Annotated in this window: 112 protein-coding genes, 4 tRNA genes and 2 pseudogenes (1 of these 118 only partly in view); 72 read left to right on the top strand and 46 right to left on the bottom strand. The window is 63.9% G+C overall.

Annotation, left to right across the window (positions count from 1 at the left end):
• A protein-coding gene (gene fliN, locus B0T39_RS08900) for a flagellar motor switch protein FliN (RefSeq protein WP_081545807.1) crosses the window boundary here: on the bottom strand, positions 1-204 show its 5' portion. Its footprint begins 159 nt before the window's first position; only the first 204 of its 363 coding nucleotides appear in the window; its start codon is at positions 202-204; its stop codon lies beyond the left edge, outside the window.
• Positions 205-235: 31 nt separating this feature from the next.
• A complete protein-coding gene (locus B0T39_RS08895; RefSeq protein WP_141111143.1) occupies positions 236-1,102 on the bottom strand; it encodes a FliM/FliN family flagellar motor switch protein in 867 nt (288 codons plus the stop codon).
• 472 nt (positions 1,103-1,574) lie between these two features.
• On the opposite strand from B0T39_RS08895, the gene B0T39_RS08890 reads away from it, so the two are divergent.
• The 18 genes from B0T39_RS08890 (at position 1,575) to B0T39_RS08805 (ending at position 15,806) form a co-directional block, all read left to right on the top strand.
• Positions 1,575-1,916, top strand: coding sequence for a flagellar hook-basal body complex protein FliE (locus B0T39_RS08890; RefSeq protein ID WP_081545803.1), 342 nt, complete (start codon positions 1,575-1,577; stop codon positions 1,914-1,916).
• Between the two features lie 18 nt (positions 1,917-1,934).
• A complete protein-coding gene (gene fliF / locus B0T39_RS08885) occupies positions 1,935-3,635 on the top strand; it encodes a flagellar basal-body MS-ring/collar protein FliF (RefSeq protein ID WP_254894521.1) in 1,701 nt (566 codons plus the stop codon).
• Positions 3,619-4,671 (top strand): flagellar motor switch protein FliG, encoded by a 1,053-nt coding sequence (locus tag B0T39_RS08880; protein ID WP_081545799.1) that lies wholly within the window; start codon positions 3,619-3,621, stop codon positions 4,669-4,671. Before fliF ends, B0T39_RS08880 begins: the two co-directional genes overlap by 17 nt.
• Positions 4,668-5,375 carry a flagellar assembly protein FliH gene (fliH, locus tag B0T39_RS08875; RefSeq protein WP_081545797.1) on the top strand — a complete coding sequence of 236 codons (708 nt, stop codon included), beginning with the start codon at positions 4,668-4,670 and terminating at the stop codon, positions 5,373-5,375. Before B0T39_RS08880 ends, fliH begins: the two co-directional genes overlap by 4 nt.
• Before the next feature lie 3 nt (positions 5,376-5,378).
• On the top strand, positions 5,379-6,692 hold the full coding sequence (gene fliI, locus B0T39_RS08870; protein WP_081545794.1) for a flagellar protein export ATPase FliI: 1,314 nt from the start codon (positions 5,379-5,381) through the stop codon (positions 6,690-6,692).
• Positions 6,689-7,123 carry a flagellar export protein FliJ gene (gene fliJ, locus B0T39_RS08865; RefSeq protein WP_043590291.1) on the top strand — a complete coding sequence of 145 codons (435 nt, stop codon included), beginning with the start codon at positions 6,689-6,691 and terminating at the stop codon, positions 7,121-7,123. The genes fliI and fliJ overlap by 4 nt, the downstream gene beginning before the upstream one ends.
• A 110-nt stretch (positions 7,124-7,233) precedes the next feature.
• Positions 7,234-8,577, top strand: coding sequence for a flagellar filament capping protein FliD (fliD, locus tag B0T39_RS08860; protein WP_081545792.1), 1,344 nt, complete (start codon positions 7,234-7,236; stop codon positions 8,575-8,577).
• Between the two features lie 84 nt (positions 8,578-8,661).
• The gene (fliS, locus tag B0T39_RS08855; protein WP_081545790.1) at positions 8,662-9,054 is read left to right on the top strand and encodes a flagellar export chaperone FliS; all 393 of its coding nucleotides are present in this window, start codon (positions 8,662-8,664) and stop codon (positions 9,052-9,054) included.
• Positions 9,041-9,328 (top strand): hypothetical protein, encoded by a 288-nt coding sequence (locus B0T39_RS08850; RefSeq protein ID WP_081545788.1) that lies wholly within the window; start codon positions 9,041-9,043, stop codon positions 9,326-9,328. The genes fliS and B0T39_RS08850 overlap by 14 nt, the downstream gene beginning before the upstream one ends.
• Complete coding sequence (locus tag B0T39_RS26380) at positions 9,325-10,332, top strand: flagellar hook-length control protein FliK (RefSeq protein WP_081545786.1); 1,008 nt, start codon at positions 9,325-9,327, stop codon at positions 10,330-10,332. Before B0T39_RS08850 ends, B0T39_RS26380 begins: the two co-directional genes overlap by 4 nt.
• A gap of 17 nt (positions 10,333-10,349) precedes the next feature.
• The gene (locus B0T39_RS08840) at positions 10,350-10,793 is read left to right on the top strand and encodes a hypothetical protein (RefSeq protein ID WP_081545784.1); all 444 of its coding nucleotides are present in this window, start codon (positions 10,350-10,352) and stop codon (positions 10,791-10,793) included.
• Positions 10,794-10,798: 5 nt separating this feature from the next.
• Positions 10,799-11,491 carry an RNA polymerase sigma factor FliA gene (locus B0T39_RS08835; RefSeq protein WP_081545781.1) on the top strand — a complete coding sequence of 231 codons (693 nt, stop codon included), beginning with the start codon at positions 10,799-10,801 and terminating at the stop codon, positions 11,489-11,491.
• Positions 11,492-11,508: 17 nt separating this feature from the next.
• Positions 11,509-12,375, top strand: coding sequence for a flagellar motor stator protein MotA (motA, locus tag B0T39_RS08830; RefSeq protein ID WP_019102267.1), 867 nt, complete (start codon positions 11,509-11,511; stop codon positions 12,373-12,375).
• Between the two features lie 13 nt (positions 12,376-12,388).
• Positions 12,389-13,372: a flagellar motor protein MotB gene (locus B0T39_RS08825; RefSeq protein WP_081545921.1), complete on the top strand. Its 984-nt coding sequence runs from the start codon at positions 12,389-12,391 to the stop codon at positions 13,370-13,372.
• A 268-nt stretch (positions 13,373-13,640) separates the two neighbouring features.
• On the top strand, positions 13,641-14,288 hold the full coding sequence (locus B0T39_RS08820) for a Crp/Fnr family transcriptional regulator (protein WP_254894520.1): 648 nt from the start codon (positions 13,641-13,643) through the stop codon (positions 14,286-14,288).
• 125 nt (positions 14,289-14,413) lie between these two features.
• The gene (gene flgM, locus B0T39_RS08815) at positions 14,414-14,683 is read left to right on the top strand and encodes a flagellar biosynthesis anti-sigma factor FlgM (RefSeq protein ID WP_019102270.1); all 270 of its coding nucleotides are present in this window, start codon (positions 14,414-14,416) and stop codon (positions 14,681-14,683) included.
• The gene (gene flgN, locus B0T39_RS08810) at positions 14,684-15,109 is read left to right on the top strand and encodes a flagellar export chaperone FlgN (RefSeq protein ID WP_019102271.1); all 426 of its coding nucleotides are present in this window, start codon (positions 14,684-14,686) and stop codon (positions 15,107-15,109) included. It abuts the gene before it with no gap.
• Positions 15,090-15,806, top strand: coding sequence for a glucosaminidase domain-containing protein (locus B0T39_RS08805; protein ID WP_081545779.1), 717 nt, complete (start codon positions 15,090-15,092; stop codon positions 15,804-15,806). The genes flgN and B0T39_RS08805 overlap by 20 nt, the downstream gene beginning before the upstream one ends.
• A gap of 493 nt (positions 15,807-16,299) precedes the next feature.
• On the opposite strand, the gene B0T39_RS08800 is transcribed toward B0T39_RS08805, so the two are convergent.
• From B0T39_RS08800 to B0T39_RS08790, 3 genes are all read right to left on the bottom strand, one after another.
• The gene (locus B0T39_RS08800; RefSeq protein ID WP_081545777.1) at positions 16,300-16,707 is read right to left on the bottom strand and encodes a VOC family protein; all 408 of its coding nucleotides are present in this window, start codon (positions 16,705-16,707) and stop codon (positions 16,300-16,302) included.
• A gap of 119 nt (positions 16,708-16,826) precedes the next feature.
• A complete protein-coding gene (locus B0T39_RS08795) occupies positions 16,827-18,005 on the bottom strand; it encodes an MFS transporter (RefSeq protein ID WP_081545919.1) in 1,179 nt (392 codons plus the stop codon).
• Positions 18,006-18,020: 15 nt separating this feature from the next.
• Positions 18,021-18,755: a hypothetical protein gene (locus B0T39_RS08790; RefSeq protein ID WP_081545775.1), complete on the bottom strand. Its 735-nt coding sequence runs from the start codon at positions 18,753-18,755 to the stop codon at positions 18,021-18,023.
• A 452-nt stretch (positions 18,756-19,207) separates the two neighbouring features.
• On the opposite strand from B0T39_RS08790, the gene B0T39_RS08785 reads away from it, so the two are divergent.
• The 7 genes from B0T39_RS08785 (at position 19,208) to frdD (ending at position 25,271) form a co-directional block, all read left to right on the top strand.
• Positions 19,208-19,507: a hypothetical protein gene (locus B0T39_RS08785; protein ID WP_107799880.1), complete on the top strand. Its 300-nt coding sequence runs from the start codon at positions 19,208-19,210 to the stop codon at positions 19,505-19,507.
• Positions 19,508-19,696: 189 nt separating this feature from the next.
• Positions 19,697-20,248 carry a GNAT family N-acetyltransferase gene (locus tag B0T39_RS08780; protein WP_081545771.1) on the top strand — a complete coding sequence of 184 codons (552 nt, stop codon included), beginning with the start codon at positions 19,697-19,699 and terminating at the stop codon, positions 20,246-20,248.
• 384 nt (positions 20,249-20,632) lie between these two features.
• A complete protein-coding gene (locus tag B0T39_RS08775) occupies positions 20,633-21,958 on the top strand; it encodes an anaerobic C4-dicarboxylate transporter (protein WP_081545769.1) in 1,326 nt (441 codons plus the stop codon).
• A 13-nt stretch (positions 21,959-21,971) separates the two neighbouring features.
• Positions 21,972-23,756, top strand: a complete 1,785-nt coding sequence (gene frdA, locus B0T39_RS08770; protein WP_081545767.1) for a fumarate reductase (quinol) flavoprotein subunit — start codon at positions 21,972-21,974, stop codon at positions 23,754-23,756.
• Positions 23,753-24,514, top strand: a complete 762-nt coding sequence (locus B0T39_RS08765) for a succinate dehydrogenase/fumarate reductase iron-sulfur subunit (protein ID WP_368651274.1) — start codon at positions 23,753-23,755, stop codon at positions 24,512-24,514. The genes frdA and B0T39_RS08765 overlap by 4 nt, the downstream gene beginning before the upstream one ends.
• Positions 24,511-24,909: a fumarate reductase subunit C gene (locus tag B0T39_RS08760; protein ID WP_081545765.1), complete on the top strand. Its 399-nt coding sequence runs from the start codon at positions 24,511-24,513 to the stop codon at positions 24,907-24,909. The genes B0T39_RS08765 and B0T39_RS08760 overlap by 4 nt, the downstream gene beginning before the upstream one ends.
• Before the next feature lie 8 nt (positions 24,910-24,917).
• Positions 24,918-25,271, top strand: coding sequence for a fumarate reductase subunit FrdD (frdD, locus tag B0T39_RS08755; protein ID WP_254894519.1), 354 nt, complete (start codon positions 24,918-24,920; stop codon positions 25,269-25,271).
• A 385-nt stretch (positions 25,272-25,656) separates the two neighbouring features.
• Here frdD and B0T39_RS08750 read toward each other — a convergent pair whose 3' ends face one another.
• Positions 25,657-25,902 (bottom strand): hypothetical protein, encoded by a 246-nt coding sequence (locus B0T39_RS08750; RefSeq protein WP_081545763.1) that lies wholly within the window; start codon positions 25,900-25,902, stop codon positions 25,657-25,659.
• Between the two features lie 129 nt (positions 25,903-26,031).
• Entirely contained in the window at positions 26,032-26,934 is a 903-nt protein-coding gene (locus tag B0T39_RS08745) for a LysR family transcriptional regulator (protein ID WP_081545761.1), read from the bottom strand.
• A gap of 109 nt (positions 26,935-27,043) precedes the next feature.
• Here B0T39_RS08745 and B0T39_RS08740 point away from each other — a divergent pair, with 109 nt between their 5' ends.
• On the top strand, positions 27,044-28,438 hold the full coding sequence (locus tag B0T39_RS08740) for an MFS transporter (protein ID WP_081545759.1): 1,395 nt from the start codon (positions 27,044-27,046) through the stop codon (positions 28,436-28,438).
• Entirely contained in the window at positions 28,435-28,833 is a 399-nt protein-coding gene (locus tag B0T39_RS08735; protein ID WP_081545757.1) for a hypothetical protein, read from the top strand. The genes B0T39_RS08740 and B0T39_RS08735 overlap by 4 nt, the downstream gene beginning before the upstream one ends.
• A 6-nt stretch (positions 28,834-28,839) precedes the next feature.
• Here B0T39_RS08735 and B0T39_RS08730 read toward each other — a convergent pair whose 3' ends face one another.
• From B0T39_RS08730 to B0T39_RS08715, 4 genes are all read right to left on the bottom strand, one after another.
• Positions 28,840-30,036 (bottom strand): phosphatidylinositol-specific phospholipase C, encoded by a 1,197-nt coding sequence (locus tag B0T39_RS08730; protein WP_081545755.1) that lies wholly within the window; start codon positions 30,034-30,036, stop codon positions 28,840-28,842.
• A 237-nt stretch (positions 30,037-30,273) separates the two neighbouring features.
• Positions 30,274-30,435 carry a hypothetical protein gene (locus tag B0T39_RS25605; RefSeq protein WP_176219522.1) on the bottom strand — a complete coding sequence of 54 codons (162 nt, stop codon included), beginning with the start codon at positions 30,433-30,435 and terminating at the stop codon, positions 30,274-30,276.
• A gap of 120 nt (positions 30,436-30,555) precedes the next feature.
• A complete protein-coding gene (locus B0T39_RS08720) occupies positions 30,556-30,894 on the bottom strand; it encodes a methyl-accepting chemotaxis protein (RefSeq protein ID WP_081545753.1) in 339 nt (112 codons plus the stop codon).
• A gap of 101 nt (positions 30,895-30,995) precedes the next feature.
• The gene (locus B0T39_RS08715) at positions 30,996-32,120 is read right to left on the bottom strand and encodes a methyl-accepting chemotaxis protein (protein WP_254894518.1); all 1,125 of its coding nucleotides are present in this window, start codon (positions 32,118-32,120) and stop codon (positions 30,996-30,998) included.
• Between B0T39_RS08715 and B0T39_RS26155 the strand changes: the two genes are divergently transcribed.
• Complete coding sequence (locus B0T39_RS26155) at positions 32,107-32,382, top strand: hypothetical protein (protein WP_254894517.1); 276 nt, start codon at positions 32,107-32,109, stop codon at positions 32,380-32,382. The genes B0T39_RS08715 and B0T39_RS26155 overlap by 14 nt on opposite strands.
• A gap of 66 nt (positions 32,383-32,448) precedes the next feature.
• On the opposite strand, the gene B0T39_RS08710 is transcribed toward B0T39_RS26155, so the two are convergent.
• Both B0T39_RS08710 and B0T39_RS08705 read right to left on the bottom strand, forming a co-directional pair.
• Positions 32,449-33,411 (bottom strand): sugar-binding transcriptional regulator, encoded by a 963-nt coding sequence (locus B0T39_RS08710; RefSeq protein WP_081545751.1) that lies wholly within the window; start codon positions 33,409-33,411, stop codon positions 32,449-32,451.
• 84 nt (positions 33,412-33,495) lie between these two features.
• The gene (locus B0T39_RS08705) at positions 33,496-33,969 is read right to left on the bottom strand and encodes an RpiB/LacA/LacB family sugar-phosphate isomerase (protein WP_081545914.1); all 474 of its coding nucleotides are present in this window, start codon (positions 33,967-33,969) and stop codon (positions 33,496-33,498) included.
• Between the two features lie 303 nt (positions 33,970-34,272).
• Between B0T39_RS08705 and B0T39_RS08700 the strand changes: the two genes are divergently transcribed.
• Genes B0T39_RS08700 through dhaL form a run of 7 tightly spaced genes read left to right on the top strand, consistent with a single transcriptional unit; the run spans position 34,273 to position 41,415 of the window.
• The gene (locus B0T39_RS08700; RefSeq protein ID WP_081545912.1) at positions 34,273-35,757 is read left to right on the top strand and encodes a sugar ABC transporter ATP-binding protein; all 1,485 of its coding nucleotides are present in this window, start codon (positions 34,273-34,275) and stop codon (positions 35,755-35,757) included.
• A 39-nt stretch (positions 35,758-35,796) separates the two neighbouring features.
• A complete protein-coding gene (locus B0T39_RS08695) occupies positions 35,797-36,777 on the top strand; it encodes an ABC transporter permease (RefSeq protein WP_081545749.1) in 981 nt (326 codons plus the stop codon).
• Positions 36,778-36,830: 53 nt separating this feature from the next.
• A complete protein-coding gene (locus tag B0T39_RS08690; RefSeq protein WP_081545747.1) occupies positions 36,831-37,832 on the top strand; it encodes a substrate-binding domain-containing protein in 1,002 nt (333 codons plus the stop codon).
• Positions 37,833-37,843: 11 nt separating this feature from the next.
• Complete coding sequence (locus B0T39_RS08685; protein ID WP_141111142.1) at positions 37,844-38,938, top strand: MDR/zinc-dependent alcohol dehydrogenase-like family protein; 1,095 nt, start codon at positions 37,844-37,846, stop codon at positions 38,936-38,938.
• Between the two features lie 11 nt (positions 38,939-38,949).
• A complete protein-coding gene (locus tag B0T39_RS08680) occupies positions 38,950-39,729 on the top strand; it encodes a GolD/DthD family dehydrogenase (protein ID WP_081545743.1) in 780 nt (259 codons plus the stop codon).
• 10 nt (positions 39,730-39,739) lie between these two features.
• Positions 39,740-40,750 carry a dihydroxyacetone kinase subunit DhaK gene (locus B0T39_RS08675; protein WP_081545741.1) on the top strand — a complete coding sequence of 337 codons (1,011 nt, stop codon included), beginning with the start codon at positions 39,740-39,742 and terminating at the stop codon, positions 40,748-40,750.
• Positions 40,744-41,415 carry a dihydroxyacetone kinase subunit DhaL gene (gene dhaL, locus B0T39_RS08670; protein WP_081545738.1) on the top strand — a complete coding sequence of 224 codons (672 nt, stop codon included), beginning with the start codon at positions 40,744-40,746 and terminating at the stop codon, positions 41,413-41,415. Before B0T39_RS08675 ends, dhaL begins: the two co-directional genes overlap by 7 nt.
• Positions 41,416-41,435: 20 nt before the next feature.
• Here dhaL and B0T39_RS08665 read toward each other — a convergent pair whose 3' ends face one another.
• A complete protein-coding gene (locus B0T39_RS08665) occupies positions 41,436-43,121 on the bottom strand; it encodes a S8 family peptidase (protein ID WP_081545736.1) in 1,686 nt (561 codons plus the stop codon).
• A 667-nt stretch (positions 43,122-43,788) separates the two neighbouring features.
• Here B0T39_RS08665 and B0T39_RS08660 point away from each other — a divergent pair.
• Entirely contained in the window at positions 43,789-44,298 is a 510-nt protein-coding gene (locus tag B0T39_RS08660; RefSeq protein WP_081545734.1) for a hypothetical protein, read from the top strand.
• Between the two features lie 124 nt (positions 44,299-44,422).
• Here B0T39_RS08660 and B0T39_RS08655 read toward each other — a convergent pair whose 3' ends face one another.
• Positions 44,423-45,607, bottom strand: a complete 1,185-nt coding sequence (locus B0T39_RS08655; RefSeq protein WP_081545732.1) for an MFS transporter — start codon at positions 45,605-45,607, stop codon at positions 44,423-44,425.
• Between the two features lie 130 nt (positions 45,608-45,737).
• Here B0T39_RS08655 and B0T39_RS26460 point away from each other — a divergent pair.
• Positions 45,738-45,980, top strand: a pseudogene (locus B0T39_RS26460) (GntR family transcriptional regulator); the annotation flags it as partial.
• A 319-nt stretch (positions 45,981-46,299) separates the two neighbouring features.
• Complete coding sequence (locus tag B0T39_RS25805; RefSeq protein ID WP_217806212.1) at positions 46,300-47,181, top strand: PLP-dependent aminotransferase family protein; 882 nt, start codon at positions 46,300-46,302, stop codon at positions 47,179-47,181.
• A gap of 264 nt (positions 47,182-47,445) precedes the next feature.
• On the opposite strand, the gene B0T39_RS24940 is transcribed toward B0T39_RS25805, so the two are convergent.
• Entirely contained in the window at positions 47,446-48,561 is a 1,116-nt protein-coding gene (locus tag B0T39_RS24940) for a hypothetical protein (RefSeq protein WP_141111141.1), read from the bottom strand.
• Positions 48,562-49,839 carry a hypothetical protein gene (locus B0T39_RS08640; protein ID WP_141111140.1) on the bottom strand — a complete coding sequence of 426 codons (1,278 nt, stop codon included), beginning with the start codon at positions 49,837-49,839 and terminating at the stop codon, positions 48,562-48,564.
• A gap of 513 nt (positions 49,840-50,352) precedes the next feature.
• Between B0T39_RS08640 and B0T39_RS25600 the strand changes: the two genes are divergently transcribed.
• Positions 50,353-50,802, top strand: a complete 450-nt coding sequence (locus B0T39_RS25600; RefSeq protein ID WP_081545726.1) for a hypothetical protein — start codon at positions 50,353-50,355, stop codon at positions 50,800-50,802.
• A gap of 65 nt (positions 50,803-50,867) precedes the next feature.
• Here the strand turns inward: B0T39_RS25600 and B0T39_RS08630 are convergent, their stop codons facing one another.
• Positions 50,868-52,652 (bottom strand): acyl-CoA dehydrogenase C-terminal domain-containing protein, encoded by a 1,785-nt coding sequence (locus tag B0T39_RS08630; protein ID WP_081545724.1) that lies wholly within the window; start codon positions 52,650-52,652, stop codon positions 50,868-50,870.
• A gap of 199 nt (positions 52,653-52,851) precedes the next feature.
• Here B0T39_RS08630 and B0T39_RS08625 point away from each other — a divergent pair, with 199 nt between their 5' ends.
• The 7 genes from B0T39_RS08625 (at position 52,852) to folE (ending at position 60,573) form a co-directional block, all read left to right on the top strand.
• Positions 52,852-53,403 carry a DUF2062 domain-containing protein gene (locus B0T39_RS08625; RefSeq protein ID WP_081545722.1) on the top strand — a complete coding sequence of 184 codons (552 nt, stop codon included), beginning with the start codon at positions 52,852-52,854 and terminating at the stop codon, positions 53,401-53,403.
• 9 nt (positions 53,404-53,412) lie between these two features.
• The gene (locus B0T39_RS08620; protein ID WP_081545910.1) at positions 53,413-53,970 is read left to right on the top strand and encodes an NUDIX domain-containing protein; all 558 of its coding nucleotides are present in this window, start codon (positions 53,413-53,415) and stop codon (positions 53,968-53,970) included.
• The gene (locus B0T39_RS08615) at positions 53,957-54,274 is read left to right on the top strand and encodes a PilZ domain-containing protein (protein WP_081545720.1); all 318 of its coding nucleotides are present in this window, start codon (positions 53,957-53,959) and stop codon (positions 54,272-54,274) included. The genes B0T39_RS08620 and B0T39_RS08615 overlap by 14 nt, the downstream gene beginning before the upstream one ends.
• 398 nt (positions 54,275-54,672) lie before the next feature.
• Positions 54,673-56,601: a PrkA family serine protein kinase gene (locus B0T39_RS08610; RefSeq protein ID WP_081545718.1), complete on the top strand. Its 1,929-nt coding sequence runs from the start codon at positions 54,673-54,675 to the stop codon at positions 56,599-56,601.
• Between the two features lie 150 nt (positions 56,602-56,751).
• A complete protein-coding gene (locus B0T39_RS08605; RefSeq protein ID WP_019100827.1) occupies positions 56,752-58,035 on the top strand; it encodes a YeaH/YhbH family protein in 1,284 nt (427 codons plus the stop codon).
• 161 nt (positions 58,036-58,196) lie between these two features.
• The gene (locus B0T39_RS08600; protein WP_081545716.1) at positions 58,197-59,711 is read left to right on the top strand and encodes a SpoVR family protein; all 1,515 of its coding nucleotides are present in this window, start codon (positions 58,197-58,199) and stop codon (positions 59,709-59,711) included.
• A 223-nt stretch (positions 59,712-59,934) separates the two neighbouring features.
• Entirely contained in the window at positions 59,935-60,573 is a 639-nt protein-coding gene (gene folE / locus B0T39_RS08595; protein ID WP_081545714.1) for a GTP cyclohydrolase I FolE, read from the top strand.
• A gap of 4 nt (positions 60,574-60,577) precedes the next feature.
• Here the strand turns inward: folE and B0T39_RS08590 are convergent, their stop codons facing one another.
• From B0T39_RS08590 to B0T39_RS08575, 4 genes are read right to left on the bottom strand one after another with little or no spacing between them, the layout of a single operon-like run.
• Positions 60,578-61,357 (bottom strand): ABC transporter ATP-binding protein, encoded by a 780-nt coding sequence (locus B0T39_RS08590; RefSeq protein ID WP_081545713.1) that lies wholly within the window; start codon positions 61,355-61,357, stop codon positions 60,578-60,580.
• Positions 61,350-62,324 (bottom strand): FecCD family ABC transporter permease, encoded by a 975-nt coding sequence (locus B0T39_RS08585; RefSeq protein ID WP_081545712.1) that lies wholly within the window; start codon positions 62,322-62,324, stop codon positions 61,350-61,352. Before B0T39_RS08585 ends, B0T39_RS08590 begins: the two co-directional genes overlap by 8 nt.
• A gap of 35 nt (positions 62,325-62,359) precedes the next feature.
• The gene (gene dapB / locus B0T39_RS08580) at positions 62,360-63,172 is read right to left on the bottom strand and encodes a 4-hydroxy-tetrahydrodipicolinate reductase (RefSeq protein ID WP_081545711.1); all 813 of its coding nucleotides are present in this window, start codon (positions 63,170-63,172) and stop codon (positions 62,360-62,362) included.
• Entirely contained in the window at positions 63,169-63,552 is a 384-nt protein-coding gene (locus B0T39_RS08575; protein ID WP_081545710.1) for an outer membrane protein assembly factor BamE, read from the bottom strand. The genes dapB and B0T39_RS08575 overlap by 4 nt, the downstream gene beginning before the upstream one ends.
• Positions 63,553-63,645: 93 nt before the next feature.
• Here B0T39_RS08575 and fur point away from each other — a divergent pair, with 93 nt between their 5' ends.
• Genes fur through B0T39_RS08560 form a run of 3 tightly spaced genes read left to right on the top strand, consistent with a single transcriptional unit; the run spans position 63,646 to position 65,493 of the window.
• On the top strand, positions 63,646-64,071 hold the full coding sequence (gene fur, locus B0T39_RS08570) for a ferric iron uptake transcriptional regulator (RefSeq protein ID WP_048409204.1): 426 nt from the start codon (positions 63,646-63,648) through the stop codon (positions 64,069-64,071).
• A complete protein-coding gene (aat, locus tag B0T39_RS08565) occupies positions 64,068-64,769 on the top strand; it encodes a leucyl/phenylalanyl-tRNA--protein transferase (RefSeq protein WP_081545709.1) in 702 nt (233 codons plus the stop codon). Before fur ends, aat begins: the two co-directional genes overlap by 4 nt.
• Positions 64,756-65,493, top strand: coding sequence for an arginyltransferase (locus tag B0T39_RS08560; RefSeq protein WP_081545708.1), 738 nt, complete (start codon positions 64,756-64,758; stop codon positions 65,491-65,493). Before aat ends, B0T39_RS08560 begins: the two co-directional genes overlap by 14 nt.
• Before the next feature lie 121 nt (positions 65,494-65,614).
• Here B0T39_RS08560 and B0T39_RS08555 read toward each other — a convergent pair whose 3' ends face one another.
• The 8 genes from B0T39_RS08555 to B0T39_RS08520 form a co-directional block, all read right to left on the bottom strand.
• On the bottom strand, positions 65,615-66,082 hold the full coding sequence (locus tag B0T39_RS08555; protein WP_176219525.1) for a glycine zipper 2TM domain-containing protein: 468 nt from the start codon (positions 66,080-66,082) through the stop codon (positions 65,615-65,617).
• Positions 66,083-66,194: 112 nt separating this feature from the next.
• A complete protein-coding gene (locus B0T39_RS08550) occupies positions 66,195-67,223 on the bottom strand; it encodes a quinone-dependent dihydroorotate dehydrogenase (protein WP_081545706.1) in 1,029 nt (342 codons plus the stop codon).
• Positions 67,224-67,281: 58 nt separating this feature from the next.
• Complete coding sequence (locus B0T39_RS08545) at positions 67,282-67,872, bottom strand: malonic semialdehyde reductase (RefSeq protein ID WP_081545705.1); 591 nt, start codon at positions 67,870-67,872, stop codon at positions 67,282-67,284.
• 28 nt (positions 67,873-67,900) lie between these two features.
• Complete coding sequence (gene motD, locus B0T39_RS08540) at positions 67,901-68,737, bottom strand: flagellar motor protein MotD (protein ID WP_081545704.1); 837 nt, start codon at positions 68,735-68,737, stop codon at positions 67,901-67,903.
• 19 nt (positions 68,738-68,756) lie between these two features.
• Positions 68,757-69,698 (bottom strand): S49 family peptidase, encoded by a 942-nt coding sequence (locus B0T39_RS08535; RefSeq protein WP_081545703.1) that lies wholly within the window; start codon positions 69,696-69,698, stop codon positions 68,757-68,759.
• 40 nt (positions 69,699-69,738) lie between these two features.
• Positions 69,739-70,101, bottom strand: coding sequence for a Rieske (2Fe-2S) protein (locus B0T39_RS08530; RefSeq protein WP_081545702.1), 363 nt, complete (start codon positions 70,099-70,101; stop codon positions 69,739-69,741).
• On the bottom strand, positions 70,077-70,736 hold the full coding sequence (locus B0T39_RS08525) for an HAD-IA family hydrolase (protein ID WP_081545701.1): 660 nt from the start codon (positions 70,734-70,736) through the stop codon (positions 70,077-70,079). Before B0T39_RS08525 ends, B0T39_RS08530 begins: the two co-directional genes overlap by 25 nt.
• A 1-nt stretch (position 70,737) precedes the next feature.
• Positions 70,738-71,673 carry an RluA family pseudouridine synthase gene (locus B0T39_RS08520; RefSeq protein WP_081545700.1) on the bottom strand — a complete coding sequence of 312 codons (936 nt, stop codon included), beginning with the start codon at positions 71,671-71,673 and terminating at the stop codon, positions 70,738-70,740.
• A gap of 522 nt (positions 71,674-72,195) precedes the next feature.
• Between B0T39_RS08520 and B0T39_RS08515 the strand changes: the two genes are divergently transcribed.
• From B0T39_RS08515 to B0T39_RS08500, 4 genes are all read left to right on the top strand, one after another.
• The gene (locus B0T39_RS08515; protein ID WP_081545699.1) at positions 72,196-75,147 is read left to right on the top strand and encodes an Rne/Rng family ribonuclease; all 2,952 of its coding nucleotides are present in this window, start codon (positions 72,196-72,198) and stop codon (positions 75,145-75,147) included.
• Positions 75,148-75,242: 95 nt separating this feature from the next.
• Positions 75,243-75,318 (top strand) — tRNA-Asn (locus B0T39_RS08510).
• A gap of 380 nt (positions 75,319-75,698) precedes the next feature.
• Positions 75,699-77,141 (top strand): sensor histidine kinase, encoded by a 1,443-nt coding sequence (locus B0T39_RS08505; RefSeq protein WP_141111138.1) that lies wholly within the window; start codon positions 75,699-75,701, stop codon positions 77,139-77,141.
• Positions 77,138-78,745: a diguanylate cyclase domain-containing protein gene (locus tag B0T39_RS08500; RefSeq protein WP_081545697.1), complete on the top strand. Its 1,608-nt coding sequence runs from the start codon at positions 77,138-77,140 to the stop codon at positions 78,743-78,745. Before B0T39_RS08505 ends, B0T39_RS08500 begins: the two co-directional genes overlap by 4 nt.
• A gap of 54 nt (positions 78,746-78,799) precedes the next feature.
• Here B0T39_RS08500 and B0T39_RS08495 read toward each other — a convergent pair.
• From B0T39_RS08495 to B0T39_RS08485, 3 genes are all read right to left on the bottom strand, one after another.
• A tRNA-Ala gene (locus tag B0T39_RS08495) sits at positions 78,800-78,875 on the bottom strand.
• 8 nt (positions 78,876-78,883) lie between these two features.
• Positions 78,884-78,959, bottom strand: a tRNA-Glu gene (locus B0T39_RS08490).
• Positions 78,960-78,966: 7 nt separating this feature from the next.
• Positions 78,967-79,042: transfer RNA gene (locus B0T39_RS08485), tRNA-Ala, on the bottom strand.
• A gap of 464 nt (positions 79,043-79,506) precedes the next feature.
• Here B0T39_RS08485 and B0T39_RS08480 point away from each other — a divergent pair.
• Positions 79,507-79,848, top strand: coding sequence for an H-NS histone family protein (locus tag B0T39_RS08480; protein ID WP_019101516.1), 342 nt, complete (start codon positions 79,507-79,509; stop codon positions 79,846-79,848).
• 328 nt (positions 79,849-80,176) lie between these two features.
• On the opposite strand, the gene B0T39_RS08475 is transcribed toward B0T39_RS08480, so the two are convergent.
• Positions 80,177-80,941, bottom strand: a complete 765-nt coding sequence (locus tag B0T39_RS08475; protein ID WP_081545696.1) for an FCD domain-containing protein — start codon at positions 80,939-80,941, stop codon at positions 80,177-80,179.
• A gap of 163 nt (positions 80,942-81,104) precedes the next feature.
• Here B0T39_RS08475 and B0T39_RS08470 point away from each other — a divergent pair, with 163 nt between their 5' ends.
• The 5 genes from B0T39_RS08470 (at position 81,105) to B0T39_RS08450 (ending at position 88,618) form a co-directional block, all read left to right on the top strand.
• Positions 81,105-81,845, top strand: a complete 741-nt coding sequence (locus B0T39_RS08470; RefSeq protein WP_081545695.1) for a (Fe-S)-binding protein — start codon at positions 81,105-81,107, stop codon at positions 81,843-81,845.
• Positions 81,842-82,546 (top strand): LutC/YkgG family protein, encoded by a 705-nt coding sequence (locus B0T39_RS08465; RefSeq protein ID WP_081545694.1) that lies wholly within the window; start codon positions 81,842-81,844, stop codon positions 82,544-82,546. The genes B0T39_RS08470 and B0T39_RS08465 overlap by 4 nt, the downstream gene beginning before the upstream one ends.
• Complete coding sequence (locus tag B0T39_RS08460; RefSeq protein ID WP_081545693.1) at positions 82,543-84,006, top strand: LutB/LldF family L-lactate oxidation iron-sulfur protein; 1,464 nt, start codon at positions 82,543-82,545, stop codon at positions 84,004-84,006. Before B0T39_RS08465 ends, B0T39_RS08460 begins: the two co-directional genes overlap by 4 nt.
• On the top strand, positions 84,003-86,831 hold the full coding sequence (locus tag B0T39_RS08455; RefSeq protein ID WP_176219524.1) for an FAD-binding and (Fe-S)-binding domain-containing protein: 2,829 nt from the start codon (positions 84,003-84,005) through the stop codon (positions 86,829-86,831). Before B0T39_RS08460 ends, B0T39_RS08455 begins: the two co-directional genes overlap by 4 nt.
• 158 nt (positions 86,832-86,989) lie before the next feature.
• Complete coding sequence (locus tag B0T39_RS08450; RefSeq protein ID WP_141111149.1) at positions 86,990-88,618, top strand: lactate permease LctP family transporter; 1,629 nt, start codon at positions 86,990-86,992, stop codon at positions 88,616-88,618.
• 173 nt (positions 88,619-88,791) lie between these two features.
• Here B0T39_RS08450 and B0T39_RS08445 read toward each other — a convergent pair whose 3' ends face one another.
• The 3 genes from B0T39_RS08445 to B0T39_RS08435 form a co-directional block, all read right to left on the bottom strand.
• On the bottom strand, positions 88,792-89,259 hold the full coding sequence (locus B0T39_RS08445) for a hypothetical protein (RefSeq protein ID WP_141111137.1): 468 nt from the start codon (positions 89,257-89,259) through the stop codon (positions 88,792-88,794).
• Complete coding sequence (locus B0T39_RS08440; protein ID WP_141111136.1) at positions 89,235-90,326, bottom strand: transcriptional regulator; 1,092 nt, start codon at positions 90,324-90,326, stop codon at positions 89,235-89,237. The genes B0T39_RS08445 and B0T39_RS08440 overlap by 25 nt, the downstream gene beginning before the upstream one ends.
• Before the next feature lie 257 nt (positions 90,327-90,583).
• Entirely contained in the window at positions 90,584-90,871 is a 288-nt protein-coding gene (locus B0T39_RS08435; RefSeq protein ID WP_141111135.1) for a hypothetical protein, read from the bottom strand.
• A 281-nt stretch (positions 90,872-91,152) separates the two neighbouring features.
• Here B0T39_RS08435 and B0T39_RS08430 point away from each other — a divergent pair, with 281 nt between their 5' ends.
• Together B0T39_RS08430 and B0T39_RS25595 are read left to right on the top strand one after the other, a co-directional pair.
• Positions 91,153-91,419 carry a hypothetical protein gene (locus B0T39_RS08430; protein ID WP_141111134.1) on the top strand — a complete coding sequence of 89 codons (267 nt, stop codon included), beginning with the start codon at positions 91,153-91,155 and terminating at the stop codon, positions 91,417-91,419.
• Between the two features lie 45 nt (positions 91,420-91,464).
• Positions 91,465-91,611, top strand: coding sequence for a hypothetical protein (locus tag B0T39_RS25595; protein ID WP_176219523.1), 147 nt, complete (start codon positions 91,465-91,467; stop codon positions 91,609-91,611).
• Positions 91,612-91,946: 335 nt separating this feature from the next.
• On the opposite strand, the gene B0T39_RS08425 is transcribed toward B0T39_RS25595, so the two are convergent.
• Genes B0T39_RS08425 through phnG form a run of 7 tightly spaced genes read right to left on the bottom strand, consistent with a single transcriptional unit; the run spans position 91,947 to position 97,529 of the window.
• A complete protein-coding gene (locus B0T39_RS08425; protein ID WP_081545686.1) occupies positions 91,947-93,095 on the bottom strand; it encodes an alpha-D-ribose 1-methylphosphonate 5-triphosphate diphosphatase in 1,149 nt (382 codons plus the stop codon).
• Positions 93,092-93,799: a phosphonate C-P lyase system protein PhnL gene (gene phnL, locus B0T39_RS08420; RefSeq protein ID WP_081545685.1), complete on the bottom strand. Its 708-nt coding sequence runs from the start codon at positions 93,797-93,799 to the stop codon at positions 93,092-93,094. The genes B0T39_RS08425 and phnL overlap by 4 nt, the downstream gene beginning before the upstream one ends.
• Positions 93,800-93,803: 4 nt before the next feature.
• A complete protein-coding gene (gene phnK, locus B0T39_RS08415) occupies positions 93,804-94,577 on the bottom strand; it encodes a phosphonate C-P lyase system protein PhnK (protein ID WP_081545684.1) in 774 nt (257 codons plus the stop codon).
• Positions 94,574-95,431 carry an alpha-D-ribose 1-methylphosphonate 5-phosphate C-P-lyase PhnJ gene (locus tag B0T39_RS08410; protein ID WP_081545683.1) on the bottom strand — a complete coding sequence of 286 codons (858 nt, stop codon included), beginning with the start codon at positions 95,429-95,431 and terminating at the stop codon, positions 94,574-94,576. Before B0T39_RS08410 ends, phnK begins: the two co-directional genes overlap by 4 nt.
• Entirely contained in the window at positions 95,428-96,513 is a 1,086-nt protein-coding gene (locus B0T39_RS08405) for a carbon-phosphorus lyase complex subunit PhnI (protein ID WP_081545682.1), read from the bottom strand. The genes B0T39_RS08410 and B0T39_RS08405 overlap by 4 nt, the downstream gene beginning before the upstream one ends.
• Position 96,514: 1 nt before the next feature.
• Positions 96,515-97,087, bottom strand: a complete 573-nt coding sequence (gene phnH / locus B0T39_RS08400; RefSeq protein WP_081545681.1) for a phosphonate C-P lyase system protein PhnH — start codon at positions 97,085-97,087, stop codon at positions 96,515-96,517.
• Between the two features lies 1 nt (position 97,088).
• Positions 97,089-97,529 (bottom strand): phosphonate C-P lyase system protein PhnG, encoded by a 441-nt coding sequence (gene phnG / locus B0T39_RS08395; protein ID WP_081545680.1) that lies wholly within the window; start codon positions 97,527-97,529, stop codon positions 97,089-97,091.
• 168 nt (positions 97,530-97,697) lie between these two features.
• Between phnG and phnF the strand changes: the two genes are divergently transcribed.
• From phnF to B0T39_RS08375, 4 genes are all read left to right on the top strand, one after another.
• Positions 97,698-98,420, top strand: coding sequence for a phosphonate metabolism transcriptional regulator PhnF (gene phnF, locus B0T39_RS08390; protein ID WP_081545679.1), 723 nt, complete (start codon positions 97,698-97,700; stop codon positions 98,418-98,420).
• Positions 98,420-99,112 carry a DUF1045 domain-containing protein gene (locus B0T39_RS08385; RefSeq protein ID WP_081545678.1) on the top strand — a complete coding sequence of 231 codons (693 nt, stop codon included), beginning with the start codon at positions 98,420-98,422 and terminating at the stop codon, positions 99,110-99,112. Before phnF ends, B0T39_RS08385 begins: the two co-directional genes overlap by 1 nt.
• Positions 99,102-99,671 (top strand): phosphonate metabolism protein/1,5-bisphosphokinase (PRPP-forming) PhnN, encoded by a 570-nt coding sequence (gene phnN / locus B0T39_RS08380; protein WP_081545677.1) that lies wholly within the window; start codon positions 99,102-99,104, stop codon positions 99,669-99,671. The genes B0T39_RS08385 and phnN overlap by 11 nt, the downstream gene beginning before the upstream one ends.
• Before the next feature lie 157 nt (positions 99,672-99,828).
• The gene (locus B0T39_RS08375) at positions 99,829-100,158 is read left to right on the top strand and encodes a hypothetical protein (RefSeq protein ID WP_081545676.1); all 330 of its coding nucleotides are present in this window, start codon (positions 99,829-99,831) and stop codon (positions 100,156-100,158) included.
• Between the two features lie 183 nt (positions 100,159-100,341).
• On the opposite strand, the gene B0T39_RS08370 is transcribed toward B0T39_RS08375, so the two are convergent.
• Both B0T39_RS08370 and B0T39_RS08365 read right to left on the bottom strand, forming a co-directional pair.
• Positions 100,342-101,964, bottom strand: a complete 1,623-nt coding sequence (locus B0T39_RS08370; protein WP_081545675.1) for a diguanylate cyclase domain-containing protein — start codon at positions 101,962-101,964, stop codon at positions 100,342-100,344.
• Between the two features lie 76 nt (positions 101,965-102,040).
• Positions 102,041-102,688: a TetR/AcrR family transcriptional regulator gene (locus B0T39_RS08365; RefSeq protein ID WP_141111133.1), complete on the bottom strand. Its 648-nt coding sequence runs from the start codon at positions 102,686-102,688 to the stop codon at positions 102,041-102,043.
• 94 nt (positions 102,689-102,782) lie between these two features.
• Between B0T39_RS08365 and B0T39_RS08360 the strand changes: the two genes are divergently transcribed.
• The 7 genes and pseudogenes from B0T39_RS08360 to B0T39_RS24925 form a co-directional block, all read left to right on the top strand.
• On the top strand, positions 102,783-103,463 hold the full coding sequence (locus B0T39_RS08360; RefSeq protein ID WP_081545674.1) for a DAPG hydrolase family protein: 681 nt from the start codon (positions 102,783-102,785) through the stop codon (positions 103,461-103,463).
• Positions 103,464-103,617: 154 nt separating this feature from the next.
• Entirely contained in the window at positions 103,618-104,640 is a 1,023-nt protein-coding gene (locus B0T39_RS08355) for a putative 2-aminoethylphosphonate ABC transporter substrate-binding protein (RefSeq protein WP_206118972.1), read from the top strand.
• A 68-nt stretch (positions 104,641-104,708) separates the two neighbouring features.
• Positions 104,709-105,809 (top strand): putative 2-aminoethylphosphonate ABC transporter ATP-binding protein, encoded by a 1,101-nt coding sequence (locus B0T39_RS08350; RefSeq protein WP_081545672.1) that lies wholly within the window; start codon positions 104,709-104,711, stop codon positions 105,807-105,809.
• On the top strand, positions 105,803-107,500 hold the full coding sequence (locus B0T39_RS08345; protein WP_081545671.1) for a putative 2-aminoethylphosphonate ABC transporter permease subunit: 1,698 nt from the start codon (positions 105,803-105,805) through the stop codon (positions 107,498-107,500). The genes B0T39_RS08350 and B0T39_RS08345 overlap by 7 nt, the downstream gene beginning before the upstream one ends.
• Before the next feature lie 60 nt (positions 107,501-107,560).
• Positions 107,561-107,953: a DUF4280 domain-containing protein gene (locus B0T39_RS08340; RefSeq protein ID WP_081545670.1), complete on the top strand. Its 393-nt coding sequence runs from the start codon at positions 107,561-107,563 to the stop codon at positions 107,951-107,953.
• Between the two features lie 285 nt (positions 107,954-108,238).
• Entirely contained in the window at positions 108,239-108,736 is a 498-nt protein-coding gene (locus tag B0T39_RS08335; protein WP_081545669.1) for a hypothetical protein, read from the top strand.
• A gap of 39 nt (positions 108,737-108,775) precedes the next feature.
• Positions 108,776-108,861: pseudogene (locus B0T39_RS24925) on the top strand (IS5/IS1182 family transposase); the annotation flags it as partial.

Genomic DNA, 108,861 nt, shown 5'->3' with positions numbered 1-108,861 from the left:
CTCGATATTGACCAGATCGGCCAGCGAGATGTCGGCGCCGCCCACTTCCAGCGTCAGCCGGACCGGGATCTTGCGCAGGAACTGGGTCATGTCGCGTTGCGGCCGCCGCGCCGCGGCGTCGTCAGCCGGCTTGGCGTCCGCGTCGTTTTGCCCGTCCAGGCCGTCCAGCACGCCGCCCAGATCGAAATCGTCGTTCAAGTCCATGCTCATCCTTGCTTGTTCTGTGTGTGTAGAGTTATTCGCTGACGACAAAAGCGGTCAGGCACAGCTTGCCGTGCTGTTCGGCCACTTCGGCGTCGAACAGCCGCGAAGCGCCGACCATCACTTCGCTCCTGGCGTGCAGCTTCACCGGCAGCACGCTGCCGGGGCGCAGGTCCATGATGTCGCCCAGCGCCATTTCGCGGTCCAGCAAGCGCGCCTGCAACCGCACCCGCAGCCGGTCGCGGAAGGTCTCTGCCGGCGCGGCCTGGGCGTCGGCGCTGTCGCGGCGGCCGGACAGGTTTTTCAGCAGGCGTTCGAAGCAGGCGGCGTCCAATTGCAGGCGCAGCGCGCCGACCGCGTGATCGCCGTCGCCGATGTCCAGGCGGATCTCCCAGACGCCGGTGCCGGGCGGCACGAAGGGCAGCAGCGCGCAGTCGGCCGGGCCGGGCGGCAGGCCGCCGGCCTGGCGGTCCAAGCGCAACACGCATTGCAATAGCCGGGGCAGCAAGCGCTCCGCCAGGCTGCGCGCCAAGCGGCGCTCGGTCTCGGTTTCCGCCGGTGCGCCGGCGCCGGCGTCCGGCTGCGTCGCCGGCGCGCCGAAGCGGTAATCCAGCAAGCGCAGCAACAGCGGCCGTTCGATATGACTGCCCAGCTGGCAGCCGTCCAGCGCGTGCCACAGCCAGCGGCGCTCGTCGGCGGCCGGCTGCGTCTGTTCCAAGGCCCGGATGTGGAAACGCGCGTGGTAGCGGCGGTTCAGTTCTTGCTGCAGGAAATCCGCCAGCTCTTCTTGCAGGGCTTTGCCGAAGACAGGCAGCAGATGGAACGGTCGTCCCAGCGTGCGCAGGTCGAGAGCCGGCAATTGGGCGCCGTCATGCTGCGAAATGATTCTGGCTCTTGGCATCTCGATTCTCGGTGAAGGCGTGGACTTGGCGCCGCCGGCGCGCCCGGCCGGCGCGCGCGGGCGACGGAAGGGGCGCGGCGCTTAAACCGCGGCGGCCTGGTGTTCATCAAGGCCGGCCCGCCCTCTGCGGCGCTGGATGCGAACTGTACTAGAAGGTACTAAATTCGCGGCTCGCGGGCGGAGGCAAACGGCAGGCTAAACCTTATGGAGTGTGCATCTTACTGGCTGCCGCCGCTGGGTAAAGGGGGAAAATTCACGTCACACTTTGTGAAAATTCACGGCTGTTGGTTTAAGCATAAAGTTTAAAATCGCCGCTCGTATCCTGGCGTCAGGATGATGGCATGGTTACAAGTCCTCATCTCGGGGCTGCCGCTTCGATACGCTCGCCGCCGCAGGGTGGCGGGCCGCAGACGTGAAACCGGCCTTGATTGGCCACTCAATAATAACGGGCTCCGCCCGACAAGGATTTCCGATGGCGACCAACCTGGGTTTGATGATTCATGCCGACCGCAAGCAGATGCTCGGCGAAATGGCCGGGATGGCGCGCAGCGCGCCGATTGCGCCGCCGCAGCACAGCGAAGAGCCGGCCACCACAGCCAGCTTCACCGACGCCATGGGCGCGGCCATCCGCGATGTGGACGCGCAGAACCGCGCGGCTTCCGAAAAAATGGTCGACGTGGACAGCGGCAAAAGCGACGACCTGGTCGGCGCCATGCTGATGAGCCAGGAAGCCAGCCTGTCGTTCTCCATGCTGATGCAAGTGCGCAATAAGGTGGTGGGCGCCGTGGACGACTTGATCAAGATGCAGCTGTAAGCCGCGAGGACCATGCCCGTGTTGAATCGTTTTCGCAGCGGCGTCGCGGCCGTGCAAACCCGTCTGGGCGGCCCTTGGCCCGTTTCCGGACATTCCCTGCGCCTGGCGCTTCCCATCGTCGCGCTGGCCATAGGTGTCACCGTGATGATCAGCCTGTGGCTGTGGCGCGACGACGCCAGCTACAAGCCGGTGTTCGGCGCCCAGGAAAAAGTGGTGGCCGCCGACATGATGGCGGTGCTGGACGCCGAAAAAATCCCCTATCGCCTCCATCCGCAAACCGGCCAGGTGCTGGTGCCGGACAGCCAGCTGGGCCGCGTGCGCATGCAGCTGGCGGCCAAGGGCGTGGTGGCGCAGCTGCCGTCCGGCCTGGAGCTGTTGGACAAGAACGACCCGCTGGGCGTTAGCCAGTTCGTGCAGGACGTGCGTTTCCGCCGCGGCCTGGAAGGCGAGCTGGTGCAAAGCATTCTGGCGCTGGAGCCGGTGTCCGCCGCGCGCGTGCATCTGTCGCTGCCGCGCGCCACGTCCTTCGTCGGCGCGGCCAACGACAAGGGCTCCGCCTCGGTGGTGGTGACCCTTAAGCCCGGTCAGCAACTGAACAACGAACAAGTGGCCGCGGTGATCAAGCTGGTGGCCGGCAGCGTGTCCACGCTGTCGCCGTCCCAGGTCACCCTGGTGGACCAGGCCGGCAATCTGCTGTCCTCCCGCGTGGACTTGAGCGACGACGGTATGCTGGGCGGCAATGAGAGCGACGCCGCGCGCCGCTTCCGCGAGGAAGCGCTGCAAAACGTCCGCGACCTGCTGACCCCGGTGCTGGGCAAGGACAATTTCAAGGTGAGCGTCACCGCCGACGTGGACAACGACCGCGTGGAGGAAACCCGCGAGAAATACGGCGAAGCGCCCAAAGTCACCAACGAGGCCTCCCGCGAGGAAACCTCCACCGAGAAAATGGCTTTGGGCGTGCCCGGTTCGCTGAGCAACCGCCCGGTCAACACCGACGCCTCCGGTTCCGCCTCGGAAAAAGCCGGCAACAGCAAGAACGCCGTCACCCGCCAATACGCTTACGACCGCAGCGTCACCCAGATCAAGAAGGCGCGCGGCACGCTGCGCCGCCTGAGCGTGGCCGTGGTGCTGAACCAGGCCGCCGCGCCGGCCAAGGGCGGCTGGAAGCCGGCTGAACTGGCCAATGTGGACAAGGTGCTGCGCAACGGCCTGGGCATCCACGCCGAGCGCGGCGACACCCTGGCGGTGTCCACGCTCAACTTCTCCGCGCTGTCCGAGCCGGAGCCGATCTGGATGCAGCAAGACACCTGGTTCGAAGCCGCGCGCTGGGCCGTCTACGCCTTCGGCCTGCTGCTGGCCTACCTGTTGCTGGCGCGTCCGCTGCTGAAGATGCTGCGCCAGCTGACCGACCGCCAACTGCGCGAATATCAGCAGCCGGAAGCGCTGGAACTGAAACCCGATCCGCTGATGGACGGCGCCGACCTGCGCGCCGCGCGCCAGGCTCAGCTGTCCTCCGCGCCGCAACCGGCGGCCTTGGCCGCCGCGGCCGGCGCCGGCGCCAGCCCGGTGGTGCCGCTGCTGGAAAACTACGATCTGCCGCCGGCTGGCTCCAGCGTCGATGTGCTGGTAGACCACCTGAAGGGCCTGGCCGCCAAAGAACCGGAACGCGTCGCCGAAGTCGTCAAACAATGGGTGCAGAAAAATGGACGAAACCAATAACGCCGTAGCGCCGGCCTTGCCGCCGGCCGCCGCCGCGCCCGCCGCAGAAGCGATGAACACCATCGAGCAGGCCGCCGTGCTGCTGTTGTGCATGGGCGAAGAGCCCGCCGCCGCCGTGCTGCGCTGTCTGAGCCGCGAAGAACTGTTGCAAGTGACCCAGGCGATGTCCGGCATGAGCGGCATCAAGGTGGACGCGGTCAAGACCACGATTCAGAAATTCTTCGACGAATACCGCGAGCAGAGCGGGGTGCATGGCGCCAGCCGCGCCTTCCTCAAGCGCTCGCTGGACCTGGCGCTGGGCAGCGACATCGCCAACAGCGTGCTGGACACCATCTACGGCGACGCCATCCGTCCCAAGATGGCGCGGCTGCAATGGGTGTCGCCGCAATGGCTGGCGGACCGCATCGCCGGCGAGCACGTGCGCATGCAGGCGGTCTTCCTCGCCTTCCTGCCGCCGGCCTTGGCCGGCCTGGTGGTGGACGCGTTGCCGGCGGACAGCCGCGACAGCGTGCTGGTCAACGTGGCCCGGCTCAAGGACGTGGACCGCGAACTCTTGGAAGAACTGGAAGAACTGGTCAATCGCTGTCTGGAAAGCCTGCACACCCAGAGCACCGCGGTGGAAGGCATGCAGCAGACCGCCGACATCCTCAACCGCCTGCCGGGCGACCGCCAGCGCATGATGGAACTGCTGCGCGCCCACGATCCGGACATCGTCGAGGAAATCGAAACCCGCATGTACGACTTCTTCATCCTGTCGCGCCAGACCGAAGCCGTGCTGATGCGCATCAGCGAAGACATTCCGCTGGAGCAATGGGCCATCGCGCTCAAGGGCGCGGAGCCGGCGGTGCGCGAAGCCATCGTCCAGACCATGCCGCGCCGTCAGGCGCAGAACTTCGACGGCATGATGCGCCGCTCCGGCCCGGTGCCGCTGAGCCGCGTGGAAGAAGTGCGCGCCGACATCATGGCCCAGGTCAAACAGTTGGCTCAGGCCGGTGAAATCGACCTGCAGCTATTCCCCGAGGAAGTGGTCGAGTGAAGGCCTGGCGCCCCTTCCGTTTCCCGCCGCTGATCCACAGCGCGCTGGACCTGCCGCTGGACGCGCAGGACTCCGCCCAGATCCAGGCCTCCGCCGCCGACGGCTTCCGCCAGGGCATGGACGCCGGTTACAACGAAGGCCTGGCCAGCGGGGAAGCCGCCGGCCGCGAAGCCGGCTACGCGGCGGGCTTGGAACAGGGCCGCCAGGAAGGGCAGGCGGCGGCGCGCCGCGAAGCCCTGGCCGAGCTGGCCGACCTGGGCCGGCCGCTGGAGGCCGCGCTGACCGAGCTGCGCCGCGTCAGCGAGGAATACCAGGCGGCGATGCGCGACGAGGTGGTGGAACTGGTGGCCAAAGTGGCGCGCCAGGTCATCCGTTGCGAGCTGGCGCTCAAGCCGGTGCAGATCCTGGACCTGGTGGACGAAACCCTGGCCGCGCTGCCGCCGGGCCAATATCAGCAGGACGAGGTGGAAGTCCTGCTCAACGCCGAGGAATGCCAGCGCATCCGCGAACTGGCGCCGGAGCGCGCCGCGCGCTGGCGCTTGGTGGCCGACGCGCAGCTGCCGCACGGCGAATGCCGGATCCGCACGCCGGAGTCCGAGGCCGACGCCGGTTGTCAGCAGCGGCTGGAAGCTTGCATCGCCACGGTGCGCGAACAACTGCAACACGACGCCGACGAGCCGGCGGCGGCCGAGGCGGAGGCTTAAGCCATGCTGCGCCAGGCGTTGGGACGGCTGGAACTGCCCGAGGTGCCGGTGGCTACCGTCAGCGGCCGCCTGGTGGGCGCGTCCGGTCTGCTGCTGGAAAGCGTGGGCTGTCCGCTGGAAACCGGCCAGCGCTGCGTGATCGAAACCACCGGCGGCGGCTGGCTGCAAGCCCAGGTGGTGGGCTTCAAGCGCGAAGTCTCCTATCTGATGCCGTTCAAGAAGCCGGTGGGTCTGAGCACCGGCGCGCGGGTGCTGCCGGCCGCCGACAGCGGCGGCCTGATGATAGGACCGTCCTGGCTGGGCCGCATCGTCAACGGTCTGGGCGAGCCGCTGGACGGCCTGGGCCGCCTTGGCGGCGAACAGCCGCTGGCCGCCCACCCGCCGCAAATCAATCCTTTGAAAAAACAGCCGGTGTCCGCGCCGCTGGACGTGGGCGTGCGCGCGATCAACAGCCTGCTCACCATAGGCCGCGGCCAGCGCGTCGGCCTGTTCGCCGGCTCCGGCGTCGGCAAGAGCGTGTTGCTGGGCATGATCACCCGCCATACCGAAGCCGACGTGGTGGTGGTGGGCCTGATCGGCGAGCGGGGCCGCGAAGTGCGGGAGTTCGTCGAGCACTCGCTGGGCGAAGCCGGCCTGGCCAAGGCGGTGCTGGTGGTGGCGCCGGCCGACGAGTCGCCGCTGATGAGGCTGAAGGCCACCGAATTGACCCACACCATCGCCGCCCACTTCCGCGACCAGGGGCGCAATGTGCTGCTGCTGGTGGATTCGCTGACCCGCTATGCGATGGCGCAGCGCGAAGTGGCGCTGGCGCTGGGCGAGCCGCCGGCCACCCGCGGTTATCCGCCGTCGGTGTTCGGTCTCTTGCCCTCGCTGGCGGAGAGCGCCGGCAACGGCGAGGGCGGGGTCGGCAGCATGAGCGCCATCTACACCGTGCTGGCCGAGGGCGACGACCAGCAAGACCCGGTGGTGGACACCGCGCGCGCCATTCTGGACGGCCACATCGTGCTGTCGCGCGAACTGGCCGAGCGCGGTCACTATCCGGCCATCGACATCGGCCGTTCGGTCAGCCGCTGCATGAGCCAGCTGACCGAGGCGGAACACGCGGAGGCGGCGCGCGGCGCGCGCGGCGCCTGGTCCCGTTATCAGGAAGTGCGCAGCCTGATCCCCTTGGGCGGCTATGTCGCCGGCGCCGACGCCGACACCGACCGCGCGGTGCGGCTGATGCCCCGGCTGGAGGCTTTCCTGCGCCAGGGCGCGACCGAGGCCGCGAGTTATGAAGACAGCCGGAACGGTTTGATGGAGATGATAGCGACATGAACCAGCCCGAAGACGTGCGCCGCCTGGGCCTGATGGTCCAATTGCGGCAGCAGGACGTGGACCGCCTGCAAAGCGAGGTGGAAGGCAAGCGTCAGTTGCAGGAGCGCTACCGCCGCAACATCCTGCGCATGGGCGAGCTGTGTGGCCAGAGCGGCGCCAGCGCCGATGCCGGCCACCCGGCTTTGGCGCGCAACTGCGCCGACTACAAGGGCGCGCTGCTGGGCCTGATGGCCTCGCAGCAGCAGGATCTGCAACTGGCCGAGGCGGACGCCGCGGTCAGCCAGCGCGCGCTGCTGCAAGCCAGTCTGCGCCGCGAGGTGATGGTCCAGGTGCGCGATCAGGCGGCGGAAAGCCTGCTGCGTCTGCGGCTGAAGAAAGAACAGAAACAAACTGATGAACTGGCCGGGCAAGCCTGGCTGCGCGGAGCGTGATTATTCACGGCGGCTCAAGAAAAGCCGGACGGCGGTCGCACTGAACAGTCACTACCATCCATCTTCCGCCCGGACGCCGATCCGGTCCGCGCACAGCGAAAGGATTCCAAATGGCTATCGATTTCAGCAAGACCCCGCCCTCGGCGCTGGCCCAAAACGCCGCCAGCCTGTACCTGCAAGACGCCCAGAACCAACTGGACAACCAGAGTAAGGCGGCGCAGGCGCGCGGCGACGCGCTGAACAAGCTGCAAAAAACCTTGCAAGACTATCGCAGCGCGCTGTCCGGCATCACCACCAAGAAAAGCCTGGTGGCGATGAGCGCCAGCATCAGCCAGGAAGGCTTCGGCAGCGTCAGCGCCAAGGGCAACGCCCAGCCGGGCAACTACTCGCTGTTCATCGAACAAGTGGCCACCGCCCACCAGCTGTCCTTTGGCAGCCTGTCCGGCGCCAAGGCCCAGGCCGGCGATAAGATCACCATCCGCCAGGGCAGCGACAGCTTTGAAGTGGACCTGAGCAGCGCGGACCGCGACGGCGACGGCAATCTGTCTCCGTCGGAGCTGGCTTTGGCCATCAACCGCGCCAGCGGCAACAGCGGCAAGGTCAACGCCATGGTGTTGAACAACGGCGGCACCAGCCAGCTGGTGATGTCTTCCGGCAAGACCGGCGAGAGCGGCGTCGTCACGCTGGACCTGAGCCAAGTCAGCGACGCCGGCCTCAAGACCGGTCTTGCCAGCCCCAAAGAGCTGACCAAGGGTCAGGACGCCATCGTCTGGCTGGGCAATAAGGACACCGGCGTGCAAATGAAGCAGGCGTCCAACACCTTCGAAAGCATAGACGGCGTCAACCTGACCATCAGCAAGGCGATGAAGCCGGGCGACACCCCCTTGCAGCTGTCGGTGTCGCGCAACGAGGCCGACACCGTGAGCAATGTGCAAGGCTTCGTCGACAGCTACAACAAGCTGGCCAGCGCCATCTCCGACCTGTCCGCGCCGGGCAAGGAAGGCAAGACCGGCGGCCCCTTCGCCAGCGACTCCGGCATCCGCAGTCTGAAAGACGGCATCAACGGTCTGCTGCGCCAGTCCTACGACGGCATCACTTTGAACCAGCTGGGCATCAAGGCCAACCGCGACGGCAGCTTGAGCCTGGACAGCAAGAAGCTGAACGACACCCTGAAGGACAAGCCGGACGCGCTGGATCGTTTCGTCAACGGCGACAACAAGAACGGCGTGGTCAAGCAAAGCAGCGACTACCTGGACAAATGGCTGAACGGCAGCAGCGGCCTGCTCAAGCTGCGCAAGGATTCCGAATCCCGCATCCAGAAAGATCTGGATAGCCGCCAGGTGCGGCTGAAGACCCAGTACGACCAGAGCTACAAGCGTTACCTGACGCAGTTCACCCAGCTGCAGAAGATGCAGGAAGACATGCAGAAGACTCTGGGCATGCTTTCCTTCTGAATCCGTCCCGGATTTGCTTGGCCGCATTGAATTCGGCGGGAGGAACGACCTCCCGCCTATTGATTAGAACAGGAGCACGACAACGTGGATTACGACGCCTACCGCAGCTATCACGCGGTCAATCTGGAAGCGCAGACCCACTCCGCCTCGCCGGTGCAGTTGGTGCTGGTGCTGTTCGACGGCCTGCTGGAAGAAATGGCGCGCGCGCGCGGCCATCTGGAAAACCAGCGCTACGAGCAAAAGGGCGAGAGCATCAGCAAGTGCATCAATATCCTCAACGGCCTGTCCAGCGCGCTGGACTTCGACACCGGCGGCGAGGTGGTTACCAATCTGGCGCGGCTCTACGACTACTGCGCCTACCGGCTCTACCACGCCAGCGTCAATCTGGACGTGGCGGCGCTGGACGAGGCCGAACAGCTGCTGATCAAGCTTAAGGGCGGCTGGATAGGCGTGCGGGACCAGCATGAAGCCGCCTGAGCCGGCCGCGCTGGAAGCCGCCATCCGCCGCGCCTGCGCCGAGCGCGACTGGGAACGCCTGGCCGCGCTGGACCAACTCTTGGCGGAACTGCTGCGCACCCAGCCTCAGGCGCTGGACGCCGCCGCGCGCGCCGCCTTGCGCGCCGTCTACCGCGACGCGCTGGAAGTTTGCCGCGCCGACTCCGCGGAACTGCAAGAAAAAATCGCCGCGCTGAGCCATCAGCGCGAAGCGCAAATCGCCTACGCCGAAGTCAGCGACTGGAATCAAGCATGAACGTATCCTTGCCCCCCAATCTTCTCGCCGGCGGCGCGTCAACGCCCGCCGACGCCGCGCCGGCCGATCCCTTGCTGGACCCGAACGCGGCGGCGCCGGATGCCGGCGGCGATTTCGCCAGCGCCTTGCTGGCCAGCCTGATGGACGGGCAGAACGCCGCGCCGACAGTCGCAACCGACGCCGAAGCCCCCGCGGGCGACGAAGCCAAGGCCGAAACGCCGGCCGCGCAGCCCGGCGTCCCCGTCGCGCAGCCTCTGCCGCTGATGCCGGTTGCGCCGCAGCCGCCGGTCCTTGCGTCTCAGGCCGGCGCGCTGGCGCAAGCCGGCGTGGACGCGGCCGCGCGCGTCGCCACGGCGGCGACGCCACGTCAAAACGCCGAGGCGGCGATGCCGTCGGACGCCTTGTCCGCCGCGATCAACACCCTGGCGCCGCTGCCGGCCAAGCCTGCCGCGGCCGGCGAGACCCAGGCCGGCCGCGAACTCCCGGCGCAGGCGCAGCCCGCCTCGCCGCTATTGGCCGCCATTGCGCCGCAGCCGCAGGACAAGGCCGGCGCGCCGCTGCCGGAGTGGGCGCCGATCCAGCTGCCGGCGGAGCAGCCGGCCAAGTGGGGCGACAAACTCAGCGCCGCGCTGGGCGAACGTCTGCAAGTGCAAAGCAGCCACGGCATGGACCGCGCGCTGATCCGCCTGGACCCGCCGTCTCTGGGCTCTCTGGAAATCTCCATCCGCCACGAAGCCGGCGCACTGCAAGTGCAGTTGACCGCCTCGCACGGTGAAGTGGTGCGGCAGCTGCAAGCCATAGGCGACGCGCTGCGCCAGGACCTGTCCAATCGCCAATACACGCAGGTGGCGGTGGAAGTGCGCGAAGGCGCGCCGGGGCAGGGCGGCCACGGTCAGCAGCGTCAGGAACGCCAGGGGCAACAGCAGCCGCAACGCGCGCCGGGGCGGGCGCTGGCGGAAGCGGGGCAGGGTGATGGACAAGGCTTCTGGCTGGGCCAGGGCTGAGCAGCGGAAGCACAAGAATGAACCGAAACATCGTAGTGATTTTGATCGTGGCCATCGTGGTGGCGCTGGCCGCGGGCGGCGGCGCCTGGTGGTGGCTGAGTTCGCATGCGCCGCAGGCCGCGGAAGCGCCCAAGCCGGCGGCGGCGCTGGACGCGCGCTTCGTCAGCATGGACAAGGTGATCGTGATGCTGCGCGGCGGCGAATCCGCCACCCGCTTCATGGCGGTGGACCTGGTGTTCCGCAGCAATGAAAAGCAGGAGGCGGAGGTCAAGGCCCAACTGCCCTTTCTGAAGAGCATCGCCGTACGAGCGTTGTCGGAGCTGCCGGCGGACAAGGCGCTGGCGATGAGCATAGACGATTACCAGCGCTTGTTGGCCAAGGCCTATGCCGGCGGTTTCCTGCGCGAGCGACGCGACGCGCCGTTCAGCGAGGTGATGGTTAGCAAGTTGATCATCGAGTAAGCCCTATGTACGCCTGTTACGACGAGGCCCCGGCCAGCGCCGGCGGCGAAGCCGAGGCGCTGCGCCAGTACGCCCACCTGGTCAAGCGAGTGGCGCGTCAGCTGTCATCCCAGGCCGGCGGCGTGTTTGATCGGGAGGACATGGAGCAGGTGGGGCTGATGGCCTTGCTGGAGAGCCTGCGCCGCTATGGCGAGCCGGACGACAAGTTCGCCGGCTTCGCCATTTTGCGCATCCGCGGCGCCATTCTCGACGAACTGCGCCGGCTGGACTGGCGGCCGCGCTCGGTGCGACAGGAAGCGCACCGCGTGCGCGACGGCCTGCGCCTGCTCAGCCGCAAGCTGGGGCGCGAACCCAGCGAGACGGAGGCGATGCAGCTGCTGGGACTCAGCGCCGAGGCCTATCAGGAAGCGCTGCTGGCGGACAACGCCGAAGCGCTGTCCAGCTTCGACGAACTGATGGCCCAGGGGCTGGAGCCGGCGGCGGAAGACAATCCTGAACAGCGGCTGGCGCTGAAAAGCGCGTTGACCGTGGCCTTGCAGGCGCTTAACCCGCGCGAGCAGCAAGTGATCCAACTGTATTACGAATTTGAACTGAGCCTCAAGGAGATCGCGGCGGTGCTGGCGCTGACCGAAGCCCGCGTCTGCCAGATCAACAAGAGCGCTCTCAAAAAAATGCAGGCTCGCCTACAAGCGGCCTGAGTCCGAGGAAAGAAAACATGCAGCAATTATTCGGCATTCTGATCGTGCTGGTTTGTGTCTTTGGCGGCTTCATGCTGCATGGCGGCATCATGTCGGTGATCTGGCAGCCGGTGGAGCTGCTGATCATTTGCGGCGCCGCCGTCGGCGCCATCGTGCTGGGCAACCCGCAGCACGTGCTCACGGAAATGGGGGGCCAGATCAAGCGCGTCGGCATGCGCAAGAAGTACGACGCGGAATTCCAGCGCCAGCTGCTGCTGCTGATGTACGAACTGCTGATTACCGCCAGCCAGGGCCTGAAGGCGCTGGACGAACACGTGGAGGCCCCGCGTCAAAGCCCCTTGTTCAACCGCTACCCGCTGGTGCTGGAAGAACCCAAGCTGCTGGCCTTCATCGTGGACAATTTCCGCTTGATGGCCATGGGCAAGATCAGCGCCCATGAATTGGAGGGCGTGCTGGATCAGGAACTGGACGCGATTCATGAAGAACTGAACCAGCCGTCCAAGTCGCTGCACAAGATCGCCGAGGCGATGCCGGGCTTCGGCATCCTGGCCGCGGTGCTGGGCATCGTGATGGCGATGAACAGCGTCAGCCAGGGCGCCACCGCGGGCGAGATCAGCGAAAAAGTGGCCGCCGCCATGGTGGGCACCTTCATCGGCATCTTCTTCTGCTACGGCGTGCTGGACCCGCTGTCCAATATGATGCACCAGCTGGTCAAACAGGAGCTGTCCAACTACGAATCGGTGAAAGTGGTGCTGACCACCCACGTATCCGGCAAGCCGCCGCTGCTGGCCATCGACGCCGGCCGCCGCCTGGTGCAACTGAACACCAAGCCCAGCTTCTCTCAGCTGGAAACCTGGATCAACGCGCTGGAAGGCGTGAACTAATCGGATGGCGGGCATGGCGAATAAACCCAATCGCGAGCATGAAGCCGCGGTGATCAAGAAGGTGTCGCGCCGCCAGGATTCCGAAGGGCACGGCGGCGCCTGGAAAGTGGCGTTCGCCGACTTCGTGCTGGCGCTGATGTGTTTGTTCCTGGTGTTGTGGGTGCTGGCCGCGCGCGATCAGGAAAACCTGCAGCAATTGCTGACCGCGGGCGGCGGCAGCCCGCTGAAGGCCGGCGGCTCGCGCAGCATTGAACACACCGGCACCCCGCCGGGCAGCCTGATCCCGCGCGATCCGATTCCGGGCCAGCCCACCACCACCACCAAGGCGGACTCCATGCTGCAGGAGAGCAACAAGGTGGCCAAAAAGACCTTCGACGGCCAAGGTCAGCGCAGCCTGGACAGCGTGGCGGACCTGGAAAAGCTGGCCGGCTTGCTGGCCAAAATGAGCCAGGACGCCGGCTTGGCAAGCAATCTGCAGACCGTGGTCACGCCTTACGGCTTGCGGGTGATGCTGCACGATACCGACAACCAGGGCATGTTCGAGCGCGGCAGCGCCATCGTAGAGCCGCGCTTCAAGCGGCTGCTGCATGAAATGGGCGATATGTTCAGCCATATCGACAATCAATTGCTGATTGTCGGACATACGGACGCCGCGCAATACCGCACCGCCGGCTTCGGTTCGTTTTCGAACTGGGGCTTGTCCAGCAACCGCGCGATGGCGGCGCGGCTGCACTTGCTGGAAGGCGGCATGAACGCCGCGGGCATCCTGCAAGTGGTGGGCATGGCGGACCGGGCGCCGCTGGACGCCGCGCATCCCTTGGCCGCTTACAACCGCCGCATCGAGCTTTTGGTGATGACCAGCAAGCAAGCGCAGGCGGTGGTGGCCATGTTCGGGCCGCCGGGGCAGAGCGGCAATCGCGAGACCAGTGTTGTAAGTTCGCCACTACAGAAATCCGATCTGGATAGCGCGCTGCAAGATGGCCTAACTACCCGATGAACTTTTATTTTTTTGGGTTCGAAACAAAAGCCTGATTCGTTTCAGGCTTTTTTTATGTGTGTTTTTTCACACTTTTGTTAACCGCTAATATTATAATCCGCACCTGATTAATAAAAATCCGAGCGAAAGACTCGGATGATGTTGACAAAAAAAGACGCCAAAAGGCGGCAAACATCTGCGGGAAAGTCGATTCAATCGCAAGACTATCGGGGACGACGTGGTCATGAATGAAAACCACAATATCAAAGCCTTGTTAAGAGGCACACATTTGTTCGGACATCTGGACAATGACAAGCTGGACAAAGCGCTGGAGCTGGCCGAAAGCCGCCGCTTGAGCAAGGGCGAGGTGCTGTACAACGAAGGCGACAGCGCCAACGAGGTCTACCTGCTGGCCAGCGGCTGCATGCAAGTCTTTGTTTCGGATGGGCTCAGCAAAAAATATATTCTGCAAATCTGCGCCTCCGGCGAGCTGATCGGCATGGTCGGCTTCATCGACAGCGGCGAGCGCAGTTCCAATTGCGCGGCGGACGAGGACAGCCACTTGCTGGTGTTTAGCCGCGACAGCCTGATGCAGCTTTTCGATACCGAAGACGGCCTGCCGCACAGCCCGGAGGCCCGCACCCGCATCATGTGCCATCTGGTGCAAGTGGTGCGCCGCATGTCCAACAAGGCCAAGAACCTGGCGCTGATGGACGTGTACGGCCGCGTGCGCATCCTGATCAATCAAATGCTGGAAGAGCAGGACGGCGATGAGATGGTGCTGAAAAAGCAGCTGACCCAGCAGGAAATCGCGGACCAGATCGGCTCCTCCCGCGAGATGGTGGCGCGCATCCTGAAGGAACTGGTGTTTGGCCGATATATCCGTCTGGAAAACCGGCGCATTGTCGTTCTGAAAATGTTACCGGTAAATTTTTAAGTTTTTTTCCAGACTGTCGCCTTGAAGGGGTGAGGGCGGGCCGCAAAGCCCGCTCCGAGCGGCCGCGCAACGCGGCATCAAGCGCCCCAGCCGCTCGCACAGCCAACCCAGACGGATTTCAAACTATGCAAATCAACTCGACCTCGTCGCAACGCCGCGAACTGGCGGTCGGCGGCCAGAGCGCCGCCGCGGAAACGCCGGCCCGCGCGCCCGCGTCCGTCGCCGCGCCCGCCGCGAGCCAGGACATGGCGCCGGCGGTGGCGGAGCTGCGCGCGCTGCCGGACATCGACATGAAACGGGTGGAAGAAGTGCGTGCCGCGCTAGCGCGCGGCGAAGTGCGCTTCGACGCCGCCCGGCTGGCCGACCTGGTGGAGCAATATCACCGGAGCCGCTGAATGAATCGCGAGCAAGCCTTCAAACAACTGCTGGCCACTGTGGGGCAGGACCTACAAGGCTATGGCCGCTTGGAGCAACTGCTGGAACAGCAGTTCGCCGCCGCGCTGGCGCACCAGGCCGACGAACTGCGGCAATTGGGTTCGGACATCGTCGCCCAGTGCGACGCCTTGCAGCTCAGCCGCGACCAGCGGCTGCAACTGGCCGGCCAATTGCTGGGCGCGGGCCGCGCCGCCTCTATGGACGCGGTGCTCAAGCTCTTGCCCGCCGCCGCGGAGCAAGCCTGCCGTCAGCGTTGGAATGCGCTGGTGGAGCAAATCCGCCTGTGCCAGACCCTGAACCTGCGCAACGGCCAACTACTGCAACAGCAGCAGGACCTGATGAACCGCGTGCTGAATGGAGACAGCGATGTTTACTGTGCGCAATGACATCGGCGCCGGGCCGGACTTCGGCGCCGACACCGTCGCTTTGCCGCTGATGGGCCAGGGCGGCGGGGACGGCGAGCGTTTCGCCGACCAATGGAGCGGCCAGCTGCGCAGCGAGGTGCGCGACTTCATCGAGAACGGTTCGGATAGCTGGGCCAGTCTGTCGCCGGAAGGCGCCTGGGCGCGTCAGCGGGTCCAGGACGCCACGCTGGGCGGCAGCATGCCCTACGGCGCGGATCAGCAAGCCTTTCTCGACAGCATCGCGCCTTACGCGCAACAAGCCGCCGCCAAGCTGGGCGTGGCGCCGGAGCTGGTGTCCGCGCATGCGGCGCTGGAGTCCGGCTGGGGTCAGCGTCCGCTGACCCGCGCCGACGGCGGCAGCAATCACAATCTGTTCGGCATCAAGGCCGGCATGGGCTGGCAGGGCGAAGTCACACGTGCCTTGACCACCGAGCATGTGGACGGCCGCGATGTGAAGCGGACTGAAAACTTCCGCGCGTATTCCGGCCTGCAGGACGCTTTCGCCGATTACGCGCAGTTGTTGGCCGGCAACCCGCGTTACCGCGGCGCGCTGGGCGTGGGCGGTAACGCCCAGGCTTTCGCTCAGGCGCTGGCCCAGGGCGGCTACGCCACGGATCCGGGCTATGCGGACAAGCTGCGGAAAGTGGCCGAGGGCATTCAGGCGCGCAAACAGCCCTGAGCGCGGACTCACGTAACAAAAACCCCTGAAGGCGCTGGCTGCTTCAGGGGTTTTTTATATTTGCCGGACGTGACTGGTTTCGTTGCAAATAGAGACCACTGATGATGTTTAATACCAATTCAATGCCAGTTTGAATTTCTGTATTGACTCCAAACGATTGTTTGAATTAAGGCGTTCAGGGCTGGCGGATTAAACGCCCTATTATCAAAGCGGTCTGGACTAGAGTATTTATGCCTAAATAAAAAAATCCAAACCAGTAATATTAAAGCCGCCGACCATGTTTGCCGGAGCGGCCCAAAAGCCTAAAGACCCAGCCCAAGGCGGGCGCGGTGACGGCGGGTTCAACAGCGGTTTGGGGTCTTGGAGCCCAGGCTTTGCGGCCGCGGAGACGGCTCAGAGGGCCGAAGCGGTGCTCGCCGCGCCGTCAGGAAGCGCGGCAGGCATTGAACAGGTTCTATGGTATCGCCGCAGCGCAGCAGGTCGTAAACAGGTTCTAAGGGGAGGGCGGGCCTTTCAGCTCCACGACATTGCCCTCAGGGTCCTGCAAGTACAAGGAGGGGCCGTCGCCCTCGGCGCCGTAGCGCTGGGCGGTTTCCCCGGCGCTGAGGCCGTGGCTTGCGAGGTGGGCGCGTATCGCCTCCTCGTCGAAAGGCTCGACGCGGAAGCAGAAGTGATCCAGATTGCGGCCTTCCGCGGACGGCGCGCGGCCGCCTTCCCGGCCCAGAGGCCCGTCCACCGGCACTAGGTCCAGCAGCGAATGACCGGCGCGCAGTTGCACCAGCCCCAAGTCCTCGCGTCGACGCTCCACGGTGCAGCCCAATACCTCGCCGTAAAAACGCTCCATCTTGGCCAGGTTGCTGACCCGCAGCACGATATGATCAATTTCCCGAATGGAGATCATGACAATTCCTTAGTTGAACGGCATTTCATTTCGTATTTGTCATGATTTGTCTGGCGAGCGGATTTGCAAGCGGATGCCGAAATTGTATTTCTCAATGCCGGCGATAGTTTTGAAACCTGTCAGGACGGGGTGGCGCTCGCCGGCCGCAAGCCCGGCCCGAAGGGCAGCAACAAAAGCGCGCCGGCCAGGGTCAAGAGCCCGGTTGCGGCACAGAACCAGGCGATGGGCCTAGGCTCGCTGCTCAGGCCCAGCAGCAGGGAAGCCGAAAAAATGCCCAGGTTCAACAAGCTGGCGTGATAGGAATTGAGGGTGCCGCGATAGCGTTCGGACAGGGTGCTGAGGCGCGCGTGGTGCAAGGGACCGGCGCAGCCGTAGCCGAAGGCCCAAAGACAGCCGGCCAGCGCCAGTTGCCACAGAGCGGTCAGCGGCAGCAGGAAGGACAAGATGCCCAGCGCCGCCGCCAGCGCCGCCGCCGGCAAGGCCGCCTCGCCCAGCCGCCGTTGCAGCGGCGGCCCGCACAGATTGCCCAGCACAACCACCAGGCCGAAACCGCCGGCGAGCAGACCGCCGCCGGTGGAACTGAGCGTGAGCTTGCGCGCGGCCACCTCGGCCACGACGGCGCCGAAGCCTGCCACCCAGCCCAGCCACAGATAGCTGACGCACAGGCGCCGCCGCGCGCCGGGCGTGCGCCAGGCGCCGGTCAACGTGGCCAGGAAGCCGCTGTCCGCCGTCAGGCGGCCGCCGTCGGCGCGGAACAGCCGCCGCACCGCGGCCCAGGCCAGCAGGCCTGCCGCCGCCAGCGCGTAATAACTGGCCTGCCAGCCCGCGGTGTCCGCCAGCCTCCCGGCCAGCGCCGGCGTCAGCACAAAGGCCAGCATCAAGCCGATGAAGACCTGACCCAGCCTTTGACCCAGCTGGGCGCGAGGGGCCAAGTCTGCCACCAGCGCCAGCGCGTTGGGCTGGATCACCGCCGCGCAAAGGCCGCTCAGCGCGGATAGCGCGACGGCCGCGTTCAGGTTGGGCGCCGCGGGCAGCAGCGCGCAGCACAAGGCGAAGCCGAGCAGGCCCAGCTGCAACGGCGGTTTGCGGCCGAAGCGGTCGGACAAGGGGCCGGCCAGCAGCGCGAACACGCCGTAGCACAGGCCGTAAGCGGCGGGCAGATAGGCGATGGCGCTGGAAGGCACGCCAAAATGGCGGCCCATCAAGGCCATCATCGGACCGGCCGCCACTTCGGCCGAGCCGATGATGAACATGCAGCAGAACAAGGCGCCCAGTTGTGGGCGGCTTATTCCGCCCATGCGCATCCAGAAGAATCAGAAGAAATGGATCTCAAGCCGGATATCCTCGATGTGTTGCCAATCTATGCCGTCCCGGCGGTAGGCGTCCGGATCGTAGACGCCGTCATCGTAAGCGTCGTCGGGATCAATGGACAAGCCGGCGCAAATATAGCGGCGCAGATAGTCGTGGTCGCTGGGCACGATGGCGGCCTTGCCGCCGCTCGACACATCAAGAATATAGTTGATGTCGCCCACCTGATAGCGCTGAATCAGCGCCGCCGCCTGGCCGAAGCCGATGTCGGCCAGCAGATCGGCGGCAAAACGGTTGGCGCCCACTTCGAAGGACACCCGGTCCTTGCGCTTCTGCGCCGTCATCGGCGGCGGCTGATCCAGGCCGCTGCCCTGGCCGGCGGTTTCGTAATAGTGCAGCGCCGTCTGCACCCCGCGCAGATCGTAAATATAGTCATAACGCTCGATGTTCTTGCGCCTGGCCGCGCAGATGAAAAAATAATGCCCCAGGCTGTGCAGAATCATGAAGGCGCGGGAAGCCGGCGACACCCCGCGCGCAAAGCGGATATCGCGTCCCTTGATGATGGTTTTGATATTGAAGGGATGCGCGTCGGTTTCGGAATACTCCAACTGATACAGTTGTCGCAACTTGGCTTGCAGCCGTTGCAATTCCTGGGCAGACATCATGGCCAGCACTTTTTCGATCTGAGCGTCGGTGTCTTCGACGATAGGGTCGTCCAGCACGGCTTGATCTAGATTCATGGCGAGACTCCTTCCAAGTTAGGGTCAATCAAAGAGCGAGCTGGACCGCCGCTCGGCCCGTGGGCGCGGCGGCTTGTTGATATGGAGCGGGCATGAGGGCGGATGGCCGCCGCGGCGGCAGTCTTGAAACAGGCAATGGGATGCTTCTGCGGCGGCTGAGCGCTTGTCTTTCCGTATTATGGCCAAGCCCGGCGGAGAAGGCGCCGGCCTAAAGACTAGCTTTCACGCCAGGAGAGCGAGACAAGGCGAAGACAGCTGAGAACGCGGAATGTACATAGTACATGAGTATTTCGAAGGGGTTTTCAATGCCGTATCGCTGACGCGCAGTAGATCGTAAACAGGTTCTTAGAACAGGTTCTAAGTGTTTTCCGGTTTTGCCGGCCCTTGGCCGCGGCGCTATATCGCTAAATAGCAGGCGGCCTGCCCGCCGGTTCAACGGGAAAGGATGGATGATGAAGGTTTCAGAATTCTTGCAGGATGGTTTCGGCAGCTTTTCCGCCACGCGGCTGGCTTTCCTGCTGTGGGCGCTGGGGGTGCTGCTGGTCTGGGCCTACACCTCGATCCAGAAAGGCTCGCCGTCCTTGCCGATAGACAATTCGGTGATCGTGGTGCTGGGTATTCTGATGACAGGCAAAGTGACGCAAAGCTTCAGCCCCGGCGATAGCCCGCAAATCCAGGCCGCCAACGCGCAAGCCCAGGCTCCCCAGCCTGCGCCCGCCGCGCCAGCCGGCAGCCCGGCCTTGACCGCCTGATCCGCTTCTTCAGCCGTTTGCGTCTAGTCCCGCTCTTGTTCGCGAGACCTTGAGCGGGCCTAGATAGGCTTTCTATTGGCGAGCTATCTTCTAGAATGGAGTGCGGTCTTTCGCCGTACACAATAAAGCGCGGCCGGGTCCACTGTGCTTGCAGGCGCGGGGGCCGGTCGCCTCATTCTGGTGCTCGTGATGAATGTGATCCCCCCGCCGTCTATCGATTTGCAGGGTTTCAGCCTGCGTCCAATGGAAATGCTGGATATTCCTGACTGGTACGGTTATCTGCGCCTGCCGGAAGTGGCGCAGCATCTGCGCTGGGAGCTGCAATCGGCTGCGGATCTGGCTCCCTTGGTGCAGGCCTATCGTTCCGATGAGCCGGGCGCGCCGTTGCGGCTGGCCATTGTGGATGATGATCTGGGATGCTTGGCCGGTTCCATTGGTTTTGACGCCGTCTGGCCGGCGGACCGCAGCGCTGAAATGGATTTCGACCTGGCGCCGGCCTATTGGGGGCGCGGCCTGGGGCTGGCGGCCTGCAAGGCGGTTACGGCTTGGGCGTTTGCCGGCTGCCGCTTGTACCGGGTGCAGGCGGTGTCGCGCGAGGGCAACCGGCGCGCCGAGCAATTGCTGCGCGGCTGCGGTTTCCAATACGAGGGCCTGCTGCGCGCATATCGTCAGGTGCGAGGCGAGCCGGGCGATTTCAAGATGTTCTCGCGGCTGGTCACCGATTCGGATGCGCAGGGCTGAGAACCTGTTCACGATCTGCTGCGCGTTGTGGAACTTGACACGGTGAATACGCCCTCGAAATGCTCATATACCACATGTACATTCCGCTTTCTCAGCGGTTTTCGCCTTGTCTCGCTCTTGCTCGCGAGATCGTAAACAGCTTCTAAGCTCTTGTGGTCGGTTGCACATGCGCGAGCCGCATGTCGCCTGTTTTAGCTATGCGGAATATCTTGCTTAGCTGTTATCAAGGTTGGTAGAGCAGGCGGGAAGCCTTGGAATACAGGCTGCGTTCAATGCCAATGGTCTGTTTTGAAATCGTTGTGAGCCGGACTTGATCAAGGTCTATTAGCAGAAGCTGTTAATCCCCTATAACAGCGGAAAACAATGGCTAATAGGGACAAGATCATGTGGATTTTCTGGATACAATTCGCGCTGTTGCTGACAGCGATACTGATGGGCATACGCCGCGGCGGCGTGGCCCTGGGCATGATAGGCGGGCTGGGCGTGGCGGTGCTGTGTTTCGTGTTCCGCGTGGCGCCGGCGGAGCCGCCCATCACCGTGATGCTGATCATCCTGGCGGTGGTCACCGCCTCGGCCACGCTGCAAGTGGCCGGCGGGCTGGACTTCCTGGTGCAGCAGGCGGAGCGGTTGATGCGCCGGCATCCGCAGCAAATCACCTTCCTGGCGCCGCTGTCCACCTTCCTGCTCACCATGTGCGTGGGCACTGGTCACGCGGTGTATTCGCTGCTGCCGGTGATCGCCGACGTTTCTCTGAAAACCCGCATCCGCCCGGAACGGCCGATGGCCATGGCCAGCGTGGCCTCGCAGATGGGTATTACCGCCAGCCCGGCGGCGGCGGCGGTGACCTCGCTGCTGGCGATGACCGCCCATAGCGGTCAGCCGCTGACCCTGTGGCAAATCCTGATGGTGACCGCGCCGTCCGGCCTGCTGGGCGTGCTGGCCGCCGCCTGCTGGAGCCTGCGCCGCGGCGTGGAGCTGGACCGCGATCCGGAATTCCTGGCCCGGATGCAAGACCCGGATTTCCGCGCCTCGGTGGAAAAATCCGTCACCACCCTGGACAAGACCCTGCCGGCGGCGGCGCGGCAATCGGTGGCGCTGTTCTTCTCCGGCATCTTGGTCATCGTGCTGCTGGCGCTGTTTCCGCAATGGCTGCCGGTCAGCCAGGGCAAGCCGGTGCCCATGACCACGGTGGTGCAGTTCGTGATGCTGGCCTTCGGCGCCTTCATCCTGTTCCGTTCCAACGCCAAGGCCGCGGTGATCGCCCGTTCCGAGGTGTTCACCGCCGGCATGATCGCCGTGGTGTCCATCTTCGGCATCGCCTGGATGAGCGACACCTTCGTCAAGGCCAACGAGCCGCTGCTGGTGGCCAATATCAAGGCCATGGTGGCCTACGCGCCGTGGACCTTCGCGCTGGCGATGTTCGCCGTGTCCGCCTTCGTCAAGAGCCAGGCCGCCACGCTCACCATCATGGTGCCCTTCGGTCTGGCCCTGGGCCTGAGCCCGCACCAGCTGCTGGCCATCATGCCCTCCTGCTACGCCTATTTCTTCTTCGCCTTTTATCCCAGCGACCTGGCGGCCATCAATATGGACCGCAGCGGCACCACCCGCATCGGCAAATACCTGCTCAACCACAGCTTCATGATGCCGGGGCTGATAGGGGTGGGGGTGTCCACGCTGGCGGCGTACGGATTGACGCATTTGTACTTCTAAGTGAGGAAAGCTTGTGGAAACTTACCAAGCAGACATTGTGATCGTGGGAGCGGGGGGCGCGGGCTTGCGCGCCGCCATCGCCGCCGCCCAGGCGGACCCGGACCTGCGCATCGCGCTGGTGTCCAAGGTTTACCCGATGCGCAGCCACACGGTGGCGGCCGAAGGCGGCTCCGCCGGGGTCAAACAGGCGCATGACAGCTTCGACGCCCATTTCAACGATACCGTGTCCGGCGGCGACTGGCTGTGCGAGCAGGACGTGGTGGAATACTTCGTGGCCCAATGCCCGGAGGAAATGGTGCAGCTGGAACACTGGGGCTGCCCGTGGAGCCGCAAGGAGGACGGCAGCGTCAATGTGCGCGCCTTCGGCGGCATGAAGATTGAACGCACCTGGTTCGCCGCCGACAAAACCGGCTTCCACATGCTGCACACCCTGTTCCAGACCTCCATCCGCTTCCCATCCATCCGCCGCTTCGACGAATACTTCTGCGCCGACCTGATCGTGGAAGATGGCGAGGCGCGCGGCGTGCTGGCCATCGACATCGCCAGCGGCGACAGCCTGCTGATCGAAGCCGGCGCGGTGGTGATGGCCACCGGCGGCGCCGGCCGGGTGTTCCGCGAGAACACCAACGGTGGCATCGTCACCGGCGACGGCATGGCGCTGGCCTACCGCCACGGCGTGCCGCTGCGCGATATGGAGTTCGTCCAATATCATCCCACCTGCATGCCCGGCACCGGCCTGTTGTTCACCGAGGCCTGCCGCGGCGAAGGCGGGCTGCTGGTCAACAAGGACGGCTACCGTTATCTGCAGGACTACGGCCTGGGGCCGGCGGAGGACAAACCTCGCAATAAATTCATGGAACTGGGCCCGCGCGACCGCCTGAGCCAGGCCTTCTGGTACGAGCAGCAACAGGGCCGCACCGTGGAAGGCCCTTGGGGCTCCGCGGTGTATCTGGACCTGCGCCACCTGGGGCATGCCAAGCTGCGCGAACGGCTGCCGCAAATCTGCGAGCTGGCCGAGGAATTCCTGGGCATAGACCCGGCCAAGGCGCCGATTCCGGTTAGGCCGGCGGTGCACTACACCATGGGCGGCATCCTGGTGGACGGCCGCTGCGCCGCGCCCATACCCGGCCTGTTCGCCGCCGGCGAATGCTCCAGCGTGGGCATTCACGGCGCCAACCGCCTGGGCTCCAACTCATTGGCGGAGCTGTCGGTGTTCGGCAAAGTGGCCGGCGAGGAGGCCGCCCGCTGCGCGCGATCACGCCGTCCGGCGAGGCGCGAAGCGCTGCAAAAGCAGGCCGAGGCCGCCGAGGCCCGCCTCCACGCGCTGCGCGCGCGCGAAGGCGGCGAACGCATCGCCGAACTGCGCCGCGAAATGGCGGAAACCATGGAAGCCGGCTGCGGCATCTACCGTTTGGAAGCCTCGATGCAGGCCACTTGCGACAAGCTGGCGGAGCTGAAGCAGCGCTTCCGCAACGTGCACGTGGAAGACAAATCCAGCGTCTGGAACAGCGACTGGCTGTTGGCCATCGAACTGGGCTACCAGTTGGACGTGGCCGAGGCGATGGCGCATTCCGCGCTGCAACGCCGCGAATCGCGCGGCGCCCACCAGCGGCTGGACGGTTGCGAGCAACGCGACGACGTCAACTTCCTCAAGCACAGCCTCGCCGTCTACCAGGGCGCGGACGCGCCGCGCATAGACTACGGCGCGGTGAAGATCACCAAATCGCAGCCGGCGGTGCGCGCCTACGGCGCCGCCGGCCTGGCGGCGGAAGCCGCGGCCAAGGAGGGCAAGGCATGAGCGAACAGACTATGACGGAACAGACCAAGACCATAGCCGTGATGCGCTACCGGCCGGAGCAGGACAAGGAGCCGTGGCTGCAAAGCTTTGAAGTGCCGTACCGCGACGACATGTCGGTGTTGCAGGCGCTGCAATACATCCGCGACTACCTGGACGGCGGCCTGGCTTTCCGCTGGTCCTGTCGCCAGGCGATTTGCGGCAGCTGCGGCATGATGGTGAACGGCGTGCCCAAGCTGGCCTGCAAGACCTTTCTGCGCGACTACCCGGACGTGGTGCGCATCGAGGCGCTGAACCACTTCCCGATAGAGCGCGATCTGGTGGTGGTGCTGGACGACTTCATCGCCAAGCTGGAAAGCATTCAGCCCTATATCGTGCCCAAGGAAGACAAGCCGCTGTCCGACGGCGAATACCTGCAAACCCCGGCGCAGATGGATTGGTACGCCCAGTTCAGCAGCTGCATCAACTGCCTGCTGTGCTACGCCGCCTGCCCGCAATACGGCTTGGACGACAAGTTTCTGGGGCCCGGCGCCATCGCGCTGCTGCACCGCTACAACATGGACACACGCGACGGCGCGGCCGAAGAGCGGATGGAACTGCTGGCCGCGCAGGAGGGTGTGTTCAACTGCACCGCGGTGGGCTATTGCTCCGAGGTCTGCCCCAAAATGGTGGACCCGGCCAATGCGGTGAACCTCAACAAGACGGCGGTGGCCAGGGATTACTTCCTGCGCTTCGCCCGGCCCAAGGGGAAGTGCAAATGAGCAAGCGCAAACCGTATGTCCGGCCAATGGAAGGCTGGTGGCGCAAGAATCCTTACTTCATCGAGTACATGGTGCACGAAGGCACGGCGCTCTTCGTCGCCGGCTACGCGCTGACCCTGCTGTGCGGGCTGTGGCGGCTGAGCCAGGGCGAGGCGGCCTGGAACGGCTTTGTCGCCGCGCTGCAAAGCGCGCCGGCCCTGTTGCTGCACGCGGCGGCGCTGCTCATGATGGTCTACCACAGCTACACCTGGTTCAAGATCATGCCGCGCACGCTGCCGCCGCTGACGCTGGCCGGACGGCGAGTGTCCGCGCTGGCCGTCACCGCCGGCGGCCTGGCCGCCGCCGTGGTGTGCAGCGCCGCGCTCTTGATGCTGGTATGGGGGATGACGGCATGAAACCGGGATTGAAACGTTCTCACGCGCCCATCTTCTGGGGCTTGTTTGGCGCCGGCGGCATGCTGGCCGCCTTGTTCGGGCCGATGCTGGTGTTCATCACCGGCATCGCCGCGCCGCTGGGCTGGCTGCCGGACGGCGCCGCCGATTACGCCACGCTGCAGGCGCTGGCGCAAAGCCTGATCGGCAAGGCGCTGCTGTTCGGCCTGATCGCCCTGCTGCTGTGGCACGCGGCGCACCGCATCTACCACAGCCTGCACGATGTCGGCGTCCACGGCGGGCCGCTGGCCAAGGCCTGCACCTATGGGGTGGCGGCGCTGGGCACGCTGGCGGCGGCGGGGCTGTTGCTGGCGATGGGGTTCTAATAAGCTGTTCACGATCTATTTGATACGCAGGAAACCGCGTATTCGAGGCACCCAAACTCCCTTCAAGCCTGCCGTCGGGTGGCAGGCCCGAGGTCTTAAGCGGCTGCTTGTTCGAGCAGCGCGACGTTAGCGCGCTGCGAGTTCAGCCGCGCCTCGGGCCTGACGGGTCCCGGCGGGAAGCCGTAGGCCAGGCTTGCAGGGCGGCCTTTAGGGTAAAGGGAGATTTGGCCGCGCAAATCTCCCTTTCCGTTTGCCGGGCGGAACCGGCCCTAAATCATCATCCGCGAAGCGGATTCGAGGTATCTGGAAATTGGTCCAAACGGAAGGGGTGTGAGCTGTTTCTAGGCGCTCATTTCCTAATGAAACTTTGGATATGGGCGGCGGATCAGCGCCCCATGCTCACCACCCACAAAAGGGGAAGCAGCAGAAACAATAGAGTGAAGCCGAACTGGGCTCCGGCCGTGTGCCGGCGCAGCTTCCAGAACACCAAGCAAGTCAGTGCCAGCCAGAATGCGATGGCGAACAGCGCCATATTGAGCATGTTTTCGCCCATGCTGCCCACGTCGGCCAGACAGCATTCGGACAAGAGCAAGAGGGCGGGCAGGAGCGAGGCGGCGCGGAGATAGGACATTCGAGTGGCTTATTGGGGGTGAAGCGCATATTTTGCATCAAGGCCGCGGCTTTGCCCACCGTTCAGCGCAGGCCTGCGTGGACGCGGCGTCCGCGCCGCTGGCAATGACCGGGATAATCGAGGGCGGCGTTAGCCCGCCGTCTCGCGCTCGCGCAAAAAATCGATGAAGGCCCGCACCTTGGCCGGCACATGGCGGGTGCGCGGGTAGAGCGCGTGGATGCCTTGCTGCGGAAAGCCGTGATCGGGCAGCAGCCGACAAAGCCGGCCGGCTTGCAGATCGGCCTTGACCAGCCAGTCCGGCAGCAGGGCGACGCCTAGGCCGGCCAGCGCGTAGGCGCGCAGGATGGACGCGCTGTCCGAACTCAGCCGCGGCTGGCCATGCTGGCGCCAGGCTTCTTGGCCGCCGTCCGGCGTGTCCACCGGCCAGGGCTGGGCGTGCTTGAGCCGGCTGTGTCCCAGCCAGGGCAGCCGGCTCAGCGCGGCCAGGTCGCGGACGTCCCCATCCGTCCGCTGCGCGAGCAGGGCCGGCGCCGCCACCGGGAAAATATCGAACTGGGCCAGCGGCACCGCGTGCAGATCGGTTTCCGGCAGGCGGCCCAGGCGGATGGCGACGTCGAAGCGTTCGGCGATCAGATCGGCGTGCAGCGAGGAGGTGGACAACTGCAGTTGCAGCGCCGGGTGGCGCAGGGCGAAGGTTTCGATCGCCGGCGCTATCCTGGCCAAGCCATATTCCAGCGTGGCGGTGACGCGCAGCGCGCCGCTGAGCTCGCCGTGTTCGGCGCGGGCGTCGTCTATCGCCAGCCGCGCCTGCTCCAGCATGTCGGCGCAGCGTTGGTAAAAACGCGCGCCGGCGTCGGTCAGCGCCAGGCTGCGGGTATTGCGGATCAAGAGCGCGACGCCGATTTCCTGCTCCAGGCGCTTGATGTTGAAGCTGACCACGGCGCGGGTCTGGCCCAGCGCGGTGGCAGCGGCGGTGAAGGAGCCGGCGTCCGCCACGGCCTTGAAGGTTTCAAAACGATCCAGACTGACCACGGCATCGCCTGTTATTGTCAAAAATATTTTGACAGTTTAGCCGGCGGCGGCCGCTATTTCCAGCGCCGCCCTCTGTCTATACTCGGCCGCTTTACCGTGGAGAGCGCCGATGTCGCTTCGTTCGAAACTGACCCTGGTGTACCTGCTCGGCTTTGCGCTGGACCTGATCAATATGTTTATCGCCAGCGTCGCCTATCCGGACATCGGCCGCGGCCTGGGCGCGTCGCTGGCGCAGCTGGCCTGGGTGGGCAACGCCTATATGCTGGGCCTGACTCTGGTGATTCCGCTCAGCACGTGGCTGGCCGGCGCTTACGACGAGCGGCGGGTGCTGCTGGGATCGCTGGCGTTGTTTCTCGCCGGGGCCGCGCTGGCGGGCGCGGCCCCGTCCATCGAAGCGCTGATAGGCTGGCGCGCGCTGCAGGGCCTGGGCGGCGGCCTGCTGATCCCGGTGGGTCAGGCCATGGTTTACCGGCATTATCCGCCGGCGCTCCGCGCCCGGCTCACCGCCCTGATCATGGGCGTGGCGCTGATCGTGCCGGCGCTGTCGCCGGCGCTGGGCGGGGTGATCGTGGACGCCTTGTCCTGGCGTTGGGTCTTGTTGGCCAGCGTGCCGCTGGCCCTGCTGACGCTATGGCTGGCGGCGCGCTGGCTGCCGGAAGACCGGACCCCGGCGCGGGGCGGGGCGCTGGACCTGTCCGGCCTGACTTTGCTGGCCGTCGGCATGGCCTCGCTGCTGCTGGCTTTGACCTGGCTGGGCGAAAGCGGCCATCTGGCGTGGGGGCTCGCCGCGCTGTTATTGGCCGCCGCCGCGCTGGCCGGCTACGCGCAGGCGGCCGCCGGCAAGGCCGAGCCGGCGCTGAAGCTGACGCTGTTGCGCGGGCGCCTGCTGCGCACCGCCATGCTGGTGTATCTGTTCGTCCCCGGCGTGTTCATGGGCGTCAGCCTGGCGGCCATGCTCTATCTGCAAGAGGTGCTCAAGCTGAGCGCCGCCGCAGCCGGCGGCCTGATGCTGCCCTGGGCGCTGGCCTCCGCGCTGGCGATCAGCCTGACCCGCGGCCGTTTCAACCATGGCGGCCCCAAGCCCCTGCTGCTGCTGGGCATGCTGTTCCAGAGCGCCGGCATCGTTGCGCTGGCCTTGGGCGCCAGCGCGCCGGTGCCGCTGATCGCCGCTTACGCCTTGATGGGCTTCGGCGGCAGCCTGTGCAGCAGCGCGGCGCAAAGCGCGGCTTTTCTGGATGTCGCGGAACCGGAACTGCGGCAGGCCAGCGCGCTGTGGAACATCAACCGCCAGTTCAGTTTCGGCCTGGGCGTGGCCGTGATCAGCCTGCTGCTGAACGCGCTGACTCATTACAGCGGCGCGCCGGCGGCCACCGCCCAGGTCTACCAAGCCTGTTTCTTCATCGCCGCCGGCCTGACCCTGGCGCCGGCGGTTTTCGTGCTGCGCATCCACACCCCGACTGTGCTGGCCCTGCTGCGGCGCCCCCACTCAGAGAAAACGTCATGACCGACCAAAATCCTTATTTCGAAGAAGTGATTGCCGCGCATATCGCCATCCGGCAATGGTTTGCCGGCCCGGTGGACGCTGCCGCGCTGGCGGCCTTGATGGCGCGTTTCTCGCCGCGCTTCACCATGGTGGCGCCCAGCGGCGCGCCATTGGACCTAGACGCGCTGCGGCGGCTGTTCGCCGCAGCCGGCGGCGGCAAGCCAGGCCTGGAGATCGTGGTGGATCAACTGGCGCTGCTGGACAGGCACGCCGGCGGCGCGACGGTGGCTTATCGCGAAGCGCAATATCAGGGCGGCTGGTTAAGCAGCCTGCGGCTTGCCACCGCGGTGTTTGAACACGATGAGGCCGGGGCGCCGCGCTGGCGACATTTGCAGGAAACCCTTTGCCCCGGCTGAGCGCGGTCAATCGCGGCAGGCGCTGGCATGGCCCAGGTATTCCCAGTCCCCGTTGCTGGACTGATTGGTGGGGAAATACCAATAGCCGCCGCTCTTGCGGCTGCGGAAATAGTCCACCGTCTTGGAGTAGGGGTTGTCGTAGCGGTAGATGTCGCCCAAGGTGGCGCGGTCGCCCGCGCTCCAGCGTTTGCAGGTTTTCAGATTGAGCTGGATCAGCGTGTCGATCAGCCCCGGCCCCGGAAAATCGGCCATCACCATGCCCGCGTAAGCCGGACGCTGGCGCTGGATGTATTCCTGGGTCAGCACATTGCTGCCTTCAAAGGCGATGGTGCAGATGCCGATGAAGCAATTGACGCGAGGGAAATCAGGATAGCTGTTTTTCCAGCCCGGGGTTGTCAGGCCGGTGGCCAGCCGCGGCGCGCCGGTAGCCGGATTGGAATGGCCGCTGGCGATGAAATAGGGAAAGGAGCCGCCGGAGGCGGTCAGATAATTGATGTAGCCGTTGCCGCGCGGACCCGTATTGGCCTGGTTCAGGTGGGCCTTGATCTTCTCCCATTTGCCGTACAAATCCCAGTTGGTGGAAACGCTGTACTGGTCCTGGATGTTGTAGGCGCCGTAGGAAATGCCGTAACGCTTGCTGCTGGAGAAGTTCTGCAAGAACACGATTTTGCCGCGCACCTCGCGCAAGCTGGGATTGTTGCTGGCGGGAATGGCGATGTAGCCGCTGTAGCGATTGTAGTAGGACTCGAAAATCTGCTGGAAGGACATTGAGCTGTTTTCCGGCGTGTGTTCTTCCTTGACCCGGACGAAGAGGGTCTCGCTGGGGTTGGCGCGAAGGAAGGCGCTCATGTCGTTGAGCACATCGCCGAACATCGCCTGTTGGAACACCGGGCCGTGATGGATGGCGAAGCTGTTGGCTATGGAACGCAGGCGGATATCGAAAGCGCGCACGCCGGCGTCCAGCTGGGTGCGCAAGGGCAGGGTTTGGGTGGCGACGCTGTCGCCGCCGTAGCGGCTCATGGTGTCGTGAGTACCGGGCAGCGACAGCTGGCTGACCGTGAGGCCATCGTCCAGCAGGCCCATCCACTTGGGATGGCGGTAGCTGAAGTTGCTGTCGTGGGAATACGCCGAATGGGCATGGGCGAGGACGGCCGGACTGCTTGCGGCCAGGCTGAGCGAAAGCGCGGCGAAAAGAGTTTTCATGATCGGGTCCCAAGTGAAAGGAAGGGCCGGCGTACGGATGCCGGCTGGCCGACCTTACGACGAGATCATGTTATGCCGATTGCGATTTTTGCTCATTGCGCCCATACCGTTTCCCCGCTTGCCCGGCCTGGTGTGGTTTTTTTGCGCCGGTGCGCAGTCTCGCGGGCAAGAACGAGACTAGGCGTATGGCGGGGAAAGCGGGTGCAGGCGCTAGCGTGGCAGGCATTGAACAGGCTTTTAATCCGTGGCGATGGACTGGATGAAACCGTCGACCAGGGCCGACTCCTGCTGCTTGCGCCAGATGCAGTGAATATCGCTGATCGCCAGGTCCGGCAGCGCGAAGCCGCGGCCCCAGTCCTGGGCGACAGGGGGGCGCGCGAGGCGGAGCGGATGAAACACAGCCGCACCGTGATCGCCTTTTTGCAGGGCCCGGACGGTTACAAGGTGGAATTGATCCAGAAGGGCACCCAGTACGACTGAGCGCGGAGATGGGCGGGCCCGCCTCGTTTGAAACCGCTTTTAGAGACGGAAGCGCGCGGTCACGCCCTGCAGGTTTTGCGCCAGCGCGTTGACCTGGCTGGAGGTGGTGGCCAGTTCTTCCACCGTGGCGCTGTTTTCCTCCGCCATCTGAGATACCCGCTCCATGCTCTGCGCCAGGTTCAGGCTGGCGGTGCGCTGTTCGCTCAGCGCGCTGGTGATGTTGCCGATGGAGTGCACGATGGAGTGAGTGCTGCCTTCAATCTCCTGCATGGAGTCGGTGGCCTGGCTGGCGCCGTCGGACACCGTGCCCACGCTGGACAGGCTTTGCTCCATGCTGCCCACCACCCGGTTGGCGCTGCCTTGGATGGAGCCGATCATCTGAGAGCCTGTTCAAAGTCTCGCGAGCGAGGGCGAGACAAGGCGAAAACAAGCGAAAAAGCGGAATGTACAAGTGGTACATGAGCATTTTGAGCTTGTTTTTAACGCCGTATCGCTGAAGCGCAGCAGACTTTGAACAGGTTCTGAGTGATTTCCTGAGCGGAACTGGCGGTGCGTTCCGCCAACTTGCGCACCTCGTCCGCCACCACCGCAAAGCCGCGGCCCATCTCGCCGGCGCGCGCCGCTTCGATCGCCGCATTCAAGGCCAGGAGGTTGGTTTGGTCCGCCACGTCGCGGATCACCGTGACGATATTGCCTATCTTCTGCACCTCCTGAGTCAGGCCCTTCATCTGGTCTGATGTGGCCGCCACCGAGGACGACACCGTCTCGATATTGCCCACCGACGCCTTCACCGCATGGCCGCCGCGGCAGGCCAGATCGCCGGCCATCGCCGCCTGGCGGGAAGCCTCGTTGGAGTTGTCCGCCACGTGGTTGATGCTGACCGTCAGCTCCTCGATGGTGGTGGCGGTCTCCGAGGTGGCCTCGGACGGGCGCTGCGCGCCGTGGGCCACTTGCTCGGACATGCTGGCCAGCTCGTGAGCGGAGTCGGACACTTCGTTGGCGTTTTTCTGGATGCTGGCCACCACCTCGCGCAGGCCCTGGCGCATCTCCTGAATATCTTTGGCCATAGCGATGGCCTCGTCGCGCGCCTCAGGAATCGGCTCATCGTGGCCGGACAAATCGCCCTGCTTGATATTGCGCACCAGCTGCGCGGATTTCTGCTGCAGCACCGTCACCAGATTGGCGATGAATATCGCAATCGCCACCGCCGCGATCAAGGCGATCACCGCCACCGCCTCGCTTTGCGCGGTTTTGCTGGCCTCAATCGACTTTTGCATCAAGTCTTCCTGAAAGTCCGACATCTCTTTCAGCGACTTCAAAAACATGTTGTTGGCCGGCGCAAAGGTTTTCATCAAAAAGGTTTTGGCTTCCTCGTTCTTATTGGCGCGTGCCAAGGCGTACAAGGGCTCGAACTGACCGCCCAAATTGGCGCTAGCTGTCTTGAGTTTGTCGAACAGCTCCTTCCCCTTGGGCGTGGACAGCAGTTTTTCCATCTGATCCAGATTGGACGCGTTGGCGGCGCGGAACTCCTCCACCTTCTTGATATGAGTCTCAGTTTCTTCCGGCGTTTGCACGATGATGGCGTTGCGGATGGAGCGGCCCACATCCAGCGTGGTGACGCTGAATCTTGTTGGCCAGGATGATCTTGGGATAGCGATCCTCGGTCACATCGCGGATTTTGTCGCTTATGGTGTTCAACTTCATCATCGCCACCGCCACGATGATGGCGATCAGAATGATCAGCAGGCCAAAGCCGGCCAGCAGTTATTGCTTGACGGTCAACTGGTGCAGCATAGAGCGCTCCCCCGTACAGATATTGTGCCTATTGTGCAGCGGTGCGCCTGCCAGAGCGGCGGCCCTTGCTGAACCATAGTTGCCGGAATGGGCGAGAGCAAACCATCCGCGTGCATCTCGAGCAGTCGGAGGGGTGGCCTAGCTCACTGGCGTTTTGCGGGTGATATCGTCCAGGCTGATTACCGTCATCGCATTGACCGTGGTGGTGGCCAGGGTATCGATCACCCCGGTGCGCAGCGCACCCAGCAGCGCGGTGGCTTTGGACTGCTCGCTGGCGATGGCGATCACATTGGGAATGCGTTCCAAATCACCTCGATTGATGCCCAGCACGCGGCCCTGCAGCGTGGTATTGGCCGGCTGACCGTAAATGTCGAAGAAGTCATAACCCATCACGTCGCCGATGGCGCCGCCGCGCTTGGCTGTGGCGATCTCGGCCGGGCTGAACCAGCCCATGCGCACGATATTGCTGTCCTCGGACATGTCGCCGACGCCGATCAGCGCCATGTCTGCGCGGCGCGCGCGGTCCAGCGTCTGGCGCACGGTGTCGTTCTCCAGCAGGCATTGGCGCAAGGCCGGGTCCTGGATCAGCGCCGGTGCGTACAGCGTTTCGCTTTCCCCGCCGAAGCGCGCTGCCAGCCGACGGCAGATATGATCGGCGTTCATGGCTTCGCCGCCGCGGTAAGCGCCGCCTATGGCGGAGATGAAGGCGCATTCGCGCCGCGTGGGGGTGGAAATATAGTCGGACACGGCGCTGATGTTGCGGCCCATGCCCACCGCCACCACCATGCCGTCGTCCAAGCTCTGGTCCAGATAGGCGGCCACCTGCGCCGCTAGCAGCGCGCGCTGCTTGTCGCCGTCCTGATGGTCGATGGCGATGATGGCGCGCGAGATGCCGAAGCGTTGGCGCAGTTCCTGTTCCAGGCCGCTGGCGTAAGCCGGGTGTTGGCGCACCCGGATTTCCACCACGCCTTCTTCCTGGGCCTTGCGCAGCATGCGGCTGACGGTGGCGCGCGAGATGCCAAAGCGTTTGGCCAGCGCTTCCTGGGTGTGGTTGTCCACATAGTAAAGGGTTGCCAGCTCTGTCAGCTCGTCTTGATTCATGCCTTCCTCATTGTGCTCATGCCTGGCCGTCGGCAGATGGCGGGGCCGCCATTTTATGCCAAATCGGCGGAACGTGGTCCGGTCTCAGTTTGGCTCGTCACCGCCGTCGCGGCGGGGAGAGGCTTGTTCGTATTGGCGGATTCTGTCCAGTTTAGGTTGCGATGCGCCGCCGTCAAACCGCGCCTCCAGCCAAGTGTCCACAATGCGCTTGGCCAATTCCGGCCCCACCACGCGTGCGCCCAGGGTGATGATTTGCGCGTCGTTGCTGCGCTTGGCCCGCTCGGCGGAATAGGTGTCATGGCATTGTGCGGCCCGTATGCCGGTCACCTTGTTGGCGGCGATGGCCATGCCTATGCCGGTGCCGCACAACAGCACCGCATGGCTGTAGCGCCCGGCGATGATCTGCTCGGCGATGGGGATGGCGATATCGGCGTACAGCGCCGGCTGGCGGTCGAATACACCGCAGTCGCTGACATGACGGCCTTGCGCATGCAGGTGGCGCAACAGGATTTCCTTGAGGTCGAACGCGGCCTCGTCGCAAGCGATGGCGATGTGCATCGGGCTCTCCTTGGCGGGATGAGGGGCGCGCGGGTGGCGCTTGGTGAACAATACAATGAACTTATTTTCATTTATTGAAAAGTTTTTCATTGCTGTTGCCGAAAAGACAACAGGAGTTTATTGCGGTTGCAGCATGTACTGAAGCGACCATCCTGCAATAATTTAACAGATGAAATTGCTGATTTTCATTGGGTTTATCATGCGCTGCATGACTGTTGTATAGCTGGTTTGAATTGACGTTAGCAAAATCCGTTGCTTAGCATGTGTTCAATTTATGATCATTTGTTCTTGGCGGAGGCGCTAATGAAAACCGTGCTACTGCAGGCGATGGGCATTGCGAAATCCTTTAACGGCGTGGCGGCCCTGCGCAACGGCTGCCTGGAGTTGGGCGCCGGCAGCGTGCATGCGCTATGCGGGGGCAACGGCGCCGGCAAATCCACCTTTTTGAGCATTGTGATGGGCTTGCTGCGGCGAGACGGCGGCAGCCTGCGGCTGCGGGGGCGGGAAGTGGATTTCTCCTCGCCACTGGCGGCTTTGAACCGGCGCATCGCCATGATCACGCAAGAGCTGTCGCCGGTGCCGGGTTTGAGTGTGGCGGAAAATCTGACCCTGGGCCGCGAGCCGCGCCGCTGGGGCGCTTTGGTGGACCGTCGCCGCCAACTGGCCGACGCCGAGGCGCTGCTGCAGCGGTTGGATTTCGATCTCGACCCACGCTGGCCGATGTCGCGGCTCAGCCTGGCGCAGACCCAGCTGGTGGAAATCGCCAAAGCCTTCAACCGCGACAGCGACATCCTGATCATGGACGAACCCACCTCATCGTTGGGCGAACGGGAAACTGAAGCCTTGTTCGCCGCGGTCCGCCGCCTTGCCGCCCATGGGGCCGGCATCATCTACGTTTCACACCGGCTGTCCGAAATTTTCGAAATTGCGGATTGCTATACCGTGTTCCGCGACGGCGCCTTTGTCGAAAGCGGCCGGCTGGCCGATATCGACCGTCCCCACCTGGTCAGTCAGATCGTTGGCCGGGAACTGCGCGGCGAGCGCGGCCGCCGCCCCGCCACCACGACCGCCGTCGCCCCGCTGCTGCAAGTGGAGGGGTTGGGGCGCGATGGAGAGTTCAAGGACATCAGTCTGGCGGTGCGTCCTGGTGAAATCGTCGGCATTTACGGCCTGCTGGGTTCCGGCCGCAGCGAACTGCTCAACTGCCTGTACGGCTTGAGCCGGCGTCAGCGCGGCAGTGTGCGGCTGGCTGGCCGGGAAGTGCCGGCCAGCCCGGCGGGCGCCATCCGCGCCGGCCTGGCTCTGGTGACGGAGGACCGCAAGGACAGCGGCCTGGTGCTGTCGGCCTCGGTGGCCGACAACATCGCCTACCCGGTGCTGCCGCGCCTGGCCCGCTGCGGCGTGGTGCGGCGCGCGGCGCAACGAGCGCTGGTGACGGCGCTGTGCCGGAGGCTGCGCGTCAAAGCCGCCTCGCCGAATATGCCCGCTGGACGAATGAGCGGCGGCAATCAGCAGAAAGTGGTGCTGGCCCGCTGTCTGGCCGCTCGGCCGCGCTGCCTGCTGTGCGATGAACCTACCCGCGGCATCGACGAAGGCGCCAAGCGCGAGGTGTACGCCTTTCTGGACGACTTTGCTCGAGAGGGCGGCGCCGTGCTGCTGGTGTCGTCGGAAGCGCCGGAAATCCTGGAGCTGAGCGACCGCATCGCCGTGTTCAAAGCCGGCAGGCTAGTGGCGATGTTGGACGGCGCGGAGGCCAGCCAGCAGGGTTTGCTGCACTTGGCCTCCTGAGCTTCTTCGTCCCAAGCGATCATCTTGAAAGGAAACCCGATGGACGATTCCCTGAGTCCCAAATCGCCGGCCTTTACCGCCCGCTTGCCCGGCCGCGCCGCGTTGTCCCGCTATGGCATTGTCGCCGTGTTCTTGCTGTTATGCCTGTTGCTGAGTCTGGCCAGTCCGTATTTCCTCAGCTGGGACAATTGGGCCAACATCCTGCGCCAGACTTCGATCAACGGCATTCTGGCGGTGGGCATGACCTTTGTCATTCTCAGCCGCGGCATTGATCTATCGGTGGGCGCGGTGCTGGCCTTCGCCGGCATGGTGGCCGCCAGCATGGCCGTCCGGCCGGAGGCAGGCGTGCTTCCGGCGTTGTTGACCGGGCTGGGCTGCGGCCTGGCGCTGGGCGCGGTCAATGGCGTGTTGGTGGCGCGGCTGGCGGTGCCGTCCTTCGTCGCCACCCTGGGCATGCTCAGCGCCGCGCGCGGGCTGACCTACATCTACAGCGACGGCATGCCGGTTTCCAGCCTGCCGGACGGCTTCCGCCTGATCGGTCAGGGGGAATGGGCGGGCGTGCCCTTGCCGGTGCTGATCTTCGCGCTGGTGGCCGCGCTGGCCTGGTTCACGCTGACCCACACCGTGTTCGGCCGCTATGTCTACGCGGTGGGCGGCAATGAAAAAAGCGCCCGCACCAGCGGCATCCGCACCCGCTGGATCACTTTCTGTGTCTACCTGATTGCCGGCGGCCTGTCCGGGCTGGCCGGCCTCATCCTCACCGCTCGCACCACCGCGGCGCTGCCGCAGGCCGGCGTGGCTTATGAACTGGACGCCATCGCCGCGGTGGTGATTGGCGGCGCCAGCCTTTCCGGCGGCGTCGGCTCGGTGCTTGGCACCGTGATGGGGGCCTTGATCATCGGCGTGATCAACAACGGGCTCGATCTGATGGGGGTGTCGTCCTATTACCAGCAGTTGATCAAGGGCGTGATCATCGTGGCGGCGGTGTTGCTGGATGGTTCGCGTCACAGGCAAGCCTGAGCCAAACGCCTTGCCGCGCCAGTCACGGCGCAATCTCAAAGGAGGAATGGAGCATGCAACGGTTCAAATTTGGCGCTGCGGCGCTGCTCTGCGCACTGGCGCTCCCGGCCTGGGCGGCCCAGCCGTTGCGCATCGGCGCCGCGGTCTACGGACTCAAGGGCGAATTCATGCAAATGTGGGTGGACGCGTTGAAGCGGCATCCGGCGGTGAAGGACGGTTCGGTGCAGATCACGGTGTTTGACGGCCGCTACGACGCGCTGACGCAGAACAACCAGTTCGACACCATGATCACCCAGAAGTACGACGCCATTCTGTTTGTGCCCATCGACATCGCCGCCGGGGCGGAAGCGGTGGCCAAAGCCGTGCGCGCCAAGATTCCGGTGATAGGGTCCAATACCCGCGTCAACGGCGACCAACTCACCGCCTATATCGGCAACAACGACACCGTGGCCGGCGAGCTGCAGGCGGAAGCCGTGGCCAAGGCGCTGAAGGGCAAGGGCAATGTGGTGATCATGGAAGGCCCTATCGGCCAGTCCGCCCAGTTGGAGCGCAGTGTGGGCAACCAGAAGGCGCTGGCGCGTTATCCCGGCATCAAGGTGCTGGAGCACAAGCCGGCCAACTGGTCGCGGGCGGAGGCGCTGACGCTGATGGAAAACTGGCTGACCGCGCGGCCGGGCCAGATCAACGGCCTGATCGGCCAGAACGACGACATCGCGCTGGGCGGACTGGAAGCGGTGCGCGGCAAGGGCCTGGACCCCAGAAAGATGCCGGCCTCCGGCATCGACGGCATTCGCGACGGCATCCTGGCGGTGAAAAACGGCACCTTGATGGTCAGCTTCTTCCAGGACGCCAAGGCCCAGGCGCAGGGCGCCTTGGACCTGGCCCTGCGCGCGGTCAAGGGGCCGGCTTACCAACCGCGTTCCGACATCTGGCGCGAATACGCCAAGCCGATGCCCTGGGCCGGCGGCGCGGCCAAGCGTTACGACGTGCCCTGGACCACCATCACCCCGGCCAATGCCGACGCGCTGCTGGCCAAACTCAAGCCCGGCGCTTGAAGGAGACGGCCATGAGCGCAAGTGAAACCCTCATTCCCGCCGGCATGCAGGCGGTGGTGGCCTACGCCCCGGGCGATTACCGGCTGGAAACCGTGGCGGTGCCGGAGCCGGGGCCGGGTGAAATTCTGGTAAAGGTGGAAGGCTGCGGCATCTGCGCAGGCGATCTGAAAGCCTATGACGGCGCGCCCAGCTTCTGGGGCGACGAGAACCAGCCCGCCTACATCAAGGCGCCGATGATACCCGGCCACGAATTCATCGGCCGCATCGTCAAGCTGGGCGCCGGCGTGACCCAGTTCGCCATTGGGGAACGGGTGATCTCCGAACAGATTGTGCCGTGCTGGGCCTGCCGTTTTTGCCGCCGCGGCCAGTACTGGATGTGCGAGAAACACGATCTGTACGGTTTCCAGCACAACGTCAACGGCGGCATGGCCGAATACATGAAGTTCACCAAGGAAGCGATTACCTATCGAGTGCCGGACTCGCTGCCGCTGGAGCAGGCAGTGCTGATCGAACCCTATGCCTGCTCCTTTCACGCGGTGCAGCGCGCGCAGATCCAGTTGGGCGACGTGGTGGTGGTGTCCGGCGCCGGCACCCTGGGCCTGGGCATTATCGGCGCCGCGCGCAAGGCCGGGCCGGGCAAGCTGATTGCGCTTGATCTGTTCGATGATCGTTTGGAGCTGGCGCGCCGCTTTGGCGCCGACCTGACCCTGAACCCGCGCCGCGACGACGTCAATGCCGAGGTCAAGCGGCTGACCGACGGCTATGGCTGCGACATCTACATCGAGGTTACCGGCCATCCAAAATCCGTCAGCCAGGGCCTGGCCATGCTGCGCAAGCTGGGCCGTTTTGTGGAAGTGGGCGTGTTCAAGGACCCGGTGTGCGAAGACTGGAGCATCATCAGCGACCGCAAGGAGCTGGACATCCTGGGGTCCCATCTGGGGCCTTACTGCTATCCGCACGTGATCGACGGCATCCTGGACCAAAGCTTGCCCACTCAGGGCGTGGTCACCCACGCGCTGCCGCTGGCGCGCTTTCGAGAGGGTTTCGACCTGGTGCGCAGCGGCGACCGCTCGCTCAAGGTCATGTTGTTGCCGGGAGAGGCCTGATGGAGAACGCAATGGAAGGACATGCAAACCGGGCTTGGGACGCCGGATTCAAGCTTGACGGCAAGGTGGCCCTGGTGACCGGGGCCGCCGCCGGCATCGGCCTGGCCATCGCCGAGCGGCTGGCGGAACTGGGCGCGGCAGTGGCGCTGGCGGACATCAGCAGCGGCGTGAAGGAGCGCCTGCCGCAACTGGCCGGCGGCCCGCGGCGCCATCTGGCGATAGTCGCCGACCTTGGCGTCAGCGGCAACGCCGAGCAAGTGGTGCGTCAGACACACGGCTGGGGCAAGCGCCTGGACATCCTGATCAACAATGCCGGCATCGCGCTGCTGGACCGCGCCGACGATGTTAGCGAAGCGGCGTGGGACGCCACCATGACGCTCAATCTGAAGGCGCCGTTCTTCCTGGCCCAGGCCGCCGGCCGCTTGATGCGAGGGCAGGGTGGCGGCCGCATCGTCAGCATCGCCTCCCAAGCCAGCGTGGTGGCGCTGGAGCGCCACAGCGCCTACTGCGCCAGCAAGGCGGGCCTGGTGGCGCTGACTCGGGTGCTGGCGGCTGAGTGGGCGCCCTACGGCATTACCGTCAACGCCATTTCCCCCACCGTGGTGGCCACTGAGTTGGGCCGTCAGGCCTGGGCCGGCGTGGCGGGCGAGGACATGCGGCGACGGATACCGCTGGGCCGCTTTGTCCGTCCGGATGAGGTAGCCGCGCTGGCGGCCTACCTGGCCAGCGAGCACGCCGCAATGATCACCGGCGAGAACCTGTTAATAGATGGCGGCTACACCGTCTTATAGGAGCTACACCATGAACCGCATCCTCAATCATCCCGATCGCATGGTCGAAGACATGTTGGTCGGCTTCCTGGCCGCGCACGGCGACCGTGTCGCCGCCACCGCCAACCCGCGCGTGATCAAATCCATCTACGCCGGCGCGCCCGGCCGCGTCGGCATCGTCAGCGGCGGCGGCTCCGGTCACGAGCCGGCATTTCTCGGCTATCTGGGCCGCCACCTGCTGGACGCCGTGGCAGTCGGCGAAGTGTTCTCCTCGCCCAGCGCCAAGAGCTTTGCCGATGCTTTCGCCGCCGCCGACGGCGGCGAGGGCGTGGTCTGCCTATACGGTAATTACGCCGGCGACAATATGAATGTGAAAATGGCGATGCGCCTGGCCGAGCAGGCCGGCGTGCGAGTCGAGGCGGTGGTGGCCAACGACGACGTGCCCTCCGCCCCGGCTCAAGAGAGCGAGCGCCGCCGCGGCGTAGCCGGTGAAATCCTGATGTGGAAGGCCGCAGCGGCCCGCGCCGCGGCGGGCGGTAGCCTGGAACAGGTGGCGGACGCCGCGCGTCAGGCCATCGCCCATACCCGCAGCATGGGCATCGGCCTGTCCGCCTGCACCATCCCGGCGGCGGGCAAGGCCAATTTCCACATCGCCGATGGTCAGATGGAGGTGGGAATAGGGCACCATGGCGAGCCCGGCGTCCAGGTGCTGCCCACCGCCAGCGCCAGACAAATGGCGGAGCTGATGCTGGAAACCCTGCTTGCCGACCTGCCCTTGCAGCGGGGCGACCAAGTGGCCTTGCTCTTGTCCGGCATGGGCGCCACCCCGTTGATGGAGCAATACATTCTCTATGGCGAGCTGTTCGCCCAACTGCAGGCGCGCGGGATACAGGTGAACCGGCCGCTGGTGGGCAACTACTTCACCGCGCTGGAGATGATGGGCGCCAGCGTCACCCTGATGAAGTTGACGCCGGAATTGGCCGCCGGCTTGGACCACCCCTGCCAATCCCCAGCCTTGACGGTGGGAGCGCTGCCATGTTGAGCGTGGACGCGAGCCTGTCATGGTCCGCCACCATCCATATGGCGCCAGCGCTGATAGAAGCCATCCGCCGCCAGCGCGACCATCTCAGCGAGATCGACGGCGCGATTGGCGACGGTGACCACGGCGTCAATATGAACAAGGGCTTTGGCCTGTGCCGGCAAGCGCTGGACGCCTTGCCGGCCTTGCCGCCGCTGCCGCAGGCGCTGCGGCTGCTGGCTCGCGGCTTGATGGACGATATCGGCGGCTCGATGGGCCCGCTGTACGGCAGCCTGTTCCTGGCCATGGCGGACACGCTGGATTCGCGGCTCCGGCTGGATGCCGCCGGCTTCGGCGCGGCGCTGGCCGCCGGCACGGAGGCGGTGCTGGACATGGGCGGCGCGCGCGCCGGCGACAAAACCCTGGTTGACGTGTTGTTGCCGGCGCGGGATGCCTATCAGCAAGCGCTGGCCAGCGGGGAGGGGTGGCCGCAGTGTCTGCGGGCGATGCAAGCGGCGGCGGCGCAGGGCTTGGAGTCCACCCGGATGATGCAGGCCCGGTTGGGGCGCGCCGCCCGCCTGGGCCCGCGTTCCGTGGGGGTGCTGGACGCCGGGGCCGCGTCATGCGAATTACTGCTGCGCACCCTGGCGGAGACTGTGCTACGCGCCGTCAAGCCGTCTGCCGGCTGAAGGCGCGCCGCCGCGACGGATCAATCGACGGGGAGGGCTGGCGCGGGCTGCGGCTCGGCCTGAGCCAGCCGCTTGGCGATGAGTACCGCGTTTTCGGCGTTTACCCGCCCATAGCCGTAAAAACGGCTGTGGCCCTTGCCATCGTACTGGCCGCCTTCGCCATCGCCAGGGTGCGAAATCTTGTCGCAACTCTGCGCGATGATGTTGCGCACCTCCTGCCAACCCAAGGCCGGATGTGCCGCCAGGATCAAGGCCGCTACCCCCGCCGCGCCGGGGCAAGCGCTGGAAGTGCCGCCAAAATCATCGGTGTAATTGCCCCACTGGTCCCCGCTGTCGATGCTGCCAGAATTGTAGCCGGCCCCGCCGCTGCGATCCGATGTCCATATGCCGCGGCTGCGTGGCGGCCGGCCATCCGGCTCGGGCTCTGGCCGAATGCTCGGGTCCGGGTGCGGAATATCGGCGCTGGGAAAAGCGCACCAGACCGCATGGCCGTAATCGCTGTAGATGCTGCGTCGGCTGTACTCATTGCAAGCCGCCACCGCCGTCACCTTTTCATAGCTGGCGTAACCATCGTTATCCACGCTTTCATTGCCATTGCCGGCCGCAAAAAAGATTACGCAACCCTTGCCGCCCCGTCCTTGCTGGACGGCGTAATCCATCGCCAGCCGCGTACTTGCAGGCAAGGCCGCCACCTGGTGGTGCAGCGGGTCGGCCGGGTCGAACCAAACGCCGTCCCTAGGTCCCCAACTGCAACAAATGACGTCGGCGCCTTGATTGGCCGCCCATAAGAAAGAGAAGGCCTCTGCCATCGAGCCCAAATCGCTGGCCAGGCGGATCGGCATCAGCCGCGCCTTGGGGGCCACGCCGCTGGCGCCGTAGCGGCCGCTGGCGCAAGCCACGCCCGCCACCGCCGTGCCATGGTTGTCCCCCGCTTGCTTGGGCCGGGGGTCCGTGCTGGCGGCGGGATCGCTGACATCCGCCGGCGCCACGATTTTGCCAGGCACGGCAAACTCCGGGTGCTCGATATCCACGCCGTCGTCGATCACCGCGATCACAACGCCTTCCCCCTGACTCAGGCGATGCGCCGCCTCCACATTGGCGCTGGCGTCGATTTCCGCCTGATAACTGACCGTGGTTTTCTTCAGATGCCACTGATTCGGGTGAATGGCGCGCTGCTTGCGCTGGCGCAGCAGCTCAGGGTGGCAGTACTCCACCTCCTTGCGTCGCAGCAAATCCAGCGCGGTTTGAAACACCTGCGTGCCGCTGCCCTCTTGGGCCGCGGCAAAATAAGCGTTGGTGGCGTAAGCCGGCCGCTGCTTCACCGTGAGGCCGGCGGCGTGGAGGATGGCCAGGCAGCTTTGCTCATCCAGCGAATCAATAAACTTGATGAAAATATTCTCGGTGTAAATCACCGGCTCGCCAGTGAGCCGGTCAACCAGCGCGCTGCCGGCGAAACGCACCTCAGGCAAACCGCGCAAACTGGTTTTCCGCGTATTGACGGATTGCTGGCCCTGCGGCACCCGGTACACCTCCAAACCCGCATCCGGAAACTGCAATACCAATTCGCCACTGGCGATGCCGGCTGGCATTGTAGCGCTGAGCTTGGTGGAAATCGGCTGATTGTCTCGAGTGCGCACCGCAATTAAATCCTTGCTCTTTTCCAGAAAAAACGAGGGCTCGTTCTTTTTGCCAAATTTGACTTCCATGGGGAATCCTCCATTGGTGTTCAGCGAAAAACCAGGGCAAAACCAATTGCCGTCAATCCCATGCGTTTGACGACGCATTGCGTGTTATTGCTGCGGAAAATGCGTGGCAATCAAATGCGTAAATCATGACGGACACGGTTTGGAGTCTGGGTTTTCGATATTAATTTCCCCAATCTGCACATTAAAAACAAAGCGAGGACAAAATGCATACATAGCGATGCTATTGTGAGTGAGAAAAATCAGCAGTGAATATAGGGGGTGGGCAAATAGTGTGGGCTTTGAGATTTAATTTTACAATGACGAATCATATATTCTGTTGGGCGAATATTTCAATATAAACAATTTTGCGATGGCATTTTTTCGCCAGCCAAACCTGGCCAGCAACGGAGACGCCAAGGCTAGCCGCCACCGAAGGCGGGGCAATGAACATGGGCTGGGCGATTAACTGAAATGCACGGCATGGTGACGGAAAAAATCCATTTGACATTCATTTTGGGTGAATTATAAACAATGCTGTATGAGTAATTTGGACGCCGCCACATGTCAGCGCTGCGGTGTCAAAAGCGAGTCCACGAATGTTTGCGCGGTCTTGGCGGAAGCCTCCTTGCCGCCCTGCGGCTAGCGGCAAAGCCATCCGGCCTTCCCATTCACCACTAGGAGTTTCACCATGCGCCAAAACGCCCAGAAAGCCCCCCTTAACCGCTTGTCCATGGCCATCGCGCTGCTGATCGCCGCCGGCCTGCCCAGTCTGGCTCACGCCGTAGAATGTCGGGCCATCCCCAGCGTCAAGACCAGCGGTGTGTCCGCCAACAACAACGCCGCGGGCGGCCATCTCAACCAGCATATCTATGGAGCCACGCCGCCGGCCGGCACCAGCCAGGTGGGCAAGACTCTGTTCACCAGCGTGGAGGAGTACTCCGGCTTTTGGAACAACTACGTGGACCCCAAGAAATACACCGGCGTGGCCGTCCAGTGTTCCGGCAACCACGCCCGCCAGAGCGTCACCGTCTACAGCGTGCTGAAGAAAGACAAGATAGGCGGCTACAGCTGCACCGCGGCGGACGCGGCGGGCAAATGCACCGCGCAGACCCGCTCGCAATTCTCCAGCGTGCAGCTGGATTTTGAAGTGGTGCGGGGCAGTTGGGTCTTGCTGACCGCCTACCCGGTCAACCCCTGATCCTGCGTTAAGCCTCCTTGCCGTGTCACTGGCGCGCCTCGCGTCGGCGCGCTTTGGCTCAGGTCTGCTGCGAGGCGTTGTGAATGGCTCTGAAGGAGGATGGCGGCCTGGCCAGCTTAATTGCTTAATCGCGCCGGCCGGCCGCCGCCATGGCGGGGACAGCGGCGCTTGCCGCCGCGCCCCGTCCAATCGCCCAGGCAACCACAGCCGCGCCGGCGGCCAGCGCCAGGCCGAACAGCAGCAAGGCCATGGGCGCGCCCAGGCGGTCCAGCAGCAGGCCGGTAAAAATCACCGGCAGGCTGAAGCCGATATAAGCCAGTAGAAAGAAGCCAGCACTGGCGCGCGGCTTCTCCGTGCCAGCCAGCGCGTTCACCGCGGACAAACCGCCCAGATAAGTGAAGCCGTAGCAAGAGCTGCTCGCGCCCAGCGCGCCCAACAACACCGCCGCCAGCGAACCTTGGGTCGCGCCCCAGGCCAGCAGCGCGTAGCTGGGCGGCAGCACCAACATGCCCAGGCGGGCGGCGCGGCTGGGCGGCATCGCGCGAGCCAGCGGCTGGAACAACAGGCCGCAACTGATCACGGTGAAAGTGGAAAAACCGGACCAGCGCGCCAGCCCGTGCGCGGCCAGCACCGACGGCAATAAGGCGATCACCAGCCCCACCGCGGCCCAGGCCAGCAGGATGGCGCAGCCGAAAGGCAGGCTGCCGGCGGGGAAATAGGGCGGGCGCAGCATCGCCGTATGGCGGCCGCGCGGGGCCGGCTCCGGCAAGCCCGCCACCGCCAGCAGCGCCGCGCCGGCCAGCGCCAAGTGCAGCCAGAAGCTGGCCGGCGTCAGCGTGCTCTGCCACAGCAGGCACACACTGGTCAGCGCCGCGCCCAGGCCAAAGCCCAGCGAGGTGCTGGCCGTCACCCACAAGGTGGCGCGGCGGCCGTCCGGCTCCGCCATCAATTCCCCCATATAAGCGGCGCCGGCGGCGGAAGCCAGCGCGGTGCCGCTGCCCAGCAGAAAGCGCGCCACGGCCAAGGCCTCCAGCCGCGGCCACAGCGCCATGACGGCGGTGGCCAGCATCGCCAGCGTCAGCGCCGCCAGGATCAAGGGCTTGCGCCCTAGCCGGTCCGGCAGGCCGCCCAGCGCCAACAGCACCGGCAACACTCCCAGCACATAGGCGGAAAACGCGGTGGCGGTGGCCGCCGCGCCCTGGCCGGCCAGCTGCGCGTAAGCGGTGTACAGCGGCGCTTGCAGGTTCACCGCGCAAGTGATCAGGCACAGGCCGAAGGCCAGCCGGGCAGGGTGGCGGCGCGTGCTCATGCGGCCTCCGGGAATAACAGGGAGGCGGCGGAGCGAACAGTGGGGGTAAACAGTGGAACAGTCATAAGCTATGGCCTGGCGATGAGGAGAGCGCGGCGGGCCGCGCGGCACACCACTATCCGGCCGACCTATGACGACAACAAGTGACAGCGACAGTCATTTGCGCTTAACTGTTTGCTCGTTATTAGCAAACAGTGAGCCCGTCATGCGGCTAGAACTCGACCGCGCCAGCCGGCAGCCGCTGGCGCAGCAAATCGCCGATCAATTGCGCGCCTGGATACGGCGCAGCCGCGTCCGCCCCGGCACCCGGCTGCCCTCCATCCGCCAACTGGCCAAGGAGCAGCAGCTCAGCCAATCCTGCGTGATCGACGCCTACGACCGGCTGGTGGCGTTGGGCCTGCTGGAATCGCGCCACGGCGCCGGCTTCTTCGTGGCCGCGCCGCCGGGCCGCGAAGAAAGCGAATGGCGGGAAACCATGGAGCCGGCCTGGGGCCAGTTCAGCGACAGCGGCGAGCAGCTGAAGCTGGGTTGCGGCTGGGTGCCGGATAGCTGGCGCGACCAGGAAGAACTGGGCTACGCCATCCGCCACATCACCCGCTGCCAGCCGTCGGACCTGTTCGACTACAGTACCCCGCTGGGCCTGCCGGCCTTGCGCCGACAACTGCAGCAGCGGCTGCGCCAGATCGACATCCATGTGGAGCAGGAGCAAATCCTTACCACCAACGGCGGCAGCCACGCGCTGGACCTGTTGGCGCGCGCTGCTCAAGCCCGGCGACACCGTGCTGGTGGAAAGCCCCGGCTACTACAATCTGTTCAACCTGCTGAAATTCCACGGTATAGAAATGCTGGCGGTGCCGCGTGCCGGCAACGGGCCGGACCTGGCGGCGCTGGAAGCCATCCTCGCCCGGCATCGGCCCAAATGCCTGTTCATCAACAGCCTGTTCCACAACCCCACCGGCACCTGTGTGACGCCGGCGGTGGCGCACCGCCTGCTGCAACTGGCGGAGGCCCACGATTTTCTGATTGTGGAAGACGACATCTACGCGGATTTCCAGAACCACCCCGGCGTGCGCCTGGCGGCGCTGGATTCGCTGCGGCGGGTGATCTATCTGTCCAGCTTCTCCAAAACCCTCAGCTGCTCGTTGCGCGTCGGCTATGTGCTGGCCCAGCCGGAGCTGATCCGCCAGCTGGCTAATATCAAGATGTACACCGGCATCGGCACCCAGCGCTTTGCCGAATGCGTGGCGGCCCAGCTCTTGTCCAGCGGCGCTTACCGCAAGCTGACGCAAAGGCTGCGGCTGCGGCTGAACCGGCAAATGGCCGCCACGTTGCAAACGCTGGAAGCCAATGGTTGGCAGGTATTCGCCGAGCCGCAGGGCGGCATGTTTGTCTGGGCGCGCACCGGCCGCCACAGCTTTGAGGAGATGCAGGCGGAGGCCGCCAAGCGAGGAGTCTTGTTGTCGCCGGGCAGCGGCTTCATGCCCGGCGGCGAGGATAATGACTGGCTGCGGATCAATGTCGCTTATGCAGGGGATGCGCGAGCGCTGGGGTTTTTTGAGGCGGGGCGAGGATAGGAGTTTCATCATTTTAATGATGAGTTTGGAAAGCTATTTCGGCTTCCTAATCTAAGTGTCTAGTCAATTAATTGTGCCTTGATTGTCGAAGTTGGTTTGAGACAGCCTGCCTGTTAACCGATTCTGGCTAGGAGAAAAAATGCCAGATCGAGCTATCTTGCACCCTGTCATTTCGCGTGATTGACATTGTGAGGTACGAGTTATAATCCGCTCTAACATTACATGGTTATTCTGACTGATATGCATCTCCTGATGGCATTGCCTTTATATGGTTGTCGAATGTTTTTCAAGTACCGCCGCTTGAATTTCTGACATCTGTCCAATATAGATATCCGCGAACTCTGAGGGCAGGCGAAGAGCTTTTGTTAGATACGTGGTTGCCAAGATCACAAACTTTGATACGTATGGGTGCTCTTCAGTGATCTCATGTGACGTCTGCGTCTTGGTAGTGCCCATTAAATTTATGAAGGCCAATTCTCGTGCCATTATTGCAGCCGGAAGTGCTTGTAATGGTGCCTGTACAATTTCTCGAACTAAGTGTTCGAAGCGAGGTAAGTCTGGAAAGATACTGACTATATCATCTTCATCTGCGCCAATTGAAATGCGACGGATTTTCTGGGCCGCCTCTAAATTCTCGAATCCACCGTAAAGTACGGCCAACAGTGCCTCAGTATATTCTTCGTGAGATGTCGGGCGTAAGAGCAATAAAAACAAATCAACAGCCATCTCTGAGAGGGCATGCAGAAATAAGCAGAGCGCATCACCGAAAACGGCCTGATGTTCACGTTTGACGGGATCAAGCTCTGTTCGAATTCGACGGAGTTTAGCAACTAGCTTGCGGCATTGATCGCCCGAGCTCTTCGTCATCCAATATGTTGAGCGGCTAAATTCTAGATACTCTGCAAGGTTGGAATATTTCGATTTGATTTCAAGGAATGCCTCCCAAGCCTCAATGTTCGCGGCAGATGAGTCATTCGGTGCAATACTTGCATCTAACCCAGCTGCAAACGGTGCCATTTCAGATTCACGAAGTAATGTAACACCTAAATCTGATGCACTGATTCGATGATCTCTACTGATCATCACACGGTCGTTGAGCACTACGAAGCCGCGGGTGGACCGAGTCCGCGCAATGACGCCATGCAACCAGAATGCTCGGCTGATAGCAGACTCGCGAGCTCCGCTCTTGCAATCAAATACAAATTTGATATGTGCGCCCATTGGTGACTGTGCGACTGCAAGGACATCAATGTCAGTGAGTAGGTACTTGTTCCTATCAAGTTGTTGTGTTGGCTCGACATCGACCTCAAGCTGCGGCAACCAGCGTTTATTAATGGCCAAACGTAAAGCGCTTGCTTTTTGTGCTCTGTCTTTCAGCAATTAAAATCCCTCCAAGATGAGTTGTTCGATTTCGAACGTATGCTCATCCGACAATTTGACGGTACTCCGTTCACGCATCTGCTTTGAGCTGATCATGGACTCAATGTACTCTTGGGTACCAGTCATTGCAGTGACTGCCTCTTTGTCTACTTGGGTTGTGTCTTGAACACCTTGTATTAGGTCATAGGCTATGTTTAATGCCTCACGGTTTTCCGGTGTATCTATGATCTTTAGTTGGCGGAAACCATTTTTCTGCAACTCAAAACTCGCGATTCGCATGAAGACCAAGTTTTGATATTGCTCTGCGTAGTCTGAAGTCGGGCTTAATTGTAGTTCTGTCTTCAATTTGTAGAGCACAGCCCCTGGCGAACGAATCTTGTACTTGTTCGGTAACAACTGCCCCTGCCGTACCGATGAAACTATAGCGAGGGCTTTTTCGTAGAGATCACGTCGCAGTGGGGAGATGTTCATCGACTGGGGGGTCGGTGTGAAGATGAACTGGTTTTCCCCTGCGTGGGTCGTGATGACTGATGGAGGCTTGACGATGCCATCCTCCGCTAAACGCTTTAGTAGCATCACATCTTGGGCCGAGATCTTTTGACCATTGATCTCACCTGTGCGGACTATCAACGAAAGTGGCCAGCCTTGAGCTGTCTTTACAAGATCAAGGGTTCGTTTTACGCTCGTCGCACCGCTGTTAGCCACATGATCAGCAAAGACTTCTGCATTTTCGGAGAAGTAGGTTGGGTTGAGCAGGATCCTTTTGGCTCGTGCTCGGCGTGAAACTAGAAAGTTCGCCTTTTCCCCGATTTCGATACTGGAATCAAAAGCCTTTCTCTCCGCGCCAATCTTGCTGGCAAGAGCATCGACGTTTTGTGGCGAGCCTGCCAAGCTGTCCACGATTTCTAAGGTTAGCTGCTCAAATTCGTCAAACTCCGCGTTGTTCGTCGCGTACTCTCCGATTCCATCATACAATTCCTCGAAAAATGGGACGATAGGGAGAACGGATACGATTCGTTGTCCAACTTGGTTGATCTGCACAAACTCAACCTCTTCAAGCAACCGTACTATCCGATCGACTGAAAGTCTGGGAATGCCCAGCATCGTTGACGCTACGAGCTTCACTTTCTCATAGTCTAACAGGGGGAGTCCTCGGATATGCAGCGCCAGTTGAACTGCCATTCCGATTTCAGGTATACCTTCAAATCGTGGGACTTCCTTGTCGCGAATTGCTAATTGAATCTCGTGGCAGCGTGCTGCTGCGACCTTTCTATCCATTTTACTCTCCCTTTAATGCAGTACATGTATTTGATAGATGCTACTTATCCATATTGCAATTATGGCATAAGGATTTTTTGGTGGGTTAAAAGGTTGCTACAAGGCTACAAACTAGGTGTCCTTAAGTAGCAATGTGCAAGTAGGTCACACATTTGCATGGAAATTGAATTATTTGTTTGTTTTCAGGTGCTTATATGGTTGTTTTTAATGTGAGAGTAGCCATCTTTCAGATGACATACGAAGGGTTGCTTTGGCTGAGAAGCCGCCCCTTCTCCATCTGCGCGTAGCGCGTAGATAGTTCCGCAAATACACGATCCCAAAAACGGCCTCCAAAGCTTGACCCCCGTCCCTCTCTAAGCAACAATCCTTCCGTGCCGTTTCATCCCGGCACTGGGCCGTGAGAACCCATCGACTGCAGGCGAGGTGCTGTTTTCAGCACGTTTTCCAAACTTGCGTTGCGTCTGCCTAACCGGCAGCCGCTGGTTTTCACGCACTTCTAGCAAGAGGTTGCCCATGTCTGATTTCTCAAAACCCCGCCGTTCCCGCTACCGCTTCCCCTCCAGCGAAGCCAAAGACCTCCGTCTGCCCTTTGTCCGCCGCGTACCGGGCCGCACCTATCCGCATTACTGGCAGCCGGCGGAGCCTCAGGATTATTTCGAAGCCTGCGCCATTGGCCGCCAGTACGCCGCGCATATGGCGCAGTTGTTGAAGAACAACCGTCAGCATGCGGCGCGCGGACTGTTGTTCCGCATTGCCAGCGATATGGACTTTGCCGACAAGAGCTACCGCATTGGCCTGTGCAAGGGCTTCTTCAATTATCTGGAGATGCTGCTGAACCTGGCGGTGGAGCGTGTGGATCTGGCCCAGCATGTGGAGGCGGTGCAGCAGCTTTATCTGTGCCTGGAGCAGTTGGCGGAGGCGCAACAGCAGCGGCGGCGCAAGAAGCGCGGACGAGGCCGCTAGCGCGGGAGGTTCGCCCATGAAAAACGGCCCTTAGGGGCCGTTTCTGTTTCACTATCGTAAGTGATTTAGAACGCGAAGTGCTCGTCCTGCAATTCCATCAAGGGCTTGGCGCCGGCCTTGAGCTTGGCCAGCAGGCTGTGCACTTCCGGGAACAGCTTGCTCATATAGAAGCGGCCGGTCAGGATCTTGGCCTGGTAGAAGCCGTCTTCGCCGCCGCCCAGCTTGGAATGAGCCACTTCCGCCATTTGCGCCCACAGCCAGGCGTAGCTGAGGTGGCCGATCAGGCGCAGGTAGTCGGTGGCGGCCGCGCCGGCTTCGTCGCGGTTCTGCATGCCGGCCATACCGATGCCCATGGTCACTTCGCCCACGTCTTTCAGCAGCTTGGACAGCGGGGCCACGTAGTCGGCCAGCTTGTCGTTGCCTTCATTGGCCTGACAGAACTTGTGGATCTGCTTGGTGAACTTGCGCAGCTTCTGGCCCTGGTCCATCAGCACTTTGCGGCCCAAGAGGTCGATGGCCTGGATGCCGTTGGTGCCTTCGTAGATCTGGGAGATGCGGCAGTCGCGCACCAGTTGTTCCATGCCCCATTCGCGGATGTAGCCGTGGCCGCCGAACACTTGCATGCCCAGGTTGGCGGCTTCGTAGCCGTTGTCGGTCATGAAGGCTTTGGCCACCGGGGTGAGCAGGGCCACGAGGTCGGCGGCGTCCTGGCGGGCGTCGGCGTCCGGGTGTTTGTCTTCTATGTCCAGTTGCAGCGCCAGCAAGCTGGTCAGCGCGCGGCCGGCTTCGGTGTAGGCTTTCTGGGTCAGCAGCATGCGGCGCACGTCCGGGTGGACGATGATGGGGTCCGCCGGCTTGTCCGGGCATTTGTCGCCGGAGAGCGAGCGCATTTGCAGGCGTTCGCGCGCATAGGCCAGCGCGCCCTGGAAGGAGGCTTCGCCTATGCCCAGGCCTTGCATGCCGCAGCCCAGGCGGGCGGCGTTCATCATGGTGAACATGCAGGACAGGCCTTTGTTGACTTCGCCAATCAGATAGCCCTTGGCGCCGTCCAGGTTGATCACCGCGGTGGCGTTGGCCTTGATGCCCATCTTGTGTTCCAGGCTGCCGCAGGCCACGGGGTTGCGGCTGCCGTCGTCATGAAACTTGGGCACGATGAACAGGGAGATGCCTTTCACGTCCTTGGGCGAGTCCGGCAGGCGGGCCAGCACCAGGTGGATGATGTTGTCGGACATATCATGTTCACCGGCGGAGATGAAAATCTTGGTGCCGGTAATGCTGTAGCTGCCGTCGCCGTTGGGTTCGGCGCGGGTTTTGAGCAGGCCCAGGTCAGTGCCGCAGTGCGGTTCGGTCAGGCACATGGTGCCGGTCCAGCTGCCGTCCACCAGTTTGGGCAGGTAGGCTGCTTTTTGCGCTTCGGTTCCGTGGGCATGAATGGCAGAATACGCGCCGTGAGACAGGCCGGGGTACATGGACCAGGCCACGTTGCTGGAGCACTGCATTTCCATGATGGGGAAGCTCAGCGCCTTGGGCATGCCCTGGCCGCCGTAGGCCGGGTCGCAGTCCAGCGTGGGGAAGCCCAGTTCACAGTATTGCTGGTAGGCTTCCTTGAAGCCGGGCGGGGTGGTGACGGATTTGGTGGAGCTGTCGTAGTGACAGCCTTCTTCGTCGCCCTGGCGGTTCAGGGGCGCCAGTTCGCTTTCACAGAACTGGGCGGCGGCTTCCAGGTAGGAGCGGAAGATGTCCTGGGTGGCTTCTTCGTAGCCGGGCAGGGTGGGGATGATGTCCTGTACCTTGATCAGCTCGTGGAGCACGAAATCGAAATCCCGCAGCGGGGCTTGGTATGCAGGCATGGGTCTCTCCGGTTGGTTTTGCGCGGCCTGGTCTATCCGGCCAGGTCTGTCGTGCGTTGGGTGCGCTCTGCGCTTGGGCGGCAACAATTCAAACGCTTGTTTAAATTATCGACGTGGCTTTGACAAGCTTTTCGCGTTTTCCCCGTCGCCGAGTGTGGTTTAACGGCAACGAGCGCGCACAAGGATCAAAAAATTCCAGATGACTTGGTTTAGACGCAAGGTACGCAAATGGGTTGCCTACCGGCACCATTGGTTTCAAAAGCCGGGCCTGCGCCGGCTGGCGCCTTACCTGGACCGGCCGGCGTATTGGTCGCTGAACCGCCGCAAGGTGGCGATGGGGGTGGGGGTGGGTTTGTTCGCCGGCCTGATGCCCGGCCCCACGCAGAAGGTGACGGCGGTGGCGCTGGCTTTGCTGATGCGGGTGAATCTGCCGGTGGCGGTGTTGTTCACGCTGTACACTAACCCTTTGACCGTATTGCCGCTGTACTTTCTGGCTTATGCTTATGGCAAGCTTTTACTGGGCAATCCGGCTGCGGGTACAATGACGCCGCCGCCCAATTGGGGCCGGATGAGCTTGCCGGATTGGTGGCACGCCTGCCTGAATTGGCTGGCGGAGCTGGGCTGGCCTTTGCTGGTGGGGTTGCCGGCGCTGGGCCTGACCTTTGCCGTGATCGGCTACGCGTTGACGCGGCTGCTGTGGCGCTGGGCGGTGATCAGCGCCTGGAAAAGCAGGCATTGCAGAACACTTTAAGGGGTGATTGTGGATCTGGTTGAAAAGCAGTTGTCGTCGGAGCTGGTGTATCAGGGCGGTTTTCTCAAGGTTCATAAAGACGAGGTGGCGCTGCCGGACGGAGCGGCGTCCACGCGCGAGTACATTCTGCACCCCGGCGCGGTGGCGGTGCTGGCGCTGACGCCGGACGGCAAGCTGGTGCTGGAGCGCCAGTACCGTTACCCGGCCGGCCGCGAGTTTGTGGAGATTCCGGCCGGCAAGATAGATCCGGACGAGGTCCCGGCGGCCACGGCAAGACGGGAGCTCTTGGAGGAAACCGGCTACGCGGCGGAGCGCTGGACGTATCTGGGCACCGCTTATCCGTGCATTGGCTATTCCAACGAGCGCATCAGCTATTACCTGGCGGAAGGGCTGAGCCAGCAGGGCAGCCGGCTGGACGAGGGCGAATTCCTGGAGGTGCTGACGGTGCCGGTGGCCCAGGCGATGGAGATGACGCTGAGCGGGCAGATATGCGACAGCAAGTCCATCGTGGGGCTGCACTGGCTGGCGGCGCATCAGGCCGGGAGGATGCCGGGTGTCGCCGTTTGATCCTTACCGGGATCGACGGCGCGGGCGCCGCATCAGCATGGGCTGCAAGGCCCGCATCCGTTCTTTGATCAGCGGCGAAACCCATTACGGCGAGTGCGTGGATCTGTCGGTGGACGGCATGGCCTTGCGCTCGTCCTTTGTGCCGCAGTTTGGCGAGCGTCTGTCCGTGATCGTGTTGGCCCCGGGCGTGGGCGGCATGCCGGGCAAGCCCTTGGAGGCGGTGGTGGAGGTGAAGCGCTGCAACGAGGTGCAGCGCGGTCGCATCTATGAAATCGGCGTGCGCATCGTGCAGCGCAAAGGCTGATCGCCGCCGTCCGCGCCGGCGCGGCGCATGCTTTATATTCCCTTCTTTTTATTTGTCCGGCGGCTTGGTCTAAATCTTCCGATGGCCGCGCAAGAAACGTTTGATTATCAAGGCCTTTTTTTTGGGCCGATTTCCGTTTACTCCCGCTTACACGCCGCTCGTCTCCCGTTACAAAAAAAAGCTGGCGGAATTCACCATCCATTTCAAATACTTGTATTGAATCTGGCTCACGATCTCATATTTTGTGTGCAGGCGCGGTTTTGCCCTGCCAAGCTGTGCGTTATGCTATACCCAGAAAAAGAAAGCCGGAAACAATGTGAATACTCTAATTCAGCAAGGGGAGCAGCGGATGCCGCGTGCATGTCGTTTGCGCCTCTGCTACCTGCCAGGAGAGAGCCATGCACCCGGATATCTTCAGTCACTACGCTGCTCGTTACGACAAGACTCGTGAGGAGGAGTACACCATCCAGGAGTACCTGGAGCTCTGCAAGAAAGACCCCGGCGCTTACGCCACCGCCGCAGAGCGCATGCTGGCCGCCATAGGCGAGCCGGAACTGGTGGACACTCGGCACGATTCGCGTCTGTCCCGCATCTTTTCCAACAAAGTCATCAAGGTCTATCCCGCGTTCCGTGACTTCTACGGCACCGAGGAGGTGATCGAACAGGTGGTGTCCTACTTCCGCCACGCCGCGCAAGGCCTGGAAGAGAAGAAGCAGATCCTCTATTTGCTGGGCCCTGTGGGCGGCGGCAAATCGTCCATCGCCGAGAAGCTGAAAGAGCTGATGGAGCTGGTGCCGTTCTATTGCCTGAAAGGCAGCCCGGTCAACGAGTCTCCGCTGGCGCTGTTCAACTACGACGAAGACGGGGCGCTGCTGGAAGAGGAATACGGCATCCCGCGCCGTTATCTGAAGAGCATCCCCAGCCCGTGGGCGGTGAAGCGGCTGCATGAGTTCAACGGCGACATCGGCCAGTTCCGCGTGGTCAAACGCTATCCGTCGGTGCTCAAGCAGATCGCGGTGGCCAAGACCGAGCCGGGCGACGAGAACAACCAGGATATTTCGTCCCTGGTGGGCAAGGTGGATATCCGCAAGCTGGAGAAATACGCGCAGGACGATCCGGACGCTTACAGCTACTCCGGCGGCTTGTGCCTGGCCAACCAGGGTTTGCTGGAATTCGTGGAGATGTTCAAGGCGCCGATCAAGGTCTTGCACCCGCTGCTGACTGCCACCCAGGAGGGCAACTTCAAGGGGACCGAGGGCTTTGGCGCGATTCCGTTTGAAGGCGTGATCCTGGCCCACTCCAACGAATCCGAGTGGAAGCAGTTCCGCAACAACAAGAACAACGAGGCCTTCTTGGATCGTATCTACATCGTCAAGGTGCCGTATTGCCTGCGCGTGTCGGACGAGATCAAGATCTACGACAAGCTGATCCGCAATTCTTCGCTGGGCCGCGCGCCGTGCGCGCCGGGCACGCTGAAGATGATGTCGCAGTTCGCGGTGTTGTCGCGGCTGAAAGAGCCGGAAAACTCCAGCCTGTTCAGCAAGATGCAGGTGTACGACGGGGACAATCTGAAGGATACGGATCCCAAGGCCAAATCCATCCAGGAATACCGCGATTACGCGGGGGTGGACGAGGGCATGAGCGGCTTGTCCACGCGCTTCGCCTACAAGATTCTGTCCAAGGTGTTCAACTTCGATCACAGCGAAGTGGCCGCCAACCCGGTGCATCTCTTGTACGTGATTGAGCAGCAGGTGGAGCGCGAGCAGTTTCCGGCGGAAATCGAACAGAAGTATCTGACCTTCCTGAAGGAGTACCTGGCGCCCAAGTATGTGGAGTTCATTGGCAAGGAGATTCAAACCGCTTATCTGGAAAGCTACTCCGAGTACGGCCAGAACATCTTCGACCGCTACGTCAGCTTCGCGGACTTCTGGATTCAGGATCAGGAGTACCGCGATCAGGACACCGGCGAGATCTTCGACCGAACCTCCTTGAACGCGGAGCTGGAGAAGATAGAGAAACCGGCCGGGATTTCCAACCCCAAAGACTTCCGCAACGAGATCGTCAACTTCGTGTTGCGGGCGCGGGCCAACAACGGCGGCAAGAATCCCACCTGGACCAGCTACGAGAAGCTGCGCACGGTCATAGAGAAGAAGATGTTCTCCAACACCGAGGAGCTGCTGCCGGTGATCTCCTTCAACGCCAAGGCCAGCGCCGAGGATGCGAAGAAGCACGAGGACTTCGTCAACCGCATGGTGGAGAAAGGCTACACCGCCAAGCAAGTGCGTCTGTTGTGCGAATGGTATCTGCGAGTGCGCAAGTCCTCGTAAGCCATCGCTGATCCGGCGCCGCCTGGGGCGGCGCCGGAAATCGCCCAAGCGGCCGCTGTCGCCGCCGGGCGGTGAATAATATAACAACAGCAAGCCAGGCGATGGCCGCCAGCGCGCGGCCGCCGCCGGCACAGGCAAAGCGAGGTGCTTATGTCCCACATCATCGATCGGCGCCTCAACGGCAAGAACAAGTCCGCGGTCAACCGCGAACGGTTTCTGCGCCGTTTCAAGGCCCAAATCAAGGAAGCCGTCGCCAAGGCGGTCAAGGGGCGCAGCATTACCGATATCGAGAGCGGGGAGAAGGTCTCGATTCCGGTAAAGGATATTTCCGAACCCGTGTTTCATCACGGCAAGGGTGGCATGACGGAAAACGTGCACCCGGGCAATGAGGAGTTCGTCAAAGGCGACCGCTTGCCGCGGCCGCAAGGCGGCGGGGGAGGCGGCGGCAGCAAGGCCAGCCAGGACGGCGAGGGCGAGGACGATTTCGTATTCCAGCTGTCGCGCGAAGAGTTCATGAACGTGTTCTTCGACGACTTGGCGCTGCCCAATCTGATCAAGACCCAGCTGATGGGCATTGAGGAGATGAAGACGGTGCGCGCTGGTTACACCAACGACGGCACGCCGGCCAACATCAATATCGTGCGTTCGCTGCGCGGCGCGCTGGCGCGGCGGGTGGCGATGGCCGCGCCGACGATGGCCACGCTGGGCGACGCGGAGGAGGAACTCGACACCCTGATGGAGGATGACGAGGACAACACCCTGGAAATCCGCGAAAAACGGCAAAGCATCCACCGGCTGCGCGAGCGCATCGCCAGCATTCCGTGGATAGACCCGTTCGACCTGCGCTACAACAACCGAGTCAAGCAGCCCAAGCCCACCAGCCAGGCGGTGATGTTCTGCATCATGGACGTGTCCGGCTCCATGGACGAGCAGAAGAAGGATATGGCCAAGCGCTTCTTCATCCTGCTTTACCTGTTCCTGCAGCGCAATTACGAAAAGATCGAGGTGGTGTTCATTCGCCATCACACCAGTGCGGTGGAGGTGAGCGAGGAGGACTTCTTCCACTCGCGCGAATCCGGCGGCACCGTGGTGTCCTCGGCGCTCAACCTGATGGCGGAGATCGTCAAGAAGCGCTACGCCGGCAGCGAGTGGAATATCTACGCCGCTCAGGCGTCCGACGGCGATAACTGGGACAGCGATTCCGCCAACTGCGGCCGCATCATGGAGGAAGACCTGCTGCCTTACTGCCAGTACTTCGCCTATATCGAGATTACCGAAGGAGAGCCGCAAAATCTCTGGTACGAATACTTGAAGGTGCAGGAACGCAACCGCCAGTTCGCGATGCAGAAAATTCGTTCGGCTTCCGACATCTACCCGGTATTCCGGGAACTGTTCAAGCGTCAGCCGGCCAATGGCCGCGCCGCCACCGCCTGAGAACGTGTTTATGATCTCGCGAGACAAGGCGGAAACGAGCGAAAAAGCGGAATGCACACGTGGTACATGAGCATTTTGAGCTTGTACTCACCGTGTAACGCTTCACGACGCGCAGCAGATCGTAAACAGGTTCTGAGCGGTCTTGCCAAGGGGGCAGCAACATGACACCAATTTCTACCGGGTCCGAATGGACCTTTGACCTGGTCAACGAGTACGACCGGCAAATACGCACCATCGCGGTGGACGAGTTCAAGCTGGATGTCTATCCCAATCAGCTGGAAGTCATCACCGCCGAGCAGATGATGGACGCCTACGCCTCGGTGGGCATGCCGGTCAATTATCACCACTGGAGCTACGGCAAGCATTTCGTCGCCACCGAGAAAAGCTATAAGCGCGGCCAGATGGGCCTGGCTTACGAGATCGTGATCAATTCCAACCCCTGCATCGCCTATCTGATGGAAGAAAACTCCATGACGATGCAGGCCCTGGTGATCGCCCACGCTGCTTACGGCCACAACAGCTTTTTCAAGGGCAACTACCTGTTCCGGGCCTGGACCGACGCCTCGGCCATCATCGACTATCTGGTGTTCGCCAAGAGCTATATCACCAAGTGCGAGGAGCGCTACGGCATAGACGCGGTGGAGGACCTGCTGGACAGCTGTCACGCACTGATGAATTACGGCGTGGACCGCTACAAACGGCCGCAGAAGCTGTCGCTGGCCAAGGAGCAGGCGCGCCAGGAAGAGCGCGAGCAATACCTGCAAATGCAGGTCAACGACCTGTGGCGCACTATTCCCAAGCGCGACAAGGACGGCAGCGACAAGGCGCCGCCGCGCTTTCCGCCGGAGCCGCAGGAAAACCTGCTCTACTTCATCGAAAAATCCGCGCCGCTGCTGGAGCCCTGGCAGCGCGAGGTGGTGCGCATCGTGCGCAAGGTGGCGCAGTATTTCTACCCGCAGCGTCAGACTCAGGTGATGAACGAGGGTTGGGCCACGTTCTGGCACTACACCATCCTCAATCGTCTGTACGACAAAGGCATGGTCACCGATGGTTTCATGATGGAGTTTTTGCAGAGCCACACCAATGTGGTGTATCAGCCGCCGGTGACGGCGCGTTGGTACAACGGCATCAACCCGTACGCGCTGGGCTTTTCCATGTATCAGGACATCAAGCGCATCTGCGAGGCCCCCACCGACGAGGACCGCGCCTGGTTCCCGGACCTGGCCGGCACACCGTGGCGCGAGTCCCTGGAGTTCGCGATGAAGAACTTCAAGGACGAGAGCTTTATCTCGCAGTATCTGTCGCCCAAGCTGATTCGTGATTTCCGCCTGTTCTCCATCCGCGACGACGACCACGACGACAAGCTGGAAGTGTCTGCCATCCACGACGAGATGGGCTATCGAGACATTCGCGGCAAGCTGGCCGAGCAGTACAACTTGGGCTCGCGCGAGCCCAATATCCAGGTGTGGTCGGTCAATGTGCGCGGCGACCGCAGCATGGTGTTGCGCCACACCATGCACAACCGGCGGCCGCTGGACGACAATAGCGCCAACGAAGTGCTCAAGCACGTGTGCCGGTTGTGGGGCTTCGACGTGAGGCTGGAGAGCGTGGACGGCAATGGCGAGGTCAAGCAGAGTTACGAGATGAAATCCAATATGGAAGGCGCGCGCGTGTAGCGGCGGCGGCCTGTGATATAGTCGCAAACCCGGGGCCGGCGTCGCCGCCCCGGGTTTTTCATGCCGCCGGCGGATGCAACTTTCCCTCCCGGCCGCTCTCGAATTCCTATTTCGATTGCAAGCCGCCGCCAAGAGCCGGCTCAAATTTGCGAGCCGGCTTTCGTCGCGCCATGCGCCGCCGGCGCACAGCGGACGTTGAATCAGCGGTCACAAGGGAGACGATATGGACCATCAGCATTGCGATCATCCAGCGCCGGAGCGCGAACCCAAGGTGGGCGTGGAGCGGTTGCGGCCGTTCGACAAAGAGGCGTTTGAGCGCGCGGTGACTGATTTGCTGACCGCCTGCGGCTTTCAGCCGCAAGGCGATCCGCATCTGGGCAGGACCGCGGAGCGGGTCAGCGCGTTCTGGCGCGACCGCCTGCTGGACGGCTACGCCGCCGATCCCAGCGAGGTGCTGGGCTGCGGCTTTGAAGACAACTCCCGCGAGATGGTCATCATCAGCAATATCTCCATCCACAGTCTGTGCCCGCATCATCTGGTGCCGTTCGAGGGCATTGCCCACGTCGCCTACATTCCGGGCGGGCGGCTGCACGGCTTCGGCCGCATCGCGCGCTTGATCGACGTGATCTCGCATCGTTTGAATTACCAGGAATGGATTTGCCAGGAGGTGGCAGACGTTTTGGTGCGGCACGGCATGGCCAAGGGCGCGGCCTGTGTGATCCAAGCCAAGCAGATGTGCTTGCAGCTGGGGGAAAACCGGCGCGGCGCGGAGGCCGTGATCACTCAGGGCTTCGCCGGAGAAGTGAGCGAGGCCGACCGCACGCGTTTTCTCAGCGAGTGCAAGCAGGCCTCGCACCGCTGAGCGTTTAGTCTGGGTGCGGGTGGGGCAAGGGCACGAACGCCCGCAAGGCATGTTCCTGGCTGCTCAGCTCCGCCAGCCGCACGCCGTAAACCGCTTCCAGTGTTTCCCGCTGCATGATCTCCGCCGTGGGCCCGAAGCCTGCGGCGCGTCCTTCGTTCAACAGCAGCACATTGTCGGCGTGGCGCAGTGCCAGGTTCAGATCGTGCACCACCGCCAGCGCGCCGATATTCAGTTCGCGGCAGATGCGGGCCACTTGCGCCAGCAGCGCGTCCGCCATCGCGAAGTCCAGCGCGGCGGTGGGTTCGTCCAGCAGTAGATAGCGTTCCGCGTCCGCAGAAGCCAGTAACTGGCACAGCGCGCGCGCCAGGTGAGCGCGTTGCTGTTCGCCGCCGGACAGCGTGCGAGCCTGGCGTTGCGCCAGTTCCTCGGTACAGCTCAGTTCCATCGCCCGGCGGCAGGCATCGGCGGCATCGCCTAGCAGATAGGCGCCGGACTGGATCAGCTCCAACGTGCTCCAGCCGGCCGGCGTCAACGGATTTTGCTCCACCACCGCGCGTTGGCGGGCCAGTTCCGCGGCGGATTGGCCGCGCAGCGGCCGGCCGGCCATCCACACCTCGCCGGCGCTGGGGGGGTACAAGCCGGCCAGCATGCCCAGCAAGCTGCTTTTGCCGGCCCCGTTGGGGCCTAGCACTATATTGAGTTCGCCCGGCGCCACGCGCAGGGACACCGACTCCACCAAGAGGCGGCCCTGGCGGGAGAGGCTGACGGCGCGCGCTTCAAGCATGGCTGTCCTTTTCCGCGCTTTGCCGCAGCAGCCACAGGAAGAACGGCGCGCCTATCAGGCTGGTGATCACGCCCACCGGCAGCTCGCTGGGCGCCAGCAGGCTGCGCGCCAGCCAGTCGGAGGCGATGGCCAGCAGCGCGCCCAGCATGGGCGCAATCCACAGCAGCCGGCGCGCGTTGCCGCCCACCAGCTGGCGAGCCAGGTGCGGGCCCATCAGGCCGATAAAGCCTATCATGCCGCAGGCGGACACCACCAAGCCGGCGGCCAGAGCGGCTAGAACCACCACCTGCCATTCGCGGCGGCGGACTTCGAAACCCAGGTGAAAGGCGGCGGTCTCGCCCAATTGCAGCGCGTTGAGAAAGCGCCATTGCCGGTGCAGCGCCAGCCAAACCAGCGGCGCGGCCGCGCACAGCAAGACGGTTTGCGGCCAGTCCACGCTGGCGAAGCTGCCCATCAGCCAGAAAATCACCACGCGCAAGGAGCCGTCGGGCAGGGTGGTGATCAGCAAGGTCAGCAGGCTGCCCAGCAAGGAGCTGATGGCGAGACCGCTGAGGATCAGCCGGCTGCCGCCTTGTTGAGTCTGGCCCAGCAGGCGGATCAGCAATAAGGAAGACAGGCCGCCGGCGAAGGCGGACGCGGACACCGCGTAGAGGCCGGCGCCCAGGCTCAGCGCGGCGGCGGCGGCCAGCGCCGCGCCGCTATTGATGCCGATCAGGCCGGGCTCGGCCAGTGGATTGCGGAAACGCGCTTGCACCGCCGCGCCGGCGCTGGCCAGCAAGGCGCCGGCGCTGGCGCTGGCCAGCAGGCGCGGCAGACGCAATTCCAGCAGCAGCTGCCATTCCAGTTCCGGCGGCGGATGGCCGGCCAGCAGAAGGGCCGCGTCAATGCCGCTGCCGTGCAGCAATGAAACCAAGGAGAGCAGGATCAGGCCGATGGAGAGGCCCAGAGTCAGGGGGAGAAGGCGCATGGGAAGGAGGCGGGGAGAGGGCTCCTCGCCGGTGCTCAGCGCAGGCCCAGCACGTCCTGCATATCGAACAGGCCGTGCGGTTTGCCGGCCAGCCAGCGCGCGGCGCGCACCGCACCATTGGCGAAGGTGGCGCGGCTGGAGGCCTTGTGGCTGATTTCGACGCGCTCGCCGATGGCGGCGAACAAGGCGGTGTGGTCGCCGACCACGTCGCCGCCGCGCACGGTGGCGAAGCCTATGGTTTGCGGATCGCGTTCGCCGGTCACGCCTTCGCGGCCGTAGACGGCGCATTCGTTCAGGTCGCGGCCCAGCGCGTCGGCGATCACCTCGCCCATGCGCAGGGCGGTGCCGGACGGCGCGTCCACTTTATGGCGGTGGTGGGCTTCGATGATTTCGATGTCGTAACCGTCGTTCAGCACCCGCGCCGCCATGTCCAGCAGCTTGAAGGTAAGGTTGACGCCCACGCTGAAATTGGCGGCGAACACGATGCCGATCTTGTCGCCGGCGGCGCGGATCGCCGCCTTGCCGGCCTCGTCGAAGCCGGTGGTGCCGATGATCATCCGCACGCCGCGCTCGGCGCAGGCGGCCAGGTGTTCCAGCGTGCCTTCCGGGCGGGTGAAGTCGATGACGGCATCGGCGCCTTCCAGCGCCAGGAGGAAGTCGCCGCTAATCTTGACGCCGGTGTGCTGGCCAATGAACAGCCCGGCGTCCTGGCCGATGAATTCCGAACCGGGGCGGTCCACCGCGGCGTGCAGCGCCACGCCAGGCGCGGCCAGCGCCGCTTCTATCAGGGTCTTGCCCATGCGGCCGCCGGCGCCGACGATCACCAGTTTTAGCGGGGTGGCGCTCATGGCTTGACTTCCTGAGCCGGCGCGGAGGCGGTCAGCGGCGGGCGTTCGGCCGGTTGCGCCTGGCCTTCCACGCGCTCCAGCACGTCGCCGTTGAAGTAGACGGTTAGCAGGCGATTGCTGTTTTTGTCCAGCTTGCCCTGCTTGATGTCGCTATAGGTGTAATCCCAGCGATTAGCGTGAAACGCGTCAGCCAGTAGCGGAGAACCCAACAGGAAACGCACTTGCGAGCGGGTCATGCCCGGTTTAAGTTTGGCGACGGCATCCTCTGTGACATAATTGCCCTGCTGGATTTCCATCTTGTGCGGGCTGAGCCAGTTCAGGGGGTTCATCGAACTGCAGCCGGAGAGGGCAATGACGGCGGCAAAAATCAGGGCGCGCATGATACTCCGTGACCGAATAGTTATAAGGCGGTAATTAGGCAAAGCCGTGAAAAGGCTTTATCATGATCTGAAATCGACCCACTTTATATCACGATGAGCAAAGCCAGTCACCTTAAAGATATCGGCCTCAAGGCCACCGGCCCGCGTCTGAAAATCCTCGATTTGTTCGAAGAGGAGAACGCTGGTCACATGTCGGCGGAAGATGTCTATCGCAAGCTGCTTGCGGAAAATATCGACATCGGCCTTGCCACCATTTACCGTGTGCTGACGCAGTTCGAGCAAGCGGGCATTTTGGTGCGCCACCATTTTGAAACCGGCAAAGCGGTATACGAGCTGAACCAGGGCGGCCATCATGATCATATGGTGTGCGTCAGCTGCGGCAAGGTGGTCGAGTTCTTCGATCCTGAGATCGAAGCGCTGCAAGACCGCATCGCCGAGCAACACGGCTTCCGCATCGTCGATCACGCGCTGTACATGTACGGCGAGTGCCCGGACTGCCTCAACGCCAAAAAGGCATGATTCCCTGGCTCGGTCCTGAGCCGGTTTTCCCTCCGGTGCGGCTGGCTCTGCGCGAACCCAACGGTTTGCTGGCCGCTGGAGGCGATTTATCCCCGCAGCGCATCCTGGCTGCTTACTCCCAAGGCATCTTTCCCTGGTTTTCCGAAGGCGAGCCTATCTTGTGGTGGTCGCCGGCGCCGCGCATGGTGCTGTGTCCGGACGAGCTGAAAGTCAGCCGTTCCATGGACAAAGTGCTGCGCAACCAGTCCTATGAAATCCGCGTGGACACTGCGTTTCGCGAGGTGATGTCGGCCTGCGCCGAACCCAGAACCCAGCAGCAGGGCACTTGGATCGTTCCGGAGATGGTGGACGCGTATTGCCGTCTGCACCGCTTGGGTTACGCGCACTCCTTCGAGACCTGGATAGACGGCGAACTGGCCGGCGGCCTGTACGGCATTGGTCTGGGTCTGATGTTCTACGGTGAATCCATGTTTTCCCGTTGCAGCAACGCGTCCAAACTGGCCTTCATCCACATGGTGCGCCATCTGCGCGCGCAGGGGGTGACGATGATAGATTGCCAGATGCACACCCGTCATTTGCAAAGCTTGGGCGCCAAGTTGGTTTCGCGTCAGACATTTCTTGCTACTCTGAAAGAGAATGCCCGACGGGCGCAGCCCGCCGCGATGTGGAACTACCGGTATACCAATGAGCCATCGTGATCCCGGCCCGACAGTGGCCATCCATTTCTACGCCACCGCGCCCTATCCGTGCAGCTATCTGGCGGGGCGTCAGGCGCGCTCGCAAGTGGCGATCCCGGCGGAGGCGATCGATGGCGAGGTCTACAGCCAACTGGTGAAGCTGGGCTTTCGCCGCAGCGGCCTGTATACCTACCGGCCTTATTGCGACAGTTGCCAGGCCTGCGTGCCGGTGCGGATTCCGGTGGAGCGCTTCGCGCCCAGTCGTACCCAGCGCAAGGTGGCGCGTCGGCTGGAGGCGATGCAGGTGCGCCTGCTGCCGTTGGAGTTCAACGCCGAGCACTATGCCTTGTACCGCTGGTATCAACAGTCGCGGCACGCCGGCGGCGGCATGTCGGACGACGATCCGCAGCAGTACTCGGAGTTCATTCTGAAAAGCGGAGTGGACAGCATGCTGGCGGAGTTTCGCCTGGAGGGCGAGTTGAAGATGGTCAGCCTGATCGATCGCCTGTCCGATGGCCTGTCCGCGGTGTACACCTTCTACGATCCGGACGACGCCAAGTCCAGCCTGGGCGTGTTCAATGTCTTGTGGCAGGCGGAGCTGACGCAGCGGCTGGGGCTGCCGCACTTATATCTGGGCTATTGGATACGCGAATGCCAAAAGATGTCCTACAAGGCGATGTATCAGCCCTTGCAGGCTTTGATGGATGGGCGCTGGGTAGAGTTGTCCAGGCCGCGGGACGAGTGAGCGGCACCCAATGAAAAAGCCGGCGTGAGCGCCGGCTTTTTCATTGCTGACGCGGTCCGCGTCAGAGCCTGTTCAAGGCCTGCGAGTCGAAGACGTGCGACGGCGGGCCTTGAGCGGATGCTTAGAACGGCACCACGCGGTCGTTGCCGCCGCCGGTCAGCACGCGCACGCGCTGGTTGGCGGAGAACGGAATGTCGGCTTCCTGAACGATGGAGATCATGCGACCGGAACCGTCCAGCTTGACGGTGATTTCCAGCGCGTTCTTGTTCAAGCCGCGCTGCGCGGCCTGAGCGCCGAAGCCGCCGGCCAGCGCGCCGATGATGCCGCCTGCGATCTGGCCTTTGCCGCCGCCGATATTGCTGCCGGCCAGGCCGCCCAGCGCGGCGCCGCCCAAGGTCAGCAGCTCATTGTTGCTGCCTTCCATTTTCACGTTCTGAACCGATACCACGGTGCCCAGTTGCACGGTCTGCGCCTGGCGCATCTGGCCCTTGGAATAGACGGCCGCGGAGTCGGAGGTGGCGCAGCCGGTGAGCACGCCGGCGCTCAGCAGCGCGACGGCGGAAAGACGAATCAGTTGTTTTGCGTTCATATGAGTGAGTCCCATGTTATATAAGCGAGCCGGTTTGCCCCGGGATGGTCGCCGCGGGCCTGTCGCCGGGCTTCCTGAGGCAGGGCCCGTGTGCGGCCGCGCGTGCTGTTGTTCAGGGTTTGGCGCGCGCTGCGATCGCATTCGCGCATTCGGCCACCAGCGCCGGGCCTCGGTAGATCAGGCCGCTGTAGACTTGAACCAGGCTGGCGCCGGCATCCCGTTTTTCCACGGCGTCCCGCCCGGACAGGATGCCGCCAACTCCTATGATAGGCAGAGCGCCGTCAAGTTCCTTGGCTAATTTGCGAATAACTGTTGTCGAACGGTCTTTGACCGGCGCGCCGGACAGGCCGCCGGCTTGCTCCGCCAGCGGATGGCCGGCCACCGCCTCGCGCGACAACGTGGTGTTGGTGGCGATGACGCCGTCGATGCGGTGTTCGGTCAGCAGGCGGGCGATGGCGACGATCTGATCGTCGTCCAGATCCGGGGCGATCTTCAGCGCCAGCGGCACGTGGCGGCCGTGTTTGTCGGCCAGCGCTTGCTGGCGTTGCTTCAATTGCGCCAGCAGCCGGCCCAGTTCGTCGCCCTCCTGCAGCTGGCGCAGGTTCTTGGTGTTGGGCGAGGAGATGTTGACGGCGACATAGCTGGCGTAGGCGTAGACCTTGTCCAGGCAGGCCAGGTAGTCGTCGGCGGCGTTTTCTATCGGGGTGGCGGCGTTCTTGCCGATATTGATGCCGAGCACGCCCTGGAATTTGCAGCGGCGCACATTGTCCAGCAGGGTGTCCACGCCCAGATTGTTGAAGCCCATGCGGTTGATGATGGCCTGGTGCTCCGGCAGGCGGAACAGCCGCGGCTTGGGGTTGCCGGCCTGGGGGCGGGGGGTGACGGTGCCGATTTCGATGAAGCCGAAACCCAGCGCGGCCAAGGCGTCGATATGCGCTCCATTCTTGTCCAGCCCGGCGGCGAGTCCCACCGCGTTGGGGAAGGTCAGGCCCATGGCTTGCACCGGTTTGCGCGCGGCGTTTTGGCAGGTCAGCGCACTCAGGCGCAGCTTGTGCGCCTGGTCCAGCATGGCCAGCGTCTGTTCATGGGCGGTCTCTGCGTCAAAGCGGAACAGCAGCGGGCGCAGAAGCGAATAGAGCATCTTGATTCTCCAGGCAGCAAAATGCCCGGCATTATAACCGGGCATGCGTGAGAGGGGATTAAAGAATCTGGCAGGCTTCGTCGAACTCGAAGCGCGGCGAACGCGGGTAGAGCTTGTCGGCGGCGCCGTAGCCCAGGTTGACCAGGAAGTTGGATTTGAAGCGGCCGTCCGGGAAGAAGGCCTGGTCCACCGCGGCGTTGTCGAAGCCGGACATTGGGCCGCAGTCCAGCCCCAAGGAGCGCGCGGCCAGCAACAGGTAGCCGCCTTGCAGGCTGCTGTTGCGCGCGGCGGTGGCCTGGATCGCCGCGTCGTTGCCTTCAAACCAGCTTCTGGCGTCGGCGTGCGGGTAGAGCTTGGGCAGGTGCTCGTAGAAGCGCATGTCCTGGGCCACGATCACGCAGACCGGCGCGGCCATGGTTTTTTCGACGTTGCCTTCGGCCAGGCAGGGCTTGAGCTTGGCCTTGGCGGCGTCGCTTTGCACGAAGATGAAGCGAGCCGGCGAACAGTTGGCGCTGGTGGGCGCCATTTTCAGCAGGTCGAACAGTTGGTGCAGCGTTTCGGCGGTGACCGGACGGTCTTGCCAGTGGCTGTGGGTGCGGGCGTTGAGGAACAGCTGTTCCAGCGCGGAATGATGAATCGGGGTGCTCATATCGTGCTCCTCTTGAGAAACAGGGGTGTTAGCGGCCATTGGCCATGGATGCGTCTTGCGGCGACAGCACTTCGGCGTCGCTCAGCCCGCTCGCCAATACGGTGATGGCGACGCGGCGGTTGCTGGCGCGGCCGTCGGCGGTGGCGTTGTCGCCCACCGGCAGGTTGGCTCCGCGGCCCACCGCCACCAGCCGTTCCGGCTTGATGCCGTTTTCCTGGAACAGGCGAACCACGCTGCCGGCGCGCGAGGCGGACAGTTCCCAGTTGGATGGGAAATAGGAATTGCGGATGGGCACGGTGTCCGTGAAGCCTTCCACCCGGATCGGGTTGTCCACCTTGGCCAGTTGCAGCGCCATATTGGCCATCAGCTGGCGCGACTGCTCGTTGGGCTGCGCCTGCCCTGTGGGAAAGAGCGCGGTGTCGCGGATGTCGATGGTGACGCCCTTGCTGCTGTGCGTGATGGTAACCTGGCCGCTCTTGACCAGCGGGTCCATCACCTTGGCCAGATCCTGGGTCAGGTTGGCGAGCCGGGTTTTTTCATCGCCTTGGGCCGAGCCGGTATTGGCTTTTTTCTCGGCCTGATGCTCTCCCTTGACCGCCTTGGCGATGGGCTTGGTCTCGGGGATTTCTATCATGGTGTTGGCCCCGCCGCTGGGCGGGGTGGTGTTGACGCTGATGGTGGTGCCGGAACGGAAGGCGTCCACGATGGCGGAGGAGAGCACGCGGTATTTGCCCTCGTTGACCGAGGAGATCGCGTACATCACCACGAAGAAGGCGAACAGCAGGGTGATGAAGTCGGCGTAGGAAACCAGCCAACGTTCATGGTTTTCGTGCTCTTCTTCTTGTCGTTTTCTTCTGCGCGCCATGGTATGCCTTGCCGATTGATCAGAACAGCTTGGTGTCGAACAGACTCTTCACGCCGCCGGCGAACTCCACGCCAATCTTGCGCGCCACGCGGCTGGACAGGTCGTCTTGCTGAGTATAGTCGACGGTTTTCTCCGCCTTGATCACGTCGCGCGCCACCGAGCGCACCGTGCCCAGGCCGTCGGCCAGTCCCAGCGGGATGCTCTTGTCGCCCAGCCACACCATGCCGGAGAACAGTTGTGGATCGTTGGCCAGGCGCTGGCCGCGTCCGGCCTTGACCGCCGCGATGAACTGCTGGTGGATGTCGTCCAGCAATTGTTGACGGATGGCTTCTTGCTTGGGGTTGACCGGGGAGAAGGGGTCGCCCATCGCCTTATTCTCGCCGGAGGTGCGGAGGCGGCGGTCAACACCCAGTTTTTCCATGGCGCCGGTGAAGCCGAAACCATCGGACAGCACGCCGATGGAGCCTACGATGCTGGCTTTGTCGACGAAGATCTTGTCGGCGGCGGAGGCGATGTAATAGCAGCCGGAGGCGCAAACTTCGCTGACCACCACGTAGACCGGCACCGCCGGATGCAGCTTCTTCTGGCGGCGGATCTCGTCATAGGCCATGCCGGACAGCGCCGGGCTGCCGCCCGGGCTGTTGGCGTCGATGATGATGCCCTTGGTGCCCTTGTCGCCGAAGGCGTCTGTCAGCGCCTGGCTCAGTTTGTTGGCGGTGTCGCTCTGGCTGTCGATTACGCCTTCCAGCGTGATGACGGCGGTGTGCCCGGAGCCTACGAGGCCGGCGGTGGCCTTGTCCTCGTTGCGCATGAACAGGCTGAACAGGATGAAGCCGATGATGATCAGCCAGATCATGCGGAAGAAAATCTTCCATTGGCGGGCGCGGCGCTGTTCCACCAGCGCGGCGCTGGCCAGTTTTTCCAGCAATTGGCGTTCCCAATGGTTGGAGGTGTCGCTCATGTGTGGTGCTCCCTGAATAATTCCAGGAGTCTAGCAAAGTTCACGACGGCATGACATTGATGCAGATATTGCCGTCCTGTTCGAAGACGGGCACGGCGGCCAACCGTTGGCCGCGACAGGGGCCGGAGACGCAATAGCCGGTGTGCGCTTCGTAACAGGCGCCGTGCATGCTGCACACCAGATAATGGCCGCTGAGGTCGAAGACTTCGCCGTCGCGCAAATCCAGCTCCACCGGGATGTGGCGGCAGGCGTTGACGTAGGCGTAGACCCTGCCGCGGTAGCGCACGACGAAGGCGGGCAGGGGCGGCGCGCCGTCCGTCTGTGCTATCTCGAAGCGCCAGGCGCGGCCGCCCTCCTGCAGTTCGGCCGCGGCGCAGATTATCCGAGTTTCGGCAGCAGCCATGCCTGCAGCTCGGCGTAGGAGTGGAACAGCGCCAGCGGCCCGCAGCTTTCCAGTTGCTCGCTGTCATGGGCGCCGAAGCTGACGCCCACGCCGTGGCAGCCGGCGTTGCCGGCCATCAGCAAGTCGTGGCTGGTGTCGCCTATCATCAGCGTGCGGCGCGGGTCCGCGCCCAGCGTCTCGGTCAGCGACAGCAGCATGTCCGGGTGCGGCTTGGAATGGCATTCATCCACGGTGCGGGTGGCGTGGAACAGCGGGCCAAGCCCGGTTTGTTCCAGCAGGCGGTTGAGGCCGGCGCGGCTGTTGCCGGTGGCTACCGCCAGAAAAGCGCCGCTGTCGGCGACGGCGTTCAGGCACTCCACGGCGCCGTCGAACAGGGTTACTTGATGCTGGTTGGCGTGGTAATGATGGCGGAAGGCTTCGGTCAGGCGCGGCAACTGCTCGGGGGAGGCGGCCGGACAGGCCTGTTGCAGCGCCTCCGCCAGGCGCAGGCCGATGACGTGGCTGGCCTGTTCGCGGCTGGGAACGGGTAGGGACAGGTCGGCGCAAGCTTGCTGGATGGACTGGCTGATGTGGGCGGTGGAGTCCATCAAGGTGCCGTCCCAGTCGAAAACGACCAGATCGAAGCGAGTGTTCATCTCAAGACCTCAAGATTTTCAGGAAGCGCTCCAGTTCCGGCGGCAGCGGCGCTTCCAGTTTCAACGGCTCGCCGGTCAGCGGGTGGGGCAGGGACAGGCTGCGCGCGTGCAGGAACATGCGCTTCAGGCCGCGTTTTGCCAGTTCCTTGTTCAGCGCGAAGTCGCCATACTTCTCGTCGCCGGCGATCGCGCAGCCGTTGGCCTGCATGTGCACGCGGATCTGATGGGTGCGACCGGTGCGCAGGTGGGCTTCCACCAGAGTGAACTCGGTAAAACGTTCCTTGACCGCGAAATTGGTGTGCGCGTACTGGCCGTTTTCGGCGTCGCTGACTCGCACGCGGCGTTCGCCGTCCGGGGTGTGGAACTTGAACAGCGGCAGCTTGACCTGGCGCGCGTCGTCCGGCCACTGGCCTAGGCCCAGCGCCAGATAGCGTTTGTCCGGCACGTTGGCGCGCATCATGTCGTGCAGCTTGGTCAGCGCGGAGCGCTTTTTGGCCAGCATCAGGAGGCCGGAGGTTTCGCGGTCCAGCCGGTGCACCAGTTCCAGGTAGCGCCAGTCCGGGTACGCCTGGCGCAGCTGTTCGATCACGCCGAAGGATACGCCGCTTCCGCCGTGCACCGCCACGCCGGCAGGTTTGTCTATTACTAGCAGCGCGTTGTCCTCATACACTACCGGGAAGGTGGCGGCGGGCACGTTCTTTTCCGCGCGCTCGGCCACGCGGATGGGCGGAATGCGCAACTCGTCGCCGGCCTGCACGCGGTAGGCGGCTTCGATGCGGCCCTTGTTCACCCTCACCTCGCCGGAGCGCAGGATGCGGTAGATATGGCTTTTGGGCACGCCCTTGAGCAAACGCACCAGGTAGTTGTCGATGCGTTGGCCGGCGTCGCCGTCGTCCACTTGGACGAAGGAGACGGAATCTTTGCGAATGTCTGTCATATTGCTTATACTTCTGGCGCTGTCCCAAGGTGTGTTGCACCAAGATGACGGCGAAATGTCAAGCCAAGGTCACGGTATGTTGCGTGGCGCTGCTGCAAGAGGTTAGAGACGGCCGGCAGGGATTTACAGACCCTGACCTGATGCCGCTCGCGACGTTTGCAGCCAAGGTTAACTCGCTCACCGAAAAGCAGCGATGGTAATGCATTTGTACGCATAACGCACTCACGAGTATTCCATTTCCTGATGCTAAGCCAGTCAGGAAATTTTGCAGCGAAGTTTGACCCGGCATGCTAGCTCCCCTGTACTGTATGTCCTGCCCTTTGAGGCAGGCCGGCGATCCCGGAGCGCCAATTGCGCACATGAGTCAGGTCTGCGTGTGATCGATTTTCAGGAAGTAGGCTTGTCAAAACTGTTTTTTTCGATCTTTACATCGACACTTCTTTCGGAAAGCGCCCATCAATAGTCACTGGGCCGTCAAATACTGGCTGCATCCCTTGCGTGAGTGCCGCGCAAGGAATGTAAATGAAACGCATGTTGTTCAACGCAACGCAGGCTGAAGAGCTTCGCGTTGCCATTGTCGACGGGCAGAAGCTCGTCGACCTCGATATCGAGACTGTAGGCAAAGAGCAGCGCAAGGGGAATATCTATAAGGGTGTGATTACCCGTATCGAGCCCTCCCTTGAGGCTTGTTTTGTCGATTACGGCACCGAACGCCACGGCTTCCTGCCGTTCAAAGAGGTGTCCCGTTCCTATTTCCAGGGCTATGACGGCGGCCGTCCGCGCATTCAGGATGTGCTGCGCGAAGGCATGGAAGTCATCGTGCAGGTGGAGAAGGACGAGCGCGGCAACAAGGGCGCGGCGCTGACCACCTATATCAGCCTGGCCGGTCGTTACCTGGTGCTGATGCCCAACAACCCGCGAGGCGGCGGCGTGTCGCGCCGCATTGAGGGCGAGGAGCGTCAGGAGCTGAAGGACCTGCTGTCGCAGCTGGAAGTGCCGCACGGCATGAGCCTGATCGCTCGTACCGCCGGTATTGGCCGCAACCTGGAAGAACTGCAGTGGGATCTGGGTTACCTGATGCAGCTGTGGCGCGCGATTGAAGGCGCGGCCGGCGCTCAGAACGCGCCGTTCCTGATTCTACAGGAAGGCAGCCTGGTGATCCGCGCGATCCGCGACTATTTCCATCCGGACATCGGCGAAGTGCTGATCGACACCGAGGAAATCTACGATCAGGCCCGTCAGTTCATGAGTCATGTGATGCCTAACATGCTGTCGCGTGTGAAGCTGTATAAGGATCATGTGCCGCTGTTCTCCCGCTTCCAGATCGAGCACCAGATCGAAACCGCCTTTGCGCGCAGCGTGCAGCTGCCGTCCGGCGGCGCCATCGTGATCGACCACACCGAAGCGCTGGTGTCCATCGACGTCAACTCCGCGCGCGCCACCAAGGGCGCCGACATCGAAGACACCGCGGTCAAGACCAACCTGGAGGCGGCCGAGGAAATCGCCCGCCAACTGCGCTTGCGCGACCTGGGCGGCCTGGTGGTGATCGACTTCATCGATATGGAAAGCGCCAAGAACCAGCGCGACGTGGAAAACCGTCTGCGCGACGTGCTCAAGCACGACCGCGCTCGCGTCCAAATGGGCAAGCTGTCCCGTTTCGGCCTGCTGGAATTGTCGCGTCAGCGTCTGCAGCCCAGCTTGGGCGAGACCAGCCACGAGACCTGCCCGCGCTGTCACGGCATCGGCTTCATCCGCGGCACCGAGTCCTCCGCGCTGCACATCCTGCGCATTCTCCAGGAAGAGGCGATGAAGGAGAACACCGGCGCGGTTCACGCGCAGGTGCCGGTGGACGTGGCCACCTTCTTGCTCAACGAAAAGCGTTCCGAGATTCATTCGATCGAAGAGCGTCTGGACGTGGACGTGGTGCTGATTCCGAACATCCATCTGGAAACCCCGCATTACAAGATCGTGCGCGTGCGTCACGACGACCTGGCCGAAGCCGGCGAAGGGCCGAGCTACAAGCGGGTGGAAGTGCAGGAAGAAGACGTAATCACCAACTTCGGCCATGAAAAGCCGAAGCTGGAGCGCCAGGAGGCCGCGGTGAAGGGTATTACCCCGCAGCAGCCGGCGCCGGCGCCAACGGTGGTGGTTAAGGCGGCCGAGTCGGAGCCTGGCTTGTTTGGCAAGCTGGGCGCTTGGGTCAAGAGCCTGTTCGCCGAGCCGGAGCAAGCGGCTCAACCGGTGGAGAAGAAAAAGCCGGCGGCCCAGTCGCAGCAGCGCGGCAACCGCCAGCGCAACGGCGAACGTCGCCCGGGCGGTCAGGCGCGCCGCGAACACGAGCAGCGCCGCCAGGGTGCTGACGAGGTCAAGCCGCGTCGTCCCGAGCGCGCCGAACGAGGCGAGCGCCAGGACGGCGAGCGTCAGGAGCGTCCGGAACGCAAGGAACCGGCGCAACGCGAAGAGCGCCAGGAGCGCGGCGAGCAGCCGCGCAACGGTCGCCGCCGCGAGCGTGAAAACAGCCGCGAAGGTCGTGAAGGCCGCGAGCCGCGCGAACTGAAGGACGTGCAGCGTCAGCAGCCGGCACGCGAGGAAGCGCCGCAAGAGCGTCCGGAAAAGTTGGAGAAGCAGGAGCGTCCGCAGCAGGAGCCGCGTCGTCGTCAGGCGCCGCAGGCGGAAGAGCCGGCTTTGGAGCTGAACAAGCCGGCGGCCGACGAGGTTCGCGCCGAGGGCGACGCCGAGCAGCAGGAGCGCAATGAGCGCCGTCGCCGTCGCAGTCGTCGCGATCGTCGTCGCGACGATCCGTCCGCTGCGCCGCAGGAAGAGGGTGCTGCTCTGCCGGTGGCGGAAGCTGCGCCGGCTGTGGCCGCGGTTGTTGTCGGCGCGGTAGCGGCCGAAGTCGCCGTAGACGCAGTGGCGGAAACGATTCCGGCCGCGGCGCCTGAAGCTCCGGTGATTGAGCCGGTTGTTGAGTCCGCTGTTGCCGAAACGGCGCAGCCGGTGCGGGAAGCGTTTGAAGTGGAGGCCGTGGCCCCGGCGCTTGAGTCCGCTGCGGCGGCTGAGCCGGAATTGCCGGTGCTCGAAGCGGTTCCGGCAGTTGAAGTCGCTCCGCTTGTCGAGGCCGCTCCGGCGCTTGAAGTGGCTGTGGTGGTGGAGGCTGTCGAGGCGTTTGCCGCGGCGGAGCCGACGCTTGCGCAGGAACCGGTTGCCCTTGCCGCGCAGAGCGAGCCGGAGCAGCTGGATCAAGCTGAGCCGGCGGTCGAAGCGCCGGCGGTGATCGAAACCCGCGCCGTGGCCGCGGCGGAACCGGCAAGCCTGGGTGGTCTGGTCATGGTGTCCACCAAGTCGGCGGTCGAGGCGCCCGCTGTGCAGGAACCGGTGATGCCGGCTGGGCCGCGTCGTCGCGACGTGGCTCGTCAGGCTCAGCAGGGGGCTGCCCCGGCGGAGTTGGTGCAGGTGGAAACCCGCAATCCTTGAGCGCGGTTTGAGGCCCGGGGCGCAGGCATTTTGCGCTCCGGGTATTGACGCTGCCTTGGTGCTTGGTTAATATACCCCTCTCTCGCAAGAGATGTTCCCTGATAGCTCAGTTGGTAGAGCGACGGACTGTTAATCCGCAGGTCGCAGGTTCGAGCCCTGCTCGGGGAGCCAGAATTCAAAGGCCACGCATTGCGTGGCCTTTTTCCATTTCCGCGCGTCCGTCGCGGCCTTTCCCTGTTTCTCGTCGCTCCGGCGCGCCTGTCCCGATTGATTGCGCTAAGAACGTGTTTACGATCTCGCGAGCAAGAGCGAGATAAGGCGGAAACGACTGAAGAAGCGGAATGTACATACGGTATATGAGCATTCTGAGGTCTTTTCCAGCGCCGTATCGTCGCAGATCGTAAACAGGTTCTAAGCAATTTTAACAGTTTGCTTCCCATTCCATTCGTCATATAACACAAGCAGATGACAAGTTGGCCGCCTCTGGCGCGCTTGAGTGCGGCCGTTTTGGTCTGTGCGGCGCGTCGAGCAGTGCGGCGCGAGGAGCTTGGGTGGCGGAATCTCTGGTGGGCGAAGACAGTGTGCTGGATGAGGCGGAACGGCTGTTGTCCGATGTGCTGGAGGCGGTTCCGGTGGGATTGGCGCTGATCGACGGCCAGATGCGTTATCGGCTGCTCAACCAGCGTTTGGCGGAGGCCAACGGCTTGCCGCGCTCCGCTCATTTGGGGCGCAGCGTGGCGGAAATGTTGCCGCGGATCGGCGAGTATTTGGAATCGCTGATGAGGCAGGTCATGGCGAGTGGCGAGCCGGTGCTCGATTTTTGCGTCAACTCCAAGGTGGGGCTGGACGACAGGGGCGCGTTGAGGGAGTGGCAGATCAGCTATCTGCCGTATCGCTCATTGGCGGGCGAGGTGGTGGGGGTGGTGGCCGTGGTTCGAGATGTGGCGGCGGAGCGGCGCGCCGAACGTCTGCGCGGCGAGGGCGAGGCCCGATTGCGCATGGTAGTGGATTCCGCCTTGGACGGGCTGGTGATGATAGATCAGGGCGGGCGCATTCTGATGGCGAATCATCGGGCCGAGGCGATGTTCGATTACCTGGGTGTCGGCATGGAAGGCGTCATGATTTCCAGCCTGGTGCCGGAGCGGTTTCGCGATGGTCATGGGCGGCTGATCGAGAATTACATGTGCCGGCCGGAGGCGCGAGAGATGGCGCGTCAGCAGGAGATTTTCGGGGTGAGGCGCGACGGCGGCGAGTTTCCGGCGGAAATCGGCCTGACCCCGGTGCGCGACGGCGGCGAGCTGCAGGTATTGGCCACCATTACCGACATCAGCGCGCGCAAAGCGGCTCAGGCCAGTTTGGAGCTGGCTTTGAAGGAAAAGACCGCCCTGCTCAACGAAGTGCATCACCGGGTCAAAAACAATCTGCAAGTCATTTCCAGTCTGCTCAATCTGCAAACGCGCTCTGCGCCGCCGGAGGCGGTGGCGGTGTTGACCGAGTGTCAGAATCATGTGCGCGCGATGGCGCTGATCCATCAGCTGCTATACGAGCATGGCGACTTTTCCCGTATCCATGTGGGGGTTTATCTGGAGCGTCTGACTCAGTTGCTCAGCGGCAGTGTGTCGGATGGCGGCGTGCGTCTGCGCTGCCGCGGCATGGGCGCGGCGGTCTATTTGGGCATGCAGCGGGCGATTCCCTGCGGCTTGCTGGTGAACGAGCTGGTGACCAATGCGCTCAAGCACGCGTTTCCCGATCGGCGCGGCACGGTGGAGGTGGCGCTGGAGCGGGAGGAGGATGGGTGCTGCCGGATCCTGGTGTCGGACGATGGCGTCGGCATTCCGGAGTCGGTGAAGTTGGGCGAGGTGAGTTCCTTGGGCTTTCGTCTGATTCCCATCCTGGTGGGGCAACTGAAGGGCGAGGTGCGCCTATTGCGGCCTGGGGCGGGTGGCGCTTGCGTGGAGATCTCGTTCAGCGATGAGCCGGAGAGCGCGGAATGAATGTGGGCAACGGTTTGTTGATTGTCGAGGACGAGGGCGTGGTGGCGCTGGATTTGCAGACCAGTCTGGAGTCTTTGGGCTACCGGGTGCTTGGCGTCTGCGCCAATGCGGATGACGCTGTGCGACGGGCGGAGGCGGATCGGCCGGATCTGGTGCTGATGGATATTCACTTGGACGGCGATGTGCCGGGCACCGAGGCGGCGCGCGTGATACGCGAGCGTTTTCAGATTCCATCCATCTTTCTGACCGCTTACGCCGAGGACGATATGTTGCGCAACGCGGAAGTCAGCGCCCCGTACGGCTATTTGTTGAAGCCTTATCAGTTGCGCGAACTGAATGCCTCGGTGCGTATGGGATTGGCGCGGCGCAGGGCGGAGGTGGAGGAGCAGCGGCAGCGTCGTCGTTTGCGCATGGCGGTGGAGGCGGCCCGTTTGGGGGTGTGGGAATGGGGTGGCCGGCGCGGCGAGATGGCGTGGGAAGAAGAGTTTCAGGACGTGTTTCCATTCTCCGCTCCGGAGAGTGGACGGCCAGGCTTGTTGGGCATGGCCGAGGTCGAGGCTGTGGAACTGGCACGGGATTTGGAGTTTGGGCGGACCTTGCAGAAAACGGTGGAAATCAACGCGGAGGGCGGGGTGCGATGGGTTGAGTTGTGTGGGCGCAATTTTGCCGCCGAAGGCGAGCCGGCTCGTTGGGTGGGGGTGGCGCGGGACGTGACGGAGGCGTATCTGAGCGAAGTCAGTCTGCGGCAGGCCAGTGTGGTGTTCCAGGCTAGCGCGGAAGGCATTCTGGTGCTGGATCATGGGCGCCGCATTGTGTCTGCGAACGAATCCTTTTACCGCTTGACGGGTTTGAGCGCGGAGGAGGCCTTGGGGGGAGATCCGGACGTCTGTCTGCATGTGGAGCCGCATGGAGAGGGTTTTTACCGCCGTTTGGAAGATGAGAGGCATTTTTGGCAGGGCGAGGTGATGTGCCGTCGCCGGAGCGGGGCTTTTCCCTGTTGGCAGCATGCGTCGGTGGTGCGGGACGTCGAGGGGAGGGTAAGTCACTACGTGCTGGCGATCTCCGATATTTCGGCGATCCGCGCGGCGGAGGCGCATATTCATTTCCTGGCCTATCACGATCAGTTGACCGGCTTGGGTAATCGCCATTTTCTGCAGGTGGAACTGGACAAGGAGATTATCAGGGCCAAGCGTCGCAATGAATGCATTGCGCTGCTGTTCATTGATCTGGACGGGTTTAAGGCGGTGAACGATGGTTGGGGGCATGAGGCGGGCGATGTGCTGCTGGTGGCGATGGCGGAGCGTCTGCGGCAGCATGTGCGCGGAGAGGATTTGGTGGTGCGGCTGGGTGGGGATGAGTTTTTGGTGGTGGCGCCGGGTTTGGATCGGGAAGCGTCCTGCGGCGTCATGGTGCGGCGCTTGTTGACGGTATTGGCGTTGCCGGTGGCCTTGAGCGGAGGAGAGTGCTCGGTGTCGGCCAGCATCGGGGTGGCGTTTTTTCCGGAAAACGGCGGCGATCTGGGTGGTCTGCTGCATGCGGCAGACAGGGCGATGTACGAGGCCAAGCGAGCGGGGAAAAACGAGTTCAGGATGGCGGCTGAATAATATTCGAACCGTAAAGAATAAAAGCCGAAATCTTTCGATTTCGGCTTTTATATTTGGTGGAGATAAGCGGGATCGAACCGCTGACCTCTTGCATGCCATGCAAGCGCTCTCCCAGCTGAGCTATACCCCCAGTATTGCTGGCGTCCCCACGGGGATTCGAACCCCGGTTACCGCCGTGAAAGGGCGATGTCCTAGGCCTCTAGACGATGGGGACTGAATTGTGGTGGAGATAAGCGGGATCGAACCGCTGACCTCTTGCATGCCATGCAAGCGCTCTCCCAGCTGAGCTATACCCCCACGTATTGTCTTGCCTATTCCCGGCTTGTTTCGTCCGGTCGGTCTCGACAGGAAGCGAACTATACCTAGGCTTTTCAGGCTGTGCAAGGCTTTTCTAAAAATATTTCCCCAGACGGCTGTGGGGGGGAAGGCCAAGGGGGGGAAGGCGCCGGTTTTTCATGCCATTGGTTTGGGTGGGTGCGGCGCGTGCGCAGACTACGCCATGCCGGCGAGGGACAAAGGCCCGATTTCCTGGGAAAAATCAGTTTTTTCCTATTCCAAGCCATTGGGGTGGTGGAGATAGAATATTCAAAGAAAAACAATTTGAGTCCCGTATTAGCGTAAAGAGTTAATACCGGATGGTATTAAAGCCCGATTCAAATCGATGGCTAATGATGGATGGCATAGACATGAGAATTGAAAAACAACGGTTGGCCGGAGTTTGGAACGGAAGCGAAAGTCCGGTAAAGCTTTAGGAGGCGTGCATGCATAAAAAAGTGTTGATCAACGAGGAGTTGCTGGATTCCTGTTCGGACCAGGCGCTGAAGGACGCGGCGGTTTTTCTGTTGAATACGCTGACCGACCGCATTCAGCTGCGCCAACAAAAAGGGATAGAAGAAATTGAGCGGCTGGCGATGGCTTACGGTTTGATTCTGCCCAAGCTTTATGCCAAGAACGGCGTAACGCCCAAGTACCAGAACCCGGCGATGCCGCACCAGACTTGGTCCGGTCGAGGCCGCCCGCCGGTGTGGTTGGTGGAGGCTGAAGCGAGGGGGGAGGACCGGGAACGCTTCGTGATCAAGAGCCAGAAGAAGTTGCAGGTCTAGCAAGGCGGAGAGCCGGCCGTTGTCGCGCCGCGCCCCCTGCTGGCGCGCGTCGGCGGGCTTGTGCGCCGGTTCAAAGGTTCGCGAGCGAGGGCGAGACCAGGCGATAACGGCTGAGAACGCCGAATGGTCAAGCGGTACATGAGCATTTCGAAGCCGGTTTCAACGCCCTTTATCTATCCATCCCGCTGACGCGCAGCAGACTTTGAACAGGCACTAAGACCCGCTAACAAAACCCCTGATCCTGCGTTGCGCCTCCTTGTCGTACTACTCGTACTGCCGGCGTCGGCGCGCCTTGGCTCAGGTTCTCTGCGAGGTTTTGTTAGCGGCTCTAAGGCTCAAGATGCTCCAGACGCATGCGCGCCCGCGCATCGCGTTCCGCTTGCCGCCGCCGGCTTTGCAGCGTGGTGGCGACAAAGTCCAGATGTTGTTCCACCGCTTGCTGCGCGGCGTCCGGCCGTTTGTCGCGAATGGCTTCCCAGATGGCCAGATGCTGCGCGCGCAGCGCGTCCGCCACTTCTCCCACAGCGAACAAATCAGCGATATTGTCCTTGACGTGCCGGTGCAGCATGGCGAGCAAGCTGCCGCTTAAATGGGCGAACAGCGCATTGTGCGAGGCTTCCGCCACGGCTTGGTGAAAGCGCACGTCGGCCTGGGCTTGCTGAGTCAAGTCGCCGCCGTCGTAGGCGTCCTGCAATTGGCTCACGCAATGTTCCAGCCTCAGCAAATCGGCCGGCGTGGCTCGGTTGGCCGCGCCGCGCGCCGCCGCGCCTTCCAGTACCCGCCGGAATTCGAGCAAATCGCCGTGCAAATCCTGATGTTGGTTCAGCAGTTTTTCCCAAGGGTCGGAAAACGCGGTTTCCAGCCGGTCCGTCACCCAAGTGCCGCCGCCCTGGCGGCTGCTGAGCAGGCCGCGCGACGCCAGTTGCTGTATCGCTTCGCGAAGCGAGGGGCGGGACACGCCGAACTCTTCGGCTAGCTGCCGTTCCGGCGGCAGGCGATCCCCCGGTTTGAGCACGCCGTCCAGAATGCGCTTTTCCAGTTGTTCGACGATGACGTCGGAGAGTTTGGGGATGTTCAGTTTGGGATAGGCCATGGCGCTGGGCTTGTCGGTTCGGAAAAATTGGTCAGACCAGAGTGAGTGCAGCTTACCACAGCCGGTGCGGGAATCCGCGTCGTCATATTGACGGACTCAAGCAATCACTCTAGAGTTGTTTTAATAAAAATAATTGGTCTTACCAATTTACAAAGGAAACCGGATGAAGCCTGCCAACGTGTATCTGTTCGGCACCTGTCTGCTCGACCTGTTTTTGCCGCAGGCCGGCGTGGACGCCATCGCCTTGCTGGAAGGCCTGGGCTTGCGAGTGCACTTTCCACAGCAACAGAGCTGCTGCGGCCAGCCGGCCTATACCAGCGGCCATCCGGCGGAAGCGCTGGCGGTGGCGAGGGCGCAGCTGGACTGCTTTATCGAGGACTGGCCCATCGTGGTGCCGTCCGGTTCCTGCGGCGGCATGATCAAGCACCACTGGCCCAAACTGTTCGCCGGTCAGCCGGACGAGGCGCAGGCCTGCGCGGTGGCCGCGCGGGTGGTGGAGTTCAGCGATTTTCTGCTCAACCACCTGGACTGGCGGCCGCAAGATCAGGGCCCCAAGGTGAAGGTGGCGGTGCACACCTCCTGTTCCGCCCGCCGCGAAATGAATGTGCATCTGTCCTCTTGGGCTTTGTTGGAGCGGCTGGCCAATGTGGAACGGGTGGTGCACGACCATGAGTCCGAGTGCTGCGGTTTCGGCGGCACTTTTTCGATCAAGCACCCGGACATCGCCGGGGCGATGGTGACGGACAAGGCCGCCGCCTTGCAGGACAGCGGCGCAGTGGAGTTCATCACCGCGGACGGCGGCTGTCTGCTCAATATCAACGGCAAGCTGGCCAAGGAGGGCAGGGCGTTTCGGGGCCGGCATCTGGCCAGCTTTCTGCTGGAGCGCGTGGGAGGCAAGGCATGAGCGCCCGCGACGCCATCCTGGCCAAGCTGCGCGCCGCGCCGCGCCAAGAACTGCCGCGGCCGGAGCTGGACGCGCATTTCCGGCGCTTCGCGCCGCCGCAGCACAGCCTGGACGCCTTGCGCGGCTGGGCGCGGGCGATGCGGGCGGTGAAGACCGAGGTGCTATGGGTGCGCGCCGACGACTGGCACACCCGGCTGGCGGTGTGGATTGCGCAGCGGCGGCCGGCTTCCTTGCTGTTGTCCGACACCGCGCACGGCCGCCGCGCCGAGGCGGTGCTGCAAAGCTTGCCGACGCCGCCGGCTTTACGTTTCTTCGACCGCGAGGTGGATGGCTGGAAGGCCGAATTGTTCGAGATCGAGGCCGCATTTACCGCGGCGCGTTGCGGCATCGCCGCCACCGGCACCCTGGTGCTGTGGCCGGACGCACAGGAGCCGCGGACCATGAGTTTGGTGCCGCCGCTGCACATTGTCTTGTTCGACACCGCCACGCTCTACCCTGACTTCTACAGCGCGATGCGCCTCGAAAACTGGCAGGACGGCATGCCCACCAACGCCTTGCTGATTTCCGGTCCGTCCAAGACCGCGGACATCCAATTGACGCTGGCCTACGGCGCGCACGGCCCGCGCGAACTCTTGGTGCTGGCGCAGCTGCCCGAGCATATCGATCCGGCGCAGCTGGAGCAGGAGGAGGCCCGACCATGAGCGAGCACAAGATCGAGCTTTATCCCTCGCGCCAATTCAAGCAGCAGGCGCGCGCGGCATTGGCCGACGGCGAACTGCGCCACAGCCTGCGCGGGGCGATGGATTTCCTGATGGCCAAGCGCTTGTCGGCCTTCGACGATCCGGCGGAGCTGGACGCCTTGCGCGCCTTGGGCGAGGCCATTCGCCAGCGTTGCCTGTCGAGGCTGCCGGACTTGCTGGAGCAGTTGGAGGCGCGGCTGAGCGCCAACGGCGTGCAAGTGCATTGGGCCGAGACCGCGGACGAGGCCAATCGCATCATCCACGGCCTGGTAGAGGCGCGTTCCGGCCGCTTGATGGTCAAGGGCAAGTCCATGGTCAGCGAGGAGATTGAACTCAACCATTATCTGGAAGCGCGCGGCGTCGCCGCGGTGGAAAGCGATATGGGCGAGTACATCGTGCAGCTGGCCGGCGAAAAGCCCACCCACATCATCATGCCGGCGATACACAAGACCAAGGCCGACATCGCGCGGCTATTCCACGACAAGCTGCCGGGCACGCCCTACACCGAGGACGTGGACGAGTTGATACAGATAGGCCGCGGCGCGCTGCGCCGGCTCTATCTGGACGCCGACGTCGGCCTGTCCGGCGTCAACTTCGCGGTGGCGGAAACCGGCACCTTGTGCCTGGTGGAGAACGAGGGCAACGGCCGCATGTGCACCACGGTGCCGGACTTGCACATCGCCATCACCGGCATAGAGAAAGTGGTGGAGAAGCTGGCCGACGTGCCGCCCTTGTACAGCCTGCTGACCCGCTCCGCCATCGGCCAGCCCATCACCACTTATTTCAATATGATCAGCGGCCCGCGCCGCGCCGGTGAAAAAGACGGCCCGCGCGAGGTGCATTTGGTGTTGCTGGACAACGGTCGCAGCCAGGCTTACGCCGACGCGCAATTGCGCAAGACTCTGCAATGCATACGCTGCGGCGCCTGCATGAACCATTGCCCGGTCTACGCCCGCATCGGCGGCCACGCTTACGGCACCACCTATCCGGGGCCGATAGGCGAAATCATCTCGCCGCACCTGCTGGGCCTGGAAAACACCCGCGATCTGCCCACGGCCTCCAGCCTGTGCGGCGCTTGCGGCGAGGTCTGCCCGGTGAAGATTCCCATTCCCGAGATGCTGATGCGGCTGCGCGAGGAAAGCCAGCGTCCGGCTGGGGAGGCGGTCAGTCATCCCTTGCGCGGCCAGGGCGCGGCGGCGAGCGCGGCGGAGCGGCTGGCCTGGAAGGGCTGGCGCCAGGTCCACGCCTCGCCGCGGCTGTACCGCTGGTTCGGCTGGGGCGCCACCCGGCTGCGCAAGCTCGCGCTTGGCGGCCAACTGGGCTGGACCCAAAACCACGCGCCGCTGACGCCCGCGCCCAAGACTCTGCACGAGCTGGTGCGCGAACGCGAAGCGCGTCGCGGCGGCGGGGAGCGGCCATGAGCATGAGCCCGGCGCATCAGGTTTTCCATCGAGATCTTCTTAAAATCATGCCGGCGACGCGCATTTACACCGATCCGCTGTCCACGCTGGCTTACGGTACCGACGCCAGCTTTTACCGGCTGCGGCCGCAAATCGTCGCCCGCGTCGACAGCGAGGCGGAAGTGGCGGCCATCCTCGCGCTGGCGCGCCGCCACCGGGTGGCGCTGACTTTCCGCGCCGCCGGCACCAGCTTGTCCGGCCAGGCGGTCAGCGATTCGGTGCTGGTCTTGCTGGGCGACGGCTTCAACCATGGCCAGGTCTTGGACGACGGCGCGCGCGTCCGGCTGGGGCCGGCGATGATAGGCAGCCACGCCAACGCCTTGCTGGCGCCTTACGGCCGCAAGATCGGCCCGGATCCGGCGTCGATCAATAGCGCCAAGATCGGCGGCATCGCCGCCAACAACTCCAGTGGCATGTGCTGCGGCACCCGCGACAACAGTTATCACACCTTGGCGGGGATGCGTTTGTTGTTGCTGGACGGCGCGGTGCTGGACACCGGCGACGCCGCCAGCGTGGCGGCCTTTCGCCAGTCCCACGCCGCGCTGCTGGCCGGTTTGTCCAGCCTGGCCGCCGAATTGCACGCCGACGCCGCGCTGGCCGAGCGCGTGCGCCGCAAATACCGCTTGAAGAACACCACCGGCTACGGCATCAACGCCTTGCTGGATTTCGACGATCCGGTGGACATGCTCAGCCATTTGTTGATCGGCTCCGAGGGCACGCTGGGCTTCATCAGCGAAATCACCTTCCACAGCGTGATCGAGCATCCGCACAAGGCCTCGGCCTTGCTGCTGTTCGACGCGCTGGAGCCGTGTTGCCGAGCGGTGTCGGCGCTGAGCGCGGCCGCGGAAGCCCACGGGGTGGCGGCGGTGGAACTGATAGACAGCCGCAGCCTGCGCGCCTTGCACGGCAAGCCGGGGCTGCCGGATTTCCTGGCGCGGCCGTTCGGCCCGGAGGAGGCCTGTTTGCTGATCGAGGCGCGCGCCGGTTCCGAGGCGGAACTGGCGCGCCATTGCGCGGCGATAGACCAGCTGCTGGCCGGTTTCGCGCCGCGTTTGTCCAGCGGCTTCAGCCGCGAGGCCGCGGTCTGCGACAGCTATTGGGCCTTGCGCAAGGGCCTGTTCCCGGCGGTGGGCGCGGTGCGGCCGCTGGGCAGCACCGTGGTGATCGAGGACGTGGCGTTTCCGATTCCGTTGCTGGCCGACGGCGTGGCCAGGCTGACCGCCTTGTTCGACCGCCACGGCTACCACGAGGCGCTGTTGTTCGGCCACGCCTTGGACGGCAATCTGCATTTCGTGTTCGCGCCCAGCTTCGATAATGAGCGGGAGGTGGCGCGTTACGACGCCTTCATGCAGGACGTCAGCGCGCTGGTGGCCGGTGAATACGACGGCTCGTTGAAAGCCGAGCACGGCACCGGCCGCAATGTCGCGCCCTTTGTGCGCCAGGAGTGGGGCGACGCCGCCTGGCACCTCATGCGCCGCATCAAGGCCTTGTTCGATCCGGACGGCCTGCTCAATCCCGGGGTGATCATCACCGACAACGAACGGCTGCACCTGGAAAACCTCAAGCCGCTGCCGGCGGCCGATCCCATTGTTGATCGCTGCATCGAATGCGGCTTTTGCGAGGCGGCCTGTCCGTCGCATGGGCTGACGCTGAGCCCGCGCCAGCGCATCGTCGCCTGGCGACGCATCCAGCAGCTGAGCCGCGACGGCGGCGCGGGGGAAGAGCTGGCCGCGCTGCGCGCCGATTTCCGCTACCGCGCCATCGACACCTGCGCCGCCACAGGCATGTGCGCGACGCGCTGCCCAGTGGGCATCAATACCGGCGAACTGATGAAGCGGCTGCAAGGCCCGTCGCCGCGGCCGCGCGCCGCGCGCTTCGCCGCCCGCCACATCGGCGCCGCCGCCGCCGCCGTTCGCGCCGGCCTGAGGCTGGCGCATCTATTCGGTCCGGAGCGGCTGCATCGCATCAGCCTGCGGCTGCGCCGCCGCCATAAGGTGATTCCCCTGATTCCGGCGCATCTGCCGCGTCCGGCCGGCCGTCTGCCCGCCGCCGTTGGCGGCGACGGCGAGCCGGTGGTGCTCTTCCTCAGCTGCGTCAACCGAGCGCTGGCCTTCGACGCCGCCGGCGGCAACGCGGCCGCGCCCACCTTGGCGCTGTTGCGCCGCGCCGGCTTCAGCCCCCGCTATCCGCACGGCCACGACGGCTTGTGCTGCGGCCAGCCCTTCGCCTCGGCCAATGCGGCGGAAGCGCTGGACATCAGCCAGAACGCGCTGAACCGGGCCTTGCTGGCTGCCAGTGAAGACGGCCGCCATCCGGTGTATCTGGACAACGGGCCGTGCGCGGCGCGCATCCTGTCCGCCCAGCGCCAAGGCCGGCTGGACACGCGCTTGCGCCTGTTCGACGCGGCCCGCTTTCTGGAGGCTTTTGTCGCGCCGCGGCTGGCGGTGACGCGCAAGCTGGAGCAGTTGGCGCTGCACATTCCCTGCAGCGCCGCCGAGATGGGCGCGGCGGAGGCGCTCACGCGGCTGGCCGGCCTCTGCGCCGAGCGGCTGACGGTGCCGGACATCGCCTGTTGCGGCTTTGCCGGAGACAAGGGCTTCACCGTGCCGGAACTGAACGCGCATAGTTTGCGGCGCTTGCCGCCGGCCTTGCCCCCCGGCTGCCGCCACGGCGTGTCGATGAGCCGCACCTGCCAGATCGGCCTGAGCGAGCACGCCGGTTTCGAATACCGCAGCATCGAAGCGCTGCTGGATTTTTGCACCACCCCTGGAAGCGGCCCGCTATGAAGGCCGCATTGATGGCGCCGCCGCCCGGGCGGCCGGCGCCGAGTTGAAACGCCCGTAAACATCCTTCCCTGAACGCATTCCGTCCACACGGCCGCGGCTAGCCCGCCGCCGCGCGGATGTTTGTGCGCGCAAGAAGAAGGAGAGACTACAGAGGAGACATCATGATCTGGACCCAAAACTACTTTCCGTCCGGCGGCATGGCGCTGTCGGCGCTGATGGCGGCCTTGCCGATTATTTTCTTTTTCCTGGCGCTGGCGGTGTTCCGGCTCAAGGGCCATGTCGCCGGCAGCCTGACCGTGCTGCTGGCCTTGCTGGTGGCCACGCTGTTCTACGGCATGCCGGCGGACATGGCGCTGGCCGCCGCGGGTTTCGGCTTCGCCTACGGCCTGTGGCCCATAGCCTGGATCATCATCGCCGCGGTGTTTCTGTACAAGATCACCGTCAAGACCGGGCAGTTCGACATTATCCGCGCCTCGGTGTTGTCGGTGACCGAGGATCAGCGCCTGCAGATGCTGCTGGTGGGTTTTTCCTTCGGCGCCTTTCTGGAGGGCGCCGCCGGCTTCGGCGCGCCTGTGGCCATTACCGCCGCGCTGCTGGTGGGGTTGGGCTTTAATCCCTTGTACGCGGCCGGCCTGTGTCTGATCGCCAATACCGCGCCGGTGGCTTTCGGCGCGATGGGCATCCCCATTATCGTGGCCGGCCAGGTGACCGGGCTGGACCCTTTCGCCATCGGCGCCAAGGCCGGCCATCAACTGCCCTTCCTGTCGGTGTTGGTGCCGTTCTGGCTGGTGATGATGATGGACGGCCTCAAGGGCGTGCGCCAAACCTGGCCTGCGGTGCTGGTGGCCGGGGGGTCTTTCGCCGTGACCCAGTATTTCACCTCCAACTACATCGGGCCGGAACTGCCGGACATCACTTCGGCGCTGGTCAGCCTGGTGTGTCTGACGCTGTTCCTGAAAGTATGGCAGCCGCGCGAGATCTTCACCTTCGCCGGCCGCCGCGCGCCCAGCCCGCGCCAGGCTTCCGGCTTTAGCCTGGGCCGGATCGCCCGCGCTTGGGGGCCGTTCCTGATCCTGACCGCGCTAGTGACCTTGTGGAGCCTGAAGCCGTTCAAGGCGCTGTTCGCCAAGGGCGGTGCGCTGGAGCATTGGGTGCTGAAGTTCCACGTGCCGCATCTGGACAATCTGGTGATCAAGACCGCGCCCATCGTGGCCGCGGACAAGCCTTACGAGGCGCTGTACAAGTTGGACCTGCTGTCGGCGGTGGGCACCGCTATTTTCGTCGCGGCATTGCTGTCCATCGTGTTGCTGCGTTTCCGGCCGGCGCAGGCTGTCGCCGCCTTCGGTGAAACCTTGGCCGAACTGAAGCGGCCCATCTTGTCCATCGGCATGGTGCTGGCCTTCGCTTTCGTCGCCAATTATTCCGGCATGTCCAGCACGCTGGCCTTGTGCCTGGCCAATACCGGCAAGGCCTTTCCCTTCTTCTCGCCTTTCCTTGGCTGGCTGGGGGTGTTCCTGACCGGCTCCGACACCTCGTCCAACGCCTTGTTCTCGGCGCTGCAGGCGTCCACCGCGCATCAATTGGGCGTGTCGGATATCTTGCTGGTGGCGGCCAACACTACCGGCGGCGTCACCGGCAAGATGATTTCGCCGCAATCCATCGCCGTGGCCTGCGCGGCGGTGGGCTTGGTGGGCAAGGAGGCGGACCTGTTCCGCTTTACCCTCAAGCACAGCCTGATTTTCTGCAGCCTGGTGGGGGCGATGACTTACGCGATGGCGTATTTCTGACAGACCGGTTCAAGACCCGGCGGGCTGCCGATGCGGCCCGCCGGCTTGGGGCCTGGTTTGCGGAGAGAGGGCGCGTGCGGGGTTGTAAGCCGGCTTTGGGAACCGGTTTACGATTTGCTGTTTTTTCAGCCGCAAGGCCTTGTCTCGCGCATGCTCGCGAGATCGTAAACAGGTTAGAGAATTTCCTGGTTTTCGCAGAAAAAGCTGATCGAGTCGAAATTGACTTGGGTGACATGGTTGGTGACCGGCACCATATTGATCAGGTGGCGGGTGCCGATGTCGAAGATGTGGTATTCGCTGGCCAGGCTGCCGTATTCGGACGGCGACTTGGTTTTTTTGACGATGGTGACCGCGTTGGCTTCTCCGTTCCATCCGTAGCTGGTGTTGAACTGCAGCAGACGGTTAATGTAGTCCCCGGTGGGCGAGTGCAGGAAGAAGTGGATGGTCTCGTTCTTCATGTCCAGGTCGATGAAGCCGCTGGTGATCGCCGTGTCCCCGCTATTGCGCGGGAATTTGAGTTCGGAGATGCGCGCGGTGCAGATGGTGCGGCTGTCCATGATGTAGTTGTGGCCGGCATAGCCCAGGTAGAGCGCGACCAGAAACAATCCGAGAGCGATCAGAAAACGATTTTGTTTTTGCAATTGAGATCGCTCCCGTATTTCTTGTCGCACAGATAGCTCGCCGCGCACTTGCCGCTCTTGATGTAGAAGGCGTCGCCGCCGCTTTCCGGCAGCTTGGGCGCGTCGCGGTAGACATTGCCCACCACGAACAAGCTGCGCGCGCCGTCGCGCATTTTATGAATATTCATTTGCGGAATCCACCAAGAAGCGTGCCAGCCCAAGAGCAGGCCTAGGGCCATGATCGCCAGCGCGGCCAACACCTGGCGGCGGTTGATGCGGGCCGGCACCCGCCAGCGGGTTTTGCGTCGGTGTGGCGCGGGCGCGGGGGTGGTCTCTAGAGGGCCGGCTTCCGTCGCCGGCGACGGGCCGTCGGCGTCCGCCTCCGGTTCCAGCAAGACGAAGGCGCCGACGAATTGGCAGCCGCGTCTTGGAATGGTCTTGATGATCTTGGGGTCCAGGCCGCTTTTCTCAAGCTGCGCGCGCAGATCGAACACCAGCTTGTGATAGCTGGAGTCTGTGACGATGGTTTTCCCCCATACGTTTTCAATCAGCTCGTTTTTTTCGAACAGCCCGGAGAGCAAGAGTTTGAGCAGCAAGGCTTCATTGTATTTCAGGATGATCTTGTCTTGATCCCAGGGCAGAAGGCTGCCTTCATCAGGGTCGAAGACGACTTTGTCTTCAATATGGAATCTCATTTTTATAATCTTTCTGTCCACGCGAAGGCCGGTATTGGAAATTTTGATATTACGGCCAATGCGGGGTCGGCGATATTTTAAATTACCCCATAGGTAATTTGCTCTAAATCGATTATAGATAGCAATACCCAACTGCCAAGCTGGCCTTGCCAAGTGGTGTTGCGGGGGAGCCGAAAGGTAAGCGGAAATGACAAGAGCGCCGGGAGCGCTCTTGGTTTGACGTGAAATATTTTCCAACAAAATCCGCTTCTTTTCAAGAGGATGGCTGTTGCCGCAGCGCGGGTCGTGGGCGCGGTCGCGTGGCGAAATCTGCTGGAACTCAGGCCTGTTGGGCATTGCCGCCGGGATGGCGGCGCCGGGAAATGATGCGTATTCGACGTGGCCCGTCCGCAACGAAAACCATGAATTTGGCAAAAGGCCTGAGTAGGGGGCGATGACTACGGAATTGTAGCGTTCCGATTACAGCGCTCCGGCGCGGTAGCGGGGCGGAAAAGGTTCGTCTCGGCGAATCCGGCGAGCGCAAGGTTTGAAAAACAGGGATAAAAAGCCGCCAATTGAGATAGGCGGGCGCTGTCTATCTAGGATTGGATGGAATTGACGGCGTAGTGAAATGGCGGGGCCGGCTTGTTTAAGCCGGCCCCGCCTTTTTTTCAATGAGTGGATTTAAGCTGTTTGATTTCTTGTTGCGCCATAAGCAGCTCTTGCTCTATCGCGTTAATTCTTTTATCTCTGCTGTTAAGCTCGTTTAACAGTTGCTCGCTCAGCAATTGGGCCTGATCCAGGCATAGGATCAAGGCGGAGAGTTTGGCGCTGTTGGCGAGTTGCTCCATTAGCGGAGCGCCGGCGTTGGCGTGGTCTTTGTTTTTATATTGCATGCTGAATGATGTGGTGTTGTTATTCAATACATTTAGGCTGACGAAAGCGGATTTCGCGCCCACGGAACAGAGTGCAAATCATAGCATGCAGTTTGGATGGGTGGGAGCGTAAGCCTTGAGAATTAAGCTTTTTGCCAGGGGTGGTAAGGAATGATAATGATTGCTGCGGCTGTTTCGGCCCTCTCTTTGGCGCTGCGTTGGACATCTCCGGTCCTTTCAGGGCGGCTATAACGATAATCATTTCTAATGGCTGATAATAAATTGTACTGATTGTGATAAAGACATTTAGTATTAATGCGGTTAAGCTGGCCTCTGATATTTTTGGGAGGCAAGTGGCCGTGTTAATGATGGGAAATGAAAAGGTATTGGAGGGGTTGGCCCGGGAGCGGCAGATGATTTGGCGACAAGATCTGGAAAGCTTGACGGTATATATAGAAAACCTGATCAGAAAAACCAGCGCCATGGGCGCGGTGGTGCCGGGCCTATATCGCGCCTTGAGAATATGCAGCGTTGCATTAAAAGGCGGCGGCGTGGGCGAAAAAGTGTATCTGACCCGCAAAGAGCGTTTGGATATTTATTGGGCGGTAAAGTCGGAATCCTTTTTAATTTGATTTTTGGTCAGTAATGGCGTGTATTTTTGGATTGGAAAATCAACAGTGTCGCTGATCGGATTTGTATGTTATCGGGTATTTAGCATTGCTTTGTTCTGGTGCGGAATGAAAGCGCTGGGCATCGGCGTTTTGATGCTGCTCTTGCATATCGGCAAGGAGAAGGCGTTGAATGCGCCGTCGCGGCGCGAGTGAGCGCCTGAGCCTGGTTTGTGGCAGCAAAGTCAGGCGCGGGGTTCTCCTCGCCTCGCCGGAGCGGGTGGAAATAGACATTTTCGGATTGAAATGAAATAGGGCCGCGTTGTGATAACGCGGCCCTTTTGGCGTGAGGAGGATCCGGCCAGATCAAGGCGGCGTCGCCTACGCGCAGCAGACCGTAAACCGGTTCTCAGAGCCTTTTCAAAGTCTCGCGAGCAAGAGCGAGACAAGGCGTTGCGGCTGAGGATGCAGAATGTACATAGGGTACATGAGCATTTCGAAGCCGGTTTCAACGCCGTATCGGCGACGCACAGCAGACTGTGAACAGATTCTTAGAATACGCGCTGGCCGGCGCTCCATACCTGGCGCACCAGTGGGATGCCGTCCCGTTCGCGCGCCTGGATCAGGTCGGCGCGCTGGCCGACGGCGACGGCGCCGCGGTCCGCCAGACCCACCGCCCGCGCCGGGTTGCGCGTGACGGTGGCTACTGCGCGGCTCAGATTCCAGCCCGGCTGGCGGCCCAGCAGATAGGCGGCGTGCAGCAGGCTGGCGGGCACGTAGTCGGAGGACAGTATGTCCAGCAGGCCGTGGCCGGCCAGCTCCAAGGCGGCGACGTTGCCGGAGTGGGAGCCGCCGCGGACGATGTTGGGCGCGCCCATCACCGTCATCAGTCCTTGGTCGCGCGCGGCGCGGGCGGCGGCCAAGGTGGTGGGAAATTCCGACATGGCCACGCCGTCGCGCACCGCCTCGTCGATATGACTGAGTTCGGTGTCGTCGTGGCTGGCCAGCGCGACGCCGCGCGCGCGCGCCAGCTCCACCACCGCCTGGCGGTGGCGGCCGGCGTATTGCCGCTGCTTGAGTTTGCGTTGTTCCACCGCGGCGAGGAAGGTGTCGTCGTTCCAGCTGACGTTTTTCTTGGCGTAGTACTTCTTGTACTGCGCCAGGTCGCGGTATTGACGCTGGCCGGGGGTGTGGTCCATCAAGGACACCAGGCGCACCGCCGGGTGGCCGATCAAGGGCGACAGCGCGTCCAGCAACTGGGGATAGGCCAGTTCGCAGCGCAAATGGAACAGGTGCTCGGCGCGGAACACGCGCTGGCGCATGCCGGCGTCTATCGCCTCGAAGGCGCTTTGCAGGGTGTCCAGCCGCACGCTGTCGCCTTCCAGATCGCCCACCGACAGGGCGTCCAGAACCGTGGTGATGCCGGCGGCCACGCATTGCGCGTCGTGGGCGACCACGGCCGGCAGCGTGGGCCACAGCACGCCGTTGCGCGGCATCAGGTGTTTCTCCAGATTGTCGGTATGCACTTCCACCAGGCCGGGCAGCAGGTCGTCGCCGTCCAGGTCCTCGCTGTGCGGCGGCGGCGCGCTCAGCGACCGCGAATGGATGGCGGCGATCACGCCGTTGTCGATCTCCAGCGCGCCGCGTTCGACGACGCCGTCGGCCAGGATCAGCCTGGCGTTGTTCAAGATCCGTTTCATGCTAGGGGTTCCGGTTTGTTTGCCAGCGGGACTTCAAACACGCGGTCGGCGACGGCGTCGCGGGTGGCCTCGTCGTGGAAGATGCCTACCAGCGCCGCGCCGCGCGCCAGCGCTTCGCGCATCAGTTCAATCACCACCGTGCGATTGGCCGCGTCCAGCGAGGCGGTGGGTTCGTCCAGCAGCAGGATGGGCCGCGGCGCGATCATGCCGCGCGCGATATTGACCCGCTGTTGTTCGCCGCCGGAGAAGGTGGCCGGCGGCAGCCGCCACAACCGCTCCGGGATGTTCAGCCGCGCGAGCAAAGCGCCTGCCTCGCGCCGCGCCTCGTCGGCGTCCACGCCCCATTCGCACAGCGGTTCGGCGACGATGTCCAGCGCCGGCACCCGCGGAATGGCGCGCAGGAACTGGCTGACGTAGCCCAGGGTGTGGCGGCGGACGTCGGCGATCTCGTGCGGCAGCGCGGCGGCCATGTCCAGCCAGGCGTCGCGGTGGCGGATACGGATGCTGCCGCGCTCCACCAGGTAATTGGCGTACAGCGCCTTGAGCAGCGTGCTCTTGCCGGCCCCGGAAGGGCCGGCCAGCGCCACGCATTCGCCGGCGGCCGCTTGCAGCGAGACATCGTCGAGCACGGGCAGCGCCAGGCCGCCTTGCTGGTGCAAGGTGAAAGTTTTGCTGACTCGCCTTGCGTCTATCAATACGTTCATGGCTTCAGGCCTGCAGGATGGAGGATACCAGCAGCTGGGTGTACGGATGCTGCGGGTCGTCCAGGATTTGATCGGTGAGGCCGGCTTCCACGACGCGGCCGCCTTGCATCACCAGCGTGCGCTGCGCCAGCAGCCGGGCCACGCCCAGGTCATGGGTGACCATGATGACGGCGATGCCGCTGTCGCGCACCAGCCTTCGGGTCAGGTCCAGAAAGCGGGCCTGCACCGAGACGTCCAGGCCGCCGGTGGGTTCGTCCATGAACACCAGCCGCGGATGGGTGGCCAGGCTGCGGGCGATCTGCAGCCGTTGCTGCATGCCGCCGGAGAAGGCGCTGGGCGGGTCGTCCAAGCGCGCGCGGCCGATTTCCACCCGTTCCAGCCAGTCGCCGGCGGTTTGGCGCAGTTGGCCGTAGTGGCGCTGGCCCAGCGCCATTAGCCGCTCGCCGATATTGGCGCCGGCGGAGACGTTCATGCGTAGGCCGTCGCGGGCGTGCTGGGATACGAAGCCCCATTCGCTGCGCGCCAGCCGGCGGCGCTCGGATTCGGCGACGGCGGTGAGTTCGTGTTCGCGGCCGTCGCGTTCGCGAAAGCGCGCGCTGCCGGCGTCGGCGGCCAGCTTGCCGGCCAGCGCGGCCAGCAGCGTGGATTTGCCGGAGCCGGATTCGCCCACCACGCACAGCACTTCGCCGGCGTAGAGGTCGAAGTCCACGTCGAAGCAGCCGTTGCCGTTGCCGTAGTCCTTGCCGAGGCCGCGGACGCTGAGGAGGGGCGGGGTCATTGCGGATTGTCCTGTGTGTCGCGGCGTTGCCGGCAGTGATCGCTGTCGGAGCAGACGTATTGGCGCGCGCCGGCGTCGTCGGTGATGATTTCGTCCAGATAGCTGTCGCCGGCGCCGCACAGCGCGCAGGCTTGCTCCCAGCTTTGCGCCTGGAAGGGGTGGTCGTCGAAAGCCAGGCTTTCCACCCGGGTGTGAGGCGGGATCGCGTACAGCCGTTTTTCGCGGCCGGCGCCAAACAGCATCAGGGCCGGACTTTTGTCCAGCTTGGGGTTGTCGAATTTAGGAATCGGCGACGGCGAGGCCAGGTAGCGGCCGTTGACCAGCACCGGGTAGTCGTAGCTGGCGGCGATGTGGCCGTAGCGGGCGATGTCCTCGTACAGCTTGACGTGCATCAGGCCGTAATCCTGGTGGGCGTGCAGCTTGCGGGTTTCCTGCTCGCTGGCCTCCAGCGTGCGCAGCGGTTCCGGTTCTGGCACTTGGAACACCATGATCTGGCCGGCGCGCAACGGGGTTTCCGGGATGCGGTGACGGGTCTGGATCAGGCTGGCCTCAGCGGTGCGGGTGGTGGTGGCCACGCCGGCGACGCGGGCGAAGAAGCGGCGGATATTGACCGCGTTCGTGGTGTCGTCGGCTCCCTGATCTATGACTTTGAGCACGTCGTCGCGGCCGATCACGCTGGCGGTCACCTGGATGCCGCCGGTGCCCCAGCCGTAGGGCAGCGGCATTTCGCGGCCGCCGAAGGGCACTTGATAGCCGGGCACGGCCACGGCCTTGAGTAGGGCGCGGCGCAGCATGCGCTTGGTGTTTTCATCGAGGAAGCCGAAGTTGTACGCCCATGGCGCGGCGGTGCTCATGCTTGTGTCTCCTTGGCGGCGTGTTCGCGGCGCAGCTGGCGTATCAGCGACAGCTCGGCCTGGAAGTCGACGTAATGCGGCAGTTTGAGGTGCTGGACGAAGCCGGAGGCTTCGACGTTGTCGCTGTGGCACAGCGCGAACTCCGGCTGCTGCGCCGGCGCGTGCGCGGCCTCGCCCAGCTCGGCGGCGCGCAGGCTGCGGTCCACCAGGGCCATCGCCATCGCTTTGCGCTCGGCTTCGCCGAAGCTCAGGCCGTAGCCGCGGGTGAACTGCGGCGGCGCGCTGCGGCTGCCGGCGAACTGGTTGATCATCTGGCATTCGGTCAGGGTGATGTCGCCGATGTCGACGTCGAAGCCCAGTTCTTCCGGGCAGACCACGACGCTGACTTCGCCCATGCGGATTTCGCCGGCGAAGGGATGGCTTTCGGCGTAGCCGCGCTGGGTGGAGTAAGCCAGGCCCAGCAGCCAGCCTTCGTCGCCGCGCGCCAGGTTTTGCAGCCGGGCGGCGCGGCCGGCGGGAAATAGCAGCGGTTCGCGGGTCAGGTCGGCCGGCTCCGGGTCGCCCGGCGGCGGGGTTTCCGGCTCGATCAGGCCTTCTTGCGCCAGGGCGTCCAGCACGCAGGGCAGCCGTTCCGGCAGCGGCAAGTCGGCGAGGGCCGGGGCGGGCGGTTCGCCGGCCTGGGCCAGATCGAAGTCCAGCAGTCGCTGAGTGTAGTCGGCGGTGGGGCCCAGCACCTGGCCGCCGGGCACGTCTTTGAAGGTGCCGGACACGCGGCGGCGCACCCGCATCGCCGCGGTGTCCAGCGGCCGGCTGGCGGCGAAGCGCGGCAGGGTGGTGCGGAAGGCGCGCAGCAGGAAGGCCGCTTCCACGCAGTCGCCGGTCGCCTGTTTCAGCGCCAGCGCCGCCAGCTCCTCGTCGTACAGCGAACCTTCCTGCATCGTCCTGGCCAGCGCCAGCCGCAATTGGCCGCGGATCTGTGCCAGGCTCAACTCCGGCGTCGCCGCGTCGCCGCGGCGCTTGGCGGCCAGCAGGTCCCAGGAGCGGGCGATGGCGGTTTCTCCGCCTTTGACGGCTACATACATATCAACCCTCCTTGACGCGGGTGCTGCGCGGCAGACCGGCCACGCGTTCGCCGCTGATCAGCAAGATGTCCACGCCCAGCGGGAAGCGGGCGTGATTGTCCCGCCATTGCCGCCAGAAATCGTCCGGCGCGCCGTCCACGCCGAAACGGCGCGGCGCGGCGAAGCCCGGGCCGTCTGCTTCCACCTGTTCGGCGTTGAAGCCGGCGGTTTCCAGCAGCAAGGTGGCGGAGCGGTCCGGGTATTCGGGCTCGCCGGCCTTGAGCGCGGCCAGCGGCGGCAGCGGCGCGCCCAGCGGCAGCAGCACGAAGTCGGCCTGTTCCGGCGCGGCGGCCAGGCGCAGGCCGGTATGGAAGCGCAGGCTGGCCAGGGTGTCCGCCGGCAGCGGCGGCAGCCAGACGCTGACGTCCTGATCCAGCAAGGTGTAGAGCAGGGCGGCGGTGGCCGGCATCAGGCCGGGCAGTTCGGCCGGCAGTGCCGGCAGCGTCTGCGGCTGTAGGGGCTCGGCCAGCGCGGCCAGCGCGGCGCGGAAGCAGCGCTGGCTGTCGTGTACCGGATCGGCGAAAGCGGCGCGCATCTCATTCGCCCCTGACCAGGGTGAAGAACTCCACCTTGCTGGCGGCGGCTTCGCGCGCCGCCTGCTCACGGCGCGCGGCGCGTTCGGCGCGCAAGGGCGCTATCCATTGCGCCAGCAGCTGTTCTTGCCGCGCCGGGTCTTGCAGCAGCGCGTCGGCCTGGGCGATCAACTCGGCGTGTTCGCCATTGCTGCCCAACGCCCAGCCATGGCCCAGGCGACCGTCTATCCGGCAACTGGCGCGGCTGACGCTGGCCTCGCCCAGATTGAAGCGGGCGCCGCTGCCGCCGGCGCGGCCCTGCAGCATGATGAGTCCGGTTTCTGCGCGGCGCAGCCATTCCACTTGCGACGCCGGCGGCAGCTGCGGGCTCAGCAGCCGGCGCAGCCGCGGTGGCGGAGTGTGGGCCAGCACGCTGAGCCAGTCTTGTCTGGTCGAGGTTTCCATATTGGGTATCGCCCTGTGGGGTTTCAACAAAAATTCATATAAACGTATAGACGTATCCATGATAATGGCCCGTGACCAAGCGCAAACAGCATGCGGCGATGAAGGTTTTGTGACGATTGGGTGGCGGGGCTAGACCTTGGCCGCCGCGGCAACGAGAGGGTTTGAACGATGATTGAACGCGGTTCCGGCGTCGCCGTCTGGCGGCAGATAGAAAACAGCCTGGCCGAGCAGATCGCCGCCGGCGGCCTGCGCGCCGGCGAGCGGCTGCCCACCGAGCTGCAGTTGGCGGAACGCTTTTGCGTCAACCGCCACACCATCAGACGCGCGGTGGCCACGCTGGTGGAGCGCGGCCTGCTGCGGGTGGAGCAGGGGCGCGGCACCTTTGTTCAGGACAATGCGATCGACTACGCAATCAGTAAGCGCACCCGCTTTTCCCAGAACATGGCCAGCCAGAACCTGAACTCGGACATCGACATCCTGGCCAGCGATACGGTGCCGGCCAATGCCGAACTGGCCGAGTTGCTGCAAGTGGCGGTGGGCGAGCCGCTGTTGCGGATCAAGACTCTGAGCCGGGTGGAACTGCGGGTGGTGGACTGGGCGACGCTATTCTTCCCGGCGGCGCGTTTTCCCGGCCTGCCGGAGATATACCGGCGCGAGCGCTCAGTGACGCGCGCGCTGGCGCATTTCGGCGTTGACGATTACACCCGACGGTTTTCCCGTGTCACCGCGCGGCTGCCGGACAGCGAAACGGTGGACTACCTGGGCATTCCCAAGAACCGGCCGGTGCTGCATGTGAAGTCCTTGAACGTAGACCCGCAAGGGCGGCCGGTGCAGTACGGCGTCACCTGTTTCAACGGCGATCTGGTGCAACTGGTGATGGAGGATCTCTGATGCGCTACGCGCTCTATTACGCGCCGCGGCCGGACAGCGCCTTCTGGCGCGCCGGCAGCGGCTGGTTGGGACAGGATGCGCACAGCGGCCTGCAAGTGCTGCCGCCGCACGCGCCGGGCCTGGACGCCGAAGTCTGGGTGGAGCTGACCGCGGCGCCGGCTCGTTATGGATGGCACGCCACGCTGAAAGCGCCGTTTTTCTTGCGCGCCGGGGCGGACGAGGCGGCGCTGTTGGCGCGGACGGCGGCTTTGGCGCGCCGTTTCCAGCCCTTTGAGCTGAGTTTGGAAGTGGCTTGGCTGGCGGATTTTTTGGCGCTGCGGCCGCCGGCGCCGCCGCCGGAGTTGGCGGAACTGGCCGCCGCCTGCGTGGTGGAACTGGAGCCCTTGGCCGATCGCGAATCGCCGCGGAAAACGCGCGCCGGGCTGGACGCGCGCCAGGAGCAGCTAAGCTTGCGCTGGGGCTATCCCTATGTGTTCGAACAATACCGTTTTCACTTGACGCTGAGCGGCCGGCTGACGCCGGACAGCGCGGCGGGGCGGGTGTTGGAGCAGGCGGCATGCCGGCATTTCGCCGCTTTCGGCCAAGTGAGGGTGGACGGCGTGGCGGTGTTCGTCGAAGCGGCGACGGGCGAGCCCTTCCGCTACCTGGCGCATTGCGGCTTCGACGGCCAGGCTGTGCGTTATGAAGCCTGAGCCCGGCGTGTTGTGGTATGTGATCGGCCCATCCGGCGCCGGCAAGGACAGCCTGCTCGCCTATGTGCGGGCGCGGCTGCCGGCCTCCGGGCGGCTGGTGTTCGCTCACCGCTACATCACTCGGCCGGCGGACGCCGGCGGCGAGAACCACGTGGCCTTGAGCTTGGAGGAGTTCGAGCAGCGTGAGCAGAGCGGCTGTTTCGCCTTGAGCTGGCGGCGGCACGGCCTGGCTTACGGCCTGGGGATGGAGGCGGCGCTGTGGTTGGAGCAGGGCCTGGACGTGGTGGTCAACGGTTCGCGCTCGGCCTTGCCGCTGGCGGCGCGGCGTTTTCCCGGCCTGCGGCCGATATGGATCGTCGCCAGCCCGGCGGCGCTGGCGGCGCGGCTGGCCGGCCGCGGTCGCGAGTCCGCCGAAGGCGTCGCTCAGCGGCTGGAAGACGCCGCCGCGCTGACGCCGCCGCAGGGCGCGGCGGTGTTGCGCAACGACGGCGAATTGGCCGAGGCCGGTGAACGGCTGCTGCGTTTACTGAGCAAGGATTTGGGTAGGCCCTGTCCTTAATGTCTGGAAAACCGGGCCGGCGAGGCCGCCGCCGCTTGCTATAACCGGGGCAGTTCGCCGGCAGTATGGCGGCGAGCCGCGCGCCGTTTCCGGTTGGCGGGACGCCGGAGCCGGCGGCGCTGGCGATGCTCGTCCCGCCGTTGGCAGGAGAATGGATATGGCTTTGCAATCGAGAAACTGGCATGCCTGGCTGAACGCGATGCCGGGCCACCCCAAGAGCTTGCACGTGGCGGGCGATGTGGTGGTGGCCAATCCCGGCGTGGAAGCGGCGCTGACCATGCGAGAGCCGCAGGGCATCAATCCGGCCATCCTGATGCTGGACTTGCACCTGGTGCAGAAGCCCGGCATGTGGCCGCAGGTGCTGGCGGTGGCGCACGCCCGCTACGACCGGGTGCTGCCGCCGGGCGCGCCCAAGTACACGGCGGTGGAAGTGCTGCACAATAACGAGCGGGTGGCTTATATCGAGCCCATCCCCGAAATCGTATAGACAGCGGCCGTCACGGCGGCCTGGCAGGGCCGCCATATACTTAGAACGTGTTTACGATCTCGCGAGCTAAGGGGAGACAAGGCGAAAACGGCTGAGAAAGCGGAATGTACGCGTGGTACATGAGCATTTCGAAGCGGGTTTCAACGCTGTATCGCCGACGCGCAGTAGACCGTAAACACGTTCTTACAGCGTGACGCTTTCGCAGCCGCTGCGGCCGGATTTCTTGGCTCGGTACATCGCCTGATCCGCCGCCTGCAGCAGATTGTCCGCGCTGCTGTCTCCGTTTCCCAGCGCGATGCCGACGGAAATGCCCAGCTGGCGTTGTTCGCCGCCGATGTCGAAAGGCGTTTGCATCGTCTCTATGCATTTGGCCGCCACGATGCGGGCCACTTCCTCCGCGTCCTCGCCCAGATCTCCGATCAACAGCACGAATTCGTCGCCGCCGATGCGCGCGAGGGTGTCGGTCTGGCGCACGATGCCACTCAGGCGCTGCGCCGCCTGCCACAACACTTTGTCGCCGGCCTTGTGGCCATAGCCGTCGTTGATCTGCTTGAAACCGTCCAGATCCAGAAACAACAAGCCCAGCCGGCTTTCATTGCGTTGCGCGCGCGCCAGCGCCATGGTCAGGCGGTCGGCCAGCAGCGCGCGGTTGGGCAAGCCGGTCAGGGTATCGTGATGGGCCATGCGCGCCAGTTCCGCCTGGTGCTGGTTCAGCTTGCTCAGCAGCCGGTTGAAGGCGGCCAACAGATAGCCCACCTCGTCGTTGCGCTTGACCGGCAGCGGTTCCAGCGGCAGTTCGCCGCGGGTCATGCGGTCCGCGTGGCGGGCGGCGCGGAACAGCGGGAGGAATAGCAGATACAGGCCCGCGCCCGCGACCAGGGCGAACACCAGGATGGCGATCACCGCGTTTTTCAGCAAAAAGACTTGTGCCCGGCCCACGGTGGCGAAGGCCTCGCTGCTGGGCAGCCGCGCCACAACGAACCAGCCGGTGCTGGGCACCGAGGCGATGGCCGAGACCTCCTCGCGTCCCTGGGCGTTGACGGTGATGCCCACGCCGCGAAACCCCGTCATCGCCCGGTCGTGCAAGGGGTTGATTCCCGTCGGCGGCGTGGGTTTGAGCACCATGTCCGGCTGGGAAGAGGCGACGAAGATCTTGTCTTGCGGCGAGATCAGCAAAAAGCCGCTGTTGGGCCCGCCGATGTGGGACGCCAGCAGCAAGTCCATGAAGCCCGGCGCGGCCAGCGCGGTGATGCCGGCCAGCGCGCCTTGCGGGCGGCCGTCGCGCCAGGGCAGCGCCGCCGCCATCGGCAGCACCGGTTTTTTGCTGACGCGGCCGATGACCGGGCGGCCGATGGCGACGCGGTTCAGATTGGGCGGGCTGGACAGGGCGACGCGGATGTAGTCGCGATCGGAATAGTCCCGACCCACGCGGCCGGGCAAGGATGGATAGTCGGCGATGGCGCGGCCGTCCGGCGACACCACGTACAGGCCTTGCGAGAACGGGCATTGGAAGTCGCAGCTCAGGCGCAGCCAGGCTTGCAGTTCCGCCGGACGTTGCAGCAGTTCCTGGGGCAGGCCGGCGGCCAGCCGCTGAAGCAAGGCCTGGCGCTGCTGGATCTTGAAGTCTACGTCTCGGGCGACGTAGCTGGCCAGCGCCATCTGCTGGTTCTGCACCACCTTGCTCAAATCCTCGCGCAGAAACTGGCTGAGCGCGTAGTAGCGCGCCACCGCGCCGGCCACTACGATGCCCAGCGCCAGCAGCAGCAAGCGGGTAACGATGCTATCAAGGACGCGGCGCAGGTTCATGGTCGCACATAAGGTTGTCTTCAAGACAGTTTAGTCAAGGTTTCGGGCCTTGTATTCCCGGGCCTGGGGTGCTGGATCAGCGCGGCAGCAGGCCGGCGCAACACAGCGTCACCGCGGCGCGGATGCGTTCGCCGGGGTCGTGCTCCGGCAGCGGCGGCGTCAGGCCCAGCGCCATCCGGCGCAGCGGCTCCGCTATCGTCATCGCCAACAGCAGTTCGGCGGTTTGCGCCGGCTGCGGGCAGCGGATCAAGCCTTGCTCCGCCTGGCGCTCCAGCCAGCCGGCCAAGAGCGCGGCGCAGCGCTGCACGCCGTGCTCGGCGTACTGCGCCAGAGCCTGTTCCCGGCCGGGAAAGTCCCCTATCAGCAGGCGGAACAATCCCACCGCCTCGCGCGTGAGTACCTTGGCCGCCACGGTGTTCAGCAGCGCTTCCAAGGCCTGCGGCAGCGCGGCGGCCTCAGTCAGCGGCTCGCTCATCGGAGCGACGAAGGCGTCGGTCCAGCCGTGGATGACCGCGCCCAGCAACTGCTCGCTGTTGTCGGCGAAGCGGTACACCGTTTTCTTGGCCACCCCGGCCCGCTGCGCCACCGCCGCCATGGTGGCGGCCTGGTAGCCCTGGCTCAGCAAGAGTTCGGTGGCGGCGTCCAGCACCTGTTGCTTCAACGCGTGTTCCGGCGCGGCGGGGCGGCCGCGCGCGCGCGGCGAGGCCTGATCCTGGCTTGACATCGGGGTAAGGTTTCCTCAATATGGAAACGCATTGCGTTTCTTAATTAACCAGCGCCGGCGTCCCGTCGCTGATCTTCAAGCCAAGGAGTGTACTGTGAATTCTCACTATGAAACATCTTACGATGAGCTGTTGCAGCCCGGTCCGCTGATGCTGGAAACCGGCGTGCGCCGCCTGGACGACGGCCGGCTGTTGGTGGCCGCGCGCACTGAAATGCCCGGCTGCGCCGGCCGTATGTTCGACTGGTGGTTCACCTTCTTCGATTCCACCCGGCACATCCGCTGGTGGCACCCGCACGACCATGTGGAGCTGCGAGGTTGGGACGGGCGCCGCCGACCCGGCCGCGGCTATGTGGGCGCCACCGTGCGCGCGGTGGAGGCGCTGGGAGAGATCCCGCCGGTGCCGGCGGTGTTGAAATTCCACCCGCCGGAAACCTTCTTCGGCGCCGGCCGGCTTAGCGCGGCGCTGGCGCGCGGCGACGCCTCGGCCGCGGTGTGCGCGCGCATCGCTTTCGGCAACGAACCGCGGCTCAGCGCCGACGGCGACCCGCTGGACGGCGAGATGGTGCACCTGACGCGGGACACCGCCCACGGCGCGGTGCTGCGCAGCCGTTTCCTGCTGGGCGCGGCCGACGGCAGCGGCGAACCGGTGCCGGAACGCCTGGGCCTGGAATTGATGCGCCACTGCTACAACGAGTTCAGCTGCCTGGCGCGGCTATTGCCCTCGCTGTATTACGGCGAGCACGCCAACGGCGAGAAAGGGCCGCTGGCCTGGTAGGCCGCGCGCCGGCGGGCAAGACATCCAGCCGCGCAAGACAAGCTTCACCCGGCCGTCACCGCGCTGTCATCGGCGCGTCGTAAGGTGGCGGCTGATTGAAGGACGGCGCATGGGCCATGAGGTCTATACGTCTAAACCCATTGGAGCGATGTCGATGAAACAGCTGATTGTCCTGGCCGCCGGCCTGGCCCTGTCCGGCCTGACGGCCCCGCTGGCGCAGGCCGCCACCACCCTGACCGTGTACACCGCGCTGGAGGCGGATCAGGTCAAGGAATACAAAGAGGCTTTCGAAAAGGCCAATCCGGACATCGAAATCCGCTTCGTGCGCGAATCCACCGGCATCATCACCGCCAAACTGCTGTCCGAGAAAAACAATCCGCAAGCCGACGCGGTATGGGGCCTGGCCGCCACCAGCCTGATGATTCTGGACCAGCAGGGCATGCTGCAGCCTTACGCGCCCAAGGGCGTGGACAAGCTGAGCCCGGAATTCGTCGACAAGGCCAAGCCGCCCAAGTGGACCGGCATGGACGTGTGGGCCGCCACCCTCTGTTTCAACACCGTGGAAGCCGCCAAGAAAAACCTGCCCAAGCCCGAGAGCTGGGCCGACCTCGCCAAGCCGGCCTACAAGGGCCAGATCGTGATGCCGCACCCGGCGTCCTCCGGTACCGGCTATCTGGACGTATCCGCCTGGCTGCAGATGATGGGCGAGAAAAAAGGCTGGGACTATATGGACAAGCTGCACGCCAATATGGCGCAGTATGTCCACTCCGGCTCCAAGCCGTGCAAGATGGCCGCCGCCGGCGAGTACCCGATAGGCATCTCCTTCGAATACCGCGGCGCCCAGCTGAAAGAAAAGGGCGCGCCCATCGACCTGATCTACCCGAAGGAAGGCCTGGGCTGGGATTTGGAAGCCACCGCCATCATCAAGGGCAGCAAGAAGCTGGCCGCCGCGCAGAAGCTGGCGGACTTCTCGGTCAGCCTGCAGGCGATGCGTTTGTATGAAAAGAACTACGCGGTGCTGGCCATGCCCGGCGTGGCCAAACCCAACCCCTTCATCCCCGCCGACTACGCCCAGCGCCTGAGCAAGAACAACTTCGCCTGGGCCGCCAAACAGCGCGAGGCCATCCTGCGCGAATGGTCGCGCCGCTATGAAAGCAAGGCCGAGCCCAAGAGCTGAGCCGGCTCCCGCCATTACGCCGCCCGCCGGGCGGCGTCGTTTCTTTTCAAGACACCCTGGAGTTGCGCATGAAACCGGCCGATAGCCTGGAGGGCTTGTCCGAACACCTGTCCGTCCGCGGCCTCAGCCGCCGTTTTGGCGGCTTCACCGCCTTGGACGAGGTGTCCTTGTCCATCCGCAAGGGGGAATTCGTCTGCCTGCTGGGCCCGTCCGGCTGCGGCAAGACCACCTTGTTGCGCCTGATCGCCGGGCTGGACCAGCCGGACGCCGGCAGCGTCCATTTGCTGGAGCGCGACATCACCCGCGAACCGCCGGCCCGCCGCGACTACGGCATCGTGTTCCAGAGCTACGCCTTGTTCCCCAATCTCAATGTCGCCGACAACATCGCCTACGGCCTCAAGCCGCGCGGCGGCGGCGCGCGCCACGCCCGCCGCGTGCGCGAGTTGCTCGACCTGGTGGGCTTGCCCGGCGCCGAGGACAAATACCCGGCCCAGCTGTCCGGCGGCCAGCAGCAACGCGTGGCGCTGGCGCGCGCGCTGGCCACCTCGCCCGGCCTGCTGTTGCTGGACGAGCCGCTGTCCGCGCTGGACGCGCGAGTGCGCGACAAGTTGCGCGACGAACTCAAGGGCCTGCAAAAACGCCTGGGCGTCACCACGCTGATGGTGACCCACGACCAGGCCGAGGCGCTGGCCATCGCGGACCGGGTGGTGGTGATGAACGCCGGCGGCATTGAGCAGATCGGCACGCCGGCCGAGATCTACCGCCGTCCGGCCAGCCGCTTCGTCGCCGAATTCGTCGGCGCAGCCAACTGGCTGCCGGCGCGGCGGCTGGACAGCCACGAGGCCGCCGTCGGCAACTGCCTGCTGCGGCTGGACGCGCCCTTGCCGCAGGCCGAGGTGCTGACCCTGTTCCTGCGGCCGGAAGACATCATCGTCAAGGCGCGCTGGGACGGCGCGCCCAACACCTTGCTGGCGAGGGTGGCCGACATCAGCTTCGGCGGCGCGATGACCCGGCTGCGCCTGCAGCCGGAAGGCATGCCCGGCCAGCTGCTGCACGCTGAAATCTGTCCGTCCATGCTGCAGCGCCAGCCGCTGACGCCGGGCGAGGTGGTGCCGGTGGAGCTGCCGGCCGCGCTGCTGCGCGCCTATGCCGGGGAGGGCGCATGCTGAGCCGCGCGCTGAACGGCTGGCGCGCCGCGCCGGCCTGCGGCGAGCGCCGAGCCGCCGCCGCATTGGTATGGACGCTGACGGCCTTGCTGGCCTTGGCGCTGGGCCTGCCGCTGCTGTTCATCTTCGGCAAATCGGTATTGGACATGGATGGCGGCTTCGTCGGTCTGGCCAATTTCGCTCAGGTATTGGACAGCCCCGGCCTGATGCGCGCCGCGCTCCACAGCCTGTGGCTGGCGCTGACCGTCACCGCCCTGGTGCTGCCGCTGGCCTTCGCCTTTGCCGGGGGCTTGAGCCGCAGCCGCGTCTGGGGCCGCGGCGTCTTTCGTCAGATCGCCTTGTCGCCGCTGTTGGCGCCGTCCTTGATGCCGGCCATCTCGCTGGTGTATTTGTTCGGCAACCAGGGCCTGCTCAAATCCTGGCTGGCCGGCGGCAGCATCTACGGCTTTTGGGGCATGGTTTTGGGCGAAGCCTTCTATACTTTTCCGCATGCGCTGCTGATCCTGCTGACCGCGCTGTCGGCGTCGGACGCGCGCTTGTACGAGGCCGGCCGCGCGCTGGGCGCCGGCGCCTTGTGTCGCTTTCTCACCATCACCCTGCCGGGCGCGCGCTACGGTCTGGCCTCGGCGGGCCTGGTGGTGTTCACCCTGGTGATCACCGACTTCGGCGTGCCCAAGATCGTGGGCGGGGACTACAACGTGCTGGCGGTGGAAGCCTTCAAGCAGGTGGTGGGGCAGCAGAACTTCCCGCGCGGCGCGGTGGTGGGCCTGATGCTGCTGTTGCCGGCGGTGTTTTCCTTCTTCATCGAGCGGCGCATGGCGCGTCGTCAGCAGGCGGCGCTGGGCGTGCGCGCGGTGCCGTTTTCGCCGGGGCCGTCGCCGGGCCGCGACCTGGCCGCCTGGCTGTTGCTGGCGGCGATCTCGCTGCCGCTGCTGGCCTTGCTGGGCGTCGGCGTCGCCGCCTCCTTCATCAAATACTGGCCTTACGACTTGAGCCTGACGCTGGCGCATTATCAGTTCGACAGCGTGGACGGCGGCGGCTGGAGCGCCTATTTCAACAGCCTGAAGCTGGCCTGCCTCACCGCCGGCGCGGGCAGCCTGCTGGTGTTCGCCGGCGCTTACGCCTGCGAGAAGCTGCCGGCCGCGCCGCTGGGCCGCGCGCTGCTGCGCTTCTTCGCCATGCTGCCGATGGCGGTGCCCGGCCTGGTGCTGGGTCTGGGCTATGTGTTTTTCTTCAATCATCCGGACAATCCGCTGCATGCGCTTTACGGCGGCATGACGCTGATGGCCGCCTGCACCATCGCCCACTTCTACACCACCGGCCACCTGACCATGAGCACCGCGCTCAAGCAGCTGGACGGGGAGTTCGAAGCGGTGGCCGCCTCGCTCAAAGTGCCGTTCTGGGTGACGCTGCGGCGGGTGACGCTGCCGGTGTGCCTGCCGGCGCTGCTGGACGTGATGCGCTATCTCTTCGTGTCCGCGATGACCACGTTGTCGGCGCTGATCTTCATCGCCAGCCCGGACAACAGCCTGGCCGCGGTGGCCATCGTCACCATGGACGACGCCGGCGACACCGCGGCGGCGGCGGCGATGGCCACGCTGATCGCGCTGAGCTCGGCCGGGGTGTCGCTCTTGCTGTTGGGGCTGGAGCGGGTCTTGACCCGGCGCGGCCAGGGCTGGCGCGGCGGCGCTTGACTGTGGTTTGCTTTGGCGTGACGATGTCATGTCTTGGCCCGCCGGAGTGAGGAAACGCGCATGGGATGTCCGCAAGTGTGCATGGGCGCGATGCTGCAATGCAGCTTCGGCGTCGCCCCCAGCAGTCTGGTGGTGTTGCCCGCCAACCGGGTGATGGCCGGCGGCGTGCCGGCCGCCAACATCATGGACAACGTGCCCATGCTCAACGTCATGCCCTTCGGCATGTGCCAAAGCCCGGCCAACCCCATGGTGGCGGCCGCCACCGCCGCCGCCATGGGCGTGCTGACGCCCATGCCCTGCATCCCGGTCACCGCCGCGCCGTGGACGCCGGGCGCGCCCACGGTGCTGATAGGCAATATGCCGGCGCTGGACAGCAACAGCATGCTGATGTGCAACTGGGGCGGGGTGATCAAGATCAACGCGCCCGGCCAGTTCACGGTGATGATTCCCTGAGACCCTGTTTACGATCTGCTGCGCGTCGTGAGACGTGACACGGAGAGTACCGCTTCGAAATGCTCATGTACCACGTGTACATTCCGCTTTCTCAGTCGTTTTCGCCTTGTCTTGTTCTTGCCCGTGGTAGCGGGTGCCGACAGCTGGCGCTTGTGTATCAGCCTATAGGTCAGGCTGATGGGGGGTGGAGGCTTGATTGAAATCAAACGTTTAATTTAATTGGCATAATATTTTATTGGCTTCTTGCCGTTTGGCATGAACAACCTTCTCAAGCAAGGAGCCGTCATGAGCTTTTCCCATTGTCTCGCCGCCGCACTCAGCCTGGCCGCCGCTTCCGCCTTCGCCGTCACCATCACCCCGCCGGGCCCCGGCGGCGCGCCTATGCCGTTTTCCGCGGTGGGGCCGGCCAAGGTGGGCAAGCTGGGTATCGATCTGGATTGCAAGGCGGTGTTCAGCGGCACCGTGGATGGTTACGGCAATGTGGCCATCACCAGCGCCTCGTTCAGCGGCGGGGCGCTGTGCAAGCTGATCAAGCCTGTCGCTTCGGTCGCCTCGCCGTGGACCGGCCATGTGGACACCGTCACCCAGCTGACCTTGGACAATGTGGCGGTGAACGTGAAATCGCCGATTGCCGGCGGCCTGTGCGGGCCCACCAAGATTGTGGGCAGCGTTGCCGACAACGGCAGCGAAACCGTGATCGGTCTGGACGCGGCCCAGTTGTCCGGCGGTTGCTCCATTAGCGCGACGTTGAGCACTACGCCGTATATGCGGGTCACGCCTTAGAGCCTGTTCACGATCTTTTCGTCCTGAGATAATTGCCGCATGCGAAGAAGCCATTATCCAAGCGACGTAAGTCGTGAACAGTTCGAACAGATCAGACCGCTATTGGAAAGCGTACGCAAGAAAAC

This window comes from Chromobacterium haemolyticum, from assembly GCF_002081825.1.
GTDB lineage: Bacteria > Pseudomonadota > Gammaproteobacteria > Burkholderiales > Chromobacteriaceae > Chromobacterium > Chromobacterium fluminis.
Note: the sequence above shows the minus strand (reverse complement) of the source record. Positions and strands in the feature narration are given on the sequence as shown.

What these genes read in the sequence shown, in the direction of transcription:
- B0T39_RS08895 (WP_141111143.1), bottom strand. Translation starts at nt 1,102, where the DNA reads ATGCCAAGAGCCAGAATCATTTCGCAGCATGACGGCGCCCAATTGCCG.
- B0T39_RS08890 (WP_081545803.1), top strand. Translation starts at nt 1,575, where the DNA reads ATGGCGACCAACCTGGGTTTGATGATTCATGCCGACCGCAAGCAGATG.
- B0T39_RS08880 (WP_081545799.1), top strand. Translation starts at nt 3,619, where the DNA reads ATGGACGAAACCAATAACGCCGTAGCGCCGGCCTTGCCGCCGGCCGCC.
- fliI (WP_081545794.1), top strand. Translation starts at nt 5,379, where the DNA reads ATGCTGCGCCAGGCGTTGGGACGGCTGGAACTGCCCGAGGTGCCGGTG.
- fliJ (WP_043590291.1), top strand. Translation starts at nt 6,689, where the DNA reads ATGAACCAGCCCGAAGACGTGCGCCGCCTGGGCCTGATGGTCCAATTG.
- fliD (WP_081545792.1), top strand. Translation starts at nt 7,234, where the DNA reads ATGGCTATCGATTTCAGCAAGACCCCGCCCTCGGCGCTGGCCCAAAAC.
- B0T39_RS08850 (WP_081545788.1), top strand. Translation starts at nt 9,041, where the DNA reads ATGAAGCCGCCTGAGCCGGCCGCGCTGGAAGCCGCCATCCGCCGCGCC.
- B0T39_RS26380 (WP_081545786.1), top strand. Translation starts at nt 9,325, where the DNA reads ATGAACGTATCCTTGCCCCCCAATCTTCTCGCCGGCGGCGCGTCAACG.
- B0T39_RS08840 (WP_081545784.1), top strand. Translation starts at nt 10,350, where the DNA reads ATGAACCGAAACATCGTAGTGATTTTGATCGTGGCCATCGTGGTGGCG.
- B0T39_RS08835 (WP_081545781.1), top strand. Translation starts at nt 10,799, where the DNA reads ATGTACGCCTGTTACGACGAGGCCCCGGCCAGCGCCGGCGGCGAAGCC.
- motA (WP_019102267.1), top strand. Translation starts at nt 11,509, where the DNA reads ATGCAGCAATTATTCGGCATTCTGATCGTGCTGGTTTGTGTCTTTGGC.
- B0T39_RS08825 (WP_081545921.1), top strand. Translation starts at nt 12,389, where the DNA reads ATGGCGAATAAACCCAATCGCGAGCATGAAGCCGCGGTGATCAAGAAG.
- flgM (WP_019102270.1), top strand. Translation starts at nt 14,414, where the DNA reads ATGCAAATCAACTCGACCTCGTCGCAACGCCGCGAACTGGCGGTCGGC.
- flgN (WP_019102271.1), top strand. Translation starts at nt 14,684, where the DNA reads ATGAATCGCGAGCAAGCCTTCAAACAACTGCTGGCCACTGTGGGGCAG.
- B0T39_RS08805 (WP_081545779.1), top strand. Translation starts at nt 15,090, where the DNA reads ATGTTTACTGTGCGCAATGACATCGGCGCCGGGCCGGACTTCGGCGCC.
- B0T39_RS08800 (WP_081545777.1), bottom strand. Translation starts at nt 16,707, where the DNA reads ATGATCTCCATTCGGGAAATTGATCATATCGTGCTGCGGGTCAGCAAC.
- B0T39_RS08795 (WP_081545919.1), bottom strand. Translation starts at nt 18,005, where the DNA reads ATGGGCGGAATAAGCCGCCCACAACTGGGCGCCTTGTTCTGCTGCATG.
- B0T39_RS08790 (WP_081545775.1), bottom strand. Translation starts at nt 18,755, where the DNA reads ATGAATCTAGATCAAGCCGTGCTGGACGACCCTATCGTCGAAGACACC.
- B0T39_RS08785 (WP_107799880.1), top strand. Translation starts at nt 19,208, where the DNA reads ATGAAGGTTTCAGAATTCTTGCAGGATGGTTTCGGCAGCTTTTCCGCC.
- B0T39_RS08780 (WP_081545771.1), top strand. Translation starts at nt 19,697, where the DNA reads ATGAATGTGATCCCCCCGCCGTCTATCGATTTGCAGGGTTTCAGCCTG.
- B0T39_RS08775 (WP_081545769.1), top strand. Translation starts at nt 20,633, where the DNA reads ATGTGGATTTTCTGGATACAATTCGCGCTGTTGCTGACAGCGATACTG.
- B0T39_RS08765 (WP_368651274.1), top strand. Translation starts at nt 23,753, where the DNA reads ATGAGCGAACAGACTATGACGGAACAGACCAAGACCATAGCCGTGATG.
- B0T39_RS08760 (WP_081545765.1), top strand. Translation starts at nt 24,511, where the DNA reads ATGAGCAAGCGCAAACCGTATGTCCGGCCAATGGAAGGCTGGTGGCGC.
- B0T39_RS08750 (WP_081545763.1), bottom strand. Translation starts at nt 25,902, where the DNA reads ATGTCCTATCTCCGCGCCGCCTCGCTCCTGCCCGCCCTCTTGCTCTTG.
- B0T39_RS08740 (WP_081545759.1), top strand. Translation starts at nt 27,044, where the DNA reads ATGTCGCTTCGTTCGAAACTGACCCTGGTGTACCTGCTCGGCTTTGCG.
- B0T39_RS08735 (WP_081545757.1), top strand. Translation starts at nt 28,435, where the DNA reads ATGACCGACCAAAATCCTTATTTCGAAGAAGTGATTGCCGCGCATATC.
- B0T39_RS08730 (WP_081545755.1), bottom strand. Translation starts at nt 30,036, where the DNA reads ATGAAAACTCTTTTCGCCGCGCTTTCGCTCAGCCTGGCCGCAAGCAGT.
- B0T39_RS08720 (WP_081545753.1), bottom strand. Translation starts at nt 30,894, where the DNA reads ATGATCGGCTCCATCCAAGGCAGCGCCAACCGGGTGGTGGGCAGCATG.
- B0T39_RS26155 (WP_254894517.1), top strand. Translation starts at nt 32,107, where the DNA reads ATGGAGCGGCCCACATCCAGCGTGGTGACGCTGAATCTTGTTGGCCAG.
- B0T39_RS08710 (WP_081545751.1), bottom strand. Translation starts at nt 33,411, where the DNA reads ATGAATCAAGACGAGCTGACAGAGCTGGCAACCCTTTACTATGTGGAC.
- B0T39_RS08705 (WP_081545914.1), bottom strand. Translation starts at nt 33,969, where the DNA reads ATGCACATCGCCATCGCTTGCGACGAGGCCGCGTTCGACCTCAAGGAA.
- B0T39_RS08700 (WP_081545912.1), top strand. Translation starts at nt 34,273, where the DNA reads ATGAAAACCGTGCTACTGCAGGCGATGGGCATTGCGAAATCCTTTAAC.
- B0T39_RS08695 (WP_081545749.1), top strand. Translation starts at nt 35,797, where the DNA reads ATGGACGATTCCCTGAGTCCCAAATCGCCGGCCTTTACCGCCCGCTTG.
- B0T39_RS08690 (WP_081545747.1), top strand. Translation starts at nt 36,831, where the DNA reads ATGCAACGGTTCAAATTTGGCGCTGCGGCGCTGCTCTGCGCACTGGCG.
- B0T39_RS08685 (WP_141111142.1), top strand. Translation starts at nt 37,844, where the DNA reads ATGAGCGCAAGTGAAACCCTCATTCCCGCCGGCATGCAGGCGGTGGTG.
- B0T39_RS08680 (WP_081545743.1), top strand. Translation starts at nt 38,950, where the DNA reads ATGGAAGGACATGCAAACCGGGCTTGGGACGCCGGATTCAAGCTTGAC.
- B0T39_RS08675 (WP_081545741.1), top strand. Translation starts at nt 39,740, where the DNA reads ATGAACCGCATCCTCAATCATCCCGATCGCATGGTCGAAGACATGTTG.
- dhaL (WP_081545738.1), top strand. Translation starts at nt 40,744, where the DNA reads ATGTTGAGCGTGGACGCGAGCCTGTCATGGTCCGCCACCATCCATATG.
- B0T39_RS08665 (WP_081545736.1), bottom strand. Translation starts at nt 43,121, where the DNA reads ATGGAAGTCAAATTTGGCAAAAAGAACGAGCCCTCGTTTTTTCTGGAA.
- B0T39_RS08660 (WP_081545734.1), top strand. Translation starts at nt 43,789, where the DNA reads ATGCGCCAAAACGCCCAGAAAGCCCCCCTTAACCGCTTGTCCATGGCC.
- B0T39_RS08655 (WP_081545732.1), bottom strand. Translation starts at nt 45,607, where the DNA reads ATGAGCACGCGCCGCCACCCTGCCCGGCTGGCCTTCGGCCTGTGCCTG.
- B0T39_RS25805 (WP_217806212.1), top strand. Translation starts at nt 46,300, where the DNA reads ATGTGGAGCAGGAGCAAATCCTTACCACCAACGGCGGCAGCCACGCGC.
- B0T39_RS08640 (WP_141111140.1), bottom strand. Translation starts at nt 49,839, where the DNA reads ATGGATAGAAAGGTCGCAGCAGCACGCTGCCACGAGATTCAATTAGCA.
- B0T39_RS25600 (WP_081545726.1), top strand. Translation starts at nt 50,353, where the DNA reads ATGTCTGATTTCTCAAAACCCCGCCGTTCCCGCTACCGCTTCCCCTCC.
- B0T39_RS08630 (WP_081545724.1), bottom strand. Translation starts at nt 52,652, where the DNA reads ATGCCTGCATACCAAGCCCCGCTGCGGGATTTCGATTTCGTGCTCCAC.
- B0T39_RS08625 (WP_081545722.1), top strand. Translation starts at nt 52,852, where the DNA reads ATGACTTGGTTTAGACGCAAGGTACGCAAATGGGTTGCCTACCGGCAC.
- B0T39_RS08610 (WP_081545718.1), top strand. Translation starts at nt 54,673, where the DNA reads ATGCACCCGGATATCTTCAGTCACTACGCTGCTCGTTACGACAAGACT.
- B0T39_RS08605 (WP_019100827.1), top strand. Translation starts at nt 56,752, where the DNA reads ATGTCCCACATCATCGATCGGCGCCTCAACGGCAAGAACAAGTCCGCG.
- B0T39_RS08600 (WP_081545716.1), top strand. Translation starts at nt 58,197, where the DNA reads ATGACACCAATTTCTACCGGGTCCGAATGGACCTTTGACCTGGTCAAC.
- folE (WP_081545714.1), top strand. Translation starts at nt 59,935, where the DNA reads ATGGACCATCAGCATTGCGATCATCCAGCGCCGGAGCGCGAACCCAAG.
- B0T39_RS08590 (WP_081545713.1), bottom strand. Translation starts at nt 61,357, where the DNA reads ATGCTTGAAGCGCGCGCCGTCAGCCTCTCCCGCCAGGGCCGCCTCTTG.
- B0T39_RS08585 (WP_081545712.1), bottom strand. Translation starts at nt 62,324, where the DNA reads ATGCGCCTTCTCCCCCTGACTCTGGGCCTCTCCATCGGCCTGATCCTG.
- dapB (WP_081545711.1), bottom strand. Translation starts at nt 63,172, where the DNA reads ATGAGCGCCACCCCGCTAAAACTGGTGATCGTCGGCGCCGGCGGCCGC.
- B0T39_RS08575 (WP_081545710.1), bottom strand. Translation starts at nt 63,552, where the DNA reads ATGCGCGCCCTGATTTTTGCCGCCGTCATTGCCCTCTCCGGCTGCAGT.
- fur (WP_048409204.1), top strand. Translation starts at nt 63,646, where the DNA reads ATGAGCAAAGCCAGTCACCTTAAAGATATCGGCCTCAAGGCCACCGGC.
- aat (WP_081545709.1), top strand. Translation starts at nt 64,068, where the DNA reads ATGATTCCCTGGCTCGGTCCTGAGCCGGTTTTCCCTCCGGTGCGGCTG.
- B0T39_RS08560 (WP_081545708.1), top strand. Translation starts at nt 64,756, where the DNA reads ATGAGCCATCGTGATCCCGGCCCGACAGTGGCCATCCATTTCTACGCC.
- B0T39_RS08555 (WP_176219525.1), bottom strand. Translation starts at nt 66,082, where the DNA reads ATGAACGCAAAACAACTGATTCGTCTTTCCGCCGTCGCGCTGCTGAGC.
- B0T39_RS08550 (WP_081545706.1), bottom strand. Translation starts at nt 67,223, where the DNA reads ATGCTCTATTCGCTTCTGCGCCCGCTGCTGTTCCGCTTTGACGCAGAG.
- B0T39_RS08545 (WP_081545705.1), bottom strand. Translation starts at nt 67,872, where the DNA reads ATGAGCACCCCGATTCATCATTCCGCGCTGGAACAGCTGTTCCTCAAC.
- motD (WP_081545704.1), bottom strand. Translation starts at nt 68,737, where the DNA reads ATGGCGCGCAGAAGAAAACGACAAGAAGAAGAGCACGAAAACCATGAA.
- B0T39_RS08535 (WP_081545703.1), bottom strand. Translation starts at nt 69,698, where the DNA reads ATGAGCGACACCTCCAACCATTGGGAACGCCAATTGCTGGAAAAACTG.
- B0T39_RS08530 (WP_081545702.1), bottom strand. Translation starts at nt 70,101, where the DNA reads ATGGCTGCTGCCGAAACTCGGATAATCTGCGCCGCGGCCGAACTGCAG.
- B0T39_RS08525 (WP_081545701.1), bottom strand. Translation starts at nt 70,736, where the DNA reads ATGAACACTCGCTTCGATCTGGTCGTTTTCGACTGGGACGGCACCTTG.
- B0T39_RS08520 (WP_081545700.1), bottom strand. Translation starts at nt 71,673, where the DNA reads ATGACAGACATTCGCAAAGATTCCGTCTCCTTCGTCCAAGTGGACGAC.
- B0T39_RS08515 (WP_081545699.1), top strand. Translation starts at nt 72,196, where the DNA reads ATGAAACGCATGTTGTTCAACGCAACGCAGGCTGAAGAGCTTCGCGTT.
- B0T39_RS08500 (WP_081545697.1), top strand. Translation starts at nt 77,138, where the DNA reads ATGAATGTGGGCAACGGTTTGTTGATTGTCGAGGACGAGGGCGTGGTG.
- B0T39_RS08480 (WP_019101516.1), top strand. Translation starts at nt 79,507, where the DNA reads ATGCATAAAAAAGTGTTGATCAACGAGGAGTTGCTGGATTCCTGTTCG.
- B0T39_RS08475 (WP_081545696.1), bottom strand. Translation starts at nt 80,941, where the DNA reads ATGGCCTATCCCAAACTGAACATCCCCAAACTCTCCGACGTCATCGTC.
- B0T39_RS08470 (WP_081545695.1), top strand. Translation starts at nt 81,105, where the DNA reads ATGAAGCCTGCCAACGTGTATCTGTTCGGCACCTGTCTGCTCGACCTG.
- B0T39_RS08465 (WP_081545694.1), top strand. Translation starts at nt 81,842, where the DNA reads ATGAGCGCCCGCGACGCCATCCTGGCCAAGCTGCGCGCCGCGCCGCGC.
- B0T39_RS08460 (WP_081545693.1), top strand. Translation starts at nt 82,543, where the DNA reads ATGAGCGAGCACAAGATCGAGCTTTATCCCTCGCGCCAATTCAAGCAG.
- B0T39_RS08455 (WP_176219524.1), top strand. Translation starts at nt 84,003, where the DNA reads ATGAGCATGAGCCCGGCGCATCAGGTTTTCCATCGAGATCTTCTTAAA.
- B0T39_RS08430 (WP_141111134.1), top strand. Translation starts at nt 91,153, where the DNA reads ATGATGGGAAATGAAAAGGTATTGGAGGGGTTGGCCCGGGAGCGGCAG.
- B0T39_RS08425 (WP_081545686.1), bottom strand. Translation starts at nt 93,095, where the DNA reads ATGAAACGGATCTTGAACAACGCCAGGCTGATCCTGGCCGACGGCGTC.
- phnL (WP_081545685.1), bottom strand. Translation starts at nt 93,799, where the DNA reads ATGAACGTATTGATAGACGCAAGGCGAGTCAGCAAAACTTTCACCTTG.
- phnK (WP_081545684.1), bottom strand. Translation starts at nt 94,577, where the DNA reads ATGACCCCGCCCCTCCTCAGCGTCCGCGGCCTCGGCAAGGACTACGGC.
- B0T39_RS08410 (WP_081545683.1), bottom strand. Translation starts at nt 95,431, where the DNA reads ATGAGCACCGCCGCGCCATGGGCGTACAACTTCGGCTTCCTCGATGAA.
- B0T39_RS08405 (WP_081545682.1), bottom strand. Translation starts at nt 96,513, where the DNA reads ATGTATGTAGCCGTCAAAGGCGGAGAAACCGCCATCGCCCGCTCCTGG.
- phnH (WP_081545681.1), bottom strand. Translation starts at nt 97,087, where the DNA reads ATGCGCGCCGCTTTCGCCGATCCGGTACACGACAGCCAGCGCTGCTTC.
- phnG (WP_081545680.1), bottom strand. Translation starts at nt 97,529, where the DNA reads ATGGAAACCTCGACCAGACAAGACTGGCTCAGCGTGCTGGCCCACACT.
- phnF (WP_081545679.1), top strand. Translation starts at nt 97,698, where the DNA reads ATGATTGAACGCGGTTCCGGCGTCGCCGTCTGGCGGCAGATAGAAAAC.
- B0T39_RS08385 (WP_081545678.1), top strand. Translation starts at nt 98,420, where the DNA reads ATGCGCTACGCGCTCTATTACGCGCCGCGGCCGGACAGCGCCTTCTGG.
- phnN (WP_081545677.1), top strand. Translation starts at nt 99,102, where the DNA reads ATGAAGCCTGAGCCCGGCGTGTTGTGGTATGTGATCGGCCCATCCGGC.
- B0T39_RS08375 (WP_081545676.1), top strand. Translation starts at nt 99,829, where the DNA reads ATGGCTTTGCAATCGAGAAACTGGCATGCCTGGCTGAACGCGATGCCG.
- B0T39_RS08370 (WP_081545675.1), bottom strand. Translation starts at nt 101,964, where the DNA reads ATGAACCTGCGCCGCGTCCTTGATAGCATCGTTACCCGCTTGCTGCTG.
- B0T39_RS08365 (WP_141111133.1), bottom strand. Translation starts at nt 102,688, where the DNA reads ATGTCAAGCCAGGATCAGGCCTCGCCGCGCGCGCGCGGCCGCCCCGCC.
- B0T39_RS08355 (WP_206118972.1), top strand. Translation starts at nt 103,618, where the DNA reads ATGAAACAGCTGATTGTCCTGGCCGCCGGCCTGGCCCTGTCCGGCCTG.
- B0T39_RS08350 (WP_081545672.1), top strand. Translation starts at nt 104,709, where the DNA reads ATGAAACCGGCCGATAGCCTGGAGGGCTTGTCCGAACACCTGTCCGTC.
- B0T39_RS08345 (WP_081545671.1), top strand. Translation starts at nt 105,803, where the DNA reads ATGCTGAGCCGCGCGCTGAACGGCTGGCGCGCCGCGCCGGCCTGCGGC.
- B0T39_RS08340 (WP_081545670.1), top strand. Translation starts at nt 107,561, where the DNA reads ATGGGATGTCCGCAAGTGTGCATGGGCGCGATGCTGCAATGCAGCTTC.
- B0T39_RS08335 (WP_081545669.1), top strand. Translation starts at nt 108,239, where the DNA reads ATGAGCTTTTCCCATTGTCTCGCCGCCGCACTCAGCCTGGCCGCCGCT.